Here is a 115,343-nt window from a genome sequence, read left to right as displayed (position 1 = left end):
GGGAAGTGAAGTTCCAGATGGTGAGATCACATCGTTTCCCATGGCAGTTAAAGCTGAAAGCAACGAAACCGTTGTGTTTTCATGGGTAGTCTGGCCTTCAAAAGAAGTGCGAGACTCAGGGTGGCAGCGGATCATGGGTGATCCTCGAATGAGTCCTGAGAATAACCCAATGCCCTTTGATGGAAAGCGTCTCATTTATGGTGGATTTGATGTTATTTTGGAGCAGTAAAATATCAGAGAATCCCCAGCTTGATTCGTGACACTTGGTGCTTTAATCAGGATTACGCTTCTGATGTACATTCAATAAAGTATTCCGCGATAAGGGTTGATAAAACTTCATGTGGAGGCTTAGAGTAAAAATGGAAGGGATAAATTATTCACTGATTGTCGTATCAGCTATAGCTAGCCCCGGGCCTGCGATGGCAGGCACGTTAATGAACTACGGTCAACGCCTTGATAACCGACGGAAACCTAGACGTTGCATTACTTATAGTTCGATGAGATGTTATCCCGCAAGAAGTTAATCTGGAGAAAAGAATGGATTCAAACTCACTATTACTATTTGTTGTCGCTTGTCTCGCTATCAACATGATTCCTGGACCTGATGTAATTTATATTGTTTCTAATACAATGAAAGGTAAGTTCTCTGCTGGGCTGAAAGCGGCTTTGGGGCTTGGTGTTGGTTACTTTTTTCATACACTAGCGGCATGTTTAGGTTTGTCAGCAATAATTCTGAGTTCAGCTTTGGCTTTTAGCGTTGTTAAATGGTTAGGGGCTGCTTACCTAGTTTATTTAGGTGTTCAGTCGTTACTGTCCATGTGGCGTGGAGAAAGTAAAATCGTTGAAAACAAAAACGTTGATAATAATAAAAATGTGTTTGTTCAGGGTGTTATCGTCAGCGTCTTGAATCCAAAAGTAGCGCTATTCTTCCTCTCGTTTCTGCCTCAATTTATTGATACGTCTGCAAGCTCAACATCAATACAATTATTAGTACTTGGCTTGCTGTTCAGCGTGCTTGCGACGACATGTAACGTTTTGTACGCATCTGTGGGTAATTGGGTATTGAGTCGTCCACACTCTCAACGATATTCAAGAACTCTTGAAGGTGTTTCGGGTATTCTGCTTATCAGTCTAGCGAGTAAAGTGGCATTTAGTGATCGTTAGATACAGGGCATTTTATTCTCGTGATTTTTATATGGCTAATGTTTGCTCAACCTATACGTAAAATGAGTGCTATTGCATAGGGTGAATCACAAATTTCATAAATACCAATAAGTGAACGTATTTATTTATAGTATGGTTGGCGCGATTTTATCGTAGCTAGGTTAATAACATGAAAAATAAAGTAATTCTGTGTTCCGCATTCCTTTTGGGTTTGTCAGGTTGTGCTTCTGTTCCTACTGTTGATTCGACAGTATCAAATCAAATGAAATCATTTGAAGCACCTCAAAAGGGGAACGCAGGGATTTACATTTATCGAGAAGATGCTTTTGTCGGAGCAGCGCTTAAAAAGTATGTTTACGTCGATGGGGAATGTATTGGTGAAACAGCTCCTGGTGTATTCTTCTACCATGAGGTCGAAGGCAATAAAGAACATCAAGTAAGTACAGAGTCTGAGTTTTCTGAAAATCACTTAACTATCTTAACGGAAGAGGGCCGTAATTATTTCGTTAATCAATACATTAAAATGGGTGTATTTGTTGGTGGTGCGGGCGTAGAACTCGTGGACGAAAGCAAAGGTAAAGCAGAAGTACTAAAAGTAGACATGGCAGAAAAAGGAAACTGTCCTTCGATCTAGTTTAACTGACTGATTTTACATTTAAAAGTACTTAAAAAAACACAACCCAGCGCTTGACATGAAAAGTTCAACGTTGGGTTGCGTTTTTATGGCCAACAGTTTTTACTTGGTGTTGTTATTGGTAATACATAAGCGTAAATCAGCAACAAGGATGTGTAATGAAAAATAAGATGTGGATCTTCGCAATTATCTTGCTCATTGGTGGGCCTTCACTATTGCCATTTAGTCTGGAAGTTATTTCTATCATCGAGTTATTTGGGCTGTTAGGGTTGTGGAAGGTTTATTCATCCTATGCTGAATATTTGATCAAGCATCCTCGGCTCAAAAGAGGCGCATCTTTAGCTACATGTTGGGATCTTCAACCTCAAATATTATTCTCACTTCGTGATATTAAAGTATTCCCACTGCTGATATTTCATATGTTTCCTGTTCAAAGTGTGTTGGTTTGGTCTTTAATTTTTACCTTTTCGGGCAGTGTTATTTGCCATTACGTAATTTGATCTAACCCATTGTTCATAGCATTTCCTTATTGAGTTTAATTGCTTGCTTAAGCGGTTACGCGGGGATGAAACAGGTCATTAAATAACTTGGCGATCATCAAAATGAGCATGATGTTTACCAGCATGAGTAAAGGTGTTTCGATACGATACTCTGGGGTCAAGTTAAGTGCGCCTGAGGTTAATACCACCAATAAATTGACGCCTAAGACCCTATGGATCATCAGCTGTGGTGTAGAAAATACCTTCCAAATCAAAATAATATTGATGAAATAAAATAACCCTAGTTGCCATAGCTCAGTCATCATGGGCATCAAGAAGATGTATTGCAGCAGTATCACTGAACCTGTTCCCAAAACGCCAAAGAAGGCATCTTTAACAACGCTAGGAGGCATTGTAGGTACTATTGATGAAAAGACACCGGCCAACATAGGGAAGATAAACCCACCTGGTACAGGGAGATAAATCCAAACCAATAACGAGGTGATAAACATCGATAGGCCTTGTAAAACCTTTCTTCGGTCTTCTTTCAAGTGCTGTATGAAAGTCCGGTGTTCACGATGCCAAGATGTTTTCTGGTTCACTTGTTCAGTCAATAAGGTACGGCCAATTAGATGCGTGGTTGGCTGAGCGATATCAAATAGCGTCAGGTTTTGAGCCACAGGTTTCCAGTCAATATCATCACAGTGAGGTTTTTCCACTTGTTCAAGTAATCGTTCTTGAATACGTTTCATCTCTTCGAGGCGCTGATGCCACAGTTTTCGATGTTCTTTGAGGTGGTAACTGCCCGTGAGCGGTAATCCCAGTAGTTGGCACATCTTCTCAATGTTTGCTGTGTTGGTTTCAAGCGCATCAATATCAATGTCATTTGGTTTGTCCATAGCTTTAAGCAACACCTCACGGCTGTTCTCAAAGCGTTGAATGAAATTCTCTTCAGTATTCACTGGCCAAACCAAACGATAAACAACGGAGAAGGTAATGATGCCAAGGATAGTTTCCTGCATTCGAAGTACTGCGAAATGGAACGTCACTTGACTATCAAACTCTCCCATACAAGCGATGATAGAGCACACAGCAAAGCCTATGGAGAACACATAACCGTACTTTTCGTCGCTCGACATGAAAATGCATACACCTAAAAATAGGGTAAAAAAAGTCAGGAACAAGAAGCGATCTTGAGAAAATGCTGTGATGAGGAAAAAGGCATAGCCGATGCCCAGTAGGGTACCCACTAGGCGATTATGACCTTTGTTTATCGAGTGAGCGAAGCTTTCATTTAATGCCATTACCGCGACGGCGATCGCTGCCCAATAGGGTTTCTCCCATTGAAACCATAAGGCGAGGCAGATTGCGATAACGATAGACAGCGCAGCTTTAATGGCTTCTTTGGTTGACGCATTAAACATACATTTCACCGCATTTATTGTTTGATGATTTTGATGGATGCCGTCATACCGACGCGTAGTTGAAAATCTTTTGGTAAGTTGTCTAATTTCACTTTAATTGGAATGCGTTGAGCTAAGCGTATCCACTGAAAGTTAGGGTTCACATTAGGCAGAAGGTCGTTACCTGTACTACCGTCTTGCTTCGCGATGCCGTAACCAATGCTCTTGATTTTACCTTCCAGCACCATTTCGTCGTGCATCATTAAGGTCACGTATGCTTTATCTTGTGGATCAACACCAACTAAATCCGTTTCTTTGAAATAGCCTTCGATCCAAAAGCTGTCTTCATCAATTAATGCTACAACTGGTGAGTTTGCGACAACTTGGGAGCCGGTGCGCAGATTAAAATTGGTGATGTAACCATTCGTTGGAGCGTACACCTTGGTGTAATCAAGGTTCAGTTTTGCTTCTTCGACGTTTGCTTTCGCCAGCTCCACGTTTGCGATTGCTGTCTCTACGGCGTTGTTCAAATTGTTCAACGTCAGCACAGATACCGCGCCAGGTGTACGCTTTTCTAGTTCCAGTGCACGTTGTTCTTCATTTTTGGCTTTCGCTAACAACGCAATGGCTTGCTTTTGAGCAGCCTGGGCTTTGTGGTAAGACGCTTTATAAATGCTTGGGTCAATCTCAAACAGTAAGTCGCCCGCATTAACTTGGGAGTTGTCTTCAACATATACCTTGATGACTTGCCCGGTTACACGGGGCGTTATAGACACAATGTACGCGCTGACATGACCATCTCTAGTCCAAGGATTGTTTGAGTATGATTGGTAGTAACTGAAAATCACAGTGCCAGCGGAACACAGTAATAAAAATGTGATTAGATAACGTTTTATCACGGAATTTGCCTCAAAAGATGGTTATGAATCGACCAATTACTCCAGTAAAAATCACAATTAGGCTCAGCTCTGCAAGTGCTGGAAACGCAACATATTTGTGTACCCCTAATTTTGTCGCAACGGTTCCAACCAAAATGGTGAGCATGTAAGCCAATGCAACAACCAGCAGCAAGGGTGGGAAGTAAACTTCACCCCACACAAGCTCATGTGGCATTGAGTTCATAGTGCTTTTCTCTATTTATTTGATGAATGCAAAGATAAGAGAAATCCTACAAATGTAATAATCGCTTTTGTAGGGTCAAATCCATCAATGTATTTTTTTAGAGAGTTCATAATGAGTTATGTCTAATGTCGAACGTGCTTTTAGGGGAGTATGAGTGCGATAAGTTTTCGCATTTACGTGCGGAATAGCTACGTATCTAGTGATGAGGATAAAAGCCTCGGGTTAACCGTCGCTCTTTCGAGCTAGCATTCTCAATAACTTGTGATAGTTTAGCCATGTAGCCCTAAGATATAAGAAAACCTATGAATTTTAGTCTTGAACAACTATTGGCATTCGTTGCTGTTTACGAGGAGCTTTCGTTTAGCAAGGCTGCTGTAAAATTGAATAAGCACAGAACAACCATCGGACAGGTTATTACGAATTTAGAAGACCTACTTGCTGTGAGCTTGTTTAATCGGGTTGGCCGTTCCGTAGAACCCACAGAAGATGCTCGCCTTCTTTACCACTATGCAAAGCAAACAATTGAACAAGCCCGTACGTTCGACAAAGTCGCATTGAGCCTTGCTCATGGTGGCTTAGAGAGTGTCAGCATTGCCTATTCTAGTGCCATCCCACATCGTTTGCTGGTGTTACTTCGTGTTCAATTAGCGGCAGATTTTCCGATGATGCGAGTTAACTTTTTTGTTCGTAACCGTAACGAGATCAAAGAAGGTTTAGCGACTGGTGAGTACCAGTTCGGTATTGTAAATGTGCATGATAGCCGTGCAATACACAGTCTAGACTCGACGTTTTTAGGTCACTTTGAATTTGTTCCCTTTGTCCAGAAAGGTGGTGAACTGGCTTCTATGGCACCCGACCAAGTGTTAACTGCGTTGAGGAATAGCAAGCAATTTGTGTTGCGATCTTTCATTGAAGAAGGAATGGGTGAAAAAGTTATCGTCAGTTCGAATCATGAAGAAGTCGATCAGTTGGCTCTTGTTGTAAAAATGGTTGAGGCAGGGCTAGGGTGGGCGGTTCTTCCTAGAACGCTGGCTCATTCGGAATTTTCTAATAATGATATAGAGCCCGTTGAAGTCTGTGAATTACTAGAAGGCTTTAAGTTTGGTTTTGGCCTTTGGTGTCAACCCTCTAAGCAAATAGGGGATGTAAAAGACTCTATCATGAGGGTTGTTACGGCGTATCGGGAGAAGCTAATCCGCGATTTTAAAGCGACGCCATAACCGTATTCATCCAGACCACATTTATAAACAAGACTCAATTCGAGTCTTGTTTTTTTACTTGAAAAATTCTTTTCTTCTGATTGGACGTTAATGGTTATTGGGAGGGAGTAATCCTCTGTATGTGAGTATAAGATCGATGCTTTTTTTATTTATTCAAGCTTCGTTCAATGAGAAAGCTCATATCGCTCAGCCGCTGTTAGTTTAAGAAAGAGAGGCTGCAGTTATTTCACCTCTTGCTCTGATCTAAATAAATTGAGAACCAGTACCCCTAGAACTATAGCGATAGAAATAGAGACGAATCGAGTCATTTGAGCAGAAAATGATTCGATGCCCGTATTGTTAATAATCTGGTAAGTCAGCACAGTGAAGTTAGTAAAAAGCAATTGATAGATGGTTAAGTGTGTCTGTCGACGTATTGCAAAACACGCTAGTTGCAGGCCACAAAAGATGGTAACGCCAAGTACAACGTAAGTAGGTGCACCTGTGGCTACTGCAAGCATGCATGGAATAGTAAACAAGATCCCTAGGCTTGTAGTGATAATTCGATACCGCCCAAAGGAATGACTGTCTTGATTAACTGGGTGCTTAATCATGCTGCCAAATGTTATTGCGATCAATAGCGTTTGAGAGCTTCCAGATGATATTAGCGCGTACAAAACAACACACAATGCGGTTGCTTTAAAGACGATAAGCCCGATATGTTCGTTTGCACCATCAAGAGTGGTTTGGTCTGGTTGTATATCTTTTTCGTCCCCAGGGAATAGCCAAAAGCTAATATATGTGGCAACCAACGCAACAATGAAACTAGTAAATAAGACCCATGGCAACCCCTCAAGCGACAACCCCATTTGTTGGCTTGTGACCACGATAATCAATACAACAATCAAAGTGAGTGTCGAAACGATGTCTTTGGGATCGCGATGACTTCGGTAATAACTCCAACAGAGAAGTGACCAAGTAAACAGTAAGAAGCCACTAGGAGAGCTCATGAGCGCTCCTGCTAAAGTTACGATGCCAAAGCTGAGAAGTGAGAGTATTACCAGCAATTTCAACATCATGTTGAACGGGGGCTTAGATGGCATCAGAGTTAGAAAAATCACAACGAATATTGGCGCGATAAAGGGAGTAGGCGCACCTGAATACTGTAAGTAAAACAGTAAAAGAATCGGAGTGAAAACCAATCTAATGATTGGATTTACTGAACTATGAAACATAAGTCCAGATACTCAACACTCTCATCCAGAAAGAGGCCAGCCACTCTCCAAAGGTGCTTTGCTCAGTTAAAAAAGCGACCGTTGCTTTCGAACCATAACGTACGTTTTCGGGAATATCTCCGCCTTCAAAAACAATATTTACAGGATAGCGCTGTGCATTTAAGGAATTATTGTCTGCAACCAAAAAGCCAGTTGTCGGATCGACGTCGTTACTGCCACCAGTACCCCAACCAATGCTTTCTACTCGCCCTTCAAACACTCTGCCAGGTAAAGCATCCAACACAATCTTTGTTTTTTGTCCCGCACGAACATGCTCGAGTGAGTTTTCGCGAACAAGCGCTGATACCCACACGCCTCTCGGATCAATGAAAGTGACAAGAGGTGAGCCAGTCGTCGCTTTTTGCCCAACAGTGAGTTGTAAGTTAGAAACGATCCCCTTTGATGGAGCAATCACTTTCGTTCGTTGTAAGTCGAGTTGCGCTTTTTCAAGATTTGCTATAGCTGCGAGAATCTGGGGATTATCTTGCCCTTCGGGACCAAGATTATGCTTGGCTTGAGCTAAGGACGCTTCTGCTGCCTCTAATGTGGCTTGAGCTCGTGCTTTAGCTTCGATGGCGTTGTCTAGCTCAGATTTACTCAATACCCCTTTTGCGGCGAGCTCGGTTACGCGAGCTGCTTGTTCTCTTGCGTTGTCTCGAGCTGCGAGTGATTCAATGACCTTAGCTTGTGCCACTTCAACAGCCGCGGTGTTGGCTCCAATGTTTTGGCCAGCAATGGCTAAGTTTGCTTCGGCTAAACGCAGATTAATTTGATAATCTCTTGGATCAATTTCGAAAAGCACATCACCAGCATTGACGACTTGATTATTACGAACATGGATTTCAGTTAGGTTCCCCGAAACCTCTGGAGTAATACGGACAAGATAAGAATGAATCCGAGCGGTGCCAGTGATTGGTGTTACTCGATCAGCCCACAAGCTATATAGCCAAACCACAAAAACGAGGCCAATAATAATAAAGCTTAACTTTCTGGAAGATGATTCCGCTTTAGACATCCAATTCTCTCTTGTTACAATACGTTAGGTAAGCAATGTTACAACATGTGACATAAACAATGCTTCCAAAAAATCAACTATTTGTCGATAAGGTCATGGGATCGTTCCGAAGGTGCCATTTAGAGAGGCTGAAGCATGCTAAACGAACTTTCCAATCACGTTGGCTAACGTCGCCAATAAAAAAGGGGCGATACTTCGCCCCTCAGATCGTCCATCAGGTTTTTGATTTGTGATTATATCTTTGAGCTGTAGAGAGAAATCAACTTAGACTTTCTGTTACAACTGGCTTGTTATTGCGCTTAGCAATCCAGTACGCAACGCTACCCCAAAGCACGGTGAGTGCCCAAAGTGCCGTCCAATGTGGAGCGACTTGTTGCCAGGTTGCCCCCATTTGGTTTAGCGCTAAGAAAGCTTTGATCGCCCATGTACTTGGACTTAAATCTGCAATCCATAGTAGGGGAGCAGGAATGGCTTCAATCGGCCAAATAAAACCCGCCAAGAAAATGAGAGGCATAGAGCTCACGAGGACGACTAAGGTAACCAGTTCACGCCGAGGTAATAAGTAACCCAGCCAGAAGCCTAGTCCGCAGCAACCTAAAAAGAACGGGAACAACATGGCCAGTAGTTCGCCCGCGTTGGCGATATGGTTTACGCTCAAACGTTCGAAGCTAAAACCAAAATAATAGGCGCCGAGTAAATAATAAATTGCCACAAATACTAACGTTCTCACAAGCAGCAGCGATCCCGTTGATACTTGAGACCAGTAGCCACGACCATGACGCTGTGTTCCCGTCTGTAATCCAACCGCCATGATCAACGTTTGTTGTAAAATCAGAACAAATACTGCTGGCACTACGTATTCGATGTAACCCATGGTTGGGTTGAACGTCGGTTTCATATTAAGCTTAATAGCAGAGTAATTATGGCTAGCCACACTCATGGGCACACCATCTATCACCATTTTACTGACTTTCACTTGGGCCCCTAATGTGCCTCCCGCTTGGGCCAATCCCTCTACCACGGTTCCGTACACGAGAAAATACGAGGCGTCCGCAGCGTAGGCTAGAGTCGGGCTTTTACCTAGCATTAGGTCTTTGTAAAAGTGTTCTGGTATGACTAAAAAACCGGTGATCTCTCGTTGTAAAAATGCTTGTTTTGCATCGGCAATCGTATGAAGTCGAGTAACTAAGTTGACTTGTGGAGTGGCATCAACCATACGTTCCAGCTTTAAACTCGTCTGACTACCATCTAAATTAACAATCGCGATTGGTTGTTCACGAGGCGTTTGTTGTGCATAAGGCAAAGGGTATAAAAACGAGTAAAATACGACACCACCAAACACGGTCAACGTAACGACTGGATTGGTTAGAACGGCCTTCAGTTCCGCTTTAATCAGTTGCCACAATGTCATACCGCCTCCTTCGCTTGGCGTGTTGATGAAGCTGTTCGATGTTTACCCATCAAGGCTGCGGTAACGAGCAGGGGCACAACGTAGCCAATCATAGGCCATAGCGAGCTTAAAGATTGTGCGGCCGGTGCTCCATAGCTTGCTTGACTCACTTGCACTTCAATGTAATGGGTAATCGGCAATAATGAACGCCATGCATAAGCGAGCGTGTTCATGTCAGAAACTGGGAATGTAATTCCCATGAACGCGAAGCTTGGAGCCGTAAACGCGCCAGCAAAACTCATCGCACGTGCAGGATCCATCGACAAGAAGAAGAACAACGCTCCCATAATGATACAGGCGATAACCGTCGCTAATTGTGCTAGTAGCATAACCACAAAACTGCCTTCCATTGGCCAATCAAGCACGGAATAAAACCAATACAAGAACAACGCACCTTGCGCCATAAAGACCGGAATGTACTGACTTAATAGGGAAGTGAGCCTGGCGTATGGCTTTTCGCCCAAAAACGCAAAGCCATTCTTTCCACCATAAATGCGAAAGTGCGCGGTAAGAATCAAAATAGTGCTTACTACAATACATATTTGCCAAATGGCTGGCACGATAGCCGTTACCAAAAATTGTGCGTAGTTATTGTTACGGTTAAATAATGCGGTTATTTGTGTCGACACGGGTACAGCCTGACCAGCCGCTGCTAACGTTGTGGTGTTACCTTTAGCCAAGTTGCTCATTACTTCAACCTGAGCGTCGAAATAGCCTTGTGTTTGCGCAACGGCAGAGTTGATCAATTTCGCTACCAAAATGTACTGACTGTTGTAAAAGACAGAAAGTTGAGGTTGGCGGTGTTGGAGAATATCTTGGTCGAACTTAGATGGGATGACCGCGTAAGCGTAGATATCGCCTTCAATCATCGCATTTTTTGCTTCGCTTGCACTGGTGTAGTGATAATTAACAGCCAGACTCGACGACGCATCCAAAGATTGAATGAGCTTTCGAGAAAGTTGGGAATGTTGCAGATCAACCACACCGATTGGCAGATCCCGGGCAATGCCCGCAGAGAACACTCCCCAAATCATCATCGCGAGCAAAATCGGTATCCAAGTAAGGCACGAAAGTAACCACTTGTCTCGTCGTAAGATATGCCGCTGTGAAATCTTAATCGTCATAGCATTAACCTAGTGGTTGTGATTAAAGTTCAACGACAACACTCATTCCCATACGCAGTTCAGGTTCGGGTTGAGCTGGACGAGCTTCTACTTCAAAGGTACGAAGATCAAAACCTTGAGAAGCATCGGTTGCTCTCCACGTTGCAAAGTCACCCATAACGGCAACATGCGTTACTTTGAACTCAACATTTTTATTTAAGGCAGGCAAATAGGCATCAAAGGTTGCTCCTTTTTTAAAGTGTTGAAGGTAATCTTCACGCACATTAAGTGTCGCCCAGGCATCTTCTGTATCTATCACAGTAACAACCGGGAAGCCCTGAGGTGCTAATTCACCACTTTGAAGTAGAACTTGAGAGACTTCGCCGTCAAACCAGCTGTAGATCTGAGTATCTTTCGCATACGCTTCTACTTCGGCTACGGCACCTGATGCCATGCGCGCTTTTTCCGCCGCTGCCACTTTGGTTTCACTTCTCGCGCCTTCTTTTGCCATTTCGTACATTTGAAACGCGGCACTTTCGGTGTATTTCGCTGCTTGCCATTGCGTTAAAGCTTCATCGCGCTTTTGTTCTGCAACCACGCCATCGTTATAAAGGTTATTCACACGATTGTAGGTTTTTTCCATTAAATTCGCAGCGGCTTTGGCTTTCATCCACTGATCTTTTGCTGCTTGGATTTGTTGCTCACGTGCGCCTTTCTCAGCTTCTTGAGCTAAGGCGTCCGCCGCTTTTTCACCTGCTTTTGCTTGTTCTAACTTCGCTTCAATTTCAGGACTATGAAGGGTAAAAATAAGCTGGCCTTTCTCTACATCGTCGCCTTTACGGACCATGACCTCATCAATACGCCCTGGAACTTTTGAGGAAATGCTGTATTGCTGGGCTTCAATTAATCCCTGTAAGCGGATCGGTTCAGGTTGATAGGCTTGGTAAAATTGATAGCCAACCCAAGAGACAACACCCAAAGCACAAAGTGAGAGTAAAACGGGTTTTAGTGATTTAGCTGCCATGATTTATTTCACCTCTTTGGATGTTGAAGCAGGGATATAAGCGGTATTTTGATATTGTTCGAAGCTGTTCATTTCACTGCTCAATGCGAGTAGTTTGGTTAAAGATATTAAATAGCGGAAACGTGCCGCTGAACGTTGTGTTTCTATACTCGCGACATAAAGTTGTGCATCCACAACATCCAGAGAAGACGACAGACCCTGAGTAAATGCTTTTTCACGCAAGCGCAGGTTTTCGTTAGCGAGTTCAATGCTAGATGCGAGCCCTTGTACTTCATCAATGGCTTGCTGAGCCTCCAAGTATGTCTTTTGGACTAACAGCGATAAGTCTTGTTTGGCTTGGGACTTTAATGAGTCGACCTGCGAGACGACGCTTTGAGCGGCTTTGACTTTTTCGCTTCGCCCTGTTGATTCAATCAGTGGAATGCTCACCCCGACACCAACTAACCAGTCAGGCTTCATTTGGCTTGCGAGAGAGTCGTCTTCATACAAGCTGTAGTCGCCGTAAAGGTAAACTTCAGGATAGTATTTCCCTTTTTCTGCTTTGATTAAGCTAGAGGCTTGTTTGTGTTTAGCGCTCAGAAGGTCTAACCCCGGATAGGTAAGCAACGTTTGATCGACAAAAGCGGTTAGAGGGGGAAGACTGTCGTTGATAAACAAAGATTCAGCGGGCTCTACGGCGTCATCTTGTGCAAGTAATTTACCTAATGCTGCTTGAGCGATACTCAAATCGCTGGCGGCTTTACGTGTTTCTACTGATGCTTTATCTAGAGAAGCCTCGGCTTGCAGGCGCTCAACGTGTGCGATTTGTCCTTGCTCTTCAAGCTTAATGGCAAAATCTCTATGCTTTTTTAGTCCAGCTTCAACCGCTTGCCGCGTTGCGAGTACTTCCTTTGCCAGCACGACAGAAAAGTAGTACTTCGACAAATCTTCAAAGCGCGCTTGTTGTTCCATTAGAAGCTGGCTTTTAGCCTCATCTGTTTTGCCTTCTGCTGCTGATTGAGCAGCAGAAATACGACCACCAGTAAAAATTGGCCAAATGGCACGAATAGACGAAGAGAAAATATCTCGTTCGGTTATGGTCGAAGTGGTATTAGCTAAGGCACCAAAAATAGGTTGAAAAGCAGGAGGTACGTTAATGTGTGTTCCTGTGCTGTCTAGGATCTGTTTTCCCGACAGCGTGATATCGGTATCTAAACGCGTGTAATTCGCGCCAATGGTAACCTGAGGTAAGTTGAGATTGCTGGTGGCACTCTCTTGGTATTGGTAATTCTCGACGTTTGAGCGTTGAGCTTTAAGAGAATAGTTGTTTTCTAGCAATAGCTGCCATGCGGTATCAAAAGTGATCGGTGCCGCATGACAGGCAAGGGAAATCGAGCTGCTAAGTAAGCCCAGTATCCAAAACTTTCCTGTTTTTTTCATAATGGCTGCTTTGTCGTAGAGTATAAGCTCTAATATAAAGGATTCGTAACTTGGTGTTAAGTAGGAGGGGAAATTGGATAGTAGTATGCGCCCAGTTATGTTTGTGCTGGGCGCGGGAGATGTTACAAGTTTACTTCGTATATGGACAGTGAAACTCTGCTCTCCACTCGAGCTGACGAGAACCTCGCATCGTATTCAATAAGTCTTTTCCACTCATTTGAGGGAACGATAACAGGACCTTGAGATCAGAAGTACCGCCTCCGTTTTTTTCATAAGCCCTGACGTGTGTAAACGTTGAATACATATTCTCTGACAGCATGGCCTTATTCAGGCATATTCCAAAGGTATCGCGTTCCATGTTTGGTGTTCCTTCTAACTATAAATGCACCTCTGTTTATAGTTTTCCAGTTTTCAGATGGTGTCTAAGTGTTTGTCATATAGTCAGTATTTGTGTTTTGTTTTATTTGTGTCCAAATCACTGACATCAATGTTGAGCTTTTAATAGACTTCCAGCTTCACTGCTTTCTAACCGAAACTCTCAATGGTTTCGTTGATTAAAAATTATACGTTGGAAAGTCTAAAAACGCCTCAAAAACCGCTAAAATCGATGTGATCACGATCATGTTTTAAAGGGCAATTTATGTATGGAATTGAGTATCAGAGAGGAATGCTGAATTTGGTGAATGGTTGTAATTTTATGTTTCAGCTCGTCGATTAATTAACCGTAAACTCTGCGGTTTGCTTGTCTTCCTCACAGATTTATCACCGCAACAAAGCCATGCTGTTAACTGAGTGTTAACGTGATCCCTTGGGAGTGAATCATAAGGATGTATCAATGAGTTGGAAAACGATCAGCTTTCGTAAGCGAATGCTCATTATTATGACGCTGTCGGGGTTGATAGAGCTTCTATTACTTGTCGCTGCAGGATTCACTTATCTCAAAATCAATCAAGAGCAAGAAATGGGAGAAAAAGCACTGGGTGTTGCCCGTTTTTTAGCAGACTCCGCCGTTGTTCGCGAAATGGTCACAACCCAAAATCCTCAGCCATACCAACTTCGTTTCCGAGAATTAACCGAAGCCATTGGTGCTGCATTCATCGTTATTGGCGACCATAAGGGAGTACGCTTAATCCACCCTGTTGATGAGCGGTTGGGCAAGCCAATGAGAGGTGGCGACAATCGTCGAGCGCTAGAGCAGGGATTGTCTTATGTTTCGACGGCACAGGGCTCGTTAGGTTATTCAGTTCGTGGTAAAGCTGCGATTTTTGACGAGCAAGGCAACATCATTGGTGTGGTTTCGGTTGGCTATTTGCTTGACCGGCTGCAAGACCGCATCGAGCCATTTTTGGCCTTTTTGATTTTAATGGTCATCGTAGTTGTTGTCGCTAATGCCATTGTATCCAATTATGCGTCGAGAAAGTTTCAGCGCGCCATTTTGGGGTTCGAGCCTGAAGAGATAGGGCGGTTGTACGGCGAATTAGAAGTGACGATGAGTACCATTAAAGAAGGCGTGTTAAGTATTGATGCCCAAGGGATACTTCGCTCGATCAATCGTAGCGCCTGTCAGATTCTCGGTATTGATAGAGAGGCAGCTCTTAATAAACCGTTGACTGAGACGTTACGCGATAGTGACTTATATACGGTGCTAGAAACCGGACAGGAAGATCATGATATTGAGATATTCCTTAATCATAAACGTCTGATCGCAAACCGTTCGCCAATTTATGTGGATGGAAAAATAGTGGGGGCAGTATCGAGTTTCCGTTTAAGGGATGAAATCAACGACCTAACCGAGCAGTTATCACAAACCAAAGAATATGCAGATTTATTACGTTCGCAAACCCATGAGCATCGAAATAAGCTAAACACCATTAGCGGGTTAGTTCAGATGGGTGAGCTGGATGCCGTACAAAAGTTAATTGGGCAAGAAACCGCACACTATCAAGCGATGATCGAATTTTTAAGAGACACCGTTAAAGACCCGTTAATTGCTGGTATGTTGCTTGGAAAAACAGAACGTGCTCGCGAGTTAGGCTTACAGCTGGTGGTTGAAGAAGGCAGTCGTTTGGAGCCTCTGCCTGAGTGGCTAAATTCGGAAGACCTTGTCACCATTCTGGGCAACTTAATTGATAACGCTTTCGACGCAACGTTAACCTCGATTCGTGATGAATCGAATGTCGCATCGGAGCGCAGAAATATCGATGTGTCAGTGAGCGATTACGGAAATGAAGTGATACTTGAGGTGATAGATCAAGGCTGTGGTTTACCAAGCGATATAGAGCCGCAGGCGCTATTTAAAAAAGGGGTGTCGACGAAATCTCGTCAAAATCGGGGGGTAGGATTGCATCTTGTCAACCAGTTGGCTACTCGATATCACGGCCATGTTGAGATGACGCCCAACACAAATTATGGAACAAGAATAACGGTGTATTTACCCAAGGAAGAACAATTATGAGTATGGCGACTCGCGTAATGATCATTGAAGATGATCTGGCTATTGCTGAGCTGCACCACAAATACTTGAGCCAATTGGCAGGTTTGGAAGTGGTCGGCATTGCGACCACGAGAATAGAAGCGGAAATGCAACTCGATATTCTTAAGCCAGACCTCTTGTTGATGGATGTATACCTTCCTGATGGAACAGGGCTTGAGATACTCAATACATTACGTGCGAACAACCAAACGTGTGATGTCATTTTGATTACCGCGGCAAGGGATGTCGATACGCTACAACAGGCAATGAGAGGGGGAGTCGTTGATTACCTACTCAAACCAGTGATGTTTCCACGCTTAGATGCCGCACTGAAAAAGTATGTGTCCCAACGCCAACAACTAGACATCGCAGAGAGTTTGGATCAGAACCTCGTTGATAAAATGCTGCAGTCTCACGTCAATCAAGACAACTTGCCGAACCGATTACCGAAAGGGATTGATGGTGTAACCTTGGATAAGATCAGAGAGTTGTTCCCAAATGGTAGTGTGCTGACCGCTGATGAGGCAGGCGAAAAGATCGGTGCGAGCCGAACAACGGCAAGGCGCTATTTGGAGTATCTGATCAGCACTGGTGAACTAGAGGCTGATTTAAACTATGGGTCGGTAGGTAGGCCTGAAAGGTGCTATAAAAAAGTGACGCGGTAGCGTTTATATTGATGCTCTATGCAAAATAAAAAGCGATGGCTTATTGTAGAAACCATCGCTTTACAAATTACTGCTGTTCCGCTCTAAGAGGTTAGAAGTTGTATTCTAACTTCGCTTCAATAGAGCGCTCAGCGCCAAACCAACAGTTATTTTTGTCGTAACAAGAATAGTATTCTTTATCGAATAGATTGCTTGCAGAAAGGGTGACGCTAGCCCCTTTCATTGATTCAGATACTGTTGAGAAATCGTAACTTGCTGCCAAATCAAACAAGGTGTAGTCAGGCACTTTTTCGCTGTTTTGAGCATCAATTTGTGCTTCTCCGACATAGCGAACGCCAGCACTGGTACGAAGGCCTGAAAGATTTCCTTCAAAGAAGTAATTGGCCCATAAAGAGGCCGTTTGCTCAGGTACCCAAACTGGCGTTTTACCTTCTTGGTTGTAATAACTGTCCTCGGTAATCTCCATATCGGTATACGTGTAGCCTAGAGTGAAATCAGCTTGTGTTGTGGCTTGCCACTTTGTCTCTAGTTCAACACCCTGTGATACCACTTTGCCCGCTTGATAGTTCGGTGCATAAGGATTATTCGGGTCGGTCAAGATCGCGTTTTTCTTCGTAATATGGAAGAACGCTAAATTACCCGAAATATCGCCAGACAATGGCGCGTACTTAAAACCGAGTTCCCACTGATGCCCGGTTGATGGTTCAAACGCTTTGCCTGTGGCATCTGCACCCGCAATCGGCTCAAAACTCTCGGAGTAAGTAAGGTATGGGGATAGGCCGAAGTCGAGTTCATACAAACCGCCGACTCGGAAAGATACGTTGGTGTCGTCTAACTCTTCCTTGCTGTTGGATATTGCTCCTAGGTAATCGCTCACGGCGTCTGTATTTGAATCGTATTTATCCCAACGAAGACCCGCAATCATTACAAGTTGGTCGTAACGAACTTGATCTTGGAAATAAACGCCAATCTGCTTCGTTTTGATACCTAAGTTTTGTTTGTATTGGAAATTTAGTGCATTACGATCAATGCTGTTGTGGTCAGGATTAAAAATGTCCTGAGTTAGCGAATACCCAAGCGTGTCTTTGTATTTTACATCTGAATCTAGATACTGATAATCAAGCCCGAACAATAAGTTATGTTCAAAATTTCCTGTTTTAACGTAGCCAGATAGTTGGTTGTCAATCACAAAAGATTTGGACTTTTCATCGGTTAAATAAGCATTTCGACCAACGGTACGGTTATCCGCCTCAAGTGCGCCGTTATATGTGTTTTCCTGATAGGCATCGGCGGTCATGTAGCGGGCATTCTGTAGAAATTGCCAATTGTTGTTAAAGTCGTGTTGGACTTTGTAACCCATCATCAGAACTTCGCGTTCGTAAGTGTTCCAGTCCTCATCCCCCAAATAAGTGCTTGGTGACATCGAGCCAAGTGGGTTGTCAATCACTGAGCCAGACGCTGGCACGGTCGTGTAGATACCTGCTGATGGATCATTTTGATAGTAAACATTCACGTTGACTAAGGTGCTTTCTGTCGCTTGCCAATTGAAAGATGGAGCGAGGACATAACGTTCGTCTTCAGAAGTATCGGCTTGACCATCTCGCTGTTTTGCGAGGCCGATAATACGGTAATCAACATTAGAATCACCAATTTGTCCTGTGGTGTCGAACGTCAGTTCTTTTAGGCTGTTAGTCCCAGTACTAATCGAGACAGAGTGCGAAGGTGTTGACTGAGGCGACTTGGCGATAATATTGACCATACCTCCTGGTGGAATATTGCCGTAAAGAACAGACGTTGGCCCTTTAAAAACCTCGATTTGTTCAAGGGCAACGGAATCGACCTGAGGTTGAAGGTTCCAACCATTGTAAAGTAAAGGCAGACCATCATAAAAGTTGGTGTAGTTGATAAAACCACGAATATTGAATAGGTCAAGGCGAGAAACGGCACCGCCACGCAGCTCTGTATTTACGCCAGGCGCGTAACGCAATGCTTCGCTCACTGAGTTTACGCCGCGTAGGTCCATGTCATCTTTAGTGATTACCGTGATCGCTTGCGGCGTTTCTTCCGGTTCTAAAACGGTTTTAGTTGCGGTGTTTCGGTATGTTTCGCCAAGTACTGTGATAGTTTCGTGCTGAGAAGTGCTCTCAGTGGCACTGGCGTGACCAGCAATAAGCGCGGATACCACGACTGCAACCGCAGAACGATGAAATCGATTCGGACTTTCCATATTTATTAATTCCACTACTTTTATTTGTTGATAATGATTGTTGTTTGCATTCTATAGCGAAAGAAATAGGAAAAGTTAACAATTTGGTGCAAAGCCAGAACCTAAGTGCTTAGGCTTCTATCTAATGGGCATGGCTTCGTTCGGTTTGACAGGTATCCAGTAATGCATTTGGGCGTTCTCGCTCTCAACATCATAGTCTTCTGGATAAACTTCTAACTCGTAGCCATCAATACCGTGATAATTGGAATAGGGGAGCCAGTGCAAAATGAACCACTCAAGCGTCGCCGCTAGATTTAATGCTTTACCTATGTGCGTAATCACTGCGTAGGTTTGCTTAGGAACAACCAGAAGATCTGGTTCTTGCGTAGAGCCTTTGGATATTGAAGTTCTTGACGCAGAGTTGTACTCATAACCGGCCCAATACTCGAGTTGCTGGTTGCTTGAATACGCTTTTGTTACGTCAATCACACCAAGATAGTTTCTTTCCAGATGAGTATGGTTTTCAGATGAATAGAGCTGTGACCACAGAGAGGGCACTTTGGATTGGAAGTTGGGCGTTGCGGAAAACAATCCATAAATAGGTTCATGATAACCAGCAAGCACAAAAGCAGGTTTTGTTTCTATTCGAACTTCGATAAAGCACTTATGTCTATTTTCGTCTTCTGGTGTCTCGCGCAACGTTAAAGGTTGCCTCAAGCCCGTTAGTTGCTGAGCTTTACGATAATCCCGAGGACTCTTTGAAAACATATTTTTGAACGCTCGACTAAATGCATGTTCAGACGCAAACCCCATTTCTATCGCAATATCTAACGAGCGATCTGATGTATGGATTAAGCGTTCAGCCGCAAGGCTTAGTTTTAGCTCTCTAATATAGTGAGCGACGGATACGCCAGTGTGTTGCTGGAAAACGCGTTGCAGTTGCCAACGTGACCAGCAGCTTGCTTTCGAGATTTCATCCAAACTAAGTGCGATATCTAGATTGTTGTGAATGTAATCAAGCACAGAGTGTATTCGGTTTATCGGGTGCAGATTCTTTGTGCCTGGTTTCATGGCGTTCTACTTTCGCATTAATAGTATCCTCATTATCTTTAATTGAGTATCATTATCAATAGAGTGAGAGGATAAAATTCAGGCTACATAGATCACAATAAAATTGTAATGGATTGCAAGAGTGGGTAAGAATTGTCCATATTAGAGTTTTTGCTTAATTTTTGTCTTACGTTAGTGCAACTTTTTTTATCCATAAAATACAAATATTTATGATGTTTTGTGTAACTTATTTAAACGTTTGCACTGGCAAGTGTTGATGTAAATCAAATAGTCGTAGACAATACTGCACCGTGTCGGACTCTCCTCCAGCGAGTACAGTGTGTACTTTTGAGACATAAGTGACCTAAATGACCTTAATACGTCGTGCTTCCAACAGATTTGGGAGTGCTACTTCTTGAGGTTCTTTGGGCCTATAGACTTTACCTATCAACGTAATAGGTAAGACCAATTTTCTATTTTGAGGTGCCATTGATAGGGTTGGCTCATCCTTTAGCCGTATCCGGGCACACAATAAGTACCTCGTTTTTAAGGGAAAGATGATGGTAATACCAGAAAACAGCAGCATCGTTATTTTTGGTGCTTCAGGTGACCTTACATATCGTAAGCTCATTCCTGCTTTATACCACCTCTATGCGAACAAGCAGCTTCCAGAAAATTTTGCCATTCTGGGTGTAAGTCGCACTGAATACAGTGATGAGTCTTACCGCGCGAAGCTGAAAAAATCGCTTCAGGAAATGGAAAAGACTGAGCCAGAAACGCTTGATGCATTTATTAACCATCTGCACTACCAAGCTATCAATACTTCTGACACACAAGATTACAGTAAGCTATCTTCTCGTTTAGACCAACTTGCTGACGAATATCGTTTCGATCAGCGCAATACGCTTTTCTACTTAGCAACCCCACCAAGTTTATACAGTGTGATTCCTGCAAGTCTTGCAGCACACGGCCTAAACAAAGAAGAAGATGGTTGGAAACGCCTGATTATTGAGAAACCATTCGGTTATGACCTTGAATCAGCGCGTATTCTGGATAAAGAAATTCACGAGCACTTCCAAGAGCATCAAATCTACCGAATTGACCATTACTTAGGTAAAGAGACGGTACAAAACCTTCTTGTACTTCGTTTCTCAAACGCGATGTTTGAGCCGCTTTGGAACCGTAACTTCATTGATTATGTTGAAATCACGGGCGCAGAATTCCTCGGCGTAGAGGAGCGTGGTGGTTACTACGACAACTCGGGTGCCGTGCGCGATATGTTCCAAAACCACCTGCTACAAGTATTGGCGATGGTGGGTATGGAGCCACCTGCACAGATCAATGCAGATTCGATGCGTGATGAAGTCGTTAAAGTACTCCAGTGTCTAAAACCTTTGGACGAAAACGCTCTGCGTAACGATCTAGTATTAGGTCAATACACCGCTTCTGAAGTTCGTGGACAAAGTCTACGTGGCTACCGTGAAGAGCCGGGGGTTGCAGATGATTCTCGTACCGAAACTTACATCGGTTTGAAAGCATACATTAACAACTGGCGTTGGAATGGCGTGCCATTCTACGTGCGTACTGGTAAGCGTCTTCCAACACGCGTTACTGAAGTGGTTATCCACTTTAAACAAACACCGCACCCAGTGTTTGGTCAAAACGCACCAGAAAACAAGCTGATCATTCGCATTCAGCCAGACGAAGGCATTCAAATGAGCTTTGGCTTGAAAGAGCCAGGCGCAGGTTTTGAAGCGAAAGAAGTGAAAATGAACTTCCATTACGCTGACCTACAAGAAACGCAAATGCTAACTGCGTATGAGCGTCTTCTACTTGATGCTTTGAATGGTGATGCTACGCTATTTGCACGTAGTGATGCGGTGGAAGCGTGTTGGCAGTACGTACAGCCAATTTTAGATTTTAAACAAGATCCACAATCCCTCTTCGGGTACGCATGCGGCACATGGGGTCCTAAAGAGTCAGACGACCTGCTACAGCGTGATGGTCGCGCTTGGCGCTTCCCATGTAAAAACTTAACAGATACGGATTACTGTGAACTATGATCAACCATAAGATCTACCAAACAGCAGAGCAGGTAGTTGAAAGCCTAGCTAACGACATGAAAGCGTTCAGCGAAATGGGCCGACCTGTTCACATCTCTCTTTCTGGCGGCAGCACTCCTAAAATGCTGTTCAAACTGTTGGCTTCAGAGGCTTACGCAACCTCTATTCAGTGGCAAAATCTCCACTTCTGGTGGGGTGACGAACGTTGTGTCGCACCTGACGATGCGGAAAGCAACTACGGAGAAGCGAACGCGCTACTGTTTAGCCAAGTAAACATTCCAACAGAAAACATCCACCGTATACGCGGTGAAGATGACCCTAAAGTGGAAGCGGAACGCTTTGCGAAAGAGATGTCAGAGGTGATTCCGACTGAAAACGGAACCCCTGTGTTTGACTGGATCTTATTAGGTGTTGGTGCAGATGGTCACACCGCTTCTCTGTTCCCTGGCCAAACCAATTATGATGATGCGAATCTATCTCTTGTGGCGCCTCATCCTGAGTCAGGCCAGCTTCGTGTGTCAAAAACGGCACGCGTTTTAGAAGCAGCAAAACGCATCAGTTACTTAGTGCTTGGTGCAGGAAAAGCGGACATCGTTGAAGAGATCAACAGTTCACCTGCACACGCACTGCCATACCCAGCGGCTAAGATTCAAGCGAAATCTGGCCTGACGGAATGGTATTTAGATTTGGACGCAGCAGCAAAAATTGCTTAAACGCTGCTCGTCAATGAAACAAAATTGGAGAGAAACAATGAAAGGTGATATCGGTGTAATTGGCCTAGCGGTAATGGGTCAAAACCTTATCCTAAACATGAACGACCACGGTTTTAAAGTGGTAGCTCACAACCGTACTGCTGCCAAAGTAGACGAGTTTCTGGAAGGACCAGCGAAAGGCACGAACATCATCGGTGCATACTCTCTAGAAGAACTAGTAGAGAAGCTAGAAACGCCACGTAAAGTGATGCTAATGGTTCGCGCAGGTGACGTTGTCGATAAATTCATCGACGCTCTAGTCCCTCTACTAGACAAAGGCGACATCATCATCGACGGTGGTAACACGAACTACCCAGATACAAACCGTCGCGTTGCAGCACTACGCGAAAAAGGTATCCACTTCATCGGTACAGGTGTATCTGGTGGTGAAGAAGGTGCACGTTTTGGCCCATCTATCATGCCTGGCGGCGCTCCAGAAGCTTGGGAAGCGGTTAAGCCTATCTTCCAAGGTATTTCTGCGAAAACTGACGCTGGCGAGCCTTGTTGTGACTGGGTTGGTAACGATGGTGCAGGTCACTTCGTTAAGATGGTTCACAACGGCATCGAATACGGCGACATGCAGCTGATCACTGAAGCTTACCAGTTCATGAAAGACGGCCTTGGTATGTCTGCAGATGAAATGCAAGCGGTATTCGCTGAGTGGAACAACACTGAGCTAAATAGCTACCTAGTTGAAATCACGGCTGACATCCTTGGCTACAAAGACGAAGATGGTGAACCTCTAGTTGAAAAAATCCTAGACACTGCTGGCCAAAAAGGTACAGGTAAATGGACGGGTATCAACGCACTAGACCTAGGTATTCCACTAACGCTTATCTCTGAGTCAGTATTCTCTCGTTGCCTATCTGCACTAAAAGATCAACGTGTTGAAGCTGAGAAACTGTTCGGTAAGACAATCACGCCAGTAGAAGGTGACAAGCAAGAGTGGGTTGACGCACTACGTCAAGCGCTTCTAGCGTCTAAGATCATCTCTTACGCTCAAGGCTTTATGCTAATGCGCGAAGCATCAAACGAGAATGGCTGGGATCTAAACTACGGTAACGTTGCTCTTATGTGGCGTGGTGGTTGTATCATCCGTTCTGCGTTCCTAGGCAACATCCGTGATGCATACGAAGCAAACCCAGAACTAGCATTCCTAGGCTCTGATGATTACTTCAAAGGTATCCTACAAAGCAGCCTAGTAGCATGGCGTAAAGTTGCAGCTAAGTCTCTGGAAGCAGGCATCCCAATGCCATGTACGACTTCTGCACTAACGTTCCTAGACGGTTACACAACAGCTCGTCTACCTGCGAACCTACTGCAAGCTCAACGTGACTACTTCGGTGCTCACACTTACGAGCGTATCGACCGTGAGCGTGGTGAATTCTTCCACACTAACTGGACTGGTACAGGCGGCGACACAGCGTCTACAACTTACGACGTTTAATCCGCAGTCAGTAAACGGATAAAAGCAAAAGGGTGCCCAATTGGCATCCTTTTTTTGTGTCTGGCTTTATGAAATTCAAAGAGCGCCTAGGCGCTCTTTTCAGTGGTCGTTTTCTTGTTTTGATAAAACCTGTCTTTGAGGTAGAGAATTGCGCTGACCACAAGAGCCACTACAGAAACAGTAAATAGGGCATACATGCTGAGAATCCATGCGAATGTAGCCGTCAAAAACGCAATGAAGGAAAACATTCTGCTGAAAGACATCACATGGCCAAGTTTGTTACTTTTCATAAACGCCTCCCAAAGCTGAGTGGGGATAGACAAGTGTGGTCATATACCACGCTTTGATTGTCTGTTCTTTTTTGGCGTTTCACACAAAAAATCGGCTAAAGATTTCTCAAAAAAGGTGAAATATTGAACTGGTAGACAAATCCATAAACGGATTTACAAATATATGAATGCATTTGTCTATCACTTCAAAGTTTTTGCTGTGCGGATTAAGGCCTTTTAACGCTATTATTGCAGCCTTCGAGTTTACTAGGCGTAATTTCAAGTCAATAATTCCGGGAAGCTCATCCTCATTATCAGTCACGATGAAAATCACTTTTCTTTGCTTAACAATACTTTATTGAATATGTGTGATTGCATCAGATTTGAGAATGAAACTAAGGTTGCAAGAAAGGCGAAAAAGAGTGCTAGGTAAGCCTTTGAACTACGCCTATAATTAGCGCCCACATGGAGGATGTTTAATAAATGAACATCCTCTATTTTTTGAAACCAGCAACAAGGATCCAGTAAAACGTGTTTTTCTGGTGTTGTTTACGTTGACCAAGAAGGTGATTAACACAACAAATTGAGGTTCTAAGATGACTCTTAACAAGTACTTTGTTTTCATTCCGGCAGAATTGGATCAGGAAATACACAAGGACAACCAAGTGATCTCTGAGAAGGAAACTCAACGTCAGGCATTAGTAAAACAGGCTCAACAACAAGGCGGCCTGTAAGCTAGGTTTCAAATAGAAAGAGCACCGCAAAGGTGCTCTTTTTGTATCTGAGGTTATGGATTAACCCAATATGCCGAGGCTTTTCAGCTTTCTATAAATCGTATTTCGACTGACGCCAAGCATACGAGATGTTTTGCTTATGTTCCCCTGATTGGCTTGATATGTTTTGAGCAGTTTGTCTTCGACGGTTGCACGCAGTTCTAACGTGGGTTCGGCAGAGGTTGTTACGTCTTGAGCTTGGCTGAGTTTCTTACTCAAGTGAGTCGGTACGTGAGCGAGCTCTAACGTTTCTTCACCTTGCGCCATTAACGCGGATACTTTGATTAAACTATCAAGTTCACGCAAGTTTCCTGGCCAAGAGTAAGAAAGCAGCAGAGAAAGTAGGTGAGGACAGAGTTGTTGTTCAGATTCAGCGTGACGTCGATGAATATTCTCGATCAGTTGTTGCTTATCATCTCGCTCTTCGAAGCGAGGCAATTCGATGATCAAACCATTGAGGCGATAGTATAAGTCTTGACGGAACAATCCTTCGCTAACCAAGTTCTCGAGATCTTTATGTGTGGCCGCAATGATTTGCGTATCGACTTGAACACTTTGGTTTGAACCCACAGGAAGCACGGTTTTATCTTGTAATACATGCAGCAAGCGGCTTTGAGCTTCCAAGGGTAAATCTGCGATTTCATCCAGAAACAAAATCCCCTTGTGCGCTTGGCGAATTTTTCCCTGATAGCCTTTGCTGTTTGCGCCAGTAAATGCACCAGCTACGTAGCCAAACAATTCGGACTCAACCAAATCTTTCGGTAGTGCGCCACAGTTGACGGAAACCAACGGCCCCGTTTTTCTCTGGCTGTTTTTATGTAGCGCTTTCACAAACTCATTTTTACCAACCCCAGTTTCTCCGAGAATCAGTAAGCTGATGTCTTTATCGATAACGCGATTGGCTTGTTGCCAGCAATGTTCGACAGTAGAATCGCCGTAATGCAGATCATTGGAAGCGGTAACGGAACGAGACTTCACTTTTTTGTCGGTCAACGGCTTTGTTTTGAACACGAAAGGATGGTCGGCACTTTGGATAGAAAGAATGTCGTCGAGCGATTGCCCGATGACGTTTTGTTGCGCGAGGAGCTGAGAAGCAACTTGGTTGTGCGCGAGAATCTGTCCATCTTCATTAGCGATGATAATGCCTTGCCATCCACTGTTTAGTAAGCCTTTTTCACACGCCAAATCCACACGAATATGCCCTTGTGGAATCAAGTTAAGCAATTGATTTTCAACTTGCTGAACCATGTTCTGTACCAGCACTTGCGTTGAGAAATCATGTTTCTTTTGTTCGCTGGTGATATCTAGCACGCCAATCAAATGACCAAGATGATCGAAAATAGGATTGGCCGAGCAGCTAATAAAACGATGATGTTGGATGAAGTGTTGATCGCCGATGACTGAGACCGGTTTTGCTTCAACTATCGCAGTCCCAATCGCGTTGGTGCCTTTGACCTTTTCTTGCCAGCACGCACCAGAGCTTAGCGCAATTTCGGTCAACTTCTCGCGGAACTTAGGTTGTCCCCAACTGCCGATGATGACGCCGTCGGCATCCGTCAGAATTAAGCGGCTGTCACTATGAGCAAAAAGCTGATTAAACAGCGGGAGAGCAAACTGGGTGACGGTTTCCAATAAGAAGTTGAGTTGGTGACGCCTATCTTGAAGTGTCGCTGGTGTCACTCGAATATCTTCAGGGCGTCGACGCTGTTTTAAACCCGCCTGTTCACTTCGGATCCATGAAGTTGAAAGCCAATTGTTATCGCTAATGTGTTGAAGTTCCATGACTGTACCATTTTGTCACAGTGAGGGTGTGCCATTTTGGAACACTTGAACATTGGTGTTCACACCATACATCCGCTCAAACATCGCTCACTTGGTTTGTTATCGCTTGGTAATCATAGTTTTACATTTAATTAACAACAAGTGTGGTGTAGTTGGCGTGTGACTTGCGTAATGCTCTTTGTGAACAGTGCGATACGACACTGCAATAACACATTGAACGAGAAACAAAAGGAAGAGTTATGATCTATGCACAGCCAGGTAGTGAAAATGCCATTGTTAACTTTAAATCGCATTACGATAACTTTATCGGTGGGGAATGGGTAAAACCAACGGGCGGTGAGTACTTTGACAATATCTCACCAATCAACGGACAAGCGTATTGTAAAGTTGCTCGTTCTGGCGAGGCGGATATCAACTTAGCATTGGATGCGGCACACAACATCAGAACTAAATGGGCAAAAACCAGTGTGACTGAACGCTCGAACATCTTGCTGAAAATTGCTGATCGTATTGAGCAGCATTTAGAAGAACTTGCAGTTGCAGAAACATGGGAAAACGGCAAACCAGTTCGTGAAACCTTGGCTGCGGATTTACCTTTGGTGGTGGATCATTTCCGTTACTTTGCTGGCTGCATTCGCGCGCAAGAAGGCAGTGCGGCGGAGCTGGATGAGCACACGGCAAGCTATCACTTCCCAGAGCCGATTGGCGTAGTTGGTCAAATCATCCCTTGGAACTTCCCTATGTTGATGGCGGCTTGGAAACTGGCACCGGCACTTGCGGCAGGTTGTTGCGTGGTATTGAAGCCAGCAGAACAAACTCCAACGTCGATTCTGGTTCTTATGGAAAAGATCGGTGATCTACTGCCTCCGGGCGTCATCAACGTTGTTAATGGTTTTGGTTCAGAAGCGGGCCAATCGCTTGCAACCAGCAACCGCATTGCGAAACTCGCATTTACGGGCTCAACACAAGTTGGCAATCATATTCTAAAATGTGCAGCAGACAACTTGATCCCTTCGACTGTTGAGTTGGGTGGTAAATCTCCAAATATCTACTTCTCAGATATTTTCGATTACGAAGATGAGTACCTCGACAAGTGTATCGAAGGTACGCTACTTGGTTTCTTCAACCAAGGCGAAGTTTGTACCTGTCCATCTCGCGTATTAGTTCATGAAGCGATTTACGATAAGTTTGTAGAGAAATTGACGGAACGTGCGCAGTTAATCAAGCAAGGTAACCCGCTCGATACCGATACTCAAGTAGGCGCCCAAGCTTCTCAAGAACAGTTTGATAAGATTTTAAGTTACCTCGAAATTGGCCGTGAAGAAGGCGCAAAAGTGGTCTTTGGTGGTGGTGTTTCAGAACAGCCAGAGTCTATCAACCAGGGGTACTACATTCAGCCAACAATGTTGGAAGGCCACAACAAGATGCGAATCTTCCAAGAAGAAATCTTTGGCCCCGTCATTGCCATCACTAAGTTTAAAAATGAAGCGGAAGCATTAGAAATCGCGAACGACACCGAATATGGCTTAGGCGCAGGCGTTTGGACGCGTGATGCGAACGTCGCATATCGTATGGGCCGTAATATCGAAGCTGGTCGAATCTGGATTAACTGTTACCACGCTTACCCTGCACACGCTGCGTTCGGTGGCTATAAAAAGTCGGGTATCGGCCGCGAAACACATAAGATGATGTTGGATCACTACCAAAATACGAAAAACCTATTGATTAGCTACAGTGTTGATCCACTAGGCTTCTTCTAAATGAAGTAGTTAACAAAGAAAAAGCAGTACTAACCAAAACCCCGAGCCTTCGGGGTTTTTTATTGCATGGGCTTGCGGGTGGGAGGGTGTGTATACGTGAAATTTATATTTTGAACCCATCTATATTGCGTGCTCAGGAACGTTGAATTACGGCTACTTTTCGTTCAAGTAGTTTTTCGACCGCGGTGTTTTGCTTTTCAAGACTAAACTGCTGATCAAAATCCAAGACGCGATTACAAGACTCAAGACTCGCAAACTGGTTTAAACATTCGCTAAGTTCTCTTTTAGAGCTCATTCGAGCCAAACTGCTTTCTGATGAAGAGAGTAGGGTCACTTTGCGGCCATGAAACGTTCCTTGTGGCAGAGCATCACTTTGCTGCGCTTGCTTTACTTCATGAACCGGTAAGTTAGTGTATTTAGATTGGATGTCGTTGGACATAGAGACACCTAAACTCTTAAGTCTAAAGTTTGTGGCATCGGAGCTACCTCAGCAGTGGCGACATGAGCAGACAATAACGACTCCCACGACTCACTTTGCGTCAACAATTCCGCCAAAGCAGTTTCAAAATACTCATAATCCAGTCGCTTAATGTTAATGAGTCGGTTTAAACAGAGTACATGTCGATGATTATCTAAACTAAAGAATAATTGATGCTCAGGCCAGTGATAATTAAAGGCTAGGAAAGAACGATAGAGATCGGAATTAACGATTTGAAGACCAACAATCTCAGCTTCGAGCTGGAGGGTTGTCGATTCAGGATGAAAGATGATATGCACTCTTAGATTATCATCAAACGCTAAGCTTACTTCATTTTCCGTTAGATGCAGTGCAGGCAAGCCTATTTGATGAGCAAACTTTAGCAAAATCTCATCGATAGTTTGGCGTGCTGACATAGGAATAGTCCCTTTTGAAATTTTATCAAGGAAAATATTAGATGTATCTCTTCGTGTTTATCAATATTGGTCGGTTGTTATTATATTTTGGTTTTTAATTTCGGTGAGCTAAATAGAACAGCGATAACAAATGTGCTCTGATGCATATTGTGGTGCTTCTTAGATATTTAAATATCTTTGTTCTCTAATATACCCACCTAATTGAAAGTGTATTAAGGTGCAGTCTCTAAGAGTGAAATTAAATCTAATGTTAAATATGTGTTGTTGAAGAATGCGATTTATTGTCCGCTTGTAGTATAAATATAAGTTGATCTTTTATATTTTTACATAAAGAATTGTGTGAAATTAAAATGAACTAAGTCTATAAAATAAGTTTATGGTGTCATAATGAACAATTCTATATGGGCTGGTTTTATCGGACTATTCCTACTAAGTGGGTGTAGTCAGTCTGTGCCGATTGTAAGGGAAGGTGTCTTTGACACAAAGAGTCAGGCGACACTCTATGGGTGGGTTTCTGTCGATGGATACTTTCCACCTTCGATTACGTCTCTTGATGTGGAAATATGTAAAGTGATTGAAAATCAGTGTCTTAGGTCTGCGTTGCAGCACTACCAAGGCGTTCAATTACCCGTACAGTATTCATTTTTAATTGCACCGATTCAAGCTGGTGACGGAAACATGAAGATAATTGGAAAGCTATACTCGAATGGGGAACTTGTAGCGGAAAAAGAAAAGAACTATTTATTTTCAGTGGAGGGAAAACAGGAAAACTTGATACTCGTGCCAAAAAAATAACCAGATAAAAAGTAATCGGTTACATTTAATTAGACCTTACTAAATTATTAAAAATAAAGATTTGCTCTTTCCTGTTGTGAAAGTTTTGTTGTTTTTTACAAACATTAATCACATGGTTTAAGTCATCGGGTCAGTTGCTTTTTAGACTTATACTTGTTGCAAAAATAGTATTCTTTATGATTATATCTCGCTCCTTGAACACGTTGGCTTGGCGTTTTAGGCTATAAAACATACAATTTCAAGATTTTGGAAATTTCAGTTTGTTCGATAAACGATACCATAATCTATTTAATTTTATTCTAATGTATAACAAAAATCCTAAACTTTAATAACGAAATGATATTTAAGTTTTGGCTAATAATAAACGCTATCTGATAAAAATAATAAAGACGGACAGCAGAGTTTACTAAGATAAACTTTTACCTTTAGGTAAGGGTAATGCTTAGGATATTCGCTAATTATTCGGGGGGTATGGTAAGTGATATGAACTTCTATGCTCTTTTCTTTGCTTCTTTAATTGATATAGCAGTACTTAGAAATAACAACAATCAAAGTATTGCTTTGAAAGTTTCTCAACACTCGTACTGAGAAACTCAAAATAATGAAGGGTAGAAAATGGATGTGTCAGGCCAACTAAACACAGAAAAGGTCGGCTCGAGCTCGCGAAAAATTCGTAGTTTTTCCCGCTATGAAAAATCTGACGAAGTATTTCACTCAGACCAATCTCACATTGTTGTCGTTCACAATGGTCAGCTTCGAGTTCAAACAGGTGATTGCACAATCGATGTCGCGGCAGAAAACGGGGTGTTTCTATCCCAAGGGGATTACTTATTCGAGTACTCGCCCATAGACGGGGCATACAAAGCGTCGATTATAACCTACGACAACGAACTCGTTAGTCAGCTATTACAGAAGCACAGTGATCTTTTGATGATGCTGCCCAAGGTAGATAAAGTTTGTTCTGGCTTGTTTACTTTTGGTTTGAACATACTCGTAGAGCAAGTGCTTTCCAGCATGCAGACGCTTGAGCAACAGGCGTATCCAGATGCGATCATGTGCCTAAAATATGAAGAGTTACTCATTCTTTTGCTGCACGGCAAAGGGGGCGAATCACTCTATGCGTTGCTGTCACAACAAACTAACCGAACATCGGAACGGTTACGTCGATTTATGGAACAACACTATCTCAAAGAGTGGAAGTTGACTGACTATGCGCAAGAGTTTGGTGCTAGCTTAACGACTTTTAAAGAGCTATTTAATGAGCACTATGGCATTTCACCAAGAGCTTGGATCAGTGAGCGCCGATTGTTGCACGCTCATAAACTCCTGTTGACGAGCAAGATGAGCATCGTGGATGTGGCGATGGAGGCTGGGTTTTCTAGTCAGTCTTACTTTACGCAGAGTTACCGCCGTCGTTTTGGAACGACGCCAAGCCGTGTACGTTCGGGAGACGATCAAGTAGCTATCGCGAAATGAAATGACTTGGGACTAAAATTTTCTGACTAATTTTGAAAGTCACTCATCAGCGTAAATTCTATTATGCGTCATGTAACAACGAACGATTAAAAATTATTACACCTCTTTCTTTCTGGATCGTTCGAGAGGGGTGCGGAGACGAACATAAATGAAAAAGCAGCATTGGCGACGCCGTTCGCTTTTTCCAGACAGCATTGTGACACAACGGAAAGTGACTGTTTTGCAGAGAGGGGCTCGATATGAAAGTGCTTCTAAATCAACGCAGGATTTCAATGTTGTGCACGTCAATCACCGACAATTGTTGAGTGAAGGCGTCATTAATTATGAACAGTTATCTTTACTTCAGCGCTTGTTGGATAGAAGCGTCGTCGATAGCCTGTGCGCAAGCCAGTTGGTGAAAACGTATCAAAAGCTCGGTGCGTCGCTTGACCGATTCGCCATGCGTTTATTTTTGGAAATTGGGTCGCAGCTCAGTGATAGCCGCACACTCGTGACTTTTGAACAAAGACTGGAATACATCAACGCGCGTCTTGGTTTTCGCTTCAATTTAGCGGTACCAAAAACGTTGATGCTTTGTTTTCATTTATCTCTAAACGAGTGGATTAACCGTCAAGTTGACCAAAGCGCTTTGCATGCCTCCATTAAAGTGGAACAGCTTATCAATCAGCTCGATATTCAAAAGGAATATTGGTCGAAACTATCTGGAGAGGACACCAGTGCGGTGTTTGTACAACAGCAACTCGATTTAATTGAGCGCCAACAACACCAGTTGAAAGATCAACTCGGGACGTTGAGCGAACAACAGATGCAAGTGATTGAATGTCATCGTTCGTTAATTGAGAAGTGGCAACCGTCCCTAGACGAGCTTAAAGGGTTCGCAGAGTACACTTCTACGACTGCTCAGTTTATCTCTGAGTGGAAAAAGTGGTGTTCGGAAGTTCGACTTGAAGCTCCTGAGCTGAACGAAGTCTGGGATGCATGTGATGTGGTTTACAACGACCAAAATGCGGTTGCGAAAGTATGGCAGTGGTTCAAGAGCATGCAAATTGTTGGCGACATCGATCACTACTATTTTGACACTCAAAGCGGCCAGTGCGGCCAGGCTTGCAATCACCTCAGCCAGATTTAAATAGGGCGTTAAATGTTAGATAAGATGATGAAATCTTTAGCGGAAACGCTAAAGGTAGGGGATTTTATTGCCTCAGAAAATGGCTCTTACAACATCGAGGTTGATCAGTTGTCACTGACCATCAAACAACACGCATCATGGTTTTTATGGGAAGCGGCTTTACCTTTCCAGTTTAAAGAGCATCTAGATTATCAACAAGAACAAGCGTTGCAACGTTGCATGCAGCTCTCATTAAAAACAATCCGTGAAGATGGCTGCGTACTAACAGCGAATGATGATCAGCAGCTGATTTTACAAAGCAAAGTGAGGATCGAGGACTGTTCGATTGAGCTGTTCTCTTCTTTGCTTTCCAAGCACGTTAATCTATGTGAGCGTTATATGGCATTATTGGAGCAAGAGCGCGTGAACCACACGATTAATCATAATGTGTGGTTGCCATGATGCGAAAAGTCTTTCCGAACATCAGACGTGCTGCCACAAAGATACTGTTGTGTGCTGTGAGCTTTGCTCCGTTGGGATTCGCACAAGCAACAGACTTACACTGGCCCGAACAACCATTCCGATACTATGCAGATAACGACTCATTAAAAGAGTTGTTGAATAACTTTGGCGCAAACTATCGCGTTTCGGTTTCTGTGAGTGACAAAGTTAATGATCGAGTGAGTGGACGTTTTACTCCTGATGATCCGGCTGAGTTCCTCGACTACTTATCGCAAGTCTATAACTTGATGTGGTATTTCGATGGTGCCGTGTTACATGTCTATAAGGCGACAGAAACGCGCTCACGTTTACTCCAATTAGAATTATTGACCGCCAGAGAGCTACGAAGCACGTTAATTTCCACTGGAGTGTGGGATTCGCGCTATGGGTGGAGAGCCGCTGAAAGTAAAGGGTTGGTTTATCTTGCAGGTCCTCCACGTTATGTCGACTTAGTTGTACAAACGGCCGAAGCATTAGAAACGCGCCTGCTGCAGAAATCGAATTCAACCGACGAGTTATTCGTTGAAATAATTCCTTTGAAGTACGCTTCTGCAACGGATAGAGAAATTGCATATCGAGATCAGACCATTACGGTTCCGGGTATCGCATCGGTTTTAAAGCGAGTCGTGTCTGGTGTTCAAACTCAAGTGACGAGTGCGTCGAACAAAGAAGTTACCAGTTCAGATAAGCCTGTAAAAAGCAATAAAACCGCCTCAGTTCATGGCGGAGCAACGGTTGAAGCAGAGCCGGGCCTTAATGCGATTATTGTTCGTGATACTCAAGCGCGATTGCCGCTCTATCGCAAACTGGTCGCTCAATTGGACCAACCGCAATCAAGAATTGAAGTTGCGTTATCGATTGTCGACATCAGTGCCAACGATTTAAGTCAGTTAGGCGTGGATTGGCGAGCGGGAGTGTCTGTCGGAAATAATCGAATTGTTGATATCAAAACAACAGGGGATGTGAGTTCGGGTGATGTGACTCTCGGCAGCGGACAAAATTTTAAGTCTTTGCTTGATTCAACCAATCTGAATTACCTGTTGGCTCAAATCCGTTTATTGGAATCTCAAGGCAGTGCTCAAGTGGTTTCAAGACCAACACTGTTAACCCAAGAAAATGTCGAAGCGGTACTGAACAACAGCAGCACGTTTTACGTCAAGCTGGTTGGTAAAGAGACCGCAGCACTGGAAGAGGTCACGTATGGCACGTTACTGAGAATTGTCCCGCGTATCGTTGGTGACAGGTTTGCTGCCCGACCAGAAATCAATCTGAGCCTTCATCTCGAAGACGGGGCAAAGATTACCGATGGTGGTGTCGACGACCTTCCTTCCGTTCGTAAAACTGAAATCAGTACCTTGGCGACGGTGAAACAAGGGCAAAGCTTGCTCATCGGTGGTGTTTATCGAGATGAAGTGAGTCATCAGTTACGTAAAGTACCACTGTTGGGAGACATCCCATATTTAGGTGCGTTGTTTAGAAGTAATACCAACACTAAACGCCGCACGGTGCGCATGTTTATTCTAGAACCGCGAATCGTTGTGGATGGTATTGGCGATAGTGTGTTGATTGGTAATGAGTACGATCTGCGACCAAGCATTGGCAAGCTCAACAACATTTCCAACAACAGTGCTGAATTTAAATCGGTCGTCGAAGTGTATAGCTGCACATCAAAGACTCAAGCAGAGCGCTATCAGCAAGACTTATTGTCACAGCAACAGTCGTCTCAATTGACGCAGTGCCAATTGCCGACAGGGCAAAAGGGTTGGCGTGTAAAAGTATTGGAATGCGATGACTCACAAAGTGAGTGTGTGCATCCATCAGAGGAGCCTTAACCGCGATGCAGCAATGGAAAATTCGTATTTTATCAGGCGTGCATTCCGGAGTTGAAGTCACCTTACCTGAGGGCGCTCTTGTGCTTGGCAGTGACGACTTTATCGCAGATCTCGTGCTGTCTGATGCTGGGGTCGAAGCAAACCATTTCACGTTGGTTTGCCAGCAAGACTCGGTCATTTTACGAGGCTGCAAAGAGGCAAATATTCACGGTGAAAACATCTCTGTTGAAGATGATGGGATCGAGTTGTCACGCCATGCCGTTGTCTCTGTAGGCGTTGTGAAGTTCGCACTGGGGTACGCAGAAGATGCGTTAATCGTGAGTAACGTCAGCGACGAATCTAGCGAACAAGATACACCTGTTGTTGCTGTGCAACGCTCCAGTTGGAAAAAAACAACGCTCATCGCCTTGCTTTGTAGTTTTGTCCCGAGTGTCATTTTTGCTGGTATGTGGTACAGCCAAGCTAACGGAAACAACAACGAGACTGTCACAGAAGCAGAACCCATTGTTTTGGTGCGCAACATCTTAGGCGAGCTCAAACTTAGCGACGTTCGTGTGGAATGGAATGCCGCCGCACGCCAAGCGGTTTTGGAAGGCTATGTTGAAGATCGAACTCAGAAACTCGATCTGCTTGGTCGAATTGATGTATTAGGTATCAATTACAAAAGTGACTTAAGAACGATGGAAGAAATCCGTCGCGGGGTTCGATTTATTTTACGAAACCTCGGCTATCACCAGGTGAAAGTCGAAAATGGGGATGAGACGGGCACACTGTTACTGACGGGTTATATCGATGATGCAAGCCGCTGGAACCAAGTTGAGCAAATTTTAGAGCGAGACGTACCGGGCCTAGTAGCGTGGAAGGTTGAACTGCAAAGAGCGGGTGCCTACATGGATACGCTAAAAGCCTTATTGACGGATGCGGAGCTACTGAAAAAAGTCCAGTTGGTTACCAGCGGTGATCGCATCGAAGTACGCGGGGAACTTGATGATATCGAAACGACTCGATTTTACGGTGTGACTCGAGACTTCCGAGAACAATATGGTGAAAAACCATATTTAGTTTTGAAATCCATACCTAAGGTGAGTAAAGGCACCAACATCGATTTCCCGTTTCGTAGCGTGAACTTTGGTCAGGTTCCATATGTGATTCTGACTGATAACGTTCGTTACATGGTTGGTGCAAGAACGCCTCAAGGCTACCGCATATCCAGTGTTACGCCTGCTGGCATTGAGCTGGTCAAAGGCGGGCGGGTGATAACAATAGAACTCGGATACGAGGGCGAGACGAACAATGACAAATCTTGAACAAATTTTAAATAACGACAAAAACGGTGCGGAAGTGCACAAGATTAAGAGCAAGCTCTTAGAAGCACAAGCGGTGGTGAAACGTCAGTTGGATTTAGGGTGCTCACCACAGCAGTACCAATTGCTACTCAAACAGTATGAAGCTTACACCGCCGCACATGCGGTCGTTGAATCATACGAAGCGAACTAAAAATACGAGGAAGTCTTATGTCATTTTACGATGCTAGTAACAGTGTAAACCTTGATGATGTTAAAACTAAGTTAGAAAAACAAGCGAAAGATGCCAACACAGAAGTGACGACTGCCATCAAGAACCTAGAAACAAACGCCGATGATCCATCTAAGCTGGCTGAACTTCAGCACGCGATCAACAAATGGTCTGTTGTTTACAACATCAATGCGACCACCACTCGTGCGATTAAAGATGTGATGCAGTCGATTCTCCAGAAGGTATAAAGCATGGAACGAGAAATGCGCCAATTGCTGGCTGAAATTGCGCTGATGGCTACCGGTATGCATCGTCATCAAGAAGCTAATACGATAGCGGACGGCCTTGAAGCAAGCTCTGGTTCTGAAGAGACCGTGGTGATGATTCGTGCAATGAGCCTCATGAATAAAGGCTTGTACGAAGAGGCTCATCAATTGCTCGAACCACTTTGCAACGCCTATCCAGATCTGATCAGTTTAGCGGCCCTTGCTTCCGCCAAAGCTGGTTTATTGAGCAAAGCGGAAAGTTGGGTAGAACTCGCATCACAGGGAAGCGAAGAAAGCCAAGCATTTGCTGCAAGCTTTTCTCAGGACATTAGGAACCTTGGATGATCGTTGATTCAAGTAATCTAACTCTTCAACCACAACCTCTGCGCCAATCGGAGTCGCGCCATTATGAGCGGAGCGATGAAGATAAGATGAATGTGCTCATGGAGCGTAATGCCAAGCAAGCGGAAGTTTCACACGCCTCTCCAAAAGAGACGTTAGAGAAAACAGAAGCCAAACTGGCGGAGATTAAAGCGTGGTATGAATCATTAAAAGACGCAGAGGTTGTCAGTAAACAAAGTGTCTTATCATCGTTAAATGAAGCGTTCTCCGACCCTCAAGTTAAACGAGAGGCAATGTGGTACGCCTTTCATGAGGCGAAGAGTGCAAAAGGCAACGAGCAGCCACAATCTGATTTGTTAAAGGTGTTGAAGCAGGAGTTACTAGGGAATTTTTCGGGACAGCTTATTGCCGAACCACCTGCTGATAAAACAGCACTAAAAGCAATGCTAGCGCAGCATTTTCCACTGGGTGCCCAGAAAGAACAAGCCTTGTGGCACAGCTGGGCTGAGTTGAAGTCGTTACCTGATATGGCATCAACACTGGACATGGTTCGTGATGAGCTTAGCTTCATGATCCAAAAAAATGCGATGGTGAAAAACATCGTGACTCATAGTCACAAGTTAGATTTGTCTTAGGAGTACATATGATAAACACGCAGTACACCGAGGTGATGCAAACCAACATTGATAAGTTGCAGGATGCACAAGTCGAGGACGGTTTGAGTGAACGTTTCGAACAAGCCATGTCGGTTCCCGAGGCGAATAATGGCTTGGAGGGCGGTTTGCTCGAAAACATCAGCGAGTTAAAAAATACTATCGATAACGCGAAAAGTAACCTGCAAGACAACATGAAGATGGTGGGTGATGATCCGGCCCAATTACTGCAAATGCAGTGGGCACTGACACGCATTACTTTTCAAGAAGAGCTGATCGCAAAAACCGTGGGTAAAACCACACAAAACGTAGAAACCTTATTGAAGGCACAATAGTGATGATGAATAAAATGAGAGCGGCTTTCATCATGCTCACGTTGTTTCTGGTGGGTTGTCAGACCGAGCTGTACACCAACGTAACTCAGAAAGAGGGGAATGAGATGTTGTCGATCTTATTATCCGAAGGTGTCGTTGCAACAAAAGAACCTGACAAAGACAACACCGTCAAGTTAATGGTAGACAGTTCTCAAATCGCCTTCGCTGTAGACGCGCTGAAGCGAAAAGGGTATCCAAGAGAGCAGTTTTCTACATTGAAAGAGGTGTTTCCTAAAGACGATTTGATCTCGTCGCCATTAGCAGAACGAGCACGTTTGGTGTACGCGAAATCTCAAGAACTTTCTTCAACCTTATCTCAAATTGATGGCGTGCTGGTGGCACGTGTTCATGTTGTTTTGGAAGATCAAGATCTACGTCCAGGAGAGCGTCCAACGCCTGCATCTGCCTCTGTGTTTATTAAACATGCGGCGGATATTGCGCTTGACTCGTATGTTCCGCAGATCAAATTATTGGTGAACAACAGTATTGAGGGGTTGAATTACGATCGAATCAGCGTAGTGATGGTACCCTCATCAGAGGTACGAGTTGCTACTCAAAACAATCAATTTAAAAGCATTTTGTCGGTTCAGGTCACCAAAGAGACGGCGAATAATTTTGTCGCCATCCTGGTGTTCTTGGTAGCTGCGCTTATCGGTTCAAATATCGCTACTTTTACTTGGTGCCGCAGGAACACAAAGCGTGGTTAAACCAGAAACACCACTCGCGCAGGTACAACATCAATTTAACTACGCGCCTTGCCAATACATCCATAAAAGTTGGATAGAACAGAAACAGCCTTGGTTATTAAATATTGAAGGTTGGAGAGATAACCCCATGTTTAACCAATGGTGCATAAATGAGTGGGCGTTATCTCCAGTTCCAGAGACGGCTTTTAACAAACCTTGCCATAGCTTGGCGTTGCTCCCAGCGGATGCGTTGAATCAACTCGTATTGATGGTGGGCGGAGCTTTACATTGTGTGGCAATGCGAGGCGTTGTTTTAAAACATCCGAAACAGGTTCTGAACAACGTCTTTGGATTGGAAGGCGCTCGTTTCTTGATTCAAAACGGGCCGATGTTGTTATCCAGTTGGCCGCAAGGTTGGCAACATCCGTTGCCAGAATCATTGGATGAGCGGTCTGTTGAAGCAAAAATGCAAGCGCTTGGGTACTCCTGGATAAGGTTTGTTTTAGTTAACTCGCCAGAAGACATTGTTCTGCGTTGGCAATTCAAACTAGAACAGCAGCTCAGCGAGAGTACGGAAATGGCTAGCTGGTTGGCAAAAGATCAGCGAGATTTGGCGTATCGACTCACAAAAAAAATCGCAAAACAGGTTATTCCCCAATGGTTTCATTTGTTGAAATAAAAACAGACAACTTGCAGCTGGCACCTGGCTTAAAGGTGCTGAAAGCGAAAGATTATGCCAGTTATCTTGATTCGCAACACTTAGTTGAAGCCGCGAACTCCAAAGCTGAAAGCATAATTGCTAATGCCCAACAAGCCTACGAAACTGAAAAACAACGTGGTTATCAAGATGGCCTTGCACAAGCTAAGATTGAAAATGCGCAAACGATGGTTGAAACCTTAGCACGTTGTAATGACTACTATCAGCAAGTCGAAGAAAAAATGACAGGTGTGGTGTTAGAAGCGGTGCGTAAGATCATCGATACCTTCGATGATGTCGATACCACGGTGAGTGTCGTGCGAGAAGCGTTGCAACTGGTGAGCAACCAAAAGCAGGTCATTTTACATGTCCATCCAGAGCAGGTTGTTGATGTGAGGGAGAAGGTGGCTGGTGTATTGAGTGATTACCCTGAAGTCGGTTACGTTGACGTGGTAGCAGACGCTCGCTTGAAAAATGGAGGCTGCATTCTGGAAACTGAAGTCGGGATCATCGACGCCAGTATTGATGGACAGCTGCATGCATTAAAGCAAGCGATGGTGAAGCAACTCAGCGAGCGTAAAATTACGATTCATGAATAAATCTTAAAAAACTCAGTACTTGCTGAGTTTTTTCATTTTAATGCCTTTAAACAAAAAAAATCCGACCATTTCTAAAATATTCACTGCCATAAATCCTTAAGAATACACCTAAGAAAGCTGCTTAGGTGATAAGTGTTGCAACCAAGCAGCGCCTCTAAAACAACAAAAATAGGATTATTTAGTCGAATGGCTAATGGATTTATAACTTCTTTACTGACAGATTTTGCCAGCCGCTGCCAACTGGAGTCGCTGGTTTTTGATGAGGATGATTGTTGTCATCTACTCATTGACCAAAACACAGCAATCACAATTCGCGCACAAGAAGATCGCCTGACACTTATTGGGCTGATTTCAGGCGATAAGCCGAGTGATGATGCTTTGCATCAACATATGAAAGATGCCTTAACGCAAGGCTCTCCAGCGGTATTCTGGGAGGCAGAAACGGGATACATCGGTTTCATACACCTGCACCAGCAACTGTTAACTGCTTCTTTTCTTGATGAATCATTAGCGAATTTCATCGAATGGCTAAAAAGTGCGAACACGCAAAAAGTAACCAATAAAACAACCGAAGTCCCGGCAACGAGTACTACTCATTTTTCCACATTAAGGGTTTAAAACATGATCAGTTTTGGAAGTGTTAGCGCATTGCAGGCTGCCATGCCGCAAGCTCGCAACGAGATACTAAACGAAGGCAAGCTGAGTATTGGTGACAAAGAATACCAAATCAACGCAGCGACCCAAGAATTTACTCGTGCCAATCCTACTAATGGTGCGGTAGCGCGATTTTTTGAAGCGACAGGAAAATTGTTTCGCGAAGGCAGCTCACAATCGGTTGCGAAAGCCCTTACAAAAGCCGTATTTGATAATGAGCAAGGCCAAGCTCAGCGTTTACGAGCTGCTTCTTCTGTTGAGCATGGACAAATGTTCTTCAAAGATGGAAACATAAAAACCGCATCAGATGTATTAAGTGCATTCGCGAAATTGGATAGCAAAACGGTCCAATCGCACTCTGCTGAGCTAAACCAGTTAGCGGAGCGAGCAATGACAGAATCAATGCTAGAAACCGATTCTGGTAAAAACCTCACATCACTGATTGGCGAAAGTGCAGCGAAGTCGCTTGCTGGACGTGTAGTAAAAGACTATGGCGGTGGTGTGTCTGCAGCGCAAAAAAATCCAGCAGGTAGCATCAATCAAATGCAAGCGGTGTTTGATATGGAGGTGATGCATCTTAAATCGGCGCAACGCCATATCGAAGGTCTAGCAAGCACCGATCTAAGCCAAGGTGTATACGCTGAAGGACTGGCAGAGGACGCGTTTAACAAAAGTGGCGTCACCGATAATGTCGAACGAGCTGCGGCGTGGATCATTAATGCTTCTAACTCTAAAGGAAACGATGCCGAAAACATTACGTCTTTACTTAAAGAGTACGCGTCTAATGGTAAAGACTTATTGAATATGGACAACTTAAAAGAGCTACACGCTCGATTGGTACCTGATGTTGAACGTGACTACCGAGGGCCAAATATTTCGGGTGGTACTTTGCCTTCAAGTATTGGCGGTGAGGGGATGCTAAAGCAGCACATTGAAGGATTTTTGAAAGAAAACCCAGTGGCGGATAAAGATCTGGGTAAACACTTGTTTGCAGGAGTCATTGGGTATCACGGGTTCACCGATGGAAACGGTCGCATGGGACGCATGCTATACGCGATAGCAGAACTTCGTAACGACTCATTCAATCCTTTAGCTATGAACGCAGAGAACAGCCTTCACGGCATCAAGTAATTTTTCTCTTCTATTCCAATTTTAGAGCGGCGATTGCCGCTCTTTTCTTATTTCTTTATCCAACTTACTCTTCATTTTTCTACCTCGCTAAAACGGCTAATAGCAATAAAATTGAGACGTTTAAATAAAGCTCTTGTGTCTATCACGCCATAAAATCGCTCTTATCCTTATGAGCTTATTTAAATAAGCCGTTATACCCAAGTCGTCTCGCTGCATCATATATTTCGAGGCTACTTAGGTATATTAAATTAGACAGGACACAACATGGATACAGGAAAGATTAATATGCTTCTCTCTGAACTGGGAGAAGTGCTGAACCTTGAGCGCGTGACAGCGTATGACGATCAAATGTGGTCACTGCATTTTGCTGAAAATAACAGTGTCGATGTTCTGCTCGTGGAGGAAAAAGGCGAGTTGTTGATTTCTAAAAACCTGCACATAGAACAAGAGGATATTACGTTAGAAAAACTTCAAGTTTTACTTGAATACAACTTCTTATATCGAGAAACCGGCGGTGTGCAGTTTTGCGTTAATCCAACCACTAAAGATGTGGTTCTTCAGGTTGCCATCGCGGCCGAGAGTGAACTCACCAATATTGCTAACTTGATGATTCAACTGAATGAGCTAGTGGATACTTGGGCTCAGCTATTTCAGAACAATACGGTTGTAGATTTTAGCCAAACAGACGTACACGCATTTATTCAGGTTTAAGGCATCACACATGGTCAATATTAATACATCACACATGCACTCGTTGAGTCAGTTAACATCCCATTTGGCGACACAAAATCAATCTGACGATAAAGAGGTTCGAGCACACAACGGCAAAGATATTTTTGTTAAAGAGGGTGCACCAAAAAATAAAAGTATCAGCGCGCGTATTAGCCACCAGAATAAAGCGAAAGATATTGTAGTGAACCTGCTTACTAAGCAGGGTATTCCTAAAGATGTTGCGAAGCTGATGCTGAAAAATGTGTTGAACGGTGAAAACAAGTTAACGCTTGGTAGTCTGAAAAACCTAGAGAGATTGTCGTCTGGTCCGAGCTCACATTGGCCAGCCGCGCAAACGGCCTCTTCTTCCAAAACCAATAAAGCTTCATCGAGTGTCGCGCTGATCAACGAACATAAAGCTAACCTTCAAAAGCTTGGTGATTTTGCCTGTACAGACTTAAATACATTTGGTGTAAAAGGTTCGCAGTTTTATGAAACCAAAGGAAAGCCTAGACTAGAAGCGCTTCACGCGAATCAAGCGCGAATCATGCAAGATCAACGAGCGACTATGTCCGCAAACGGAGTTCAAGCTGCAGCACAAAGAGGAACCGCACCGCAATTAAGCACCCTACAGAACATTGCTAAGGCAGTACAAAACGCGAAAGCCGGCTGCTGTACTACATTTGCCTTTGCTGCCGCGGCTGAGATGATTCAAGGCATGTCAGGCACACCTGAAGGTGAGCCTAAAGTAGAAGTGGTTGCGTTTAAAAAGGGTCATTCAGGTACACACCTTTATGTACTGGTTGGTCGACAAGAGGGGAGTGATATCAAAGATCCATCAACATGGAGTAAGGATGTGAAAATTGTTGATCCTTGGGCAACATCCGCATTCGGTGCTCCAATGTTTGGAGATGCGCAACGACCACCTGTTTCGAATATGTTCCCGCCAACAGAAGTCATTTTTGATAGTCATAAACTGGGTTAGTCGCTCTGCAAAAGAAGTAAGCAAACACATAATGCTAGTCATCCAACCTTTATTGAAAGAGCAGCCCTGAGCTGCTCTTTTTGATTACTCTGGCAACTCGTTTTTAGAGCGAGATTTCTGCGGAAAACCTCACAATGAAGGCGAAAAAGTGACAAAAATAAAGCCATTACCGACATCGTTCAATCTGCAATCGTTGTTCAATAGAGTTATTGAAACAAAAGGAAAAAGTTATGAACACGATTCAACAACTGCTCTTGGAGTTTTGCCAACTCAATGAGTTACCCGAACTGAATTTTGAAGACAATGAACGTTGTCAGCTACTGGTCGACGACCGCTACATGCTGTATTTCATCGCGACAGATACGGATGACTTAATGTTGTCCGTGACGTTCGGAGGATTAGAAAAGTCGGGCGAACAAAGACTAAAAGGTTTAGAGCTTCTTGCTCATGCTAATTATCAGGGCATCGGTAGTGGCAGCCTTGCACTTGCTTTAGCCCCAAATGGTCGACAGCTTGTCTTAGCGGGACGTAAACCCGTTGAGCACCTAAACACGACGAATCTTACTGCTTGGTTTCATGAGGTTATTGAACAGACTGAATTGTGGCAAGCGCGTTTTGCAATGTTGGATCAAGCGATTCCAACCACCCCTAATCATGAACAAGCTCATGTTCAATCACTTCGTGTGTAGGAGAGAAAAATGGTCAATACAACCCAAAAAATCAGCCAAAGCCCAGTACCTGATCTAGAACAGTTTCGTGCAGTCGCTGCGCAAAAAGATGACCGAGTGATCAGTAAAAGAGGTGAAGTAAAAGAACCTTCAACATTCCATAAAGGTCACAAGTTTGCTTCTATCCACGAAGGCGTGTTGAGAAGTAAATACACTAAGTTTTTCCAAGAAAACATCAAAACTCACCTTGATTTGAAACAGGCGCTACTTAAACAAGAAAAGCCTGAGGTTGCCTTGCTAGCTTACTCATTAGTTAGCCCTTCTGGTTATCGCGGTGAGCCGCTTACTGAGCGCAAAATCTTAGAAGTTGTCAGCTTGTTGGATGAAGTCAAGGTGAGCAGCGATACGTACCAGCAGCTTAAAAATACGTTTGACGCGATCAGCAAAGATCCGCGTATGCAGGTGAGTTTAGAGGCTCAGTACCCGGGGAAAATGGATGGTTTTGGTGCCGAACTGTTACAGATGGGCAAAGAAAAACTGAAAGGTTCTGGCGTTAATGCTGTCATCAACCTAGCTTTGCCTGGCGTAGGGCTATTAATTTCAACAGGACGTGAGCTGCACAAAGCGGCAGTCAATGGCGATGCTGAAGCTTACCACCATCAGCTGGAGCAAATTTCGCAGCTTCCAGGGCGAGACCAACGTCTCTCTATGCCGATGCAACAAACATTGGCTCAAGGTCATGCAATGTTATCAGCTGAAGGTGCAGTTGGGGCAACATTGGGCATGGCGACAGGTAGTTTGGGTACTTTTGGTGTGAGCTCCGTAGCGACAGCGGGCGTTACGCCGATAGCAAAAGAAGCCATTGGTTCGGCTGCCACGACTGGCATTATCAGTGGTGGTGGTTTTGTTGCGAACCAAGCTGGAGCATACGGACTAAATACAGAAGTCAAAGAGCAACTCATGCAAGGTGAGATGTCTGGTGTCTTACCAAGGCTTGAAGTTTCTAATGCCAAAGGAGACTTTACCTTCAGTATGCAAGATCCAGCTTCTGTACGCGCATTGATGGCGTACCTTGGCCCTAAAGAGAACACGGCGATGACATCACCTCAAGCGCCTAAAGAAGCACAAGAGATGGAAGCTGCTCGCTTAACGTTGAAAAAGATGTTGGGATCAGAGCCAGGTGAACACTTAGTCCCTGACGTTGATTCTATCTTGAAGCTAAGTCCAGAAGATGCGCCAAGTGAAACTGAGGCAACTGCTCATAGTGCGTTTAAAAAGCTATTGGGCGAAGATTGGGATTGGCTCATGCCTGCAGTTCGAGCGATCGATAAAGGTGAGGCGAGTCAAATCAATGAAAAGCTGACTTACAAACTGCCACTTGATGCAGAAAATGGACGAGTATACCTTGATAAATGCCCAAACCTGAGTGACGCTCAGTTGGATGCATTAGATAAACTGGGCTCACCAAGTCAATTGCGACTGATGTACTTAGCGGAAGGTTGGGTTTAATTGAAAGTAAGGGAGCAGATGCTCCCTTACCGTATATGGTGTTTTGCCGGATGTTTATCTAGGCGTTAAATTGGCCTACTGATTTCGCTTAAAAAAGCGCTCGGCATTAGCAAATAGAGATTCACAGTGCTTTTTCTGCTTGTCGTAGTCAGCCGAACCTTCTGGCATTGCGTCTAATACTTCTTTTGCGCTGTGGTATTCTTTTACCATCAACTCAAATTTATCTTCATAATTGCTTTTTTTATTCTTTTTTTGAAAGCTATCTCGTTTTTTTCTCATTTTTATTCCTCTAGAGCGTGTTTATTAAAGGTCAATCTAATTAACCTCTACTTTTATAGGAATAACGAAGTCAAAATGGTTTAAATTAAGTCTAAATATTCCATTGTCATCGCGCTGATTAATATATTTCACCGCTAATGACTATTCCTAAATAGTGATGATATATACACGAAGTGGCTATGCAGCGTTATGTCTTATTTTGACGCTTACTGATTGTTTTTATAAGGTTAAATTCCTTATAAACCTATCGATGTAAAGACAGCGCGTTGTGATAACCATGCTAAGAGAGCTAACTCTCGTTCGTATTTAAATCAAAACTGAGGCTATTTAATGGAAGATAAAGAATAAGTTGCTACAGGAGTTGAGTAACGAAATGACTCGAAAGAAAACTAAGAAGAGACTCGAACTAAATATTTCATCAATAGCTCACGGTTAGGAGCTGAGCTCACTATACACCGATTATAAGAAATAGATAGGACTTTCTATTTTTCTTCAGACAAAACCGCCCATGAAGGAAGCTTGCGCGTTGCAAAGCAATACCTAAAGATACAAAGGCATGGGTACATGCCTTTGTATTTGTGCCTAGCACACTTGGCGCTATGGTAGGTATGCGCCGCCACATACTGGATTGTATGTGCCCGTGATATGTCCGCTTTTTTCACTTGCCAAGTAGCTCACGGTGTTTGCTACGTCTTCAGGTGTGGCAATTTTCTGCGTTGGTGTGAACATTCGAATGGTTTCTTTAAACTCTTCAGGAGCACATTTTGTTGCGTCTGTTTCTACAAGGCCCGGAGCAACGACATTAGACGTAATCCCGAAAGGACCAAGTTCTTGAGCGAGGTATTTACTAAAGCTATCAAGTGCACCTTTTGCACTACCATGAGCAATAAAGCTTGGTGCAGGAGCTTCTGATAAGGTGCTAGAGATAAAAATTAAGCGACCAAACTGGCTGGCTTTCATGTTTTCTACCGCCAATTTTGCCGTTTGATATGCAGCGTGCATTTCGTCATTTAGCTTTTGTGAAAACTCTTCCCACGACTGCTCAGTGAAAGGTTTAGCGGTAAAGCTCATGTTTGCGTTTGAGACAAGAACATCAACGCCACCATGTTCATTTGCTATGCTGTCGAACATCCCTTGTATTTGTGCGTCATCACGAACGTCAGCTTTTAAAGTGTACGCCTCACCACCGGCGTTTTGAATTTCCTGAGCTAACGCTTCCGCGACCGCAGCACTATTTACGTAGTTGATAAAAACTCGGTAACCATCTGCAGCGAGTGCTTTTGCTGTTGCTGCACCAATTCCGCGAGCGCCACCTGTAATTAAAGCATTGCGTTTTGTCATCGTATTTCTCCAAGGTTGAGCCTGACTGTTAAACCAGCTTCTGTCGCAACGTACGCTGATAAGTTAAATTTGTCCGTTAAGCTTGCGTAAGTTCGCTACCACGCTAGAAAGTTGCTGTTTGCTGTTATCTAGGTCGGCATCAGCAAGGTTCTGTTGGGCTTCTTGCAGTACTAGCGAAGCGATATTTGCACATGTATCAACGGTGTCTAAAGATTTTTCTGTTAGCACGACTAACTTACTTCGACTATCCGTTGGCGAAGGTTTCCTCTCTGTCCAACCGCGCTTTTCAAGCCCATCAATTGATCGACTGACGCTCGATTTTTCTAAGTACAACAGTTCACAAATCTGACTTTGAGAAAGGGCACCGTTGTTTCGTAACAGCAACACGACACCCCATTGTTCTGCTGTCATATCAATACCAGCATCTTTGAAACGGGTAGTGAGTAATCGGTTAAACAGACGACTAGCAAGCCCCGTAAGGTGACCGAGAGACTGATGATGGTTGTATTGGGACATGGAAAATTTCACCAAATAACATGAATGAACAATATGGTTGTATACACAACTATATTGGGCGATGTCAAATTCGTTTGAAGAAAATGCTACTAGCTTGTGCTTATCGTTGGGTTGATGTGTCAGATTGAGGTGCTAATGAAAATTGGTGAGGTAGCTTCGAAAACTTCGGCCAGTCAAATGTTTGCGCCTGATGCACCGAGTTGGGGAGCAAGCTTCATTAAAGGTAGGGGAGTTGCAGTCCTCTCTTTACTTATTCAGTTTAAATGTGTTTTTTGTTTACATTACAAATGGTTAGATTTTAATTCTTTTCATTCGAAACACTTTTCTCAAGAAGTTCATGATAAATCAATGAGATTGATCTTTTTGATTGGCAATGATCAAATGTGTCTTTACTAAAACTGTACGGTACAGTACAGTTTGTGAAAATCATAAAATGGGTTTCAAACATGAAGAAGAAAGTTATCGCCTTGTCGCTTGTTGTTGGTTCGTTATTTGCTGCTGGCTGTGCCTTATACCAGCCGAATACTGTAATGACGGATAACGCATATGTTCATTCAGACGTTACGGCCATTTCACCTGAGGTTGGGGGGCAAGTAAGCGAAATCTTTGTCAAAGATAACCAGTGGGTAAGAGAAGGAACTCCTTTGTTTGTCATTGATGATGAAGACTTTATTGCCAACCAAGAAATTGCTCGAGCAGCACTAGATGTTGCGAAATCTGAGCTTACTGCAAATCAAATCAAAACGGATATGCAGTTAATGAAAATTGAGCAGGCGAAGCAAGGTATTCGCCGCGCGAGTGCAAATGCCGAACACCAAGCGGCGGAGTTTCAACGTCTTTCTCGTTTGGTACAAAAGCAATCTGTGAGCAAAAATCAGTTTGAAGCACAAAAAACGCGATCTATTGAAGCAAGCAGTAATCTTGAAACCGCTAAATTGGGCTTAGCTGCTGAGCAAAAACAGCTCGACACATTGATGACTGAGAAGTTGCAACTGACAGCACAGCGTAAAAAAGCAGAAGCAAACTTACGACTAGCTAATATTTCACTGGAAAGAACCACGGTGCGTGCACCATTCGATGGCTATGTGGCAGATAGACAAGTGCAAGTCGGCAAGTTTGTACAACCAGGAATGGGGCTCATCGTGATGGTGCCAGATTATGTTTGGATAGAGGCAAACTTTAAAGAAACACAACTTGAGAACGTTGTGCCTGGGCAAGAGGTTGAAGTAGTATTGGATATGTTTCCAAACCATCCATTGCATGGCCGTGTTTCTTCGATAACCCCGGCGACTGGTGCACAGTTTAGTTTATTGCCACCTCAAAATGCGACAGGCAATTTCGTAAAAGTAGTACAACGTGTACCAGTACGTATTGAGCTAGAGATCCCTCAAGAGTTGAGTCAACGAGTCTATCCGGGGTTGTCTGCAGAAGTAACGATCGAGACCGCGGCACAAGGTTAACTGCAATGGAAAAACGTTCACCGCTGCTGATTTTGACGCTTTTTGCGATTGCTGCTTTTGGTATTAACTCCGTGATGTTTACCGAGTTATCGTATGAGATGGCGGCAACGTCAGGCTTATCTGTCGATGAAGTTGCTCTGGTTAAAGTCGGCTTTATGATTACCCAGGTATTAGGTTTTATATTCACACCAATATTGGTGCGTAGATTGGGTACGTTAATTCTCTTACATGCCATTTTATTGGTAGGTCTAGCGAGCAATCTTGTACTTTACTGGGGCGGACAGCAAGAACTGGTGTTCACTCTGACTTGGCTCTCGAGTGGCTTTTTTATGAGCATGTTAATGGTGGTATTAAACCTTTACTTGCTCCACTTCTTTGAACAGCGTTGGCTACCTGCCATTATTGCTTTAACGCTAGTGTTCTCAACCTTGCTACCGATCGGCGCTTACCCTTGGGTAGTGGCCAATATTGTCGAAATCTTTGATTGGTCACTGTTGTGTGTCGTGTCGGCTTGGCTGTACTTCTCTGCCTTGGTAATTGCATGCATATACAATCCTAAGTCGATTCAAATCGAGGCCGAAGCCAAGTCGGGCTGTTGGTTTTATTTAGTTTTTGCCCTGACAATAAGTATCGTTGTATTTCTATTGATGAGAGGCAGTTATTACAACTGGTTTGACTCGGAATGGTTTGTTAAAGCCTCTTCGATTGCCGCAGCTCTGACTTTATTAGTGGTGTATTACTTTGTGAAAACCAGTCCTTTAAATACAGCATCAATACAGCTGCATAGTAAGTTGAAAACTAATGTTTTTATGTACAACGCTTTTTTGGCAGGTTTTGCTGTTATGGCGAGCAATGTGTTGTTTACTAGCTTTTTGAAAATGGCGTTGCAGTACAACAACCTTAATGCTGGATATGCCCAATTACCGGCATTTTATGCCATGCTAGGTGGTATGCTAGTCAGTGTGCTGGTGTATTACTTCCGCCGTCCATTAGCGGATGCAGTCGTCCCGTTTGGTGTGGTGATGATTATACTTTCGGTACATATGTTTAGTCAGTTACCTAGCTTTGCTGGTACGGAATCTTTGTCCGTTCCGATGATGTTGCGTGGGTTTGGTGTCGGCTTATTGAATGTGTCTGTGACCATTGCAGTCTTGATGTACTTCCAGGTCGGGCAGCGTTTAGAAGGCATCGCCAATTTCTACCTCTTTCGTACCATTGGTGGTGTGATCGCTGGTGCCGTGTTCTCACGGGTAATGCAAAGCCATAGTGCGCAAGCTGCTGGAGAGATTGGCCGAACGCTAGATGATGTGAATCATGCTTTTGATGCTTATAAAAATGCGTTGAGCAGTTCGATTCTGACTCATGGACACTTGCCAAATTCGGCACTAGGAATGAGCCAAATTAGTTCTGTTGTCAAAGAGCAGGCAACCACTCTCGCACTGAGTAATTCATTATTGATGTTTATTATCTCGGTCTTTGCTCTCGCGCCAATCTTAATAATCGGTAAAAAACTGGCGGCGAAGCGAGAGATTCACTAAGCCATAGAAACAAGAAGGGAGCGATGATGCTCCCTTTTATATTCAGTGAGTTTATCTTTGGTATAGATTTAGGAAGGCGGTGACCGCTTTTTTCGTATGTGCATCTAACTCTTCATCTGTCGGAAAATCGAAGCCAATTAGTGCCATGTTCTGGTAATCAAGTTTAATTAACGCAAGTAGTTGCTCACAAGCGAGGTCGGCATTTTCAACATCGAGCTGTGAGCTGACAGTTTCACTCTTTAAAAAGTCGATGAGGTATTGATGAATGCGATGCGGCCCTGTCTGCCAGAATTGATTTGGTACGGAATCATGTTTGTTGAAGTCAGCCGAAACGATCCGATAAAGTGATAGCATAGGATTGGAGCAAACACCTTTTAGGTACTTCTTGGCGAAGTCATTCAATGTTTCTTGTAAAGGCGCCGATTGCTTGTCGGCAAGCTGGAAGACGGACTCTAAGCTGGTTTTGGTATTGTATGCTAAAACTTCAACAAATAACCCTTCTTTGTTCGAAAAATAGCGATATAACGTCTGCTTTGAGCCTCCACAAATCGCGACGATTTGATCGAGTGATGTGTCTTTGTAACCTTGTTTTATAAAAAGGTCAGTGGCAACTTTGATGATTCGAGTTCGTTTCTTTTCGGTAGATATGCGCATAAATAAATCAACCTAAGCAAAAATCCACCTTTGTTGTGGCTGGCGTGGTTTCTTACCGAGCTCTAGGTGGTTTAGAGATGAAAGTAAAACTGTCCAGTACAGTACCACTATTGACGTTAGTAAACACGACTTTTCATGAACCAAGTGCTTCATTGAGACAAGCAAAAGTAGGCGAATTCGATATGCTGAAACCTATAGCGAAGGATGACACATTTAAAAATATCATTACGTATAGAAAGTGATAACCGTTCTTCGTACGATAGCTTTTACTCTCGAAATCGTGTTAGTTCAGCGTCTTATTGGACTCCAATGATGCCAACCAACGAAGCACTTCGGCGGTTGCTTCAATAAGATCACTTGGGATGTACTGGTCGACGTTGCCGTCCGCGTATAGTGCGCGAGCAAGAGGGACTTTTTGCATCACAGGCACACCTTCCTCTTTGGCGATTGCGATCATACGTTTGGCTACCGCATCGGTTTCCATCAAGGTAATGACGGGCAGGGGCGTTTCGCCTTTTTTGTAGTACAGACCAACCGCGATATGCGTTGGGTTTGTAACTAATACATTGGAGCGTTTAACGTTTTCACGTTGATTGGAGGCCTGTAGCTCTTGGTGCAACTGACGACGTTTACTTTTGATTTCAGGGCTGCCTTCCATCTCTTTGTATTCGCGTTTCACTTCGTCCTTGCTCATTTTGAGTTTCTTCGTGTGGTCAAACTTTTGGTACGCAAAATCAGCTGCAGCGATGACGATGAAACCTACCGAAGAGATAATCATTAATTGTTTAATCATGACACCAGTAATGGTCGGGACACATTCTAGCCCGCAAGTTGGAATTTGCATCAAAGCGTTGATGTTACCGCGTAAGGTCACCCAGATAATGCAGGAAAGAAGAGAGACTTTAAGGATCGACTTGATAAACTCAATCACACTCTTAAGCGAAAAAATGCGTTTGGCACCTTCGACGGGATTGATCTTTTTGATGTCGGGTTTAACGGATTCACCACTAAATAGGAAGCCGAACTGCCCCATATTGGAAAAGATGGCGACGAGTGCAGCAACCAGAATAATCGGAGCGAGTAGATAGGCAATTTCTTTTGCGATGGCGATAGCGACATCGACTAGCGCATCTTGGAAACCCTGATAAGCAAGCTTACTTGGTAGGAGAATAAGCGCTGAGATGTGCGACATGTAATAATCGGCGAACGCAAACAGTACAATTATGAGCGCCAAAATTAATGCAGAAGATACGATTTCTTGGCTTTTGGCTACCTGACCTTTCTGCCTGGCATCGCGTAACTTTTTTGCGGTGGGTTGCTCTGTTTTTTCTGCGCTCATAAAGAATCCTAAGCGTTATTGCCAAATGGTATTGAGTTGTTCTGCGAATCGGGTAATGCCATAAAATTGCACTTCAAAGTGATCCATCATTAGCCCGAGATACACGATCAGTAAAACACTCGCGATGGCACTTTTTATTGGCATGGCAAGGAAAAAAACATTCAATTGCGGTGCAAAACGACTGATAAGCGCCAGACCAAACTCAGCAAGAAACATTGCCAACACTAATGGGGCTGACATCAGCACACCAAGCCACATAAGCTGTTCAAATTGCGCGTAGAAGAAGCTTACCCATGCATCGCTAACGGTTGGGAAAAAGTCCACGATCGGCCAAGATGTGTAGCTTTTGAATAACGCGTAGATAAAAGTGACAAAGCCCCCGCCAGAGAAGAACAGGGTAATCAACGTTTGGGTCAGCAACACTGCGGTTGGCGTCGATTGCGAGCCTAGCGTTGGATTAAACATACTTGCCATGGCAGCACCACGTTGGTTGTCGACCAGAAAGCCAGCCGCTTCTATTGCCCAAAAGGGGATAGCAGCAACAAACCCGATCAATAGCCCAATTAATACCTCTTTACCCAAAATCACTATCAGCCAAATACCGTCGGTTTCTGCGGGCAAGCTTTGCTGATTAATCATCGGAAATATAAACAGTGCGAGTGAGCAAAGCACTCCATTTCTCACCATGGTGCCGCCTAGCATTTGCTTGCTCAAAATAGGCAAAAAGATGAAGCATGCCATTAACCGAGGTAACGTCAGGCTATACAAAAATAAAGCCTGGTGTAAGTCGTGATAACTCATCGTATTTGAGGAATTTTATCCATGGCAAGCGAGGCGAAGGCGTGGAGCTCTGCCCCTAACCATTGTGTTGTGACGAACAGCGTAATAATTACTGCGATAAGCTTGACCACAAACCCCAACGTTTGTTCTTGGACCTGAGTTAACGCCTGAATCAGCGACACCAATGTGCCGACCAATGCTGCGACTAAAATCGGCGGTAACGACAAGTACAAAACTAGGGTTAATGCTTGAGTCGTGAAATGAATAATTTCAGCAGAATGCATACTTTCTCCGTGATTAACCGTAACTCAGTACTAAGCCGTGAGTGAGTTTCGTCCAGCCGTCAAGCAAGACAAAAAGCAACAATTTGAAAGGGAGAGAGATGGTCATTGGCGATACCATCATCATGCCCATGGCGAGCAAGATATTAGAAACAATTAAGTCGATAGCGATGAACGGCAAGTACAATAGAAAGCCAATCTCAAAAGCACGGGTAAGCTCACTGACCGTAAACGCTGGCAGCAACAGCAACAAGCTATCTGACTCTAAACGGTCCACGTACTTTTGCGGCCATAATGTGCGCGCAGCATCGGTAAAGAATATGGCTTCGGTTTCCCGAATATGTTTTTTCAAAAACTCTCGATAAGGCTGTAAACCGCTTTCAATGAGGCCTTCCACACTTGCAGAATCTTCAAGAGAAATATCATGCTGCTTCACGTAGTCATAGGTCTCAAACCCGACGGGAGCCATGATGAAAATCGACAAAATTATCGCCAAGCCATACAGTGCCATATTCGGTGGAATTTGCTGTACACCGAGAGCGTTACGCAGCAGTGAGAATACAACGGCGAGTTTTACAAACGACGTCGCCATCATCGCGATAAATGGGATCAGTGCCAGCAGTGCTAAGCTGACAATGAGATTGAGCTCGTCAGGTAACTGGATCATGCTGGCTCCTGCGTGCCACCAAACAGTTCCAGTACGCGCACACCTAAATGCTCATTAACATTAACCAGTTCACACTCACCGACGATTTTGCCGTTGGCACGCAATGTTACCGGCTTAGATACAGGTTGGTTTAGCTCGAATACGTACCCAGGCTGAAGCTGGTTAAGCTGTTCTAGAGTGATGGTTTGATGGCCGATATCAAACGTGAGTTCCACGGGCAGTTGCTGGTGGTCGGTTAACATTTCTGAAGTGTTTACGTCATTCATATTGGTTTCTTTTTCAATAATGTGAAGAATTTGGTCATCCAGTTGGCAGCGCCAGAGATTCTGGTTAGATACTTGAAAAATGGCTTGTTGTTGGGCGATATAACAATCGTCAAAAAAGATCACATCTCCCAGTTCGAGCGAATTAAATTCGCTTAACATTAAATGGGTATTTCCAAGGCTTAACCACACAGGTAAAGCGAGATGTCGCGCCTGAAGAGCAGCGCTGTTTGGTAGTGCATCCAACAGCACGTTTGCTCCTTCGCTAACCCACAAACAAAGAGAGCCGTTAGGTTTATTGAGGGTTAACATCAAGGTATGCTCTTGAACTTGGCTCGACTCTAACGGTTGTAACTGGCTAAGAATGGGCAACTGACCAAATAGTGCTTTGAATGCCTCACTATGCGGTTCAATCTGAGAACTCAAAAGTGCTAACTGGAGCGAGTTGGGCAGTGACTCGAATGCAGTGGCATTCAGAGTAGACTCAAGCCATTTCTGGAGTTGCGCACGACAAAAATCCACTTGGATCGTTTGCCCTCCAATCAACGTGGTTAAACGGAATCCTTCAAATGAAGGGATTTGAGAAACAGTAATCGATACGCTCTGACCATCAGCCCCTTGGAAATGGCATTGCTTTGCACAAAGTTGATTACTGAGCGCAATACTGTCTGAATCGACTTTGGGTATCGTTAACGGCGTCATAGGTCATTCTCCGCTTGCCATTCTTCATACACGCTACGTTTCTGGCGCGAGTGTTGTTGTTCATGTTGTTGTTGATCGAGCTGTTGAGTTTGTTCGCTGATCGCTAGACGAAGTGGCTGATCACCGCCAAATCGATTTAGGCGTTCGGCAAGATCTTGTCTAGCTTGTTGGCTAATAATGGAAAGGGCATGCTCTTGTCGAATCGTCACGCTATAACCTTGCGCGTCCAACTTGATGTGGATTTCGCCACCTTTTAATTGCCCTTCACTCAGAAACAGTCGAACCTCTTTGTTGTCCGATGCGGTTGGCAGCGAAACATAGATTTTGTCCACCAATTGTTGGAGTAACGTGTTTACTTCTCGTACAGGGGCCGGCTGAGCCTGTGAAGCAACACTCTTTAAAATGACATCGCCTTGTGTTGCCGCGCTCGCAAGGTGTTGAGGTTCTGCTTTTTCGTCATCCGCTTTAACGGCCACTAGTGCGCTTTTCGTCTCGACTTTCTCAAGCGATTTAGTTTCAGAACGACTATCGGTTTTATCTGTTAGTTTGCCTGTGTCTTGTAGTCGCTGCGTTGCACGCTTATTGTGTGTCGTTTCGGTTTGTTTCGTCGTGAAGTTAGCATTGTTAATTGCATCTTGAGCGAGCGATTTCCCTACGGCCTTTTTAGGGAGAGAACCGTCGAGAGAAGCTTGTGCTTGAGAATGGGGGCCAACGCGCTCAATCGAGGATGAGCTTGGAGCCAGATCGCTCTCAAGTTTCTTATCTTTCTCATGCAATTTACTGTTTTCAATTAGGTGTTCTTCGCTATTTGTTGCGTCGTCTTGTGGTTTCTCTATGCCTCTCTTGGTGACGACGTCACTTTTTCCTTTTGATGTGGCGGTATTTCTATAAGTGCTGGCTTCTTGGTTAGAAAGTTTCGGTTGTTTGTCTAGGCTTTGAGACGCTTCATGTCTTAACGGAAAGCTCTCGTCTCTGCTCTGAGTGTCTTTTTTGCTCGCAACGGTAGATTCTTCTTCCTTGCGAGGTTTCTCCGTCATTGCACGCTCGAACTGTGATTGAAGCTCAACCTCTCGTTCCAGGGGCTTTTTTTCTGGCGTTGATTTGTACAGCGTATTCGGTGTTTCTTCTGTTGGAGTAATGCGCATAATGAACCTTTAGATAATATCGACAGTGCGAAACTCTTCTTGTTCGAGTTCTTCTTGGTATTGTCTTTCTCGCGACTGTTCCGCGAGTTCTTGTTGTTGCAACTGAACGAATTTTTCTTTGGTTTTATGGGCTTGCCGTGCCTCTTTTTGTTTTTCTTTAAGTACCGAACGTTCGTACTCAAGCGCTTTTTTTGCTTCGGCAACGCGCTGTTTAAGCTCGGCTTCTCGCTCTCTCAACAACGCGATTTCTTGTCTCAATGTTTCCAACTCTTTGAGAACGAGTGTGTGTTGCTTTGCTTTGGCAAAACGTCGCTCTTCTTCTTCCTGGCGCCAAACGTGATAGTCCTTTACGGAACGTTCGGCCTTTTGAACCTGTGCTGCCGAATTTGATACTCGGTATTCTTGGCGCTTAACGGCTTTATCCGCACGCTCAGCTCGAATTTGTTTGATTTCTAATAACCGTTCGATCATCGGCTCGCCATCTCTTTTAGTTGAGCGATAGCACCATCAAGATCACTTGGCTCATGCGTTCCTTGACGTAAAAAGGCGCGTATATCATCACTTTGCGCAATCGCCATATCCGCTCGGCTATCCGCCCCATGCTGGTACTCGCCAATTTTGAGCAGTAGCTCAACTTCTTCGTACTTGGCTAACATTTCGCGAAGGTGAGCAGCAGACGCCTGATGATCAGGTTCAACGATTTGATTCATCACGCGGCTTGCTGATCGGAGTACATCAATGGCAGGATAATGGTTCATTGCAGCAAGCTTGCGCGAGAGAATGATGTGCCCATCTAAAATGGAGCGAGTTTCATCGGCGACAGGCTCTGTCATGTCGTCGCCTTCAACCAACACGGTGTACAGCGCTGTAATTGACCCTTTGTCAGATTGACCGGCTCGTTCCATCAGCTTTGGCAAAGCGGCAAAAACGGAAGGCGGATAGCCGCGTCGTGTTGGTGGCTCACCTGCGGCTAGGCCAATTTCTCTCTGTGCGCGGGCGAAACGCGTTACAGAATCCATCAGCAGTAACACGCGTTTACCTTGGTCACGAAAATATTCAGCAATAGAAGTGGCAACAAAAGCGGCTTTGGCACGTTCCATGGCCGGGCGATCGGATGTCGCGACCACTAAAACCGACTTAGCCATACCTTCTTCGCCCAAGTCATGCTCAATAAACTCGCGCACTTCGCGTCCGCGTTCACCAATCAAGGCGAGAACGGTCACGTCGACGTCTGCGGATCGAATCAATTTTGCGAGGAGGGTACTTTTACCACCGCCAGCCGCTGCAAAAATGCCCATGCGCTGACCTTCACCACAGGTCAGTAGTCCATCAATGGATCGAACCCCAAGAGAGATTGGCTTTTCAATCAGTTTACGTTGCATTGGTGGCGGTGCATCGCGATAAACCGGATACCAAGCACTTGGTTCCTGGCTTTGCGTACCATCGAAAGGACGCCCAAGCCCATCAAGCGTTGTACCTAACAGGTGATCGCCAACGCCGACCTCATGCATTTTTCCCATTGGGCTAACTTCTGTATTTGAGGAAATTCCAAACATATTTCCTAACGGTGTGAGCAGAGCGTGATGCTGTTGAAAGCCAACGACTTCCGCTAATAAAGAGAGAGTTTGATCAGGATTACGCAACTCACACAGCTCACCAACACGAACGCCGGGGACAACTGCCTTGATAATGGTACCGGTTACTTGCGTAACGCGCCCGCGAATTTGGATCAGACGAGTTTGCCTGATCGCAGATTGTTGGATATCAGTGATGTATGAGAAATCGTTCAAGGTAAAAATATGCGCAATGATTGATGTTGGGAGGATAGAAAGGATGAGGGGGTATTTATAGTGAATATCAGTCGGGAGTTTTTAGAAAACTGAAAACGCACTAAAAAAACACGTCTGATTTTGACAGCTTCGAGAAAGCGCACTTCCTATAATTCGCCTGTATTGTACGGAAGGAGTGCAAGTGAATGAGTATTATCAACAATCATATCGCAACAAACCCAAAGTTTGATGCGTCTATCCAAAACGGGTTGGAATCGTCTCGTACCGACGCTTCACGAAAAGGCAATTACCGCGGTGAAACGGTCCGTGTTCACAATGCCACACAATCACTTTTTGATGCGATGGAAGAGCTCACTTCACTCGGTTCCGAAAAAGCAGAAAAAGATTTGACCAAGCGTAAAGTGAAAGATAGTGGCGTTCGAGTTAATGAAGCGCACGAACTCGTTTCTGACTATCTGCGAAAAGTCCCTGATCTTGAAAAGAACCAAAAGATCAAAGATCTGGCTGCAAAAATGGCGGGAGGTAATATCTCGACCATCGCTCAATTGCAAGCTTATTTGAATGGATTTTCAGAGGAGAAAAGCCATCAATACCTTGCGTTAAAAGCCGTTAAAAAGTTTTTGAGTGCGAGCCCAGAAAGTAAACATCTACTAGCGCTGATTGACCAAGCGATTCTGAGAATCGAGCAAAACCCAGATTCTTGGGCTCAAATTGATACGGAAATTCGCGTCTCAAACTTTGCTGATGAGTACAGCCAAGAGCAAGAGTTTAGCTCATTACACCAGCTGCGCGGTTTCTATCGCGATACCGTTCATAGCTATCAAGGGCTCGGAGCCGCTTATCAAGACGTAGTGGCGCGCTTTGGTGAGCAGGAGGTATCGACCGCTGTTGACTTTATGCTGCAAGGCATGAGTGCAGATCTTAGTGTTCAAGGCAGCAGTATCGACTCGGTTAAGTTGCAGTGGTTGATGTCCGATATGCAAAAACTCAAAACTCTAAATACGTTGCAAGATCGCGTGAGTCAGTTGTTCCAAATGTTTAAACCGGAAAGGACGAGTTATGGCTTATCAAGTTTCTAATTTGATGGCTGATGTGATTGCGTTGGTAGAGCAGCGATGGGTAAGCAGTGATGAGATATGGAAAGTCGCCAACGCAATGGAATTGACGGCGGTACAACAAAAAATCGATTTTTTTCGAGAGTTCCACAAGTTAGTTCGCGCGATCCCTATTGACGTATTCGCCGATGAAGAGCAACGACAGAATTTAATACAAGCGGTACAAAAGGCGCTAGACGAAGCCATTGATATAGAAGAAGAGGAAGCGTGGGAAGATGAGTTGGATTGATGCATCCGTCAATGAATTTTGCCGAGGAATGGGGCTCGATGCCGTCGATTTCTCATCAGCTGGACGGGTGCAGCTGGATTTTGAGCAAAGCGGTACACTACATATTGAGCGACACGGAGAACAGCTATTCTTGATGTTGTCTCAAGCGTTATCTTGGCATCAAACCAGTGACATCATTCAAAGAGCCCTCAGTTTGTGTCATGCCGATCAAGGCTGGCCTTTCGAAATTAAAACTGGTTTGTTAGATGAGCAAACTTTGGTTTTTTCCGCGAGGTTAAACGGAGAAGAGGTCACGCTTCCGACTTTAGAACAAGCGTTTACGCTTTTGGTTCGTCTACATAACGATGTGGCAACCTCATGACTCGAGTAAGCACTTTAAACGTAGGCATAGAAGCCTTCACGCATGTTACTCATAGTGAGGTTAAGGCCGATTTCCCTGAACGGTTTCAATTACTTCCTGATGGACAGGCGGTCGCTACGCATTTAGAGAAGCTCTATGACCTCAGGCCTTCAGACCAATACCTAATCGCGTTAACCAAGCCAAAATTGTTGCACTCAGAATTGTTGCGTCCAGAAAAGTACCGCCAACAGTTCGATGAAACGTTGGCTCAGTTGCAAGTTCTTGCACAGGATTCAGGCTCCGCTTCTTTTATCAAAGCATCCGAAACTCTACAAAGTACGCAACTTGATCAGCGTTACCTCACTATGGCGCTCAATCTCCTTATCCAGGTCTAACCAACATGTTGAGATCCAAAGACATTGAACTGTTGCTTGTTCACGCTGCACTACAAGTTCAATACCAAAAGCCAGAGCATGCTATCTCTATTCTCGATGCGGTTTTAGAGATAGACCCGCAACACAAAGAGGCGATGCAAACGCTCGCAGTGGCGTGTTTACAAAGTGGTCGATATGCCCGTGCGGTTGAGGTATGTGAGCACTTATTAAAATCCGACCTTAAACCTGATTCGGCAGGACTCTGGTTTTGCTTAAGCCAAGCTCGTTGGAAACAAAACGACGTCGATGGGGCACGCCAAGCGCACCGACGCTATCTGCAATCTTTAAATAGTGAATCACATGAATAAGTTGATCGATATTTTAAACAAGGTGGGGCAACGTAAAGACATTATGCTTGCTGTGATGTTGCTCGCGATCGTCTTTATGATGATATTGCCACTGCCTACCGCGTTGGTGGATGTGCTGATTGGCACCAACATGAGTATTGCGGTGGTGCTGCTTATGTTAGCGATTTACATCACTACGCCGCTTGAGTTCTCTGCGTTTCCCGCAGTGCTACTGATCACGACATTGTTTCGTTTGTCTTTATCCATCACGACAACCCGTTTGATCTTGCTGCAAGGCGATGCTGGTCAAATCGTTTATACCTTCGGTAACTTTGTCGTGGGCGGTAATTTGGTGGTCGGTATTGTTGTTTTCCTGATCATTACTATTGTTCAGTTTATGGTGATCACCAAAGGCTCGGAGCGGGTTGCAGAAGTTAGTGCGCGATTCTCACTTGATGCGATGCCTGGTAAGCAGATGAGTATTGACGGTGACATGCGCGCTGGGGTGATTGACGTACACGAAGCACGGCACCGACGATCACTGATTGAAAAAGAAAGCCAAATGTATGGCTCGATGGATGGCGCGATGAAGTTCGTTAAAGGCGACTCCATTGCTGGTCTGGTCATCATTGTGGTCAACATCTTAGGTGGCGTCACGATCGGGGTAACGCAAAAAGGCATGAGTGCTTCTGAAGCACTTGAGTTGTTTGCGATTTTGACCGTTGGCGATGGTTTGGTATCGCAAATTCCGGCACTGTTTATCGCGATTACGGCCGGTATTATCGTGACGCGTGTTTCTCATGAAGATTCTTCTGATCTCGGCTCGGACATTGGTGGGCAGGTCATTGCTCAGCCACGTGCGCTTCTTATTGGCGGTGTGCTTTTGGTGCTGTTCGCACTGATTCCTGGTTTTCCAAAAATTACTTTTCTGGTCTTGGCCACAGTGGTTGGTGGTGGTGGTTTCTTCCTTTTCTATCAACAGAAAAAACAGGCTGAATCAGATAGTACCGACTTATCAAGCTTTGTTTCGCAAGGGGCGGGTTCACCAGCAGCGAAGCCAAGCAAACCAACCCCATCTAGAAACAGTAAAGGCAAGTTAGGTGAGCAAGAAGAGTTCGCCATGACGGTCCCACTCTTGATTGATCTTGACGCGAGCCTTCAGGAAAGCTTGGAAGCGGTCGCATTGAATGAAGAGCTAGCAAGGGTGAGGCGCGCACTATATCTCGACCTCGGCGTGCCTTTCCCGGGTATCCACCTGCGTTTTAACGAGGGGATGCAAAATGGCGAATATTTAATTCAGTTACAAGAAGTTCCGGTTGCACGAGGACGAATTGTAAAAGACCAACTCTTGGTGACAGAAGGGAATGAACAGATCGATTTATTAGGCGTGCCTTATGAGCAAGATGAAGATTTTCTACCTAGTATTTCTAGCATTTGGGTGGCACAGAGTTATGAGCAAAAACTCGTAGCCAGTCATGTCGGTTTTCTCACACCCGACAGGATTTTAACGTACCACTTGTCTCATGTTCTCAAGGAGTACGCACAAGACTTTATTGGTATTCAGGAGACGCGTTATCTGTTGGAGCAGATGGAAGGCAGTTATTCGGAGCTAGTTAAAGAGGCCCAGCGCATTGTCCCGTTACAAAAAATGACGGAAATCTTGCAACGCTTGGTTTCTGAAGACATTTCCATCCGAAACCTTCGCGTGATCTTGGAAGCCATGGTTGAGTGGGGCCAAAAAGAGAAAGATGTTGTACAGCTGACAGAGTACATTCGTTCCAGCTTAAAACGTTACATTTGCTACAAATACGCGAGCGGACAAAACATGTTGCCCGCTTACTTATTGGATCAAAGTCTCGAAGACACAATCCGCAGCGGTATACGTCAAACCTCAGCAGGGAGCTACTTGGCGTTAGACCCGTCTGTAACTCAACAATTTGTGAGTGATGTGAAACAGACCATTGGTGATTTAAGCCGCATGCCGAATAAGCCTGTGTTAGTTGTGTCTATGGATGTACGCCGATATGTGCGAAAGCTTATTGAATCGGAATACTACGATCTGCCCGTTTTGTCATTTCAAGAATTAACCCAGCAAATCAATATTCAGCCACTTGGAAGGGTGGGGATGTAATGAAAACAAAACTAATGCTCTCGCTTGCGCAAGCGGGGATCGAAGTGACGCCATACTTTTGGCAAAAAAGTGAAATTCAACTTGGTTATCGAATTGAAGTTGAGGGTTTAGAGCTCGTTTTTCGTGTGGAGGACTGTGAAATCATCATCGTTCTGTTGAAACGTGTGCATCCAAACCTAGGGTTGAGTAACCCTTTTGCAGGCTTATTTCTCTTAGCTGAGCATGCTGTTCAACTTTATCCCTCCGATTGGGTCATTCGCGGAAACGTCGATGTGTTACGTGGTAGCAACATGAGCAGCCAGCGATTAGCCCAGTTTTATTTAAGAGCATGTGGTGCTAGCCATGATGAGCAGGCCGATTGGTACTGTTTACGTCTGGCAGATTATAGACCTTTGAAAAAGTTGAAAAAATTGAAAAAGTTGAAAAAGTAAAAACTCACGACTGTTACTGACAGCACCGATGAGATGACCCGCTTTAAGATAGGAATCAAGATGAAGCAACCGTTTACCGATGCGATTGAGAACGCTGAGCTCGCCATTAGAAAAGCTGAAGACAGAACCGATATTTTTAACGAGCTATTGGAAGGCTTAGGTGTTGGTCCTGTTGCGGGTGATGTTTTACTTGGCGGCATAAAAGCGCCAGTAGATACCATGAAACGTGCAGAGCAAGAGCTAATAGACGAAGTCCAGCGCCGCCGGCAACAACAAAATCAGCTACAAGGTACGTCAGGTAAACGCAGAAAGCGTCCCGCAGTGATGCGCGGCATGATGATTTAGAGGTTTGGAAATGACGAATATGAAAACGACTGGCTCTACGACAGGAGCAACAGACACAGCTGCGAGTAGTGCACCATTACCCACTTTCCAACAAAACTTGATAGAGGCATTTATCCCTGTACTGGGTGAAGCAGAGACTCAGCAACTTGCCTCTCTAATCTCTTCATTGCCAACTATCTCGGGACAAACGGAATCACAAAGCATCGCGCTTTATGTTGATACACTTGAAAACCTAAAAGCGAAAAATAACGCGTTTGCTGGTATATCATTGACCGACACCGCATCTGTTTGGATAAAGTCGCTACAAAGTGCTAATTCAGATGGCGAATTAACCGCAGCCGAGTTCAATGCTCAAACAAACCAAACGCTATCAAATCAGTTTCAGTCTTGGTTTAGTAAGTTACTGACGGAAAACGTAGATAGCTCGTTATCTACTGAGTTTGTTAGTCAATTTAATTTGGGTACTCAGAGTAACCAAGCGGAGCAGATCGCCAACCTCTCCGAGACAGGTCTGGCTAATGCCACCAAAGAAATTTCTCTTTTTGTTGCAGAGCTTGCTAATCAAATGAGCTCCCGTGAAGTGAGAGATGCTTCTATTTCTTTTCTTCGCAATGCCTTTAGTAGCTTAGGTTCCCTTAATCTCGCGCAACTGAAGAGCTCGGACTTCCTGTTGACTAAAGAGAGTTTCGCTCTTCAAGTCTCAGCTCAATTAAAAAGTAGTTTTCAAGGTATCGGTATTACTTTAAGCACCGATGACGCAAGTGCGCTAGCTAACAGAATTACCTGGACTCCTGGTATTTCTAAACAGCAGCTTAAAGAAGCGTTAGATGAAATGGCCGTTCAAGTGAAAGGCCAATATAGCGCAGCTTATGGGGATGCGGCTGGAACGAAAAATCTTAAAGCGGCACTTAACACTGTCATTGGTGGAACCGAACCTTTGACGCTTTCTGGCTTGTTCGCCAACTTCGCCGTGAGTTTAACAAAGATAGAAATCGACAACTTTTACCAAGATAGCGCGATAGCCGATGTCCAAAAGACACAAATAACGGCAGCTCAAGTTAATTTAATCAAAGAAAACACCGAACGAGACATCCGATTACAGTTTGAAAAAATAGTAAAAGGTGAATCTACCGGGGCTTCGTTTACCGAGCGGTATGAGGCATTGCGCAAGAACTTAGGGGCATTGAAAGAGCGTCTACTCAATATCACCGATAAAGAGAAAGCGGATCGCGAGGTGAGAGCAGAGCACTCTCTAACGGCTCGTGATTTGTTGGCCGTTGTTGAGTCTAGCATTGGAGACCGTTTTGATGAGCAAGTGCTGCTTGCACTAAATGAGCGTCGTGTTAACCGTTTAGAGAAACGTAATGACCAGAAAGAGGCATTAGAGGATCTCACAATACAGCTTAAAGTTTTTGGTGTTGTGCAATCAAAAATTCACTCTACGCAAAGTGTTGATGGGGTTTATAAACCGGGATATCCAGAAAGTAACTTCAAAGCGAGTGACTTTAACTACAGTAATCAAACGGATTTTGAAGCTTCACCTGAGTACAAGTATTTGACGGATAATAAGATAACAAACCATCGAGACTTCCTTCAAAAACAAGGTATTACTATCGGTGATGGTGCGTCGTACCAAGACGAAGAGAAGTCGAAAAAACTGTCTAATTTTTCTAGTTCTGTCAGTGCTAAATCCAAGTTGCTTAACGATGAAGTGCAAATCAAAACCACTGAGCTGAACGACACCAGTTCCCAATACAACTCGACCGTTGAAGCAATGAACAAATTTGTTCAGAAGTACCACAGTATTTTACAAGAAATCCTACGAGCCATTTAAGGATAACAACCATGACTAAACAAAACGCGACCGATCCATCCCAAATGCAAGCAGAAGAGCTGCTGTCTTTTCTGGAAGAGGGAGGCACGCTAAAAATGTTGCACGATGTGTCTCAGGACACCATCGAACATATTTATGCCGTAGGTTACAACTTTTTCCAATCGGGAAAGATTGAGCAAGCAGCGAAAGTATTTCAATTACTCAGCATGCTTGATCATTATCAGGCGCGATTTTTCATTGGCCTTGGCGCGGCTCGTCAGGAGTTGGGTGAGTATCTGCAGGCAATAGACGCCTACAGCTACGCAGCGCTAGTGGACGTAAATGATCCACGCCCACCTTTTCACTCTGCTGAATGTCACCTGAAACTGGAACAACTGACAGAAGCAGAGAGTGGGTTTTACAGCGCGAAGGAGATGTCTGCCGGAAAATCACAATATGCAGATTTGCATGAGCGTGCAGGCATCATGTTAGAAGCGGTGAGAAATAAAAAGGAGTAATTAGACTATGAGTTCTATTGCACTTGACCGCATCCAGACGCAGGTTTATAGCCCTGAATCTGGCCAAACCACGTTAGATAACGTGCAGAAAACGGCGTCTACAGCGACGCCTTCTGTGACGGTAGAAAACGTGAAGAGTAAAGATGCAGATGTACTGAACACTGGAAAAGTGAAAGTTCAGTTAGATGCACCTAACGCAGCTGTTAGCGACAAAGTGAATGATTTGACGCTAAAAGCCATGGCACAGCTGCAAAAGATCGTCGATACCATTGCAAAATCTCTCCATGCAGTTGCAGATCAAACAGGTTCGATTGCAGTCAAAATCATCGCAGGTTCTGCTGATGATTTTGAAGTAGAGCTTGCTGCTATCACGGATAAACTGAAAAGTGCTCAAAACGAGCTGAAAATTCAGGAAGTGAAGGTCGCAAAAGCTAAGCACGAAAAAGAGATGGTTGAAAACCAAGACAAAATCAAAGAATCGGAAGCCGCTGCAAAAGAAGCCCAAAAATCAGGCTTAGCAGCGAAGATCTTTGGTTGGATCAGTGCGGTGGTTTCTATTGTTGTTGGTGCCGTAATGGTGGCAACGGGTGTTGGTGCAGCAGCTGGTGCTCTTATGATCGCTGGTGGCGTCATGGGAGCAGTGAGCATGGCGCTGCAAGAGCCAGCCGTTCAAGATGCGCTAAAAGAAGCGGGCGTAAATGTCGATGTGCTAAACAAAGTCGTAATGGCATTAGAAATCGCAGTCGCGGTTATCGGAGCTGTTGTGACGTTTGGTGGTGCAGCAGCTGGCGGTATCGCGAAACTTGCAGCAAAAGGTGCTGGCAAGATAGCTCAAAAGGTCACAGACATCGCTACGAAAACAGCTGCAAATATGGCGAAAGTGGCGGACATGGGCTCAAAAGCCGCGACAACGACCGCAAAAGCGATTCGTTACGGAGCAGAAACTGTCGATATTGCCGTCAACGTAGGTAAAGGCGCTACGGACAGTGTTCATGCCGCTAACAATGCTCACGTAACTGAGATTCAGGCAGATATCACGGACCTTCGCGCCAAAATGACCTTAAGCCAGGCCGTCATCGACAAGCTTAAAGAAGAAATTGGCAAGTTGATGGAAGATTTCCAAGAGCTGATGAGCGTCATCATGCAAATGATCCAAGCGAAAAGTGAAACCATGCAAACGGTGTTAAGCCGTCCTGCAACGGTATAAGGAGTTTATTATGCTAGATAAAGTAGGCGGAACGGGACGCGGCGAACTGTATGGTTTAGGCGATACCATTAAAACCAACAAAGCAGAAAAAGCGCCGGAAACAAAGCTTGAAGCAGGCGCCGTTAAAAGCCAAAGTGAGTCAGGTGTTTCTGGTGCAGCACGCTACCAGTTAGAGACGCCTAAAGCTCCTACAGTGAGTAACCAAGCTCAAGTTGTTGCAAACCTAATGAGCGCTCTTGCACCGACGGTGAGCTCATTAATGAGCACAACGATGAAAGCGCTTAACGGTGAGGAGGTGATCAAGTCACCATCAGATGCGGTATCACAATCGTTGACGCTATTAACATTGTTGTATCAAGTATCAAAGCTGAGCCGTGAGCAGCAAGTGCTACAACGTGAAATTGCTGTTGAAGCAAACGTCGCGAGTTTAGAAAGCCAAGCGGCAGAACTAAACAACTCGGCAAGTGCGATGATCGCGATGGCAGTCGTTTCGGGTGTATTAGCGGGAGCCACAGCCATTATTGGTGCCCTTGGTTCTTTCAAAGCAGGGAAAGAAATCAAGAATGAAATGGCGAGCAATAATGTACTGAAAACGCAAAAAGCTGGCTTCGATCAAGCAGAAGAGTTATTGAATAACAATAGCTTGTCTAAAACTCAGCAAGATCAGGTTAAGCGTGCGCACTCACTAGCGAAAGACAATATCGCAGACACGACAGCGCAGCTGACAAGTGGTGGCCGTAAGTTCGATAAGTTGATGAGCTCAAACCAAGCGAAGAACGCTATTCTTCAAGCTTTGGGCCAGATGGCAAACTCAGCATCGAATGTAGAGCAAACCAAAGCGCAAGCGCGCAGCAAAGATGATGAAGTACAAGCGACTCGCGCACAAGCAGCCAAACAGAAAGCCGATGAAAACATTGGTTTCCAAGAAGGTTTATTGAAAGAACTACGTGACTTGTTCCGTTCTATCTCAGATAGTCAGAACCAAGCGTGGCGAGCGTCAGTCCCAACGGTGTAACCGTCCATCTCACTAACTACAAAGCGTTGTTTATACAACGCTTTTTTTGTGTGATTCAAGTATAGATATTATTTATCAGTAGGTTACGTTGATAAAAAAGTACATATCTATAATTCAACCTTCAAAGATGAGAACTCAAACGTTATCAAATTGTTAACGGTTGCTATACTTAAACGGTCATCAACACAGGTAAAAAGGATGTTCAATGTTTAAGTTTAAGCAAATCGCACTTGCTGCTTCTTTAGCGGCACTCACAACAGGCTTTTCTGCATCTGCGGAAGAAACGTTTGTCACGATTGGTACTGGTGGTGTAACAGGGGTTTATTATCCGACTGGTGGAGCAATTTGTCGCTTAGTCAATAAATCGCGAGAAGAACACGGTATTCGTTGTTCGGTAGAAAGTACTGGGGGATCGATTTATAACATCAACACCATTCGTGCTGGTGAATTGGATCTCGGAATTGCTCAATCAGACTGGCAGTATCATGCTTATAAAGGAACCAGTAAGTTTAAAGAAAGCGGGCCTTTTAAAGAACTACGCGCCGTATTCTCCGTTCATCCAGAACCGTTCACTGTCGTGGCACGTAAAGACGCGAACATCAAAACTTTTGATGATTTGAAAGGTAAGCGCGTCAACATTGGTAACCCTGGCTCTGGTCAACGAGGCACCATGGAAGTGTTAATGAGCCAGTATGGCTGGAGTAACGATGACTTTAAGCTTGTGTCTGAGTTAAAAGCAGCAGAGCAATCAAAAGCACTTTGTGATAACAAAATTGATGCGATGATTTATACCGTTGGTCACCCAAGTGGAGCGATTAAAGAAGCCACTACGTCGTGTGATAGTAATATCGTAACGGTAACCGGACCTAATGTAGAAAAATTGGTTGCAGACAATAGCTTCTATCGTGTCGCAAATGTACCGGGTGGTATGTATCGTGGCACAGATAGTGACGTTCAAACCTTTGGTGTGGGTGCGACGTTTGTTTCCTCTACTGCGGTACCAGAAGATGTGGTTTATAACGTGGTTAAAGCGGTATTTGAAAACTTCGATGATTTCCGCCGTCTCCACCCAGCGTTTGCGAACTTGAAGAAAGAGGAAATGGTAAAAGACGGTTTATCTGCGCCTCTTCACCCAGGTGCGCTCAAATACTACAAAGAAGTAGGGCTGATTAAGTAACCGTTACTTTCTCTTCTTATTGATGTAAAACGCCATCTTTCTCGATTAATGCCACTCGTTTAACAGCGAGTGGCATATTTCTATCTCTCGTCATCCTGTACAGCGACGGAGGAGCGTGATACAGGATCTTCTATCCGAGCCCTTTATGGTCAAAATTGTTTCATTAGCCGCTCAACGTACTGCTATTAGATCCCTAGTCACGCCAAGGCTCGCTGTAATGACACAAAAACCTCGTTCAGCGATCAGCATTAATCATTCGCGATGGCGTTTTTTATAGGAGTGTTATCTACTTGTGCAAGTTTTACTTAAGCATAAACATCAATGAAAAAGTAGATAGTGATGAGAATAGAAGAAAGAGCAACAAACCCTTTAACATGATTGGGATTAAGTTGACGAGATACACGAGCTGCAAGATAACCACCCACCAACGTACCGACCAAAACAACGCTACCTGTGCGCCAGTCAATGGAGCCATTGGCAACAAAAATCACGATAGCAATGAGTGAAACACACGTAGATACCAGCAATTTCAAACCGTTCATTAAATTAATGTCTTGGTGGCCCGCTACTACCAGATAACTCAGAACAATAACCCCTAAACCTGCGTTGAAAAAACCACCGTAAGCAGAGACACCAACAAGTAGTAAACCCAACGCGATTGCTCCGAGTATGCCAGCATGTTTGTGCTCTTTCGCGATAGTTTTGATTAGCATTGTTAAACGAGAACCAGTCAGGAAAAGCACGGTGGCAAACAAGAGTAGCCAAGGGATGGCTTCCAAAAATAGCGATTCTGGTGTGTTGAGCAGCAGATATGCTCCGACAGCGCCACCTACTAAACTGAATGAGACTGTGAACAACAGTTCTTGTTTGTTCTTCATGATCTCTTCTCTGAAGCCAACGGCTCCGCTAATGTATCCCGCACATGAAGCATAAGTATTTGTTGCGTTGGCCATAATTGGAGGTACACCAACCGCCAATAGGGCCGGAAAAGTAATAAAGCTTCCGCCCCCCGCAATGGAGTTAATGATCCCACCAACTACGCCGGCAACGAATAAAAGCGCTAGTTCTAAAAGCATAAACAATCCTTGTTATGTTCTTTTTCATTGTTAGAGCTTTAGATGGCCCATCCCACATGCTCTAGTGTTCTGATATGAAGTTTACTTTACCCGCTCTAAAACAAAATTGTTCAGTTCTGTGACGTTTTTGATGACATGAACGGTTTTACTTTGAGAATACCCTTCGAGACGAGACATGAAGTCATCATTCCAGAATGCAGGGCATTGCTGAAGAACTTTGTAGCTTTGTAATGTTCCTTTAAATACCGAACTGCCATCAGGCCAACCTTCGGGTTTAATAAATAGTCCTTTAAGGAGACGTTTCGTCACAAACCAATAGCTTACGGAGTATGGTAGATCAATATAAACGAGAGTATCGGCTGCATCTAAACGAGCATTAAAAGAGCTGATAGGCCCCAGACCATCTATAATCCAACGATCTGAGTGAAGTATATTGCTATGTGCTTCATCAAAAACGTCACGCTCAACGGGCTCACCGTTTGGTTTATAGACTATGGAATCTAATTGATGAAGAGGGAGAGCGGTAGCAGACGCGATTGCTTTACTTATCGTCGATTTTCCGCTGCCGGGCTTACCAAAAACCGCTACTTTTTGCATGTGACCGCCTCCAAGAGAGTATTTCCCATACGGTCGAGACAGAAAACCCACCGCTATGGGTGGGTTCGATAAATATTGAGCGCATCAAATATCCCACCATTCCTATAGAATGATGATAATTCGTTGGTTAAGTTGCGCTAAGTGTGTATTCATGCAACTACTCTTATATATAGGCGATGACTTGTCAATATTGTTTTGCTTAATAAGTGAACGATTTGATAGGAGAAAGAAAAGCCATCGCGATGGATGGCTTTGTCTAGGTTGAAAGAGACAGCTATTACTGCTCAACGCTCACTGGCTGTGCTTTAAACTTTTGAATCAGCTTTACGATTAGTGGACTTGCCAGTACCAATACGGCTAAAACAGTAAAGGTAAGGGTAATAGGGCGCTCCCATAGGAAACTCAATTCGCCGTCTGAAATCATTAATGCGCGGCGTAAGTTCTCTTCCATTAATCCCCCAAGGATGAAACCCAGCAATAAAGGCGCAAGTGGGAAGTTAGCGAGTCGAAGTGCAATGGCAGCCATAGCGACAATCAGCATCACGAACACATCCATGGTATTGAATGAGACCAAATAAACTCCGGTGATTGAGAAGAATAAAATCATCGGCAGAAGTACCGTTCTAGGCACCGCCAAAAGCTTTGAGATGTACGGAATCAACGGTAAGTTCAGGATCACGAGTACGATGTTGCCGAAGTACATGGAAATGATCACCGACCAGAACACGTCTGGGTGCTCAACAAACAGGCGAGGACCAGGTTGAATACCATAAGCGATCAGCGCACCGAGCATTATTGCTGTTGTACCAGAACCCGGAATGCCAAGCGTTAGCAGCGGTACAAATGAACCACTAGAGGCTGCATTGTTCGCTGATTCTGGCGCGACCAAACCACGGATACTGCCTTTACCGAACTCTTCCTTTTTCTCTTTAGGTGCGAGGTTGCGCTCCATGCCATAGCTTAAAAAAGCAGCAATGGTTGCTCCTGCGCCAGGAAGAACGCCAGTGAAGAAACCTAATATTGAAGAGCGAATTGAAACAGGCGCAACATCTTTGATTTCGTCCTTGGTCACTTTCATTGAGCCAATGTTACTCAGCTTTTCCTGTTCTTCATCGCTGGTGTCTTTTGATGGTTTAAGAATGCCCATCAGCGTCTCACCCAGTGCGAATGTCGCCATTGCAAGCAACAAGAAGCTAAAGCCATCCATTAAATCCGTTAAACCGAAGGTAAAGCGTTCAACGCCTACGCCTTTATCGATACCAACTGTAGATAGCATCAAACCAAGAATGGTCATCATCCACGCTTTGATGACCTGACCTTTCCCCGCAAAAGCCGCGACTGCTGATAACCCAAGTAGCATCAACGCAAAATAGTCTGACGATTGGAAGCTAAGTGAAACGCTAGCCAATGCTGGTGCTGCGACAAGCAACATAATGGCAGATAGCGTACCGCCAGTGAAAGAAGAATAAGCTGCCAAAGCTAATGCTTTACCTGCTTGGCCTTTTTGAGCCATAGGGTAGCCGTCGAATGCTGTCACCACGGTTGAAGAACAACCCGGCGCGTTAATTAAAATCGACGATGTAGAACCACCAAATACCGCACCGTAATAAACACCCGCCATCAAAATAAGGCCAGAAGAGGGCTCTAGGCCATAAGTAATTGGGATCATCAAAGCAATGGCTGAGATCGGCCCAAGCCCAGGTAACATGCCGATAAATGTACCGACGAAACAACCAACGATCACCATCATGATGTTCATTGGCATTACTGCAGTGGATAAACCTTGTAGAATTCCATCTAACATAATTCAGTCCTTTCTTTGACTACCAGATGGTGAAAATCAAACCCGGTTCGAGATAGATGTCCAAACCTTGAGTGAGTAATAAATAGAACGCGATCACGAATGGAAACGACGCGCCGAACAGAACGGGTTTACGTCTTTCCCCCAGCAGATAAAAGCCAGCCAATAAAAAGAAGCCAGTAGCTATAACAAAGCCTAGGTAAGTCAGGCCTACGCCGTAAAGCGCCATCAAAACCAAGAAAGCGATCAGTAACTTCCAATTAAAGTTCAGCACCGCGCCACTTTGTTTATCTGGTTGTCCTGTTACCAGCAATAACAAAGAAAGGCCTGCACCAGCGTAAGTCAGGATGGTTGGCAAAGTACGTGCGGTGAACGGTTCGTATTCATCACCAGGGAACAATGGAATTTGTGAGGTTTGATAACCGTAGCAAAGACAGAAGAGTAGAAAGATCATTGCGCCGACACGGTCACGACAGAGCAAATATTCTTTGGTGAAAAAGTTGGTTGAACGAGACATATTCAACTCCTAACAAAAATAAAAAAGACCGCATATGGACGTTAATGAATAAACTAAACCATTAACAATTAAGCATTTCGCTGCTAGTCGAGCTGCTTTGGGTATATAAACAAAGGAGTGTGCATGCCGATTGTCGACAATATCCATATACGGTGAAACTTAGAGTGCAAATATAGTTGGGGAAATACCAACCCCACGTTATTGGGTGAGGTTGGAATCTGAGGGACCCAGTTCGACTGTTACTTTAGGAAGCCTAACTCGCGCATTAAGTCACCCATTTGCTGCTCTTGCTCTTCAAGGAACGCGAAGAACGCTTTGTCCGCCTTGTAGTTGTCTATCCAACCATTGCGGTCACGGACGACTTGCCATTCGTCAGTGTTGTACATTTTGGTAAATGCTGCATTCCATTCATCCAGCTTTTCTTGGCTAGTACCTGGTGCAGCAAAGAATCCACGCCAGTTAGCGAAGACAGTTTCGTTACCATATTCTGTTAGCGTAGGGATGTTTGGTGCGGCTTCTAGGCGTTTTGGTGCAGTTACCGCTAGCACTTTGACTTGACCAGATTTTGACATCTCCAGTACTTCACCTAGGCCCGTAGAGAGCAGTTGAGTTTCGCCTGAAAGAAGGGCTGCCATGGCTTTACCGCCCGCATCGTAAGCGATGTAACGAACTTTACGCGCATCAAATCCTTCGCCTTTAAATGCGGCGGCAACGACGAGGTGGTCCATCGAGCCACGAGCAGAGCCACCCGCAATTTTCACTTTGCGAGGGTTAGATTCAAATGCTTTTACTACGTCTTCCCAAGAATTGTATGGCGAATCAACAGAGGCTACGATGGCACCGTAATCCGCAATGGTGGCTGCAACGGGAGTGAGATCTCTAAAGGATTGAGGGAAAATACCTGTTAGAGAGCGAACGACGATCGGTGTTGAATTCACCATCAGCGTATCTTCTTGGCGATCTGCCGTTTCAATCAAGTGCGCAATGGCTTTACCGCCGCCGCCACCAGAAAGGTTTTGGAAAGATACCGTCTCAACGATGTCTGATTTAAGTAGCACATCACCTGTACCTCGTGCGGTCATGTCCCAGCCGCCACCGGCACCTCCAGGGATCAAGAAATGCATTTTTTCTACATCAGCAGCAAAAGCGTTAAATGAAAATGAAGCTGCGATGATCGATGCGGCGAGCGTTGGTTTGATTACCTTTAACATGTTCACGTTCCTTATGTTGGTGACTCTATTTTTAGATGAGTCTTATTTTTGTTTCAGCTTTTAACTCGAACTGGATGCTGATGTGTCAAAGGTTAATCAAGTGTTAAATTGATGTCTTTAAAACGTCGATAAAGAGAATATTGAGCATAACGGATATTTTGTTCATAAAGTTCACGCTGAAAAATTGGTTGCACATCACGCGTGCGTGCTAACAATTGCGTCATAATGGAATGACATCAAACGAATAAGGAAACAGAGAATGAAAGGGACATGTTTGTGCGGCGCTATTGAAGTGATCGCAGATGCTAAGAATGAAGTGAGTCTATGCCACTGCTCGATGTGTCGAAAATGGTCGAGTGGAGCACTCCATGCTGTGCATTGTGGTCCTAACGTAACGTTTAAGGGGGCCGAGCCAAAGCGTTATCAATCGTCTGACTGGGCGGTGAGAGGTTTTTGTGGCGAATGCGGCACAAACCTTTTCTATCATTTGTTACCGACAGGCGAGTACATTCTCTCCGCTGGTTTGTTCGACAATCCAGATTTCAAACTCTCATTAGAGATCTTTACCGATGAAAAGCCCGCGTATTATGACCTCAATCCCACCTCACAAAAGATGACATCGCAGCAAGTTTTTGAGCAATTTTCATCTAAAGAATAACCTTTTGTATCCTTAATTGTTCGACAGCTTAATTGTTTTTCTTTTATATCATAATGTTAAAAGGTGTTTAGTTGTCGACAATTTGCTTTTTCCTTCGCAATTACCCCTCAATTTAGCTCCTAATAGATGATTTTCATCGATTTAAATTACGACCTTAGTCTAAATTGTCGACAATTTACTTGATTGTCGACACTTTGATCGACTACTTTATATTCAGGTTAAGAAATTGTAGACATTTTGATGTCGGTAACGTGAGTATCTGAGTATGAACTCTGAGTTGAAAACTCGTTATAAAGTACTGGGTTCTGAGAAAGAACACACCAAATCAGAAACACTGACAGAAACACTGATTGAAGTCATTGTGAATGGCGATGTTAAGCCTGGTCATAAAATATCGGAGCCTGAACTGGCGAAGAAATATCAAGTCAGCCGTGGCCCTTTGCGTGAAGCATTAATGCGTTTAGAGGGGCTAGGGCTCATTGAACGTATTCCTCATGTCGGGGCTAGAGTGACCACTTTTTCTCCAGAAAAGCTGATAGAACTCTATGCGGTTCGCGAAGCGCTAGAAGGTATGGCGGCAAGGTTAGCAGCGCGACATATTACGCAAGAAGAGCTCTTGAGCTTGGAAATGCTATTGTCGACACATTCTAAGCACATCGATCAAGTGGAAGGAGCCTCTTACTTCCATCAGCATGGAGATTTTGATTTTCACTATCGCATCATCCAAGCAAGCCGAAACAGCAAGCTGATTTCTCTGCTGTGCGACGAGCTTTACCACTTGTTACGCATGTACCGCTATCAGTCACCGCGCGCGCAATCTCGTCCAAATGAAGCGTTGACTGAACACAAATTCATTCTGGAAGCCATCCGTAATCGCGATGAAGAGCTTGCAGAAATGCTGATGAGAAGACACATCTCAGGAAGTCGAAAGCTCATCCAATCGCAAATTATACATACAGAAAGTTTAGACAAAGACTAGAAGGAATTCGTCATGAGCTTAACACCGGGAGCGAAGTTCAGACTCGCCATTGAACAAAACAATCCGCTGCAAATTGTCGGCACCATTAACCCTTACTGCGCCATGATGGCGAAAAACTTGGGGCATCAAGCGATTTATTTGTCTGGCGGCGGTATTGCAAACGCGTCATACGGATTGCCGGATCTCGGTATTACAACATTGAACGACGTACTGGTCGATGTTGACCGCATCACTAACGCGTGTGATTTACCGCTATTGGTCGACATCGACACCGGTTTTGGAGGCGCATTTAATATTGCTCGCACGATCAAAGCAATGGAAAAGGCGGGTGCTGCTGCGGTTCATATGGAAGACCAAGTCGCACAGAAACGTTGTGGGCATCGTCCGAACAAAGCAATAGTCAGCCAGCAAGAGATGGTTGATCGCGTAAAAGCCGCGGTTGACGCACGCAATGATGAAAGCTTTGTGATTATGGCTCGTACTGACGCGCTAGCTGTTGAAGGTATGGACAGTGCAATTGAGCGTGCGATTGCGTGTGTGGAAGCTGGCGCAGACATGATCTTCCCAGAAGCGATGACCAAGCTGGATCAGTACCTTCAGTTCTCAAACGCACTTGAGCAAGCAACTGGAAAGCACGTTCCTATTCTGGCCAACATTACCGAGTTCGGCGCAACGCCACTGTACGGCTGCGACGAGCTTGCAAAAGCGAAAGTCGATATGGTGCTTTACCCGTTAAGTGCGTTCCGAGCCATGAACAAAGCCGCTGAAACGGTCTATAAGCATTTGCTAGAAGTGGGCAATCAGGAAGCTTTGGTTGATTCAATGCAAACACGCAAAGAGTTGTATCAGCACCTGAACTACCACGATTACGAAGACAAACTTGACCAGCTATTCTCTGAAGGAAAATAGCGGGAAAAGAAAAGATAGACGGAAGCCCAAGAAAAGATAATCGGAATTTATCTAATTCAATAACGTGAAATTCGTCTGGCTAAAAAACGCTCCAAAGAGGGCAAAGCCAGACAGAAAAGGAGTTCAAACAATGTCTCAAACTGCAGAAAAGAAAGCAGAGTTAGGTGGTGCAGGCCTACGCGGTCAAAGCGCTGGAAGCACAGCTTTATGTACTGTCGGAAAAACGGGGACCGGTCTGACTTATCGCGGTTACGATATTACTGACCTTGCCAATAATGCTCAATTTGAAGAAGTTGCACATCTTCTGTTACGCGGTCACTTACCAACTCAGAAAGAACTGGATGCGTACAAGACACATCTCTTAAACCTTCGCGGCTTACCAACTGAGCTTAAGCAAGCGTTAGAGCTTATTCCTGCTACTGCTCATCCAATGGATGTGATGCGCACTGGTTGTTCTGTATTAGGAAACCTAGAGCAAGAAATGAGCTTCGATGAGCAATTACATTCGACGGAACGTATGCTAGCGCTTTTCCCAGCTATCATCTGTTACTGGTATCGTTTTAGTCACGATGGCGTTCGTATCGATACAGAAGATCAAACCGAAGACTGCATCGGCGGTTACTTCTTGCGATTGCTTACAGATAAAGAGCCATCAGCGCTACACAAGCAAGTGATGCACTGTTCCTTAATCCTTTACGCTGAGCATGAATTCAACGCATCAACTTTTGCAGCGCGTGTTTGTGCATCAACGTTGTCAGACATTCATTCTTGTATCACGGCAGCAATCGGTACGCTTCGCGGCCCACTTCATGGCGGCGCAAACGAAGCAGCGATGGAAATGATTGAAGATTGGCAAACGCCAGACGAGGCGGAAGCGAACATCATGAAAATGCTGGCCAACAAAGACAAGATCATGGGCTTTGGCCATGCCATCTATCGCGAAAGTGATCCTCGTAACGCGTTGATTAAGCGCTGGTCTAAAGAGCTGTCACAGCAAGTCGGTGATACACATCTATATGCTGTTTCTGAGCGTGTGGAATCAGTGATGAAGCGAGAGAAAGGTCTGTTCTGTAATGCGGACTTCTTCCATGCATCGGCTTACCACTTCATGGACATTCCAACCAAGCTGTTCACACCAATTTTTGTGATGAGTCGTTTAACGGGCTGGGCGGCACACGTTTATGAGCAACGTGCCAATAACCGCATCATTCGCCCAAGTGCTGATTACACGGGCCCAGATCATCAAGAATGGGTACCTATCGAGAATCGCTAGCGCGAAGGTCAATTAGGGCACATACGCTTTGATTGACCACCTCCTTCCTTTGTACCTCTCTCTGACAGAGGAAGGAGCCCCTCTCATCACGATGTTTCTGGAGCAATGGAAAAACGTTGATGAAGGCAAGATGTACAGACTGAATGGAAGCAAACCATGAACACAAATATTAATACCCAATATCGTAAGCCGCTTCCGGGAACTCAACTGGATTACTTTGATGCACGCGAAGCCGTCAATGCCATTTCTCCTGGAGCCTATGAAAAACTCCCTTACACCTCCCGCGTGCTAGCTGAGCAACTGGTCCGTCGCTGTGATCCGAACACATTGACGGATAGCCTGAAACAGTTAATTGAACGTAAACGTGATCTTGATTTTCCTTGGTATCCAGCACGCGTTGTTTGTCATGACATTCTTGGTCAGACTGCTCTAGTCGATTTAGCGGGTCTGCGCGATGCTATTTCGGATCAGGGTGGCGATCCTGCAAAAGTGAACCCTGTGGTTGAGACTCAGCTGATCGTCGACCACTCTTTAGCGGTTGAGCATGCGGGCTTTGACCCTGACGCCTTCGACAAAAACCGCGCGATTGAAGAGCGCCGTAATGAAGACCGATTCCACTTTATCGAGTGGTGTAAAACAGCGTTTGAGAACGTAAGCGTGATTCCTGCGGGTAACGGCATTATGCACCAAATCAACTTGGAGAAAATGTCTCCTGTGGTGCAAGCGAAGCAGGGTATTGCCTACCCAGATACCTGTGTGGGTACAGACAGTCACACGCCTCACGTAGACGCCCTCGGTGTTATCGCGATCGGTGTTGGTGGTCTGGAAGCTGAAACCGTAATGCTTGGCCGACCATCAATGATGCGTCTACCTGATATTGTCGGTGTAAAACTAACGGGTAAACGTCAACCAGGCATTACCGCAACGGATATTGTCCTCGCGATTACTGAGTTCCTACGCAACGAGCGTGTGGTCTCTTCATATCTTGAATTCTTTGGTGAAGGTGCTCGAGATCTAACGATCGGAGACCGCGCAACCATTTCCAACATGACACCAGAATACGGTGCAACCGCGGGTATGTTTTACATCGATGAGCAGACCATCAACTACTTGAAACTAACTGGTCGAGATGAAGAGCAAGTTGCTCTAGTAGAAAAATACGCAAAACAAACTGGTCTTTGGGCAGACGATCTTGATACAGCGGTTTACGAGCGTGTACTGGAATTCGATTTATCATCAGTAAGTCGTAACATGGCCGGCCCGTCAAACCCTCACCGCCGTTTACCAACATCTGAGTTGGCGCAGCGTGGCATTTCTGGTGCGTGGGAAGAGAAAGAAGGCGAGTTACCAGATGGTGCAGTTATCATCGCTGCGATAACATCTTGTACTAACACCAGTAACCCTAGAAACGTGGTTGCCGCAGGCCTTGTCGCGAAGAAAGCCAACGAGCTCGGCCTTGTACGTAAACCTTGGGTGAAGTCGTCTTTTGCTCCGGGTTCTAAGGTAGCGCGTCTTTACCTGGAAGAAGCGGGCTTATTACCAGAGTTAGAAAAGCTTGGCTTTGGTATCGTCGGTTACGCATGTACCACTTGTAACGGCATGAGTGGCGCGTTGGATCCAAAAATCCAGCAAGAGATCATTGATCGCGATTTATATGCGACAGCCGTTCTGTCTGGTAACCGCAACTTCGATGGCCGAATCCATCCTTACGCAAAACAAGCTTTCCTTGCATCACCACCATTGGTTGTCGCTTATGCGCTAGCGGGTACGATTCGTTTCGATATCGAACGCGATGCATTGGGCACGGACCAAAACGGCAAACCAATTTATCTCAATGATTTGTGGCCAAGCGATGAAGAGATCGATGCAGTTGTCGGTACTCATGTTAAACCTGAGCAGTTTAAGCAAGTTTACATTCAGATGTTTAAGCTGGATGACGCAGAGAAAAGCTCTAGTCCGCTTTACGACTGGCGTCCGATGAGTACCTACATTCGCCGTCCACCTTACTGGGAAGGTGCGCTGGCGGGTGAAAGAACACTGTCTGGCATGCGTCCATTAGCGATTCTGGGCGACAACATCACGACTGACCACCTGTCACCATCCAACGCGATCATGGCGAGCAGTGCTGCGGGTGAATACCTTGCCAAAATGGGCGTTCCGGAAGAGGACTTCAACTCTTATGCGACTCACCGTGGCGATCACTTAACGGCGCAACGTGCGACCTTTGCTAACCCGAAACTATTTAACGAAATGGTGAAAGAGAACGGTGAAGTCGTTCAGGGTTCTCTGGCGCGAATTGAACCAGAAGGCCAGGTTGTACGCATGTGGGAAGCGATTGAAACCTACATGAATCGTAAACAACCATTGATTGTTGTCGCCGGCGCGGATTACGGTCAGGGTTCATCTCGTGACTGGGCAGCAAAAGGTGTTCGTTTGGCAGGCGTAGAAGCCATTGTTGCTGAAGGCTTTGAGCGTATTCACCGTACTAACTTGGTTGGCATGGGCGTACTGCCGCTGCAATTCAAACCAGGTGTAAACCGTAATACGTTAGAACTGGATGGTACGGAACTTTACGACGTAGCTGGCGAGATTAAACCGGGTGCGGATCTGGCCTTGGTTATCACGCGTAGCAACGGCGATAAAGTTGACGTTCCTGTTACCTGCCGCCTAGACACCGCTGACGAAGTTCACGTGTACAACGCAGGCGGTGTTTTGCAGCGTTTCGCGCAAGATTTCTTGGCGCAATAAGGAGCGGTTATGGAAAGCAAAACTCCGAATCAAATGAGCCAAATCAAAGTGCCGGCGACGTACATGCGTGGCGGCACGAGTAAAGGTGTCTTTTTCAACCTTGAAGATTTGCCACCAGAGGCGCAAGTGGCGGGGGAAGCGCGTGACAAACTTTTGTTGCGTGTTATTGGCAGTCCGGATCCTTACGCTAAACAAATCGACGGCATGGGCGGCGCGACGTCAAGTACCAGTAAAACGGTGATTGTTTCGCGCAGCAGCCGTAACGACCACGATGTTGACTACTTGTTCGGACAAGTATCCATTGATAAGCCATTTGTGGATTGGAGTGGGAACTGCGGTAACTTGTCTGCCGCTATCGGGCCTTTTGCTATCCATGCTGGCCTGATCCTGCAAGATCGTATTCCAGAAAATGGCATTGTGACGGTGCGTGTCTGGCAGGTGAACATCAGCAAAACTATCTTGGTGCATGTGCCGATTGTGAACGGATTCGTGCAAGAAACCGGAGAGTTTGAGCTCGACGGTGTGACGTTCCCAGCAGCAGAGATTCAGGTGGACTTTGTTGACCCGGCAGATGGGGAAGGCAGCATGTTCCCAACAGGCAACTTAGTTGATGATTTAGTGGTGCCGGATGTGGGTACGTTCAACGCGACCTTTATTAACGCGGGCATACCAACCATTTTTATTGATGCTGAATCGATTGGATATCAGGGCACCGAGCTGCAAGACGATATCAACAACGATGACACAGCATTAGCGATGTTCGAATCCATCCGTGCACATGGCGCATTAAAAATGGGGCTGATCTCTGAACTTGAAGAAGCTCAAACACGCCAGCACACACCAAAAATCGCGTTTGTATCCAAGCCGAAAAGTTACCAGTCCTCAAGCGGTAAAGCGGTAAATGAGTCGGAAATTGATGTGTTGGTTCGTGCGTTGTCGATGGGCAAACTTCACCATGCAATGATGGGAACCGCAGCCGTTGCGATTGCTTCGGCGGCCTGTGTACCGGGAACATTAGTCAATTTGGCTGCTGGTGGAGGCGAAAAAGAGTCAGTGACTTTTGGCCACCCGTCAGGAGCGTTAAAAGTTGGAGCACAAGCGAAGCAAGCTGAACAGGGCTGGGTGGTACAAAAAGCCATCATGAGCCGAAGTGCGAGAATACTAATGGAGGGATTTGTGCGTGTACCCTCTGATGTCTTTGAGTGAAAAGAACGGTCTTTGAATAGAACGAGAGCAATGTCAGGACATACTGGAGGAAGCAATATGTCTTCATACGAAAAAGAATATTTATGGGCGAAGAATGAACCGGAGAGTTTTTGGCGCGCTCAAGCGGAGAATATCGATTGGTTCGAATCTCCTAAAACCATCTTGAAATCTGATGAGAACGGCATCGAACGTTGGTTCCCAGATGGAGTAATGAATACGTGCTGGTTAGCATTGGATTACCATTGCGAGCAAGGACGGGGTGATAATACGGCACTCATTTATGACTCGCCAGTAACCGGCAATAAAACCACGTATACCTATAGTAACCTGCGTGACCAAGTGGCAAAAATTGCCGGCATGCTGTCTGCCCAAGGCGTTGAAAAAGGCGACCGAGTCGTTATTTACATGCCGATGATTCCAGAAGCCGCAATGGCGATGCTAGCCTGCGCGCGTTTGGGGGCGATTCACTCCGTTGTATTTGGTGGTTTTGCACCTAATGAGCTTGCTGTACGAATTGAAGATGCAGAGCCGAAAGTCATCATGACGGCGTCGTGTGGGATTGAGATCAACAAAGTTATTCCATATAAGCCAATGGTAGACAAGGCCATTATGGACAGCCGATGGAAGCCTGAAAAAGTATTTATATTCCAGCGTCCTGAGTGCGAAGCCGATCTAAACCAAGAAAGAGATCTGGATTGGCAGCAAGAGTACAACCAAGCGTTGCCACACGGTTGTGTTCCGGTGTTAGCAACCGATCCACTCTACATTCTTTATACGTCGGGTACGACAGGTAAGCCAAAAGGCGTTGTGCGTGACAACGGTGGCCATGCCGTCGCGATGAAGTACTCCATGAGCGCAATCTACAACATTCCTCAAGATGGCGTATTTTGGGCGGCATCTGATGTTGGCTGGGTAGTAGGGCACTCTTACATTGTTTACGCTCCACTGATTCACGGTTGCACAACAATCCTATTCGAAGGTAAGCCCGTCCGAACACCGGACCCTGGCGCATTCTGGCGAGTGTGTGACGAATACAAAGTAGATGCGTTGTTCTCTGCCCCGACAGCGTTCCGTGCGATCAAGAAAGAAGACCCAGAAGGTGAGTTTTTAAAACAGTATGATCTCTCTAAATTGAAAACCATCTTTATGGCAGGAGAACGCCTTGACCCTCCAACACTGGAATGGGTTCAGAGCAAAGCAGACAAACCCGTTATTGACCACTGGTGGCAAACGGAAACGGGTTGGGCTATCGCGGGCAACCCAACAGGTGTTGAAATGATGCCAGTTAAAGCGGGTTCTTCGACGAAGCCAATTCCGGGTTATCAGGTCGAGATTCTGAATGAACTTGGAGAGTCGGTCGGGCCTAACCAACAAGGTTTTGTCGCATTAAAACGTCCGTTGCCACCGAGTTGTCTGCCAACGGTTTGGCGTAACCATGACCGTTTTGAAACCGGTTACCTCAGCCAATTCCCTGGCTACTATGTGTCAGGTGATGGTGGCTATTTGGATGAAGACGGTTACCTGTTCATTATGGGACGTATTGATGACGTGATTAATGTCGCGGGGCATCGTTTATCGACAGGCGAAATGGAAGAAATTGTCGGTGGTCATCCGGCGATTGCGGAATGTGCAGTGGTGGGTATTCACGATGATCTGAAAGGGCAACTCCCACTTGGCTTTGTGGTACTGAAAGACGGCGTAAAAGTGGACGAGCTTGATCTTGAAGGTGAGCTTGTTGGCAAGGTACGTAGTGAGATCGGTGCGGTTGCCTGCTTTAAGCATGCATTGGTTGTGGATCGCTTACCGAAAACACGTTCGGGTAAAATTCTGCGCCGAACCATACGTCAAATAGCCGATGGTGAAAAATACACCGTTCCGTCAACGATTGATGACCCAAGTAGCTTGAACGAAATTGAACGAGTGTTAAGACGCTAATTAAAACTCAATTCTAACTAACCCCTGATCCTCGAACTCTGTAGGTTGGTTCTGCCTCTGTACGTTTATTAAGTGCAGGGGCTTTTTTGCTTGTAGATCGCGTAAACGTCTCGTGCAGGCAATTTTGTGACTTGCCAATACAGCATTTTCCTCACAAACTACAGCCATTCAATTTTTAGTGACCCTTTGTATGACCACGTTTGTAATTAAATCTGCGTGTTTTAGCGACCTTGAGTCGCTCAACGACCTTATGTTTGAGCTGCATGATGAGCATCATCTTCAATCTCCTGAGCTGTTCAAAACTGCAGAGGAGATAGAGCAAGAAAAAAGTATTGCTCGATACATTGATGATCCTGAATGTCTTGTTTATGTAGCAAAACAAGGAGATGAAATTATTGGTTTTATCTCTGGTCATTTCTGTGAACTTGTTTCTACCGTCAGTCAGCCGGTTATGATGGGAAGTGTGGATGAGCTCTATGTGTTACCTGAGTTTCGGAAACAAGGCACGGCTCAGGCATTGATTAACAAAATTGAGTCAACGTTCTCTGATTACGGTGCAAAACAGATGTTTGTTGAAGTATGGCACTTTAACCAGGGTGCAATCTCTTTGTATGAAAAACAAGGGTTTGCACACCATATTCACTATCTAAGAAAGCCGTTGAGCTAATGGCCATGCTTAACTTTAATATTGTGATACACATTCTAGCGAATTGAAATCATTCAGTTCGTCAATAGACTTTTCTCTATAAGTTGCTCGCAATGTTAGTAAATTAATATGCGCCCACATTGGTATTGGCGTTTTTGTCTGCTTGTTTATTAGTAGCACGAGGATCGTGCTTACAAAAACAAGAGGACAATATTTTGAAACTAACAAAATCGTTACTTGCGTTGGCTGTTTTGCCAATGTTCGCAAGTGCTGATGATTTGTCACAGACACAAAATCACACTATACAACCCCAGATCGTAGGCGGCATCACTGCTGATCCTAGTGAGTGGAGATTCTACACCCAAATTGTTAGCCGTTATGGTAACCGATCATATTGTGGTGCCAGTTATATTGGGAATGGCTACGTCCTGACTGCGGCACACTGTGTCGAGGGTGATTCACCGAATCAGATTGCGGTTAAAATTGGTGGCGTCGTTTACAATGGCACTGACGGTGTTCGAGCTAACGTGAGTGAAATCCACATGCACCCGGCATATCGCCGAGCAACGCTTTCTCACGATCTCGCAGTATTAAAGTTGGACTCTGTACCTCAAGGTGTTGCTGCGGTTGAAATTGCCGATGGCAGTCTAACGCAATACGCCAGCATCGGAGATTGGCTTACAGTCGCAGGTTTAGGGAGAACCTCTGAAGGAGGAAGCTCTCCATCTCGATTGCAAGAAGTTGACGTTCCGCTCGTGTCGGACACTACTTGTCGTCAAGCCGGTGGTAATTACACAACCGTTGGAGAGGTGTCTTTCTGCGCGGGAATTCCTCAAGGTGGGATAGATTCCTGTCAGGGAGATAGCGGTGGCCCAATCGTTATTAATCGTGGTGGCGTAATTACTCAACTTGGTGTGGTCAGTTGGGGGATAGGTTGTGCTCGTCCGGGTATGTATGGTGTTTATAGCGATATCGCCGCCATGCGCAATTTTGTTAATGGTGTCATTGGCACGACTACACCTCCGAAAGAGAATGTTTCTGTTGGGTATACCACCGAACAGACATTGGCATCATTTAATGTTGGCGAGTTGCAGCAACATAGTTTTGTTATCAAAAATTCAGGTAACACGACGTTCACTGTAGAAAACGTTCGCGCGTTTGCTTCTGGCGTTGCTGATGCTGCCGTTATTGCAAATGATCAGTGTTCTCAGGCGACGTTAGCAATGAATGCAAGCTGTCGTGTCGATGTCGAATTTGGAGCAGCTCAGACGGGAGAAGCAAGAGTTGCTTTGAACTTCAACGTTGATAAGACCAGTACACAATATCAGGCGCTAGTGTCGGCTCAAGCGAAAACAGTGACAACGCCTCCAACAGATAACTGCGCAGCAGAATGGCAAGCGAGTACGGTGTATCTCAAAGGGGATAACGTTACTTGGAATGGCAAAGTGTGGCAGGCGCAGTGGTGGACTCAAGGCGATAACCCAGCAGACTCTGGACCTTGGGGTGTTTGGCAAGAAGTTCGCGACGCACATTGCAAGTCTAACTAACCATCAAGCATTCAAAAGCTGATTCGTTGGTGACTTGAGGTAGAATTCATTCTTGGTTTCAACGAGCAGCGCATAGTTATCATAAGCAGGGTTTATTGTTTTCGAATAATAAGCCCTTTTTTATTGTTCCAACTTTGAGAACCCATAAAATGTGTATGACTTTATCCTGACGCTACCTTCATATAACTGGCAGAATTGCGATCAACATTTCATGTTTTGTCTGATTTTTGTCAGGTTTGCATTAAATTACTCTCCAATGAGCTTCAAGATCATGCTTTATTCGATCAACGTTGTTTGGCATAACTCGTTACTTAATTTTTATCGAAAAAGATAAGATTAACTGCCATTATTCATTGGTTATCATAATGTTTACTTAAGGTCATATTTTGTGTTGAGACAGCTGTTATTACTCATCCTTTGTTTTATTTTGTTACCTGTTTCACCAATCTCTACGGCTAAAGCTGCCGCGAGCGAAGTAAAAGGGGCGCTCTGCGTTGTTCGTGCTGACGACAAGTTAGTGCTAGTTCATGAAATATTGACGGATAAGATTTCTCTACCTGGTGGGACAATTATTGATGGAGAATCCCCCAAAGTTGCTGCGCAAAGAGAAACGTGGGAAGAAACGGGTTTAGTGGTCACGGTTGGGGAGGAACTTGGCAGAACAGACACCGCGGTTTATTACGATTGCATATCAGATTCTGAGGTTATTGCTTTTTCGATGAACAATTCCTTAGGTGGGAATGAGTTACCTATTTGGTTTGCTCCTCACTACGGAGTAGAAATCGCATCTGCAATGTTACTTGGACCATCCGAGCTGCCATCATTTTTGTACCGCTATCCCGCTCAATGGCCACAAGCCATTCAGTTTTTTTGAACAAGCTACTCAGCAGTCCGCATCTTATGTGACTCAGCTGATCGAATCCGCGCCTTCATTTCGTCAGATTGAATTGAGGTGGATGAAAGACTTACAAAGCTGGGTAGGGGCTTTATCAGAAACGAGTTTCGAGGTAGCGAATCAGATCTCAAATCTTGTTATAGAACTGACAGAACCTACGATACTGCTTTTTCTATTTCCGTTAGTAATGATGCGGTTTGGCAGTCGATTTGTATTCCGACTCTTTTTCGCTATTAGCGCGACGTCCCTGATGGTACTTGTAGCTCAACAGGGCTTTGCGCTTCCTCGCCCGCATGTCTATATACCAATGATGGAGTTAACACACAGCTTTGGATTTAGTTTTCCAAGTTTGCCTATTGCCGTTTGGTTTTGTGTTTTAACCTTTTTATTTCAGAGAACACATTATTTCGGTTTGAATGGTACGACCGCTGTTATGATGCTCATCACGCTTACTATTATGTTATGTAAGTTTTTCCTTGGTAGCGCCTTTTTCTTAGATATGTTGTTTGGTGCGCTGTTAGGAAGCTTGGTGGCCTGGCATGTTCTGCGATTGGAAACAAATCAAGACGTGAATGTTGATCAAGTGCTGAGCTCAAAAGGCGTCTGGTTCATTATGACTGCGGTAACGGCGGTCATCTCTGTTATCTGGCCATTACCTGTGTTTGGTCGTTGGTTGGCTATTTTAATTACGGCATCAGCATTGGTTATGACGTTTAGAGAGTCAAAAGTGCATTTGGATTCTCGTCAGATGATTTTTGTAACGCTTGCGTTGGTATTCGTTGAGCAACTTTATTTGTACTCAAGCTCTGTTGTCTCGTTTAGTGGTTTGTGGTCATTGGTATTGTCGACGTTGCATTATCCATTGTTGATGTTGCTGTTTATCTTGCTTGCAAGAAAGCTGATTCATGAAAAACAACAGAGAGAAACAGTGCTAGATTGATGGTTGTATGTTTTCTTTCTCAGGCATACGAGTAAAAAGAAAGCCTTGCTTTACAGCAAGGCTTTTTTGTATGTTGAGTAGCTCAACAATGTGGCTTTGCGTATATCTGACGCCATGGCTGAGTTAAAGGTAATAACGTTGATGCCATTGCGGCGGAGAGAATTAAGCGTTAAGGACGAATTTTTCAATCGCTTTAGCTACACCGTGTTCATCATTACTTGCCGTAATGTAATCAGCGATTTGTTTGGTCTCTTCCATTGCATTTGCCATCGCGATGCCAAGGCCAGCGTACTTCAGCATGTGGTGGTCATTTTCAGCATCACCCATACAGATCACTTCTTCCGGTTGAATACCTAGATACTCAGCAATTGCAGCAACACCAATACCTTTGTTGCTCGCTGGGTTAAGAAATTCCAGGAAGAACGGGGCGCTTTGAACCACCGTAAACTCTTCACGCATTTCAGACGGAAGCGCAGCGATGACCTCAGTTAACTTACTTGGCTCGGCAACCATCATTGCTTTGATGATTGGATGATCATCTTCTAGCGATTCAAAATTAATCTCTGTTACATTTAAGCCATTAATGTTGGCTTCGATGTCAGTGTATGGGTTTTTCTCATTGGTGATCAAGCCATGTACTTGGCTGAATGCGTGCACATAAGCGCCTAATTCTTTCGCTTTACGAGCGACTAATTTAGCTGCCTTACCATCAATGATTTGCTGGTGGATGATTTCATTTGTTCCTACGTTCTTAACCATAGAGCCATTGTAGAAAAGGACAAAATCTTTATCGGAATGGATATTCAGTTCGTCGAGCTTGCCTTGCATTCCTTCTAATGGGCGACCAGAAGCGAGAACGACAGTAACGCCTGCTTCTCGAGCCTTTGCGATCGCTTGTTTGTTTTCTTCAGAGATTGCTTTATCACTATTGAGCAGTGTGCCATCCATATCTAATGCGATCAGTTTATACATCATTTCTTACCTTAAAGTTTTTGGGAACTGTAAGTGAATAAGGTTTGGTATAACGCGAACCAGAAACCTACGCTCACCGCGACTATGAAACTACAAAATGGTCTATTTTAACAATTAATTTTTGGTTTAAATTGACCTAGACACGTGTGTCCATTAAGGTCTTCGCCTCGAAGTATTATGAGTTGAGTGAGTTCTACGTTGTATAAGCTAAATGAGATGTTTGAAACCATCCAAGGGGAAGGGGTTTTCACTGGAGTACCTGCTGTTTTTGTTCGCCTTCAAGAGTGTCCGGTTGGTTGCTCATGGTGCGATACCAAACAAACGTGGTATGCAGATGAGAATGACCAACGTCAAATTGGTGATATTTTGGTGAAGACGGAAGATTCTCCGACATGGTGCGTCGCATCTGCCGAGAACATCGTAGAGCAATATCAACTGCAAGGCTTTAATGCTAAACATATCGTGATTACTGGTGGGGAGCCTTGTATTTATGATCTACGCCCTTTAACAGAGGCGTTTGAGGATATGGGTTGCCAATGCCAAATCGAAACCAGTGGCACATCAGAAGTCATCACGTCAGAAAATACATGGGTGACCGTGTCACCAAAAGTGGCGATGAAGGGTAAACTGCCAGTTCTCAATAGCGCGTTAGAGCGTGCGAATGAGATTAAGCACCCTGTTGGTACACAAAAAGACATCGACCATCTTGATGAGCTATTGGCAAATGCGAATGTCGCGGTTGAGACTGTCATTGCATTGCAGCCTATTAGCCAAAAGCCTCGTGCAACGCAATTGTGTATTGAAACGTGCATTGCTCGCAATTGGCGCTTGTCTGTTCAAACTCATAAATATCTAAGTATTGCTTAAGAGCGGAGAGAGAAATGAAAAAAGCCGTTGTTGTTTTTAGTGGTGGTCAGGATTCCACGACTTGTCTGGTTCAAGCACTTAAAGAGTTTGATGAAGTTCATGCCATTACTTTTGATTATGGTCAGCGCCACAAGTTAGAGATAGAAGTGGCACAAAAGATCGCAAAGGATCTTGGCGTCAAAGCGCATAAAGTGATGGATGTTGGCCTTTTAAACGAACTTGCGATTAGCTCTCTCACGCGTGATGACATCCCTGTCTCACACGAATTGCAAGAAAACGGCCTACCAAACTCTTTTGTTCCTGGCCGTAACATTCTATTTTTAACGCTCGCAGGAATCTACGCCTACCAAATTGGGGCTGAAACCGTAATTACTGGCGTGTGTGAAACTGACTTTAGCGGTTATCCAGATTGTCGTGACGATTTTGTGAAAGCAATGAACACGGCTTTGGTGAAAGGGATGGACCGTAACCTGACGATCAAAACACCGTTAATGTGGCTAAATAAAGCAGAAACGTGGGCGTTAGCTGATCAATATGACGCGTTGCAACTGGTTCGTGAAAATACGTTGACCTGCTACAACGGGGTCATTGGTGATGGTTGCGGTGATTGCCCATCGTGCGATTTGCGCAAAGCTGGCTTAGATGATTACCTAAACAATAAAGAGACCGTAATGCAGTCTCTTGTGAACAAGCAGGCTGCTGACGTTTAGTCGTGCCTTGCTTTACTGGCTAACATAGTCAGAACTTAGGCTAATTGGCTCATTGTATGCGTCTATAATGATGTTTTTTCCCTGCTTTTTAGCCTGGTATAAAGCTTGGTCTAGTATCGAATAAAGTTCATCAAAGTTGGTAAGCGGCATTGATGTTGAGAGATAGGCCAAGCTAGCAGTTACACTCAAATCACTATTATTTACCGTGCGTACGCACTTCTCTGAAATCGTTTTGTGTAGGCTTTGCACCCGGAAAGGAACGTCAATTTCATCGACGTTTTTCAATAATAAGATAAACTCTTCTCCACCCAAACGGCCGATATACTCTCCCTTATTGAGCTTAGCTTTAAGCACTTGGCAAACTTGCTGTAACACCAAGTCGCCAGTCGGATGACCGTATTGATCATTTATCGTCTTAAAGTCATCAAGGTCGATTAATGCTAAAACATAGCGGAAGTCTTCGTCCGCTTTGGAGGTTTGACCTTTGATGGTCTCTATAATTGCCGCTCTATTCAACGCACATGTTAGACTATCTATTTTGGCTTTTTGTCGTGTTTGTCGCTGAAGTATCAATGCCAGAATGAGCAAGACCAACAAACAGGAAACCACAAAATTATAAGTGCGCTTTTGATCGGTAAGCTTCTCAAATTGATGCTGATTTAAGCTTTTTTCATTATTCAACCGAGCGACTTGAAGATCATATTCGTACTCTTTCTTTGTGAGGTCTAATGCCTCTAATGCTTTAATATTGCTAGCGTCTCGGTTGGCCAATTCAATGGTTGAATAGGCTTCGTGGTGCTCTAATGCCAGTTTATAATCACCTTGGGCTTGGTATGCTTCGGAAAGGAGTAATTGAGCTTGTGCCTGTAATAATGGTCTAGAGTTATTGATCGCTAGTGTTAACGCGACTTTGCCATGTGCAATCGATTTTTCAGTAGCATGGTTTTTCAAATACGCGAACCCAGCAGCTAAATGCCCTTCCGTTTCGAGGTGCGTATTTTCATACGTTTCAGCAATGTCTAAAGCTTTTCTAATGTAATCTACTGCGGTATCCAGTTGCCCACTTTCGGCTAAAACCGCAGACAGCCCTAAGTAGCTTAACCCTTGACCATATGGGTAGTGGAGCTGGTTGAGTATTGTTAATGCATTTTGATAATGATTGATGGCTTTATCGAATTCTTTGGATTTCTTATACATTGCCCCAAGGCTATGTTCGACTTGGGCGACTTTGAGTGGTGTCCCTTCATCTTGACGAGCGAGTAGGGCTTGGATGAGATATTGTTCTGATTGTTCAAACTGCCCAAGCTCTGCAAGCAAATTTCCGACGTCATTGTAAATGCCAGAAGGATCGCTTTGAGCAGACATGTTGGCCAGCAGCTTTCGATAAAGGCTCAGCGCTTTTTCATAGTCACCACGATAGTTATAGTTATTCGCTACCACACGTAACGCGAGATCAATAGGGAAGTTTTCTTGGTGTTGTTGACTTAGATGGCTTTCTAACGACGAGCAATAAAAGTTTGCTTTGTGATAACGACCTTGTTGATTCAACGTATAACAGAGCTGATAGTTCATCAAAGCTTTGCCTTCAGAATCTGAAGTCTGCTTCATTTTTTGTCGCAATGAAGAAAAGCTATTTACTGAGGCGTCATAACTACCATGCTTACGTTCATTTAAGGCAAGAATGTACTCTGACTCTAACTGAGCAAAGTTATTGTTGAGAACTTGGCTGCTTCCATAGTACGGCTGCTTTATGTTCGACATGTATTCATAAATCAGCCCGCTGACGTAGAGTTTTTCGCTGTGCGATTTCGCGGTGTGGTATCGATCTTGAAGCATGCTTAATGCTGAGTCAGGATTACTTCTCAATGTGGTTTGATAAACGGCGTGCCACTGCGTGATATTTTGTTCTTGCTCAATATCTTGAGTGTCACTAGCATATACCGGGGCGAGTAAGAGTGACGCAAGCAAAGGATAGAGCGTGCGCATATTTAAACGTGCCTTATGTTCTTTTGTTGCTTTGGAATTAGAGAATCATAACGCTATTAATTGATCAGCGTTGTGATTGAGTTGGGTGTACGAAGAAAAAGAATAGGAAAACTATGCACTTGGTCGACATATCAAAAAAAGAGCATAAAAAGAAAGACCCCAACATAAAGTTGAGGTCTAGAAGTCGTTATGCAATGTAAAGCTTAGCTAGATCTTGAGGCTCCATTTCTTTGCCTTCTAGCTGATCGTTCCAGTTAGTACCAACAAGAACACCATCTTCTGCAAGAGTTAAAAGCCAATCTTCAACAAAGATATCTAGTGGGATTTCTAGTACAGTGAAGTCAGCCCATTCTTCAACATTGTGCGCTTCTGCATCTTCTTTAGAAGACCAGAAAGGCATGACTTCACTGTTTTCGAATTCAGTTGAATCGCAAGATAGCCAACCTTCTTCATTGCGTAAACCCCAAACCAGTTGGTTTTCTTTTGTTTCTGCAACAAAAAGGTCAAGGTTTGCTTGGATATCTGATGTAAGTTTGCTCATTTCAAAACTCTCGTTGTTATGACGCCGCTAGGGTAACACTAAAGTGCCGATTCCTAAAGCATAATACGGTTATTGCAATGAGTAAAAATAAAGGAGCCGAAGCTCCTTTTCTTATGTCATTCTAGGTTTATTAATGCTTGTTTGAACAAACATTAATACAGATATTTTTACCTTTCAGGGAGGGTAGTGAATATTGTCCACTCTTTTTTAATCTCGCCTTTATAACCAACGACAGAAGCAGTTACTCGGCGGTTTAAAGCGTGGCTGACTTCATCGGTACCTTGTTGCGCTAGGTGAGTATCTCCAAAGCCAACAATACGAACTCTGCTCGGTTCGATGTTGTAGCTTAATAGCGCCTCACGGACATTGCGTGCTCGTCTCTCTGATAGATCTTGGTTGTGTTGAGAGCCACCAACTTTACTCGCGTAGCCGTGCAGTTCGATCGACGTAGTAGGGTATTCTTTTAAAAAATCGGACAGTTCACGTACTTGTCTTCTGAATACGGGATTGATTTCATCAGAATCATTGGCAAAAAGTATTCTCACTTGCATGTTATCTGATGCTTTAATGTATTCGCCGCAACCGTCATTGTCGACTTCTGAGCCTTCCGGTGTTCCAGGGCACATATCTCGAGCGTTGATGACGCCATCGTTATCTTCATCTTGAAGGTCAGCGATTTGCTCTGCACTTGGTACAGGTCGATAGTCATACTCGTCTTCAGCAACAACCTGTTGAGTAACGGCGAGAAGGCTTAATGCAAATAGAATTTTCATTGGTTTCATGATTAGTACTCCACCTTTTCATTCCATTCCGTAGGCACATCGACTCGCAAGGCATTTAACAATTGGCCGGTCGCATTCATTACACGGTATTTCGCGTATTGCTCTGAATATCGAGCATCCAAGTAGTTTTTTCTCGCTTCAAATAACTCGTTTTCAGTATTTAACAAATCCAAAAGGGTTCGTTTACCGATGCGATACTGTTTCTCGTAGGCGATAACAGTTTCAGATGCCGAATCTACGTGATCCGCTAGAAACTCTTTTTGCTGAAGCGTTAAATCTAACGCGCTCCATGATAGACGAAGTCCTTCTTCAACGCTGCGGTATGCGCGTTCTCGTAAATCTTTGGCTTTGTTTAGTTGATAGGCAAAGTTTTCAGCATTGGCGACATCACTACCACCATTAAAGAGGTTGTAACGCATACGCAGCATCGCTGTCGTTTCATCACTGCTTCCTTCGATACCGCTTGCATCATCACGCCACGTTTGAGCCGCTTCTACAGATATCGTTGGATAGTAAGTTCCCTTAGATTGCTTATATTGGAACTTAGCTGAGTCTACATCTGCCATCGAAATTTTGATTACTGGATGCGATTCAAATGCCAAGTCAATTGCTTCATCTATGGTGTAGGGAATAAAGTTCTGGTCCGCTCGCGGAAAAATCAATCCTTGTGGGGACTGTCCGACAAGGCGTGTAAACGTGGTGTGGCTGTCATATAAGTTGTTCTGAGCCGCCACCAAGTTACCGTGAGCTTTTGCTAAACGAGCTTCTACTTGAGTTAGGTCAGCAGTAGACCCAAGTCCTGAGTTAACTCGCTTTTTAATATCTTCGTAGATCTTCTTATGAACCTTCAAGTTGTTTTCTGAAAGTGTAAGAATTTCATAAGCTTTTACTGAATCTAAGTAAACCTTTGCCACTTCGAGTGCCGTGTCTTGAGCATCAGCGAGCAGTTGATAACGAACTGATTCTGCGTCAGCTGCTGTTCGATCCATATCGTTAAGTGTCGCAGAACCGTCCCATATCAACTGGGTTAGTGTCACGGTCGCTTCTTTTCTTGTCAGATCCGTTGAGTCTCGCCCTGCTTCTGCTGGGTTAATGCCTTCATAACCGATACCGGCGTCTAAATCTACGGATGGGAGGTAAGCACCGCCAGATGCTTCATTCACATACTGCTTGCTAACGAATTCATTGAACGCACTTTTGATGTCAGGATTGGTTTTTAATGTGTTTTCAACCGCTTGCTCTAGTGTTTGCCCAAAAGCATGACTAGCTGCGAACACACCAATGCAAAAGGCGTTGGCACGAGTCCACTTCACTGTGATTCTCCTAGATAATAATAAAGTTTCTCGAGGTGAGAGGGCTTATAAGTGGGATACCTATAAGGGCGTCAATAATTTAGCGCACAATAACATTAATACACGATGAAGTAACCTGTTGATTCATTGTTCATTTGTTTCATTCTTGATAAATCAATTCATTTGGTGGGTCTAAATTTTGAATAAGGATCCCGATTTTAAAGTGAAATTGATGTTTAACAAGAGTTGAGTGGCTTTTATTAAAACAAGACAAATATGCGCATAGATTCCTATTGATGTATGACACATAATTACTTAATTGAGCATCAAATTGCTGTTATTGCACTATATAATCAGGCAATATATAGCAAATTAGTATTGTTAGTCAAAAACTTGACAGTTATTTAGGGTTAAGATTTATATGGATCGTACAGCGTTAGTGTCACTCGGTAATCAAGTCGTCGTAATAGGTTTAGATGGGGAGCTGAGAGTCCTAACAGAAGGACAACAGCCCCTACCAGGTGAAGTGGTAGTGGCAACGACAGATGCTGCACCTCTAAATTTGAACATTCAACTAACTGAAGAGCAAGGCTCAAAAGATATTTCTGATGATGTGGCACGAATTATTGGTGCTATTGAGCAAGGTCAAGACCCTTCTATAGTTGATGAAGAACTCGCGCCAGCTGCGGGTGAAAACAGTGGTTCAAGTTTACAAAATAGTGCCACGATTGCACGGGATGGCACTGAAGTACTGGCCTCAACAAATTTTGAAACTATTGGCTTGGAATCCCTCGGCTTATCTGAAACACAAGCGTTGACCTTAAATGACTTTTTCGCAACAAATATAGAAACCAGTGGAGATGGCTCAAATAAACCGCTTACTAATTCTCCAGTGACATTAAGCGCTATCGAAGAAGATAGCGATCCCATCACGATAACTACCGAAGAATTACTATCGAATGTCGATATTGACGATGCTGATACTCTTATCGTTACAAACGTCACTATTGAGAGTGGGAATGGCACTTTAATTGATAACAACGATGGATCTTGGACTTATATCTCAGAAGCTGATGATGATACTGAGGTGTCATTCTCCTATGACATCATTGATGACGATGGGGGTGTTATTAATGGCACCGCTAATTTAGATATTAAGCCTGTTAATGACGCGCCAATAGCGACTAACGATGCGATTCAAACTGACGAAGATTCCCAGGTTGTAATTGATGTGCTCGCTAACGACAGTGACATTGAAGGTGACGATTTATCCATTACTTCTGCTTCTGTATCAGAAGAGCAAGGTATCGTTGAGATTGTCGATGGTAAGCTTGTTTTCACTCCGGCTGAAAACTTCAATGGTAATGCAACTATTAGCTACACTATCTCAGATGGTGAGCTAGAGGATGAAGCTCAAGTCTCGGTAATAGTAAACTCAGTTAACGATGCGCCTATTGCCCTTAATGACGCAACAATTACAAAGGAAGATACCTCAGTAACGATTGATGTGTTGCCAAACGACACTGACATCGATGGTGATACGTTAAGCATTGAATCGGCGTCTGTGCCGAGTGACCAAGGTCAAGTCGAGATTATTGACGGCAAGCTTGTATTTACGCCAACTGAGAACTTCAATGGCGACGCTGAGATCACTTACACCGTCACCGATGGTGCGCTGACTGACGAAGCGACGGTCAAAGTTACGGTGAATGCTGTGAACGATACGCCTGTGGTTGAGAGTAGCATTGCAGACCAAACCTTGGCGGAAGATTTCACGCCATACACGATCGATCTGAATACGGCCTTCAGCGATGTGGATAACGTTGATAGCGATCTGACCTTCAGCGTTTCTGGCAACAGCAACATTCAAGTGGCGATCGTCAATGGCATTGCTACGTTCACTCCAACCGCGGACTGGAACGGCTCAGAAATCCTAACGTTTACTGCCACTGATCCAAGCGGTGAAAGCGTTAGCCAAACGGTGAACTTCACGGTTGCGCCTGTGGCGGACATCGTGGCAGACAAAGCGACGGTTGTGGAAGACACGGCGACCATCATCAAGGTCTTAGATAACGACACGTTCGAAGGCGACGACAAAGTGGTGTCGCTTGATACCAATAACGGTCCAGCTAACGGCACGGTCTCGGTCAATCCTGATGGCAGCGTAACTTACACGCCAAACGACAACTACCACGGTACAGACAGCTTCACCTACATTGTCACGTCAGGCGGGGTATCGGAATCCACCACGGTGAGCGTTGATGTGACGCCAGTGAATGATGCACCAGTGGCAAAAGATGACACGGCGATTACTGACGAAGACACGCCAGTGACGATTGATGTCCTGCCAAACGACACCGATATTGATGGCGAGAAGCTGAGTATTGAATCAGCCTCTATACCTAAAGAGCAGGGCACGGTTGAAGTGGTGGATGGAAAACTCGTCTTCACTCCGGCAGAAAACTTCAATGGTGACGCTGAAATCACCTACATCGTTACGGACGGTGAATTGACCGACGAAGCGAAGGTGACCGTTACAGTAAATCCAGTAAACGATGCACCAACTATCAAAGTTGATGCCGTAGAAAGCATCACTGAAGATGCAGTGAACACTGATACGGTAGTGGCGACGTTGGAAGTCGCTGATTCTGATACGCCAGAAGACCAATTGACCATTTCTTTAGAAAACAACTCAAACGGTTACTTTGTGTTAGTTGGCGATGAAGTCAAGCTGACTCAAGTGGGTGTTGACGCGGTTAACAACGACGAACTCAACCTTAAAGACCTGACTATCAGCGCGTCAGTGTCGGATGGTGTTAATCCAACGGTTAGCGACAGTGACAGTTTGATTGTGAATCGTGTTAACGATGCGCCGACTGTTGATAATGTCATCTCAGATCAAGTGCTATCGGAAGACTTCGCGACCTACACGATTGATTTAAACAGCGCATTTAAAGACAGTGACTCCACACTTAACTTCTCAGTGTCCAGTAACAGCAACGTGTTGGTTTCGATTGAAAACGGCATCGCGACCATTTCACCAACTGCAGACTGGAACGGTTCAGAAACCCTAACGTTTACTGCTACCGATCCAAGTGGTGAAAGCGTCAGCCAAGCGGTGAACTTTACGGTTGCACCAGTAGTCGACATCGAGGCTGACAGCACGGATGTAGTCGAAGACACGCCAACCGTCATTAACGTCTTAGGTAACGACACGTTTGACGGCGACGATAAAGTAGTGTCGCTTGATACCAATAAAGGCCCAGCCAACGGCACGGTCTCGGTCAACCCTGATGGCACCGTGACCTACATACCAGATGATAACTACGTCGGCAAGGATACGTTCACTTATGTCGTGACATCAGGCGGTGTGTCCGAATCCACTACCGTTGAAGTCAATGTGACGCCGGTCAACGACGCGCCAGTGGCAAAAGATGACACGGCGATTACTGACGAAGACACACCAGTGACGATCGATGTTCTGCCAAACGATACTGATGTGGATGGCGATAAGTTGTTGATTCAATCTGCGTCCGTACCTGAAGCACAAGGTAAAGTCGAGATTGTTGAAGGCAAACTGGTGTTCACACCGGCAGAAAACTTCAATGGTGACGCTGAAATCACCTATATCGTAACGGACGGTAAATTGACCGATGAAGCGAAGGTGACCGTTACCGTTAATCCAGTGAACGATGCGCCAACCATCAAGGTTGATGCCGTAGAAAGCATCACTGAAGACGCAGTGAGCACTGATACGGTAGTGGCGACGTTGGAAGTCGCTGATTCTGATACGCCAGAAGACCAATTAACCGTTTCTTTAGAAAACAATTCAAACGGTTACTTTGTGTTAGTTGGCGATGAAGTCAAGCTGACTCAAGCGGGTGTTGACGCGGTTAACAACGACGAACTCAACCTTAAAGATCTGACTATCAGCGCGTCAGTATCGGATGGTGTTAATCCAACGGCTAGCGACAGTGATAGTTTGGTTGTGAATCGTGTTAACGATGCACCGACTGTTGAAAATGCCATTGCAGACCAAGTGTTATCGGAAGATTTCGATGCATACACGATCGACTTGAATGAAGTATTCAAAGATACTGATTCCTCGCTAGAATTCTCAGCTTCTGGCAATAACAGCATCCAAATTTCTATTGTGAATGGTGTTGCTACCATCACTCCGACTGCGGATTGGAATGGCAAAGAGACAATTACGTTCACAGCTAAAGACCCAAGCGGTGAAAGCGTCAGTCAAACGGTGAACTTCACGGTTGCGCCTGTGGCAGACATCGTGGCAGACAGCGCGACGGTCGTGGAAGACACGCCAACCATTATTAACGTCTTAGGTAACGACACGTTTGACGGCGACGATAAAGTAGTGTCGCTTGATATCAGTAAAGGCCCAGCTAACGGTACAGTCTCGGTCAATCCTGACGGCACCGTGACCTACATACCAGATGATAACTACGTCGGCAAAGATACGTTCACTTATGTCGTGACATCAGGCGGTGTGTCTGAACCCACTACCGTTGAAGTCAATGTGACGCCAGTGAACGATGCGCCAGTGGCAAAAGATGACACCGCTACGACACAAGAAGACACCGCAGTGACGATTGATGCACTGCCAAACGACACCGACGTGGATGGCGATGTGTTAAGCATCGACTCTGCGTCTGTGCCGAAAGAGCAGGGCACGGTTGAAGTGGTTAATGGCAAATTGGTCTTCACTCCGGCAGAAAACTTCAATGGCGACGCTGAAATTACCTACATCGTAACGGATGATCAATTGACCGACGAAGCGAAAGTGGTAGTTACCGTTAACCCAGTAAACGATGCGCCAACTATCAAAGTTGATGCCGTAGAAAGCATCACTGAAGACGCAGTGAGCACTGATACGGTAGTGGCAACCTTAACGGTTCGCGATACTGACACGCCGGAAGATGAGCTTACGGTGTTGCTAGAAAACAACTCAAACGGTTACTTCGTGTTGGTTGGCAATGAAGTCAAGCTAACTCAAGCGGGTGTTGACGCGGTTAACAACGATGAACTCGACCTTAAAGACCTGACTATCAGCGCGTCAGTGTCGGATGGTGTTAATCCAACGGCTAGCGACAGTGATAGCTTGGTTGTGAATCGTGTTAATGATGCACCGATTGTTGAAAATGTCATTGCAGACCAAGTGTTATCGGAAGATTTCGCGACCTACACGATTGATTTAAACGACGCATTTAAAGACAGCGACTCCGTGCTTAGCTTCTCAGTAGCCGGTAACAGCAACGTGTTGGTTTCGATTGAAAATGGCATCGCGACCATCTCACCAACGGCAGACTGGAACGGCTCAGAAACCCTAACGTTTACTGCTACTGATCCAAGTGGTGAAAGCGTCAGCCAAACGGTGAACTTCACAGTTGCGCCAGTGGCGGACATCGTGGCAGACAAAGCGACGGTTGTGGAAGACACAGCGACCATCATCAACGTCTTAGGTAACGACACGTTCGAAGGCGACGACAAAGTGGTGTCGCTCGATACCAATAACGGTCCAGCTAACGGCACGGTCTCGGTCAACCCTGACGGCACCGTGACCTACACGCCAAACGACAACTACCACGGTACAGACAGCTTCACCTACATCGTCACCTCCGGTGGCGTCAGTGAGTCCACCACGGTGAACGTCGATGTGACACCGGTCAACGACGCGCCAGTGGCAAAAGATGACACCGCTACGACACAAGAAGACACCGCAGTGACGATTGATGTTCTGCCAAACGACGCCGACGTGGATGGCGATAAGTTGTCGATCCAATCAGCGTCCGTACCTGAAGCACAAGGCACAGTCGAGATTGCTGACGGCAAATTGGTGTTCACACCAGCTGAGAACTTCCATGGCGACGCTGAAATCACTTACACCGTGACCGATGGTTCGCTGACTGACCAAGCGACGGTCAACGTCACCGTGAATGCGGTGAACGACACGCCTGTGGTTGAAAGCAGTATCGCAGACCAAACCTTGGCGGAAGACTTTATGCCATACACCATCGATCTGAATACCGCCTTCAGTGATGTAGATAACGCTGATGGCGATCTGACCTTCAGCGTCTCTGGCAACAGCAACATTCAAGTGGCGATCGTCAATGGCATTGCCACGATCACTCCAACCGCGGACTGGAACGGCTCAGAAATCCTAACCTTTACTGCCACCGATCCAAGCGGCGAAAACGTTAGCCAAACGGTGAACTTCACGGTAGCGCCTGTGGCGGACATCGTGGCAGATAAAGCGACAGTTATGGAAGACACGCCGACCATCGTCAAGGTCTTAGGTAACGACACGTTCGAAGGCGACGATAAAGTGGTGTCGCTCGATACCAATAACGACCCAGCTAACGGTACGGTCTCGGTCAATCTTGACGGCAGCGTGACCTACACGCCGAACGACAACTACCACGGTGTGGACAGCTTCACCTACATCGTTACGTCCGGTGGGGTATCGGAGTCCACCACGGTGAACGTCGATGTGACGCCAGTGAATGATGCGCCAATGGCGAAAGATGACACGGCAACAACACAAGAAGATATCGCTGTCACGATTGATGTTCTGCCAAACGATACTGATGTGGATGGCGACAAGCTGAGTATTGAATCAGCCTCTGTTCCTAAAGAGCAGGGTACGGTTGAAGTGGTGAATGGCAAACTTGTTTTCACTCCGGCCGAGAACTTCAATGGCGACGCTGAAATCACCTACATCGTTACGGACGGTGAATTGACCGACGAAGCGAAGGTGACCGTTACAGTAAATGCGGTGAACGACACGCCTGTGGTTGAGAGTAGCATTGCAGACCAAACCTTGGCGGAAGATTTCACTCCATACACGATCGATCTGAATACGGCCTTCAGCGATGTGGATAACGTTGATGGCGAGCTGAGCTTCAGCGTTTCTGGCAACAGCAACATTCAAGTGGCGATCGTCAATGGCATTGCTACGTTCACTCCAACCGCGGACTGGAACGGCTCAGAAATCCTAACGTTTACTGCCACTGATCCAAGTGGTGAAAGCGTCAGCCAAACGGTGAACTTCACGGTTGCGCCTGTGGCAGATATCGTGGCAGACAAAGCGACGGTTGTGGAAGACACGGCGACCATCATCAAGGTCTTAGATAACGACACGTTCGAAGGCGACGATAAAGTGGTGTCGCTTGATACCAGTAAAGGCCCAGCTAACGGCGCGGTCTCGGTCAACCCTGACGGAACTGTGACCTACATACCAGATGATAACTACGTCGGCAAAGATACGTTCACTTATGTCGTGACATCAGGCGGTGTGTCTGAATCCACTACCGTTGAAGTCAATGTGACGCCGGTCAACGACGCGCCAGTGGCGAAAGATGACATCGCTACGACACAAGAAGACACCGCAGTTACTATTGATGTTCTGCCAAACGACACTGATGTGGATGACGATAAGCTGAGTATTGAATCAGCCTCTGTACCTAAAGAGCAGGGTACGGTTGAAGTGGTGGATGGAAAACTCGTTTTCACTCCTGCAGAAAACTTCAATGGCGACGCTGAAATTACCTACATCGTAACGGATGGTCAATTGACCGACGAAGCGAAAGTGGTAGTTACCGTTAACCCAGTAAACGATGCGCCAACTATCAAAGTTGATGCCGTAGAAAGCATCACTGAAGATGCAGTGAGCACTGATACGGTAGTCGCAACCTTAACGGTTCGTGATACTGATACGCCAGAAGACCAATTAACCATTTCTCTAGAAAACAACTCAAACGGCTACTTCGAGTTGGTTGGCAATGAAGTCAAGCTAACTCAAGCGGGTGTTGACGCGGTTAACAACGATGAACTCAACCTTAAAGACCTGACTATCAGCGCGTCAGTGTCGGATGGTGTTAATCCAACGGCTAGCGACAGTGATAGCTTGGTTGTGAATCGTGTTAACGATGCGCCAACAGTTGATAATGCCATTACAGATCAAGTGTTATCGGAAGATTTCGATGCATACACGATCGACTTGAATGAAGTATTCAAAGATTCCGATTCCTCGCTAGAATTCTCAGTCTCTGGCAATAACAACATCCTAATTTCTATTGTGAATGGCGTTGCCACCATCACTCCGACTGCGGATTGGAATGGCAAAGAGACAATTACGTTCACAGCTAAAGACCCAAGTGGTGAAAGCATCAGCCAAACGGTGAACTTCACGGTAGCGCCTGTGGCGGACATCGTGGCAGATAAAGCGACGGTTGTGGAAGACACAACAACCATCATTAACGTCTTAGGTAACGACACGTTCGAAGGCACTGATAAAGTGGTGTCTTTGGACGCCGATAATGGTCCTAAAAATGGCACCGTCATTGTGAATAACAACGGCACGGTGACCTACACACCAGATGACAACTACGTCGGCAAAGATACGTTCACTTATGTCGTGACATCAGGCGGTGTATCCGAATTCACTACCGTTGAAGTCAATGTGACGCCGGTCAACGACGCGCCAGTGGCGAAAGATGACGCGGCAACAACACAAGAAGATACCGCTGTCACGATTGATGTTCTGCCAAACGATACTGATGTGGATGGCGATAAGCTGAGTATTGAATCAGCCTCTGTACCTAAAGAGCAGGGTACGGTTGAAGTGGTGGATGGAAAACTCGTCTTCACACCGGCAGAAAACTTCAATGGTGACGCTGAAATCACCTATATCGTAACGGACGGTCAATTGACCGACGAAGCGAAGGTGACCGTTACAGTAAATCCAGTAAACGATGCACCAACTATCAAAGTTGATGCCGTAGAAAGCATCACTGAAGATGCAGTGAACACGGATACGGTAGTCGCAACCTTAACGGTTCGTGATACTGATACGCCAGAAGACCAATTAACCGTTTCTTTAGAAAACAACTCAAACGGTTACTTTGTGTTAGTTGGCGATGAAGTCAAGCTGACTCAAGCAGGCGTCGATGCGGTTAACAACGATGAACTTAACCTAAAAGACCTGACTATCAGCGCGTCAGTATCGGATGGTGTTAATCCAACGGCTAACGACAGTGATAGTTTGATTGTGAATCGTGTTAACGATGCGCCGACTGTTGATAATGTCATCTCAGATCAAGTTCTATCGGAAGACTTCGCGACCTACACGATTGATTTAAACAACGCATTTAAAGACAGTGACTCCACACTTAACTTCTCAGTGTCCGGTAACAGCAACGTGTTGGTTTCGATTGAAAACGGCATCGCGACCATTTCACCAACAGCAGACTGGAACGGTTCAGAAACCCTAACGTTTACTGCTACCGATCCAAGTGGTGAAATCGTCAGCCAAGCGGTGAACTTTACGGTTGCACCGGTAGCTGACATTGAGGCAGACAGCACGGATGTAGTCGAAGACACGCCAACCGTCATTAACGTCTTAGGTAACGACACGTTTGACGGCGACGATAAAGTAGTGTCGCTTGATACCAATAAAGGCCCAGCTAACGGCACGGTCTCGGTCAACCCTGATGGCACCGTGACCTACACGCCAAACGACAACTACCACGGTACAGACAGCTTTACCTACATCGTTACATCCGGTGGTGTCAGTGAGTCCACCACGGTGAACGTCGATGTGACGCCAGTCAACGATGCGCCAGTGGCAAAAGATGACGCTGCGACAACACAAGAAGATACCGCTGTCACGATTGATGTTCTGCCAAACGATACTGATGTGGATGGCGATACGCTGTCTATCCAATCAGCATCTGTGTCGAGTGACCAAGGTACAGTTGAGATTGTTGACGGCAAGTTGGTGTTCACACCGGCTGAGAACTTCCATGGCGACGCCGAAATCACTTACACCGTGACCGATGGTTCGCTGACTGACCAAGCGACGGTTAACGTCACCGTGAATGCGGTGAACGATACGCCTGTGGTTGAAAGCAACCTCGCAGACCAAACCTTGGCGGAAGATTTCACGCCATACAGCATCGATCTAAATACTGCTTTCAGCGATGTGGATAACGTTGATGGCGAGCTGAGCTTCAGCGTTTCTGGCAACAGCAACGTGTTGGTGTCGATTGAAAATGGCATCGCGACCGTTTCACCAACCGCAGACTGGAATGGCTCAGAAGCGTTAACCTTTACGGCTACCGATCCAAGCGGCGAAAGCGTCAGCCAAACGGTGAACTTCACGGTAGCGCCTGTGGCAGATATCGTGGCAGACAGCGCGATGGTTGTGGAAGACACGCCGACCATCATCAAGGTCTTAGGTAACGACACGTTCGAAGGCGACAACAAAGTGGTGTCGCTGGATACCAACAATGGCCCAGCCAACGGCACGGTCTCGGTCAACCCTGATGGCAGCGTGACTTACACGCCAAACGACAACTACCACGGTACAGACAGCTTCACCTACTTCGTCACCTCCGGTGGCGTAAGTGAGTCCACCACGGTGAACGTCGATGTGACACCGGTCAATGATGCGCCTGTGGCAAAAGATGACACGGCGGTTACTGACGAAGACACGCCAGTGACGATTGATGTCCTGCCAAACGACACCGATGTGGATGGCCATGAGCTGTCTATTCAATCGGCGTCAGTGCCGAGTGTTCAAGGTACAGTCGAAATTATTGATGGCAAACTGGTGTTCACACCGGCAGAAAACTTCAATGGCGACGCTGAAATCACCTACATCGTTACGGATGGTGAATTGACCGACGAAGCGAAGGTGACCGTTACAGTAAATCCAGTAAACGATGCACCAATTATCAAAGTTGATGCCGTAGAAAGCATCACTGAAGATGCAGTGAACACGGATACGGTAGTGGCGACGTTGGAAGTCGCTGATTCTGATACGCCAGAAGACCAATTGACCATTTCTTTAGAAAACAACTCAAACGGTTACTTTGTGTTAGTTGGCGATGAAGTCAAGCTGACTCAAGCGGGTGTTGACGCGGTTAACAACGATGAACTCAACCTTAAAGACCTGACTATCAGCGCGTCAGTGTCGGATGGTGTTAATCCAACGGTTAGCGACAGTGACAGTTTGATTGTGAATCGTGTTAATGATGCACCGATTGTTGAAAATGCCATTGCAGATCAAGTGTTATCGGAAGATTTCGCGACCTACACGATTGATTTAAACGACGCATTTAAAGACAGCGACTCCGTGCTTAGCTTCTCAGTAGCCGGTAACAGCAACGTGTTGGTTTCGATTGAAAATGGTATCGCGACCATCTCACCAACGGTAGACTGGAACGGCTCAGAAATCCTAACCTTTACGGCTACCGATCCAAGCGGCGAAAGCGTTAGCCAAACCGTGAACTTCACGGTAGCGCCTGTGGCGGACATCGTGGCAGACAAAGCGACGGTTGTGGAAGACACGCCGACAGTCATCAAGGTCTTAAGCAACGACACGTTCGAAGGCGACGACAAAGTGGTGTCGCTCGATGCCAATAACGGTCCAGCTAACGGCACGGTCTCCGTTAACCCTGACGGCAGCGTAACTTACACGCCAAACGACAACTACCACGGTACAGACAGTTTCACCTACATCGTTACGTCAGGCGGGGTATCGGAATCCACCACGGTGAATGTCGATGTGACGCCAGTGAACGATGCGCCTGTGGCGAAAGATGACATCGCTACGACACAAGAAGACACCGCAGTTACTATCGATGTTCTGACAAACGACAATGATGTGGATGGCGATAAGCTGAGTATTGAATCAGCCTCTGTACCTAAAGAGCAGGGTACGGTTGAAGTGGTGGATGGAAAACTCGTCTTCACACCGGCAGAAAACTTCAATGGTGACGCTGAAATCACCTATATCGTAACGGACGGTCAATTGACCGATGAAGCGAAGGTGACCGTTACCGTTAATCCAGTGAACGATGCGCCAACTATCAAGGTTGATGCAGTAGAAAGCATCACTGAAGACGCAGTGAGCACTGATACGGTAGTCGCAACCTTAACGGTTCACGATACTGACACGCCGGAAGATGAGCTTACGGTGTTGCTAGAAAACAACTCAAACGGTTACTTCGTGTTGGTTGGCAATGAAGTCAAGCTAACTCAAGCGGGCGTCGATGCAGTTAACAACGATGAACTTAACCTTAAAGACCTGACTATCAGCGCGTCAGTGTCGGATGGTGTTAATCCAACGGCTAGCGACAGTGATAGCTTGGTTGTGAATCGTGTTAACGATGCGCCAACAGTTGATAATGCCATTACAGATCAAGTGTTATCGGAAGATTTCGCGACCTACACGATTGATTTAAACGACGCATTTAAAGACAGCGACTCCGTGCTTAGCTTCTCAGTAGCCGGTAACAGCAACGTGTTGGTTTCGATTGAAAATGGCATCGCGACCATCTCACCAACGGCAGACTGGAACGGCTCAGAAATCCTAACGTTTACTGCTACCGATCCAAGCGGTGAAAGCGTTAGTCAAACGGTGAACTTCACGGTAGCGCCTGTGGCAGACATCGTGGAAGACAACGCGACGGTTGTGGAAGACACGGCGACCATCATCAAGGTCTTGGGTAACGACACGTTCGAAGGCAACGACAAAGTGGTGTCGCTCGATACCAATAACGGTCCAGCCAACGGCACGGTCGCGGTCAACCCTGACGGCAGCGTAACTTACACGCCAAACGATAACTATCACGGGGCAGACAGCTTCACCTACATCGTTACGTCTGGGGGCGTCAGTGAATCCACCATTGTTAAAGTTGATGTCACGCCAGTAAACGACAAACCTGACAGTGAAGACTTTACGCATGTGGCCGATGATCAGCTTACGCACGTTGTGTTTGATACCGATACGAAACCTTTAGGTGATGGCGACTCTCAGGATCATATAGCGGATATTGAAGATGACTTAAATAGCAACGATCTACATGTTCGGATTACTGAACTGCCAACATCAGGTACGTTGTTCTTTAAAGATAGTGACGGTGAGTTGCACGAAATTAAAGAAGTAAGCGATACGCTTTATGACAAAGACAGTCTTTACTATGAAGCTGATAATGTTGGTTTCTTATTAGGTATCAAGGATCGCCCAGATACTCCTAATAGCTCTGAGTCTACAACAGACTTCAACAATTGGGGGCTAAGTGAGGACGGAGGTCCTTCACATTCCCGTACTGAGCATTTAGTAAATGGTTCCTCCATCACTATATCTTCTGATAGTGATGAGCTTGCTCAATACAACCGCCAGGTGTCACATATCGGCAATGGTATTGCTGACAACGATGGGCAGGGTATTGAGAAGGGTGAAACAATTACGATCGATTTGTCTAATAACCCTGTGGGCAGCGTAAACCTTGGACTAGATGGACTAGGTGGATTGTTTGATTACGGTGATGACAACGCAGCGCTTATTACGGTTACATACTTAGATTCAAATAATGTCCAACAGACTCAAACGTTCGAGTTTTTGAAGCCTGAAGGCAACTTCATGCTATTCCAAGAAACAAGCGTTGGTTATGGGAAAGAGCTAGCTCTTCCTGAAGCTTCGGTCATTACTCAGTTAGATTTTTCTACGAAAAATGAAGGTAACTGGGAGTTACGTTATGTAGAAGGTGTTCCTGCCGAAGACAGCTTTGGATATGTGGCCGTCGACTCTGAAAGTGGCGTTAGCGATCCATCTACAGTCAATATCGTTAATGAAATGCTAGATGGTAATGTTGCTGAAAATGGGCCAAGTCTGTCTGTGGTCGGTGATAGCGTGACTGAGGGTGACAATGTCACGTTTTCGGTTGTTCTAGATGAAGTCACCAGTACTGCTGTTAAGTACCAAGTTGATATGCTTGCTCAAGGTTCTTCAGTTGATAAGAATGACGTAAATCTATCAAATGCAACCTACACAAATGGTGTTGTTTTCTTAGGTGGTTACTTGATTGTTCCTGCAGGTATAAGTAGCTTCGAAATATCGATTCCGACTATTGATGATTTGGTTGTGGAAAGCAGCGAAACGATCGTTCTTGAGATCGGCGGTGAAACGGGGACGGCAACAGTTTTTGATAATGATAGTACAGAACTTAGCGTAGTAGATGCTGGCGATGTCATTGAAGGAAATGACGCAATATTTACCGTTTTACTCTCTAACCCTGTTCAAGAGGCTGTTGTCGTCAATCTGAAGTCAACAACAAATGATAGCTATACTGCGGAAGATGTTGATCTAGGCACTATGGTAGTGACCTATGTGGATACTCATGGTCAAACTCAAGCATTAGATATAGCGCCTAATGGAGACGTTACTATACCTCCAGGTGTCGCTGAAATTAAAGTCGCAGTCCCGACCAAACTAGATAATGTCCATGAAGGTGATGAGAGCTTTGGTCTGACGGTTACGGAAATCGGTAGTGTCACCAGTAATGGTATTGCAACTGGTAACGCAAATATTGTGGATTCTGATCTTGCACCTTTAGTTAGTATTAGTGCCGATCAAAACAGCGTAAATGAAGGTGAAACGGCAGGCTTTACGCTGACACTTGATAAAGTTGCAGATGAGAGCGTTACGGTTCATGTCGAATATAGTGGCGTGGCCCAAGATGGAAAAGATTTTGTTGGCGTTCTTAGTGTTGAAGTTCCTGCGGGTCAATCTTCAGCTGCTCTTGACTTACTGACGCTCACCGATGGTATTTATGAGGGCGCAGAATCTTTCACAGTAACCATTAAAGAGGTGGATGGCGCTGATGCGAGCATTGCTTCAAATAACAGCGCAAGTGTTGTGATCGTTGATGCCCAAAGTGCACCGAAAGTGACTATTAGCTCAGATCAATCCTCAGTTGATGAAGGTAGTGATGCAAAATTTATCGTCAACATTGACCAAAAAGCAGATGAAGATGTACTGGTAACATTCACAATCGGCGGGAATGTTGATGACAAAGATTATATTGCTCCAAGTACGTACACAGTCACGATTCCAGCGGGTAAAACGTCGGCGCCGATTGATATAAAAACTCTCGATGATGGTATTTACGAAGATCTTGAAAACCTAACTGTGACTCTAATTGGTACGGTTGGTGCAGATTCGACGCTTGCAAGTGACTCGAATGAAGCAACAGTCTCTATTATAGATGCTCAGCACGCTCCAGAGTTTATTTCTGGCGGCGATAGTGCTGGTGACAAACCAAATGATGATGTTTACGACTTCGGGTCAGTTAACGAAAACACGGTGAGTGGGTCCGTTATTGGTACGGTCGTTGCTGAAGATCACGATAATGACGTGCTTGTATACCGCTTTGCAGATGGCTCGACCACTAATGGTATTTTTGATATCGACCCGACAAGCGGAGAGATTTCATTGAACAAGACAATCGATGATGTTGACTTGGGCGATTATACGCTTCAGGTTGAGGTTATCGATGGAACTGGCGGGATTGATACTGCCGAGGTCAATGTTTCTCTGGTAAATGTGAATGATGCACCTGAATCTTCGCCTTCCGCGGTTGAGATGAGTGAAGATACCCAAGTGATGCTTGATTGGTCATCATTCGGTATTAGCGATGTGGACTCTAACGTATCAGAGCTCTCCGTCCAAATCACAACGCTTCCTAGCGATGGGTCATTAGAGTATAAAGATTCGCAAGGCGATTGGCAGTCTGTCCAAATCGATCAAGTGCTTGATAAATCGCTCTTTGATGAAAACAGTGTTCGTTTTGTACCTGAATTAAATGAGTCTGGCAGTGACAGTTTCGGCGGAAATCAAGTCGGAGACCAGGAGTCTAGTTACGCTCAAATTGGCTTTAAACCAACAGATGGACAGAGTACCGGTCAAGAGTCAACACTGACAATAGACGTAAACCCTATCGCTGATAAACCGAACTTAATCGCAGTGACGCACGAGAACTCATTACCCCAACAAGAGTTTAACGTTACGACATGGAGTAATGTTCAAGTTGGTTCTAGTGATGGTATGGGGGTCAATGGAGAGACTCTAATCTCAGCGATCAACGTTCTTGATGAAGCCGATGGTACTCGATTGAGTTGGGCAAATGTAGAAGATTTAGGTACTAATGCGACCTTAGCAAATGAGGCCGTTCTCGTTACATCTCTTGTTTATCTGGAAGCTGGTTCGAGTTACGACTTTGTTGGCCAAGCAGATGATAGCCTTGCTATCAAGTTGGGTGGTACGTTACTTGATCAAGCTCGTTGGGGTAGCGACAGTGGTGATATTAAGGGTGCTAGCTTTACACCTTCGGTATCTGGCTTTTATCCAATTGAAATTTATCACCATAACCAAAGTGGTCCGGGTAACTTTAATGTGGATGTATCCATTAATGGACAAGCACCTGTCAATCTGAGCAACAGCAGTCTTTACGTAGTTAGTGATGAAAGTGCACTAGAAGCAACTGATATCAGAACGTCTGAACTACAAGAAGTTAATGGTGTTGCGTTTTACGAAACATATCAGCTGAACGAAGGGTTACAAGATACAGCGATACCGCTCTCTGAAATTAAAACAAGCTTAAATGATAAAGATGGCTCTGAATCACTTAAAGTCACGCTAACTGGCTTACCTGTAGGTGCGATCCTTTCAGATGGAAACAGTTCTATTACTGTAGCAACCATTGATGAAGAACTGGACGTGACAAGTTGGGCATTAGATACACTTACTGTGACTCCACCAGCTGGCTCCCATGATGACTTCACAATCAATTTGACGGCAACGAGTACAGAACGCGCGAATGGTGATTCAGCAGAGTCTAACTTAGCGATCAATGTTGTAGTACATGAGAACTTACCGACGGAAACGGAAAGTGATATTGGGAAGACCAACGAAGATAGTTCGCTACAGGGTAACGTATTGCGTAATGACTTTGATGACGACAACACCCTGATGGTTGATCACATTACTATTAATGGCACTGACTATGCGGTAGGTGAAAACGTATCTTTGACCAGTGGCACTTTATTAGTAAACCAAGATGGTAGTTACGTATTTGAACCTACCGAGCACTGGTCAGGTGATGTTCCATTAATTAATTACACCACAAATACTGGCGCAACAAATACGCTTGATATCAACGTTGTCGCAGTTGCAGATGCCCCTGCGATCACGATTAATGTTGGAGAGTTAGTAAAAAGAGATGCTGTTGATCCTAATCACAACTTAGCCACTTCTGCGATAGATAAAACGCCTACAGAGAATGAACTCGTCGCTGCTGATCTTGGTTTGGATGATGTCGTGCAAAAAGATCACTCATACGCCGGAGTGATGCTAGGAGACAACAACGACAGAAGTGATACCGATAGCTTATTCGTTGGGACTGATTACAATGACACCTTCTATGGTGGCGGCGGTGATGACGTATTTATTGGCGGTGGTAATAACGACTCTTTCTATGGTGATGATGCGTCCACTATTACAGATTATGATGGCCAAGATACGGTTTACTTAACTGGAAACTTCAGTGACTACAAAATGACCTTCAAAGACGATCATGGAGGTCAAGTTCCATATTGGATTTTGCTAGATAATCGTTCTATCGATTCGGTAAACGACCACACAGGTAGTGATGATCGTGGTGATCACTTATATGAAATTGAACGAATTGTTTTTGCAGACAAAGTCGTTGAATTGAAGCCCGACGGCACCTATGAAGTGCTTCAAGAGCGTTGGATTCCCGTTGATATTAACGTTGATTTGGTTGATGTCGATGGAAGTGAAAGCTTGGCGCAAACTGTTTTTGTGGAAGGTTTGCCGGATGGTGTAGAGCTGTATATCGATGGACATGCCGTTAATCAGGACGCAAACGGTAATTATCTTGTCACCCTGGATGCTAACGGTAAGGTCTCTTTAGATATCAGAGTACCGTTTGATTATGAAGGTAGTCTAGAGTTCCCACTAAGCGTTACCGCGACGTCGGTTGAAGAAGCAAATAATGATGCCGCTTCAACAACAGAGTCTGTTGAGCTTACAGCTCGTGACTATGTTCTAGAGTCGGGTTCACATGGGAACGATCAGATAACGGGCAGTGACGATCACGATATTATTGTTGGCGATGTCCAAGGGTTGGAGATCATTGCAGGTCAGGACTACAACATCGCCTTTGTTTTGGATACTTCGGGGAGTATGGGTAACTGGGTAGGAACTGCGAAGCAAGAAGTGCTAGATGTGTTTGATGAACTGTTAAGTGCTGCAAATCAGGGTGAGAAGCCTGGAACAGTGAATATTCACCTCAGTGAGTTTGCTTCAAGTGCGTCAGCAGTTATTTCCGTTGACTTGAGTTCTCCAACAGCAAGAGATGAGTTTGTAAAAGAACTGAATAGTGCTATAGGTGATGAGGGTGACGGCGGCACAAACTATGAGGCGGGTTTACAGTCAGCTGTTGAATGGTTTAGCAGTCAACCTAACCCTAATGGCCAAAATATCACGTACTTTGTTACTGATGGTCAACCAAATAGAGCAACGCATCTCTACCATTTAGCGCAGAATGAATTCTCGAAAGTGATTTTGGATGTCGATGATTCTGGCAAGCTTGTTACCCTGCAAGATATAGTTAGTAGCAATAATTATTCATACGGACAGACGGTTATCTACAAAGGTGATGTCGTTATAGATAGTTACGGTCAGGTATATTCACCGCTAACAGGCAGAACTCTAGGGGATATCGACAGATATTATGGTTCTATCCGTTACGATGATGAACGTGGCAGCTCAACACAAGCTCAACATATGTATCAAGTATTAGCAGCATTGTCTTCAGTAGAGTCGATAGGTCTTGGTAGTGGTGTTGATGAACAGACACTTAAGCAGTATGACACTGATGGTGTGGTAGAGTCAGATATCGATGTTACTATGCTTGCTGAAACGATATTGGGTCAAGATGTGCCCCTAAAACAAGGCTCAGACACTATTCAGGGTGGAGAAGGTGACGATATCTTGCTGGGTGATTTAATTGAATTTGGCGGTAATGAGCAAGGTTTGAGTGCGATTCAATCACATGTGGCACAGCAAACGGGTCAAGATGTTTCTACCATTGATGGTGAAGACATCCATGAATACGTTAAAAATAACCTAGAAGAATTCAACCAATCTCACCAAGGTGATAAGTCGGATAACTTATCTGGTGGTGCTGGCAACGATTTACTGTTTGGTCAGGGTGGCAACGACATACTCGTTGGTGGTGAAGGTGATGATATTCTGATTGGTGGTTTGGGTAATGATATCTTAACGGGAGATGAGGGCTATGACATCTTTAAGTGGAGTGAAGTGACCAACGAGGTTGATACGGTTACTGATTTCAACAAAGATGAGGATACTTTAGACTTCTCCGATCTGTTTGATGACTTATCTAAAGATGAAATTGGAGAGCTTCTTAATGATCTTCAGTCCGGTGATCATACTGGTGATGTCGGAGAGTATCACGTAGAAGTGGCACCAGATGGCGGCTCGGAAGCGAACTTGAGTATTACGAAAGGTGGCTCGACATTAGACATCCATTTTGATGGTGCAAGTGTCGATGATGTGACTCAAAGTCTGATTGCAAGTTTAGAAGCGCAATACAAAGACATGTAGCAGCCTAGCCACAGGTAAAA

General features: G+C 44.9%; 97 protein-coding genes and 1 pseudogene (1 of these 98 only partly in view). 60 read left to right on the top strand and 38 right to left on the bottom strand.

Going from position 1 to position 115,343, the window contains the following annotated elements; translation table 11 throughout:
- From FKN16_RS19085 to FKN16_RS19070, 4 genes are all read left to right on the top strand, one after another.
- Window positions 1-229: the 3' portion of a DUF1428 domain-containing protein gene (locus FKN16_RS19085; protein WP_012841750.1), read on the top strand. Its footprint begins 125 nt before the window's first position; 229 of the gene's 354 nt are visible here — the last part of the coding sequence; its start codon lies beyond the left edge, outside the window; it ends in the stop codon at window positions 227-229.
- Window positions 230-537: 308 nt separating this feature from the next.
- Window positions 538-1,164 carry a LysE family translocator gene (locus tag FKN16_RS19080; protein ID WP_170903379.1) on the top strand — a complete coding sequence of 209 codons (627 nt, stop codon included), beginning with the start codon at window positions 538-540 and terminating at the stop codon, window positions 1,162-1,164.
- A 169-nt stretch (window positions 1,165-1,333) separates the two neighbouring features.
- Window positions 1,334-1,798 carry a DUF2846 domain-containing protein gene (locus FKN16_RS19075; RefSeq protein WP_005397344.1) on the top strand — a complete coding sequence of 155 codons (465 nt, stop codon included), beginning with the start codon at window positions 1,334-1,336 and terminating at the stop codon, window positions 1,796-1,798.
- A 158-nt stretch (window positions 1,799-1,956) separates the two neighbouring features.
- On the top strand, window positions 1,957-2,298 hold the full coding sequence (locus FKN16_RS19070; protein WP_170903378.1) for a hypothetical protein: 342 nt from the start codon (window positions 1,957-1,959) through the stop codon (window positions 2,296-2,298).
- Window positions 2,299-2,345: 47 nt separating this feature from the next.
- Here the strand turns inward: FKN16_RS19070 and FKN16_RS19065 are convergent, their stop codons facing one another.
- The 3 genes from FKN16_RS19065 to FKN16_RS19055 are packed head-to-tail and all read right to left on the bottom strand — an operon-like array spanning window position 2,346 to window position 4,802.
- Window positions 2,346-3,701 carry an FUSC family protein gene (locus FKN16_RS19065; protein ID WP_170903377.1) on the bottom strand — a complete coding sequence of 452 codons (1,356 nt, stop codon included), beginning with the start codon at window positions 3,699-3,701 and terminating at the stop codon, window positions 2,346-2,348.
- Between the two features lie 14 nt (window positions 3,702-3,715).
- Entirely contained in the window at window positions 3,716-4,579 is an 864-nt protein-coding gene (locus FKN16_RS19060; RefSeq protein ID WP_031780619.1) for an HlyD family secretion protein, read from the bottom strand.
- Window positions 4,580-4,589: 10 nt separating this feature from the next.
- Complete coding sequence (locus tag FKN16_RS19055) at window positions 4,590-4,802, bottom strand: DUF1656 domain-containing protein (protein ID WP_170903376.1); 213 nt, start codon at window positions 4,800-4,802, stop codon at window positions 4,590-4,592.
- 302 nt (window positions 4,803-5,104) lie between these two features.
- On the opposite strand from FKN16_RS19055, the gene FKN16_RS19050 reads away from it, so the two are divergent.
- Window positions 5,105-6,022, top strand: coding sequence for a LysR family transcriptional regulator (locus FKN16_RS19050; protein ID WP_170903375.1), 918 nt, complete (start codon window positions 5,105-5,107; stop codon window positions 6,020-6,022).
- Between the two features lie 221 nt (window positions 6,023-6,243).
- Here FKN16_RS19050 and FKN16_RS19045 read toward each other — a convergent pair whose 3' ends face one another.
- From FKN16_RS19045 to FKN16_RS19015, 7 genes are all read right to left on the bottom strand, one after another.
- Window positions 6,244-7,236 carry a DUF2955 domain-containing protein gene (locus tag FKN16_RS19045; RefSeq protein WP_170903374.1) on the bottom strand — a complete coding sequence of 331 codons (993 nt, stop codon included), beginning with the start codon at window positions 7,234-7,236 and terminating at the stop codon, window positions 6,244-6,246.
- Window positions 7,226-8,290, bottom strand: coding sequence for an HlyD family secretion protein (locus FKN16_RS19040; protein WP_170903373.1), 1,065 nt, complete (start codon window positions 8,288-8,290; stop codon window positions 7,226-7,228). Before FKN16_RS19040 ends, FKN16_RS19045 begins: the two co-directional genes overlap by 11 nt.
- Window positions 8,291-8,549: 259 nt before the next feature.
- Window positions 8,550-9,701: an ABC transporter permease gene (locus FKN16_RS19035; protein ID WP_170903372.1), complete on the bottom strand. Its 1,152-nt coding sequence runs from the start codon at window positions 9,699-9,701 to the stop codon at window positions 8,550-8,552.
- On the bottom strand, window positions 9,698-10,864 hold the full coding sequence (locus tag FKN16_RS19030) for an ABC transporter permease (RefSeq protein WP_170903371.1): 1,167 nt from the start codon (window positions 10,862-10,864) through the stop codon (window positions 9,698-9,700). Before FKN16_RS19030 ends, FKN16_RS19035 begins: the two co-directional genes overlap by 4 nt.
- A 22-nt stretch (window positions 10,865-10,886) precedes the next feature.
- The gene (locus FKN16_RS19025; protein ID WP_054867010.1) at window positions 10,887-11,867 is read right to left on the bottom strand and encodes an HlyD family efflux transporter periplasmic adaptor subunit; all 981 of its coding nucleotides are present in this window, start codon (window positions 11,865-11,867) and stop codon (window positions 10,887-10,889) included.
- 3 nt (window positions 11,868-11,870) lie between these two features.
- On the bottom strand, window positions 11,871-13,286 hold the full coding sequence (locus FKN16_RS19020; RefSeq protein WP_065646402.1) for a TolC family protein: 1,416 nt from the start codon (window positions 13,284-13,286) through the stop codon (window positions 11,871-11,873).
- Between the two features lie 130 nt (window positions 13,287-13,416).
- A complete protein-coding gene (locus FKN16_RS19015) occupies window positions 13,417-13,644 on the bottom strand; it encodes a hypothetical protein (RefSeq protein ID WP_005377125.1) in 228 nt (75 codons plus the stop codon).
- Window positions 13,645-14,121: 477 nt separating this feature from the next.
- Here FKN16_RS19015 and FKN16_RS19010 point away from each other — a divergent pair, with 477 nt between their 5' ends.
- Together FKN16_RS19010 and FKN16_RS19005 are read left to right on the top strand one after the other, a co-directional pair.
- On the top strand, window positions 14,122-15,741 hold the full coding sequence (locus FKN16_RS19010) for a sensor histidine kinase (RefSeq protein WP_170903370.1): 1,620 nt from the start codon (window positions 14,122-14,124) through the stop codon (window positions 15,739-15,741).
- Window positions 15,738-16,424 carry a response regulator gene (locus FKN16_RS19005; protein ID WP_170903369.1) on the top strand — a complete coding sequence of 229 codons (687 nt, stop codon included), beginning with the start codon at window positions 15,738-15,740 and terminating at the stop codon, window positions 16,422-16,424. The genes FKN16_RS19010 and FKN16_RS19005 overlap by 4 nt, the downstream gene beginning before the upstream one ends.
- Window positions 16,425-16,515: 91 nt before the next feature.
- Here the strand turns inward: FKN16_RS19005 and FKN16_RS19000 are convergent, their stop codons facing one another.
- Window positions 16,516-18,651 (bottom strand): TonB-dependent siderophore receptor, encoded by a 2,136-nt coding sequence (locus FKN16_RS19000; RefSeq protein WP_170903368.1) that lies wholly within the window; start codon window positions 18,649-18,651, stop codon window positions 16,516-16,518.
- Between the two features lie 117 nt (window positions 18,652-18,768).
- Window positions 18,769-19,701: an AraC family transcriptional regulator gene (locus FKN16_RS18995; protein ID WP_170903367.1), complete on the bottom strand. Its 933-nt coding sequence runs from the start codon at window positions 19,699-19,701 to the stop codon at window positions 18,769-18,771.
- Between the two features lie 539 nt (window positions 19,702-20,240).
- Here FKN16_RS18995 and zwf point away from each other — a divergent pair.
- Genes zwf through gnd form a run of 3 tightly spaced genes read left to right on the top strand, consistent with a single transcriptional unit; the run spans window position 20,241 to window position 23,942 of the window.
- The gene (gene zwf / locus FKN16_RS18990; protein ID WP_005397367.1) at window positions 20,241-21,743 is read left to right on the top strand and encodes a glucose-6-phosphate dehydrogenase; all 1,503 of its coding nucleotides are present in this window, start codon (window positions 20,241-20,243) and stop codon (window positions 21,741-21,743) included.
- Window positions 21,740-22,456: a 6-phosphogluconolactonase gene (gene pgl / locus FKN16_RS18985; protein WP_152814862.1), complete on the top strand. Its 717-nt coding sequence runs from the start codon at window positions 21,740-21,742 to the stop codon at window positions 22,454-22,456. Before zwf ends, pgl begins: the two co-directional genes overlap by 4 nt.
- Before the next feature lie 37 nt (window positions 22,457-22,493).
- Entirely contained in the window at window positions 22,494-23,942 is a 1,449-nt protein-coding gene (gene gnd, locus FKN16_RS18980) for a decarboxylating NADP(+)-dependent phosphogluconate dehydrogenase (protein WP_134646517.1), read from the top strand.
- A gap of 86 nt (window positions 23,943-24,028) precedes the next feature.
- Here the strand turns inward: gnd and FKN16_RS18975 are convergent, their stop codons facing one another.
- A complete protein-coding gene (locus FKN16_RS18975; protein WP_005464314.1) occupies window positions 24,029-24,232 on the bottom strand; it encodes a hypothetical protein in 204 nt (67 codons plus the stop codon).
- 575 nt (window positions 24,233-24,807) lie between these two features.
- On the opposite strand from FKN16_RS18975, the gene FKN16_RS18970 reads away from it, so the two are divergent.
- Window positions 24,808-24,945, top strand: a complete 138-nt coding sequence (locus tag FKN16_RS18970; RefSeq protein ID WP_005464410.1) for a hypothetical protein — start codon at window positions 24,808-24,810, stop codon at window positions 24,943-24,945.
- Between the two features lie 60 nt (window positions 24,946-25,005).
- Here FKN16_RS18970 and FKN16_RS18965 read toward each other — a convergent pair whose 3' ends face one another.
- Complete coding sequence (locus tag FKN16_RS18965; RefSeq protein WP_170903366.1) at window positions 25,006-26,766, bottom strand: sigma-54-dependent Fis family transcriptional regulator; 1,761 nt, start codon at window positions 26,764-26,766, stop codon at window positions 25,006-25,008.
- Window positions 26,767-27,005: 239 nt separating this feature from the next.
- Between FKN16_RS18965 and FKN16_RS18960 the strand changes: the two genes are divergently transcribed.
- Entirely contained in the window at window positions 27,006-28,526 is a 1,521-nt protein-coding gene (locus FKN16_RS18960; protein WP_170903365.1) for an aldehyde dehydrogenase family protein, read from the top strand.
- A gap of 133 nt (window positions 28,527-28,659) precedes the next feature.
- Here the strand turns inward: FKN16_RS18960 and exsE2 are convergent, their stop codons facing one another.
- Together exsE2 and exsC are read right to left on the bottom strand one after the other, a co-directional pair.
- Complete coding sequence (exsE2, locus tag FKN16_RS18955) at window positions 28,660-28,965, bottom strand: T3SS regulon translocated regulator ExsE2 (RefSeq protein ID WP_074191265.1); 306 nt, start codon at window positions 28,963-28,965, stop codon at window positions 28,660-28,662.
- 8 nt (window positions 28,966-28,973) lie between these two features.
- A complete protein-coding gene (exsC, locus tag FKN16_RS18950; RefSeq protein ID WP_005397386.1) occupies window positions 28,974-29,420 on the bottom strand; it encodes a type III secretion system regulatory chaperone ExsC in 447 nt (148 codons plus the stop codon).
- 387 nt (window positions 29,421-29,807) lie between these two features.
- On the opposite strand from exsC, the gene FKN16_RS18945 reads away from it, so the two are divergent.
- The 20 genes from FKN16_RS18945 to FKN16_RS18850 all read left to right on the top strand — a co-directional run bounded on the left by FKN16_RS18945 (window position 29,808) and on the right by FKN16_RS18850 (window position 45,922).
- Window positions 29,808-30,215 (top strand): YscW family type III secretion system pilotin, encoded by a 408-nt coding sequence (locus FKN16_RS18945; protein ID WP_170903364.1) that lies wholly within the window; start codon window positions 29,808-29,810, stop codon window positions 30,213-30,215.
- Between the two features lie 615 nt (window positions 30,216-30,830).
- On the top strand, window positions 30,831-31,691 hold the full coding sequence (locus tag FKN16_RS18940; protein ID WP_048626466.1) for an AraC family transcriptional regulator: 861 nt from the start codon (window positions 30,831-30,833) through the stop codon (window positions 31,689-31,691).
- Window positions 31,692-31,839: 148 nt separating this feature from the next.
- Window positions 31,840-32,820, top strand: a complete 981-nt coding sequence (locus tag FKN16_RS18935; RefSeq protein ID WP_048626465.1) for a T3SS regulon anti-activator ExsD domain-containing protein — start codon at window positions 31,840-31,842, stop codon at window positions 32,818-32,820.
- A gap of 12 nt (window positions 32,821-32,832) precedes the next feature.
- A complete protein-coding gene (locus tag FKN16_RS18930) occupies window positions 32,833-33,261 on the top strand; it encodes a YscB family type III secretion system chaperone (RefSeq protein WP_074191269.1) in 429 nt (142 codons plus the stop codon).
- Window positions 33,249-35,132, top strand: a complete 1,884-nt coding sequence (gene sctC / locus FKN16_RS18925; protein ID WP_104216584.1) for a type III secretion system outer membrane ring subunit SctC — start codon at window positions 33,249-33,251, stop codon at window positions 35,130-35,132. The genes FKN16_RS18930 and sctC overlap by 13 nt, the downstream gene beginning before the upstream one ends.
- A 5-nt stretch (window positions 35,133-35,137) precedes the next feature.
- The gene (sctD, locus tag FKN16_RS18920) at window positions 35,138-36,439 is read left to right on the top strand and encodes a type III secretion system inner membrane ring subunit SctD (RefSeq protein WP_074191271.1); all 1,302 of its coding nucleotides are present in this window, start codon (window positions 35,138-35,140) and stop codon (window positions 36,437-36,439) included.
- Window positions 36,426-36,629 carry an EscE/YscE/SsaE family type III secretion system needle protein co-chaperone gene (locus tag FKN16_RS18915; RefSeq protein WP_012841766.1) on the top strand — a complete coding sequence of 68 codons (204 nt, stop codon included), beginning with the start codon at window positions 36,426-36,428 and terminating at the stop codon, window positions 36,627-36,629. The genes sctD and FKN16_RS18915 overlap by 14 nt, the downstream gene beginning before the upstream one ends.
- 17 nt (window positions 36,630-36,646) lie before the next feature.
- Entirely contained in the window at window positions 36,647-36,895 is a 249-nt protein-coding gene (gene sctF / locus FKN16_RS18910; protein WP_047009831.1) for a type III secretion system needle filament subunit SctF, read from the top strand.
- A gap of 3 nt (window positions 36,896-36,898) precedes the next feature.
- On the top strand, window positions 36,899-37,258 hold the full coding sequence (locus FKN16_RS18905) for a YscG family type III secretion system chaperone (RefSeq protein WP_047009830.1): 360 nt from the start codon (window positions 36,899-36,901) through the stop codon (window positions 37,256-37,258).
- Entirely contained in the window at window positions 37,255-37,890 is a 636-nt protein-coding gene (locus FKN16_RS18900) for a YopR family T3SS polymerization control protein (protein WP_170903363.1), read from the top strand. Before FKN16_RS18905 ends, FKN16_RS18900 begins: the two co-directional genes overlap by 4 nt.
- Window positions 37,891-37,898: 8 nt before the next feature.
- Complete coding sequence (vscI, locus tag FKN16_RS18895) at window positions 37,899-38,243, top strand: SctI family type III secretion system inner rod subunit VscI (protein ID WP_005377202.1); 345 nt, start codon at window positions 37,899-37,901, stop codon at window positions 38,241-38,243.
- Complete coding sequence (gene sctJ / locus FKN16_RS18890; RefSeq protein WP_118781028.1) at window positions 38,243-38,989, top strand: type III secretion inner membrane ring lipoprotein SctJ; 747 nt, start codon at window positions 38,243-38,245, stop codon at window positions 38,987-38,989. Before vscI ends, sctJ begins: the two co-directional genes overlap by 1 nt.
- Window positions 38,982-39,647 carry a SctK family type III secretion system sorting platform protein VscK gene (gene vscK, locus FKN16_RS18885; protein WP_114322286.1) on the top strand — a complete coding sequence of 222 codons (666 nt, stop codon included), beginning with the start codon at window positions 38,982-38,984 and terminating at the stop codon, window positions 39,645-39,647. The genes sctJ and vscK overlap by 8 nt, the downstream gene beginning before the upstream one ends.
- Window positions 39,626-40,264: an HrpE/YscL family type III secretion apparatus protein gene (locus tag FKN16_RS18880; RefSeq protein ID WP_006741524.1), complete on the top strand. Its 639-nt coding sequence runs from the start codon at window positions 39,626-39,628 to the stop codon at window positions 40,262-40,264. The genes vscK and FKN16_RS18880 overlap by 22 nt, the downstream gene beginning before the upstream one ends.
- Before the next feature lie 135 nt (window positions 40,265-40,399).
- Window positions 40,400-40,882 (top strand): CesT family type III secretion system chaperone, encoded by a 483-nt coding sequence (locus FKN16_RS18875; protein WP_249370560.1) that lies wholly within the window; start codon window positions 40,400-40,402, stop codon window positions 40,880-40,882.
- A gap of 3 nt (window positions 40,883-40,885) precedes the next feature.
- Complete coding sequence (locus FKN16_RS18870) at window positions 40,886-42,049, top strand: VopS family T3SS effector adenosine monophosphate-protein transferase (RefSeq protein WP_170903362.1); 1,164 nt, start codon at window positions 40,886-40,888, stop codon at window positions 42,047-42,049.
- Window positions 42,050-42,313: 264 nt separating this feature from the next.
- On the top strand, window positions 42,314-42,760 hold the full coding sequence (locus tag FKN16_RS18865; RefSeq protein ID WP_233059802.1) for a type III secretion system chaperone: 447 nt from the start codon (window positions 42,314-42,316) through the stop codon (window positions 42,758-42,760).
- A gap of 10 nt (window positions 42,761-42,770) precedes the next feature.
- A complete protein-coding gene (gene vopR / locus FKN16_RS18860) occupies window positions 42,771-43,745 on the top strand; it encodes a type III secretion system effector VopR (protein ID WP_170903361.1) in 975 nt (324 codons plus the stop codon).
- 230 nt (window positions 43,746-43,975) lie between these two features.
- Window positions 43,976-44,434 (top strand): CesT family type III secretion system chaperone, encoded by a 459-nt coding sequence (locus tag FKN16_RS18855; protein WP_005395137.1) that lies wholly within the window; start codon window positions 43,976-43,978, stop codon window positions 44,432-44,434.
- 9 nt (window positions 44,435-44,443) lie between these two features.
- Entirely contained in the window at window positions 44,444-45,922 is a 1,479-nt protein-coding gene (locus FKN16_RS18850; RefSeq protein ID WP_170903360.1) for a CesT family type III secretion system chaperone, read from the top strand.
- A 75-nt stretch (window positions 45,923-45,997) separates the two neighbouring features.
- On the opposite strand, the gene FKN16_RS18845 is transcribed toward FKN16_RS18850, so the two are convergent.
- From FKN16_RS18845 to FKN16_RS18835, 3 genes are all read right to left on the bottom strand, one after another.
- Window positions 45,998-46,201 carry a hypothetical protein gene (locus FKN16_RS18845; RefSeq protein WP_005395134.1) on the bottom strand — a complete coding sequence of 68 codons (204 nt, stop codon included), beginning with the start codon at window positions 46,199-46,201 and terminating at the stop codon, window positions 45,998-46,000.
- 597 nt (window positions 46,202-46,798) lie between these two features.
- Window positions 46,799-47,542, bottom strand: a complete 744-nt coding sequence (locus FKN16_RS18840; protein ID WP_170903359.1) for an SDR family oxidoreductase — start codon at window positions 47,540-47,542, stop codon at window positions 46,799-46,801.
- Window positions 47,543-47,605: 63 nt separating this feature from the next.
- Entirely contained in the window at window positions 47,606-48,058 is a 453-nt protein-coding gene (locus FKN16_RS18835; protein WP_005395130.1) for a MarR family transcriptional regulator, read from the bottom strand.
- A gap of 446 nt (window positions 48,059-48,504) precedes the next feature.
- On the opposite strand from FKN16_RS18835, the gene FKN16_RS18830 reads away from it, so the two are divergent.
- Window positions 48,505-49,518, top strand: coding sequence for an HlyD family secretion protein (locus tag FKN16_RS18830; protein WP_104974067.1), 1,014 nt, complete (start codon window positions 48,505-48,507; stop codon window positions 49,516-49,518).
- Between the two features lie 5 nt (window positions 49,519-49,523).
- Window positions 49,524-51,056: an MFS transporter gene (locus FKN16_RS18825; protein ID WP_170903358.1), complete on the top strand. Its 1,533-nt coding sequence runs from the start codon at window positions 49,524-49,526 to the stop codon at window positions 51,054-51,056.
- A 51-nt stretch (window positions 51,057-51,107) separates the two neighbouring features.
- Here FKN16_RS18825 and FKN16_RS18820 read toward each other — a convergent pair whose 3' ends face one another.
- The 9 genes from FKN16_RS18820 to vscN all read right to left on the bottom strand — a co-directional run bounded on the left by FKN16_RS18820 (window position 51,108) and on the right by vscN (window position 58,677).
- On the bottom strand, window positions 51,108-51,710 hold the full coding sequence (locus tag FKN16_RS18820) for a TetR/AcrR family transcriptional regulator (protein WP_053807479.1): 603 nt from the start codon (window positions 51,708-51,710) through the stop codon (window positions 51,108-51,110).
- Between the two features lie 283 nt (window positions 51,711-51,993).
- Entirely contained in the window at window positions 51,994-53,049 is a 1,056-nt protein-coding gene (vscU, locus tag FKN16_RS18815) for a SctU family type III secretion system export apparatus subunit VscU (protein ID WP_170903357.1), read from the bottom strand.
- 15 nt (window positions 53,050-53,064) lie between these two features.
- On the bottom strand, window positions 53,065-53,850 hold the full coding sequence (sctT, locus tag FKN16_RS18810; protein WP_031780447.1) for a type III secretion system export apparatus subunit SctT: 786 nt from the start codon (window positions 53,848-53,850) through the stop codon (window positions 53,065-53,067).
- Window positions 53,847-54,113 (bottom strand): SctS family type III secretion system export apparatus subunit VscS, encoded by a 267-nt coding sequence (gene vscS, locus FKN16_RS18805; RefSeq protein ID WP_005377227.1) that lies wholly within the window; start codon window positions 54,111-54,113, stop codon window positions 53,847-53,849. Before vscS ends, sctT begins: the two co-directional genes overlap by 4 nt.
- Before the next feature lie 13 nt (window positions 54,114-54,126).
- Window positions 54,127-54,777, bottom strand: a complete 651-nt coding sequence (vscR, locus tag FKN16_RS18800) for a SctR family type III secretion system export apparatus subunit VscR (RefSeq protein WP_005377232.1) — start codon at window positions 54,775-54,777, stop codon at window positions 54,127-54,129.
- Complete coding sequence (sctQ, locus tag FKN16_RS18795) at window positions 54,774-55,742, bottom strand: type III secretion system cytoplasmic ring protein SctQ (RefSeq protein WP_170903356.1); 969 nt, start codon at window positions 55,740-55,742, stop codon at window positions 54,774-54,776. The genes vscR and sctQ overlap by 4 nt, the downstream gene beginning before the upstream one ends.
- Window positions 55,739-56,887 (bottom strand): type III secretion system needle length determinant, encoded by a 1,149-nt coding sequence (locus FKN16_RS18790; RefSeq protein WP_170903355.1) that lies wholly within the window; start codon window positions 56,885-56,887, stop codon window positions 55,739-55,741. Before FKN16_RS18790 ends, sctQ begins: the two co-directional genes overlap by 4 nt.
- 9 nt (window positions 56,888-56,896) lie before the next feature.
- A complete protein-coding gene (locus FKN16_RS18785; RefSeq protein WP_170903354.1) occupies window positions 56,897-57,358 on the bottom strand; it encodes a type III secretion protein in 462 nt (153 codons plus the stop codon).
- Window positions 57,355-58,677, bottom strand: a complete 1,323-nt coding sequence (vscN, locus tag FKN16_RS18780; protein ID WP_170903353.1) for a SctN family type III secretion system ATPase VscN — start codon at window positions 58,675-58,677, stop codon at window positions 57,355-57,357. The genes FKN16_RS18785 and vscN overlap by 4 nt, the downstream gene beginning before the upstream one ends.
- 185 nt (window positions 58,678-58,862) lie before the next feature.
- Here vscN and sctW point away from each other — a divergent pair, with 185 nt between their 5' ends.
- The 13 genes from sctW (at window position 58,863) to FKN16_RS18715 (ending at window position 69,719) form a co-directional block, all read left to right on the top strand.
- Window positions 58,863-59,756: a type III secretion system gatekeeper subunit SctW gene (gene sctW, locus FKN16_RS18775; protein ID WP_048626445.1), complete on the top strand. Its 894-nt coding sequence runs from the start codon at window positions 58,863-58,865 to the stop codon at window positions 59,754-59,756.
- Window positions 59,737-60,021: a TyeA family type III secretion system gatekeeper subunit gene (locus FKN16_RS18770; protein WP_012841775.1), complete on the top strand. Its 285-nt coding sequence runs from the start codon at window positions 59,737-59,739 to the stop codon at window positions 60,019-60,021. The genes sctW and FKN16_RS18770 overlap by 20 nt, the downstream gene beginning before the upstream one ends.
- The gene (sycN, locus tag FKN16_RS18765; RefSeq protein WP_005395112.1) at window positions 60,008-60,382 is read left to right on the top strand and encodes a type III secretion chaperone SycN; all 375 of its coding nucleotides are present in this window, start codon (window positions 60,008-60,010) and stop codon (window positions 60,380-60,382) included. The genes FKN16_RS18770 and sycN overlap by 14 nt, the downstream gene beginning before the upstream one ends.
- Complete coding sequence (vscX, locus tag FKN16_RS18760) at window positions 60,379-60,756, top strand: type III secretion system protein VscX (RefSeq protein WP_005377246.1); 378 nt, start codon at window positions 60,379-60,381, stop codon at window positions 60,754-60,756. Before sycN ends, vscX begins: the two co-directional genes overlap by 4 nt.
- Before the next feature lie 5 nt (window positions 60,757-60,761).
- Entirely contained in the window at window positions 60,762-61,103 is a 342-nt protein-coding gene (gene vscY / locus FKN16_RS18755; protein WP_005395110.1) for a type III secretion system chaperone VscY, read from the top strand.
- The gene (vcrD, locus tag FKN16_RS18750) at window positions 61,087-63,213 is read left to right on the top strand and encodes a SctV family type III secretion system export apparatus subunit VcrD (RefSeq protein WP_134646551.1); all 2,127 of its coding nucleotides are present in this window, start codon (window positions 61,087-61,089) and stop codon (window positions 63,211-63,213) included. The genes vscY and vcrD overlap by 17 nt, the downstream gene beginning before the upstream one ends.
- Window positions 63,213-63,644, top strand: a complete 432-nt coding sequence (locus FKN16_RS18745) for an LcrR family type III secretion system chaperone (protein WP_170903352.1) — start codon at window positions 63,213-63,215, stop codon at window positions 63,642-63,644. The genes vcrD and FKN16_RS18745 overlap by 1 nt, the downstream gene beginning before the upstream one ends.
- A 60-nt stretch (window positions 63,645-63,704) precedes the next feature.
- Window positions 63,705-63,989 (top strand): LcrG family type III secretion system chaperone, encoded by a 285-nt coding sequence (locus FKN16_RS18740; protein ID WP_170903351.1) that lies wholly within the window; start codon window positions 63,705-63,707, stop codon window positions 63,987-63,989.
- Window positions 63,990-63,999: 10 nt separating this feature from the next.
- The gene (locus FKN16_RS18735; protein WP_272870865.1) at window positions 64,000-65,823 is read left to right on the top strand and encodes a virulence-associated V antigen; all 1,824 of its coding nucleotides are present in this window, start codon (window positions 64,000-64,002) and stop codon (window positions 65,821-65,823) included.
- 11 nt (window positions 65,824-65,834) lie between these two features.
- Window positions 65,835-66,320 (top strand): SycD/LcrH family type III secretion system chaperone VcrH, encoded by a 486-nt coding sequence (gene vcrH, locus FKN16_RS18730; RefSeq protein ID WP_005395089.1) that lies wholly within the window; start codon window positions 65,835-65,837, stop codon window positions 66,318-66,320.
- A gap of 7 nt (window positions 66,321-66,327) precedes the next feature.
- Window positions 66,328-67,527, top strand: coding sequence for a type III secretion system translocon subunit VopB (gene vopB, locus FKN16_RS18725; RefSeq protein WP_170903349.1), 1,200 nt, complete (start codon window positions 66,328-66,330; stop codon window positions 67,525-67,527).
- Between the two features lie 10 nt (window positions 67,528-67,537).
- A complete protein-coding gene (gene vopD, locus FKN16_RS18720; protein WP_005377262.1) occupies window positions 67,538-68,542 on the top strand; it encodes a type III secretion system translocon subunit VopD in 1,005 nt (334 codons plus the stop codon).
- A gap of 205 nt (window positions 68,543-68,747) precedes the next feature.
- Window positions 68,748-69,719, top strand: a complete 972-nt coding sequence (locus FKN16_RS18715; protein WP_170903348.1) for a TAXI family TRAP transporter solute-binding subunit — start codon at window positions 68,748-68,750, stop codon at window positions 69,717-69,719.
- Window positions 69,720-70,024: 305 nt separating this feature from the next.
- Here the strand turns inward: FKN16_RS18715 and FKN16_RS18710 are convergent, their stop codons facing one another.
- From FKN16_RS18710 to FKN16_RS18690, 5 genes are all read right to left on the bottom strand, one after another.
- A complete protein-coding gene (locus tag FKN16_RS18710) occupies window positions 70,025-70,795 on the bottom strand; it encodes a sulfite exporter TauE/SafE family protein (protein ID WP_170903347.1) in 771 nt (256 codons plus the stop codon).
- 81 nt (window positions 70,796-70,876) lie between these two features.
- Complete coding sequence (locus FKN16_RS18705; RefSeq protein WP_170903346.1) at window positions 70,877-71,392, bottom strand: adenylate kinase; 516 nt, start codon at window positions 71,390-71,392, stop codon at window positions 70,877-70,879.
- Between the two features lie 277 nt (window positions 71,393-71,669).
- Window positions 71,670-73,196, bottom strand: a complete 1,527-nt coding sequence (locus FKN16_RS18700) for a tripartite tricarboxylate transporter permease (RefSeq protein ID WP_005395074.1) — start codon at window positions 73,194-73,196, stop codon at window positions 71,670-71,672.
- A gap of 19 nt (window positions 73,197-73,215) precedes the next feature.
- Window positions 73,216-73,710, bottom strand: a complete 495-nt coding sequence (locus tag FKN16_RS18695) for a tripartite tricarboxylate transporter TctB family protein (protein ID WP_170903345.1) — start codon at window positions 73,708-73,710, stop codon at window positions 73,216-73,218.
- Between the two features lie 239 nt (window positions 73,711-73,949).
- Window positions 73,950-74,921 (bottom strand): tripartite tricarboxylate transporter substrate binding protein, encoded by a 972-nt coding sequence (locus tag FKN16_RS18690; RefSeq protein ID WP_005395072.1) that lies wholly within the window; start codon window positions 74,919-74,921, stop codon window positions 73,950-73,952.
- Between the two features lie 259 nt (window positions 74,922-75,180).
- Between FKN16_RS18690 and FKN16_RS18685 the strand changes: the two genes are divergently transcribed.
- The 10 genes and pseudogenes from FKN16_RS18685 (at window position 75,181) to FKN16_RS18640 (ending at window position 88,657) form a co-directional block, all read left to right on the top strand.
- Complete coding sequence (locus tag FKN16_RS18685; RefSeq protein ID WP_046874937.1) at window positions 75,181-75,579, top strand: GFA family protein; 399 nt, start codon at window positions 75,181-75,183, stop codon at window positions 75,577-75,579.
- Window positions 75,580-75,844: 265 nt separating this feature from the next.
- The gene (locus FKN16_RS18680; RefSeq protein ID WP_005395069.1) at window positions 75,845-76,558 is read left to right on the top strand and encodes a GntR family transcriptional regulator; all 714 of its coding nucleotides are present in this window, start codon (window positions 75,845-75,847) and stop codon (window positions 76,556-76,558) included.
- 12 nt (window positions 76,559-76,570) lie between these two features.
- Window positions 76,571-77,467, top strand: coding sequence for a methylisocitrate lyase (gene prpB / locus FKN16_RS18675; protein ID WP_005395068.1), 897 nt, complete (start codon window positions 76,571-76,573; stop codon window positions 77,465-77,467).
- Window positions 77,468-77,597: 130 nt separating this feature from the next.
- Window positions 77,598-78,740, top strand: coding sequence for a 2-methylcitrate synthase (prpC, locus tag FKN16_RS18670; RefSeq protein WP_012841784.1), 1,143 nt, complete (start codon window positions 77,598-77,600; stop codon window positions 78,738-78,740).
- A 156-nt stretch (window positions 78,741-78,896) separates the two neighbouring features.
- Window positions 78,897-81,488: a Fe/S-dependent 2-methylisocitrate dehydratase AcnD gene (acnD, locus tag FKN16_RS18665; RefSeq protein ID WP_170903344.1), complete on the top strand. Its 2,592-nt coding sequence runs from the start codon at window positions 78,897-78,899 to the stop codon at window positions 81,486-81,488.
- A gap of 9 nt (window positions 81,489-81,497) precedes the next feature.
- Entirely contained in the window at window positions 81,498-82,694 is a 1,197-nt protein-coding gene (gene prpF / locus FKN16_RS18660; RefSeq protein WP_170903343.1) for a 2-methylaconitate cis-trans isomerase PrpF, read from the top strand.
- 57 nt (window positions 82,695-82,751) lie between these two features.
- Complete coding sequence (locus tag FKN16_RS18655; RefSeq protein ID WP_170903342.1) at window positions 82,752-84,629, top strand: propionyl-CoA synthetase; 1,878 nt, start codon at window positions 82,752-82,754, stop codon at window positions 84,627-84,629.
- Window positions 84,630-84,819: 190 nt separating this feature from the next.
- A complete protein-coding gene (locus tag FKN16_RS18650; RefSeq protein WP_046874942.1) occupies window positions 84,820-85,296 on the top strand; it encodes a GNAT family N-acetyltransferase in 477 nt (158 codons plus the stop codon).
- 194 nt (window positions 85,297-85,490) lie between these two features.
- Window positions 85,491-86,822, top strand: coding sequence for a trypsin-like serine protease (locus FKN16_RS18645; protein WP_170903341.1), 1,332 nt, complete (start codon window positions 85,491-85,493; stop codon window positions 86,820-86,822).
- 388 nt (window positions 86,823-87,210) lie between these two features.
- Window positions 87,211-88,657, top strand: a pseudogene (locus FKN16_RS18640) (bifunctional NUDIX hydrolase/phosphatase PAP2 family protein).
- Between the two features lie 162 nt (window positions 88,658-88,819).
- On the opposite strand, the gene FKN16_RS18635 reads toward FKN16_RS18640, so the two are convergent.
- Window positions 88,820-89,629, bottom strand: coding sequence for a Cof-type HAD-IIB family hydrolase (locus tag FKN16_RS18635; protein ID WP_046874945.1), 810 nt, complete (start codon window positions 89,627-89,629; stop codon window positions 88,820-88,822).
- 216 nt (window positions 89,630-89,845) lie between these two features.
- Between FKN16_RS18635 and queE the strand changes: the two genes are divergently transcribed.
- Both queE and queC read left to right on the top strand, forming a co-directional pair.
- A complete protein-coding gene (queE, locus tag FKN16_RS18630) occupies window positions 89,846-90,496 on the top strand; it encodes a 7-carboxy-7-deazaguanine synthase QueE (RefSeq protein WP_031780442.1) in 651 nt (216 codons plus the stop codon).
- A gap of 14 nt (window positions 90,497-90,510) precedes the next feature.
- Window positions 90,511-91,206 (top strand): 7-cyano-7-deazaguanine synthase QueC, encoded by a 696-nt coding sequence (gene queC / locus FKN16_RS18625; protein WP_048626429.1) that lies wholly within the window; start codon window positions 90,511-90,513, stop codon window positions 91,204-91,206.
- Between the two features lie 12 nt (window positions 91,207-91,218).
- On the opposite strand, the gene FKN16_RS18620 is transcribed toward queC, so the two are convergent.
- The 4 genes from FKN16_RS18620 to FKN16_RS18605 form a co-directional block, all read right to left on the bottom strand.
- The gene (locus tag FKN16_RS18620; protein WP_170903340.1) at window positions 91,219-93,192 is read right to left on the bottom strand and encodes a diguanylate cyclase; all 1,974 of its coding nucleotides are present in this window, start codon (window positions 93,190-93,192) and stop codon (window positions 91,219-91,221) included.
- A gap of 187 nt (window positions 93,193-93,379) precedes the next feature.
- Window positions 93,380-93,733: a DUF2750 domain-containing protein gene (locus FKN16_RS18615; RefSeq protein ID WP_005395049.1), complete on the bottom strand. Its 354-nt coding sequence runs from the start codon at window positions 93,731-93,733 to the stop codon at window positions 93,380-93,382.
- A gap of 167 nt (window positions 93,734-93,900) precedes the next feature.
- Entirely contained in the window at window positions 93,901-94,515 is a 615-nt protein-coding gene (locus FKN16_RS18610) for an OmpA family protein (protein ID WP_046874949.1), read from the bottom strand.
- Between the two features lie 2 nt (window positions 94,516-94,517).
- A complete protein-coding gene (locus FKN16_RS18605; protein ID WP_005395046.1) occupies window positions 94,518-95,828 on the bottom strand; it encodes a TolC family outer membrane protein in 1,311 nt (436 codons plus the stop codon).
- A 400-nt stretch (window positions 95,829-96,228) separates the two neighbouring features.
- Here FKN16_RS18605 and FKN16_RS18600 point away from each other — a divergent pair, with 400 nt between their 5' ends.
- Window positions 96,229-115,323 (top strand): tandem-95 repeat protein, encoded by a 19,095-nt coding sequence (locus FKN16_RS18600; RefSeq protein ID WP_212756538.1) that lies wholly within the window; start codon window positions 96,229-96,231, stop codon window positions 115,321-115,323.
- Window positions 115,324-115,343 lie beyond the last annotated feature (20 nt).

Origin of the sequence: Vibrio sp. 11-4(1), from assembly GCF_013048625.1 — a bacterium.
GTDB lineage: Bacteria > Pseudomonadota > Gammaproteobacteria > Enterobacterales > Vibrionaceae > Vibrio > Vibrio diabolicus.
Note: the sequence above shows the minus strand (reverse complement) of the source record. Positions and strands in the feature narration are given on the sequence as shown.

Bases quoted from the DNA above. Each gene is read 5' to 3' on its own strand.
- prpB (WP_005395068.1), top strand. From the start codon at position 76,571: ATGAGCTTAACACCGGGAGCGAAGTTCAGACTCGCCATTGAACAAAAC.
- exsC (WP_005397386.1), bottom strand. From the start codon at position 29,420: ATGTCAGCACGCCAAACTATCGATGAGATTTTGCTAAAGTTTGCTCAT.
- exsE2 (WP_074191265.1), bottom strand. From the start codon at position 28,965: ATGTCCAACGACATCCAATCTAAATACACTAACTTACCGGTTCATGAA.
- acnD (WP_170903344.1), top strand. From the start codon at position 78,897: ATGAACACAAATATTAATACCCAATATCGTAAGCCGCTTCCGGGAACT.
- FKN16_RS18715 (WP_170903348.1), top strand. From the start codon at position 68,748: ATGTTTAAGTTTAAGCAAATCGCACTTGCTGCTTCTTTAGCGGCACTC.
- FKN16_RS18945 (WP_170903364.1), top strand. From the start codon at position 29,808: ATGAACAATTCTATATGGGCTGGTTTTATCGGACTATTCCTACTAAGT.
- FKN16_RS18745 (WP_170903352.1), top strand. From the start codon at position 63,213: ATGAAAACAAAACTAATGCTCTCGCTTGCGCAAGCGGGGATCGAAGTG.
- FKN16_RS18655 (WP_170903342.1), top strand. From the start codon at position 82,752: ATGTCTTCATACGAAAAAGAATATTTATGGGCGAAGAATGAACCGGAG.
- vscI (WP_005377202.1), top strand. From the start codon at position 37,899: ATGATAAACACGCAGTACACCGAGGTGATGCAAACCAACATTGATAAG.
- vscS (WP_005377227.1), bottom strand. From the start codon at position 54,113: ATGCATTCTGCTGAAATTATTCATTTCACGACTCAAGCATTAACCCTA.
- FKN16_RS18710 (WP_170903347.1), bottom strand. From the start codon at position 70,795: ATGCTTTTAGAACTAGCGCTTTTATTCGTTGCCGGCGTAGTTGGTGGG.
- FKN16_RS18635 (WP_046874945.1), bottom strand. From the start codon at position 89,629: ATGTATAAACTGATCGCATTAGATATGGATGGCACACTGCTCAATAGT.
- prpC (WP_012841784.1), top strand. From the start codon at position 77,598: ATGTCTCAAACTGCAGAAAAGAAAGCAGAGTTAGGTGGTGCAGGCCTA.
- FKN16_RS18850 (WP_170903360.1), top strand. From the start codon at position 44,444: ATGGTCAATACAACCCAAAAAATCAGCCAAAGCCCAGTACCTGATCTA.
- vscU (WP_170903357.1), bottom strand. From the start codon at position 53,049: ATGAGCGCAGAAAAAACAGAGCAACCCACCGCAAAAAAGTTACGCGAT.
- vopB (WP_170903349.1), top strand. From the start codon at position 66,328: ATGAGTTCTATTGCACTTGACCGCATCCAGACGCAGGTTTATAGCCCT.
- FKN16_RS18865 (WP_233059802.1), top strand. From the start codon at position 42,314: ATGGATACAGGAAAGATTAATATGCTTCTCTCTGAACTGGGAGAAGTG.
- FKN16_RS19070 (WP_170903378.1), top strand. From the start codon at position 1,957: ATGAAAAATAAGATGTGGATCTTCGCAATTATCTTGCTCATTGGTGGG.
- FKN16_RS18940 (WP_048626466.1), top strand. From the start codon at position 30,831: ATGGATGTGTCAGGCCAACTAAACACAGAAAAGGTCGGCTCGAGCTCG.
- FKN16_RS19025 (WP_054867010.1), bottom strand. From the start codon at position 11,867: ATGGCAGCTAAATCACTAAAACCCGTTTTACTCTCACTTTGTGCTTTG.
- FKN16_RS18825 (WP_170903358.1), top strand. From the start codon at position 49,524: ATGGAAAAACGTTCACCGCTGCTGATTTTGACGCTTTTTGCGATTGCT.
- FKN16_RS19035 (WP_170903372.1), bottom strand. From the start codon at position 9,701: ATGACATTGTGGCAACTGATTAAAGCGGAACTGAAGGCCGTTCTAACC.
- vscX (WP_005377246.1), top strand. From the start codon at position 60,379: ATGACTCGAGTAAGCACTTTAAACGTAGGCATAGAAGCCTTCACGCAT.
- FKN16_RS19005 (WP_170903369.1), top strand. From the start codon at position 15,738: ATGAGTATGGCGACTCGCGTAATGATCATTGAAGATGATCTGGCTATT.
- FKN16_RS19020 (WP_065646402.1), bottom strand. From the start codon at position 13,286: ATGAAAAAAACAGGAAAGTTTTGGATACTGGGCTTACTTAGCAGCTCG.
- pgl (WP_152814862.1), top strand. From the start codon at position 21,740: ATGATCAACCATAAGATCTACCAAACAGCAGAGCAGGTAGTTGAAAGC.
- FKN16_RS18965 (WP_170903366.1), bottom strand. From the start codon at position 26,766: ATGGAACTTCAACACATTAGCGATAACAATTGGCTTTCAACTTCATGG.
- FKN16_RS18830 (WP_104974067.1), top strand. From the start codon at position 48,505: ATGAAGAAGAAAGTTATCGCCTTGTCGCTTGTTGTTGGTTCGTTATTT.
- sctQ (WP_170903356.1), bottom strand. From the start codon at position 55,742: ATGACGCCGTTAACGATACCCAAAGTCGATTCAGACAGTATTGCGCTC.
- FKN16_RS18960 (WP_170903365.1), top strand. From the start codon at position 27,006: ATGATCTATGCACAGCCAGGTAGTGAAAATGCCATTGTTAACTTTAAA.
- sycN (WP_005395112.1), top strand. From the start codon at position 60,008: ATGAGTTGGATTGATGCATCCGTCAATGAATTTTGCCGAGGAATGGGG.
- FKN16_RS18690 (WP_005395072.1), bottom strand. From the start codon at position 74,921: ATGTTAAAGGTAATCAAACCAACGCTCGCCGCATCGATCATCGCAGCT.
- FKN16_RS18790 (WP_170903355.1), bottom strand. From the start codon at position 56,887: ATGCGCATTACTCCAACAGAAGAAACACCGAATACGCTGTACAAATCA.
- FKN16_RS18820 (WP_053807479.1), bottom strand. From the start codon at position 51,710: ATGCGCATATCTACCGAAAAGAAACGAACTCGAATCATCAAAGTTGCC.
- FKN16_RS18935 (WP_048626465.1), top strand. From the start codon at position 31,840: ATGAAAAAGCAGCATTGGCGACGCCGTTCGCTTTTTCCAGACAGCATT.
- FKN16_RS18735 (WP_272870865.1), top strand. From the start codon at position 64,000: ATGACGAATATGAAAACGACTGGCTCTACGACAGGAGCAACAGACACA.
- FKN16_RS18615 (WP_005395049.1), bottom strand. From the start codon at position 93,733: ATGAGCAAACTTACATCAGATATCCAAGCAAACCTTGACCTTTTTGTT.
- FKN16_RS18680 (WP_005395069.1), top strand. From the start codon at position 75,845: ATGAACTCTGAGTTGAAAACTCGTTATAAAGTACTGGGTTCTGAGAAA.
- vscR (WP_005377232.1), bottom strand. From the start codon at position 54,777: ATGATCCAGTTACCTGACGAGCTCAATCTCATTGTCAGCTTAGCACTG.
- FKN16_RS19030 (WP_170903371.1), bottom strand. From the start codon at position 10,864: ATGACGATTAAGATTTCACAGCGGCATATCTTACGACGAGACAAGTGG.
- FKN16_RS18620 (WP_170903340.1), bottom strand. From the start codon at position 93,192: ATGCGCACGCTCTATCCTTTGCTTGCGTCACTCTTACTCGCCCCGGTA.
- FKN16_RS19000 (WP_170903368.1), bottom strand. From the start codon at position 18,651: ATGGAAAGTCCGAATCGATTTCATCGTTCTGCGGTTGCAGTCGTGGTA.
- FKN16_RS19080 (WP_170903379.1), top strand. From the start codon at position 538: ATGGATTCAAACTCACTATTACTATTTGTTGTCGCTTGTCTCGCTATC.
- zwf (WP_005397367.1), top strand. From the start codon at position 20,241: ATGGTAATACCAGAAAACAGCAGCATCGTTATTTTTGGTGCTTCAGGT.
- FKN16_RS18695 (WP_170903345.1), bottom strand. From the start codon at position 73,710: ATGTCTCGTTCAACCAACTTTTTCACCAAAGAATATTTGCTCTGTCGT.
- FKN16_RS18880 (WP_006741524.1), top strand. From the start codon at position 39,626: ATGGTTTCATTTGTTGAAATAAAAACAGACAACTTGCAGCTGGCACCT.
- FKN16_RS18870 (WP_170903362.1), top strand. From the start codon at position 40,886: ATGATCAGTTTTGGAAGTGTTAGCGCATTGCAGGCTGCCATGCCGCAA.
- FKN16_RS18835 (WP_005395130.1), bottom strand. From the start codon at position 48,058: ATGTCCCAATACAACCATCATCAGTCTCTCGGTCACCTTACGGGGCTT.
- sctW (WP_048626445.1), top strand. From the start codon at position 58,863: ATGAGTATTATCAACAATCATATCGCAACAAACCCAAAGTTTGATGCG.
- FKN16_RS18700 (WP_005395074.1), bottom strand. From the start codon at position 73,196: ATGTTAGATGGAATTCTACAAGGTTTATCCACTGCAGTAATGCCAATG.
- vscY (WP_005395110.1), top strand. From the start codon at position 60,762: ATGTTGAGATCCAAAGACATTGAACTGTTGCTTGTTCACGCTGCACTA.
- FKN16_RS18610 (WP_046874949.1), bottom strand. From the start codon at position 94,515: ATGAAACCAATGAAAATTCTATTTGCATTAAGCCTTCTCGCCGTTACT.
- FKN16_RS18600 (WP_212756538.1), top strand. From the start codon at position 96,229: ATGGATCGTACAGCGTTAGTGTCACTCGGTAATCAAGTCGTCGTAATA.
- FKN16_RS19075 (WP_005397344.1), top strand. From the start codon at position 1,334: ATGAAAAATAAAGTAATTCTGTGTTCCGCATTCCTTTTGGGTTTGTCA.
- vopD (WP_005377262.1), top strand. From the start codon at position 67,538: ATGCTAGATAAAGTAGGCGGAACGGGACGCGGCGAACTGTATGGTTTA.
- FKN16_RS18975 (WP_005464314.1), bottom strand. From the start codon at position 24,232: ATGAAAAGTAACAAACTTGGCCATGTGATGTCTTTCAGCAGAATGTTT.
- FKN16_RS18740 (WP_170903351.1), top strand. From the start codon at position 63,705: ATGAAGCAACCGTTTACCGATGCGATTGAGAACGCTGAGCTCGCCATT.
- FKN16_RS18840 (WP_170903359.1), bottom strand. From the start codon at position 47,542: ATGACAAAACGCAATGCTTTAATTACAGGTGGCGCTCGCGGAATTGGT.
- prpF (WP_170903343.1), top strand. From the start codon at position 81,498: ATGGAAAGCAAAACTCCGAATCAAATGAGCCAAATCAAAGTGCCGGCG.
- sctD (WP_074191271.1), top strand. From the start codon at position 35,138: ATGCAGCAATGGAAAATTCGTATTTTATCAGGCGTGCATTCCGGAGTT.
- gnd (WP_134646517.1), top strand. From the start codon at position 22,494: ATGAAAGGTGATATCGGTGTAATTGGCCTAGCGGTAATGGGTCAAAAC.
- FKN16_RS19040 (WP_170903373.1), bottom strand. From the start codon at position 8,290: ATGTCTAAAGCGGAATCATCTTCCAGAAAGTTAAGCTTTATTATTATT.
- FKN16_RS18930 (WP_074191269.1), top strand. From the start codon at position 32,833: ATGTTAGATAAGATGATGAAATCTTTAGCGGAAACGCTAAAGGTAGGG.
- FKN16_RS18900 (WP_170903363.1), top strand. From the start codon at position 37,255: ATGATCGTTGATTCAAGTAATCTAACTCTTCAACCACAACCTCTGCGC.
- FKN16_RS19050 (WP_170903375.1), top strand. From the start codon at position 5,105: ATGAATTTTAGTCTTGAACAACTATTGGCATTCGTTGCTGTTTACGAG.
- FKN16_RS18970 (WP_005464410.1), top strand. From the start codon at position 24,808: ATGACTCTTAACAAGTACTTTGTTTTCATTCCGGCAGAATTGGATCAG.
- FKN16_RS19045 (WP_170903374.1), bottom strand. From the start codon at position 7,236: ATGTTTCATAGTTCAGTAAATCCAATCATTAGATTGGTTTTCACTCCG.
- FKN16_RS18915 (WP_012841766.1), top strand. From the start codon at position 36,426: ATGACAAATCTTGAACAAATTTTAAATAACGACAAAAACGGTGCGGAA.
- FKN16_RS18995 (WP_170903367.1), bottom strand. From the start codon at position 19,701: ATGAAACCAGGCACAAAGAATCTGCACCCGATAAACCGAATACACTCT.
- FKN16_RS18855 (WP_005395137.1), top strand. From the start codon at position 43,976: ATGAACACGATTCAACAACTGCTCTTGGAGTTTTGCCAACTCAATGAG.
- FKN16_RS18845 (WP_005395134.1), bottom strand. From the start codon at position 46,201: ATGAGAAAAAAACGAGATAGCTTTCAAAAAAAGAATAAAAAAAGCAAT.
- FKN16_RS18685 (WP_046874937.1), top strand. From the start codon at position 75,181: ATGAAAGGGACATGTTTGTGCGGCGCTATTGAAGTGATCGCAGATGCT.
- sctF (WP_047009831.1), top strand. From the start codon at position 36,647: ATGTCATTTTACGATGCTAGTAACAGTGTAAACCTTGATGATGTTAAA.
- FKN16_RS18905 (WP_047009830.1), top strand. From the start codon at position 36,899: ATGGAACGAGAAATGCGCCAATTGCTGGCTGAAATTGCGCTGATGGCT.
- FKN16_RS18785 (WP_170903354.1), bottom strand. From the start codon at position 57,358: ATGATCGAACGGTTATTAGAAATCAAACAAATTCGAGCTGAGCGTGCG.
- sctT (WP_031780447.1), bottom strand. From the start codon at position 53,850: ATGAGTTATCACGACTTACACCAGGCTTTATTTTTGTATAGCCTGACG.
- FKN16_RS19010 (WP_170903370.1), top strand. From the start codon at position 14,122: ATGAGTTGGAAAACGATCAGCTTTCGTAAGCGAATGCTCATTATTATG.
- FKN16_RS18705 (WP_170903346.1), bottom strand. From the start codon at position 71,392: ATGCAAAAAGTAGCGGTTTTTGGTAAGCCCGGCAGCGGAAAATCGACG.
- FKN16_RS18650 (WP_046874942.1), top strand. From the start codon at position 84,820: ATGACCACGTTTGTAATTAAATCTGCGTGTTTTAGCGACCTTGAGTCG.
- FKN16_RS19065 (WP_170903377.1), bottom strand. From the start codon at position 3,701: ATGTTTAATGCGTCAACCAAAGAAGCCATTAAAGCTGCGCTGTCTATC.
- queC (WP_048626429.1), top strand. From the start codon at position 90,511: ATGAAAAAAGCCGTTGTTGTTTTTAGTGGTGGTCAGGATTCCACGACT.
- FKN16_RS19015 (WP_005377125.1), bottom strand. From the start codon at position 13,644: ATGGAACGCGATACCTTTGGAATATGCCTGAATAAGGCCATGCTGTCA.
- queE (WP_031780442.1), top strand. From the start codon at position 89,846: ATGTTTGAAACCATCCAAGGGGAAGGGGTTTTCACTGGAGTACCTGCT.
- FKN16_RS18770 (WP_012841775.1), top strand. From the start codon at position 59,737: ATGGCTTATCAAGTTTCTAATTTGATGGCTGATGTGATTGCGTTGGTA.
- vcrH (WP_005395089.1), top strand. From the start codon at position 65,835: ATGACTAAACAAAACGCGACCGATCCATCCCAAATGCAAGCAGAAGAG.
- FKN16_RS19055 (WP_170903376.1), bottom strand. From the start codon at position 4,802: ATGAACTCAATGCCACATGAGCTTGTGTGGGGTGAAGTTTACTTCCCA.
- vopR (WP_170903361.1), top strand. From the start codon at position 42,771: ATGGTCAATATTAATACATCACACATGCACTCGTTGAGTCAGTTAACA.